The organism is Acinetobacter sp. SFD, from assembly GCF_001647575.1.
GTDB lineage: Bacteria > Pseudomonadota > Gammaproteobacteria > Pseudomonadales > Moraxellaceae > Acinetobacter > Acinetobacter pecorum.
This window is the reverse complement of sequence record NZ_LSZJ01000012.1, coordinates 57,672-172,741: the sequence shown is the minus strand read 5'-3', so window position 1 is coordinate 172,741 and position 115,070 is coordinate 57,672. Positions and strand designations below refer to the sequence as shown.

Below are 115,070 nucleotides of genomic sequence, written 5' to 3'. Positions count from 1 at the left end.
CCCCAAGAACGTGTGCAGTTTGACCGTAAAGCCTACCCTAAAACTATTCCTTATGTTTATACCCAGTGGGTTTCATCTCTGGATAACCTGGCGCGCGTACGTGAGTATGAAGTCTTTCTTGAACGTCATGGCGTTGGTAATATTATTCCAAGTTTTGAGTTGATGCGTACTGCACGTGACTGGGCCAAGTGTGGCCGTTCCCAATACATGATCCCAAGTCGTGAATTATGGGCCAATCAGATACCGACTTTAAAAGTGTTTAAATATCTGATTGCAGCCAATGTGCTGACTGATTTTGAAGTGACTTCAGTCTATCGCGATCTGCCATTGAACCAGTGTGCCGGTGGTGCGAATTCTTCACGTCATCTATATAACTCTGCCATTGATTTCCGGATTGGACCAGAATATCCGCAGGCAGAAGACTATGCCTATATTGAAAATACCAAGTTCAAATTGTGTCAGTTCTGGGCTCAACATGGCCAAAGTCTGAATATGGGACTCGGCATGTATGCTTCAGGTCAGATCCATATCGATACCCAAGGTTACCGTACCTGGGGGCCGAGTTTGGGGCGAAATTCCTCAATGTGTAATTACTAAGTCATGACACCTGCTACACAAAATCCCTCGTGAGTTTTGTGTAGTTTAAAAAATCAGCACCTACAGAACAATAAATTGCGCTCTGCCGCGAAAAGTTTAAAATGCAGGCATCACAATCAAGGTGCCAAGACTATGCAACAAATGTGGACAGACATTGATCACTATATTGATTCACATTTAATTCCTGAAGACCCTATTCTGAATCAAACCCTGGAAAATACTGCCGCGCACGGTTTTCCTGATCATCTGGCTGTAGCACCGAATCAAGGCATGTTGTTGCAGATGCTGATCCAGATGAACCAGTGTAAACGCGTTCTTGAGCTTGGAACATTTGCAGCATATAGCACCATGTGGCTGGCGCGTGCCTTGCCGGATGACGGTTATATCCTGACCATTGAAGGACGTGACACCCATGCGGCAATGGGTCAGGAAAATATTGACCGTGCCCAGCTCAAACAGACCGTTGAACTTAAATGTGGCCGTGCAGCAGACGTGCTTAAAGCCCTGCCTGAAGACACTGAAGCTTTTGATTTTATCTTCATTGATGCAGATAAACAGAGTTATCCGGAATATCTGGAACTCAGTTTAAATCTGTCACATTCAGGTACGCTTATTTTTCTGGACAATGTGATTCGTGCTGGCGAGATCATTAATCCGGATAATAAAAAGCCAAGTATTGAAGGGATTCGCGATATGTTTAAAGCCCTGCAAAATCATCCACGTATCTTGTCCTGCACTGCTTTACAGACGGTTGGTAGCAAAGGACATGATGGTTTCGCACTCGCGATTGTTAAATAAAAGCAGAAGAGCAAAAATCACCCAATACAATATTTCTTATAAATAATATATACTTATAAAAATTAACCACAGAGTTATCCACAATATATGAGGATAACTCTGGTCATTTTTAAATCAAGCTGTAACAATTTACGCTTAGACTACGCACCTGGCAATCTTTTGCAATTCTCACTTGGCAACCAGCAAAGGAACTTTGGAATTACGGAAAATCGTGGTTGCAATACTTCCTAAGAAGAACTGGTGGATTTTACTGTGACTGAATGCGCCAAGAACAATTAGTTGAATCCCCTGTTCCTGCTGATAGGACAAAATATTTTCTGCAACATCACCATAGCGATATTGTGGTACCACCTCTAAGCCAGCCTGAGTTAAATATTGCAAAGGTTCATTCAGAATTTCAGCATGATCACCGACATATAACAGATGACATTGTAATAAGCGCAGCAAATCGCTTTCCGCAATCCGTTTCATCATCTTGATGCAAGTGGGTGAATATTCATAGGCAAAAATAAAGCGTGTCGGTGGCTTAAACTGTTCTCCGACTGTCATGACGGTACAGTTAGCCCCACGAATAAAGTTTTCGACATTGGTGCCAATTGGTTTGTTTTTTTCAGCTGAACGTTCGCCGAGCAAGCCTATCACCGCAATATCATCAGGCTGCAGAATCTGGAAGCTTTGTTCCAGAAAATCGCCCTTTTCCTGAATGTGTGTGGTGTGAATACCATGTTCTGCCAGAATCCGTTCAGAAATGTGCTGCAGCAGATTATTGCTATAATCCAGCGCGATTTCACTTTGTTTTTGTTCAAGTTCAGCCAGCTCTTTCAGTAACATGGCGTTACTTTCAAAGCCAATCACTCCACTGATTTCCCCTAAATGATAACTGGCAGGGTAATAATCCAGAACCTGTAACAAGACCAGTTCACGGCCAGTCTGTTTGGCAATCCATGCAGCTGCGTCTGCCAGCGCGTTTATACATGGGGATGAGTCAATGCAGGCAATGACACGTTTCATGTTTAGCCTCTCTAGTTATGATAAAAATTTCTTAGTTATTTTTAACTTAGCATAAGCATTCAAAAATGTGCAGCAAAATCTGTAAGGCTTGAATTGAAATATGTTAACTTTTATGTGAATAAATATAGATCGCTAAACCTATTTTTCTACTCGTTTCAACTTTTATTTCAAACCGTTGACTTCAAAAAACTTATTCACGATAACGAATCAATCTAGCCGGATTTCCGGCGACAATTGCACGCGCTTCAACATCCTTGGTCACCATACTGTTCATTCCCACCACAGCCTGATCTGCGATTTTAATTCCGTCCTTGATACCCACGTGTGCACCTAGCCACACATCCCGGCCGATCTCGATGCCTTGTGAGCGCACCGGTTGCTGATAAATTGGCTGCTCGGGATCCATCCCGTGATCAAAGGCATAAAGATGACAATAAGCAGCGATACGTACCTGATCATGCAGTTTAATCCCTACCCGACCGCCATCCAGAATACAGTGATGATTAATCGCCACTTCATTCCCAATGTCCAGTGGACCATGCAAGGTGCAATCTGCGGCAATAAAGGTATTATCACCGATGATGATTTTGCGCCCCGGTTCGGCAAAGATATGTGCCAGTGGTGAAATAAAACAGTTTTCACCAATCTCGATGGTTTCCATCTCCATCAGATAAGCCTGATATTCCTTTTGCCATGCTTCTGCCCAACCGCGATTTTTGGGCTTTAAGGACCAGTACAGCCAAGGCATATAGTTCAGACGATGTTTATGCTGCTCACGATATTTCAGTAATGGATCTACGTCAGTCATCTGTCGCTTCTTCAATAATTTTTAACTGTTCCCGGCCACGCGTCACATCCTGAACTTTCAGGGCAAAGGGTTGAATTTGATGTAATTGAAATAAGGCGCTAACCTGCACACCTTCGGCTGTATATTCTTCCTGATAATCGATTTGCTGCTGATTCAATTCATACTGGAATATGGCCCACTCATTAAATTGACAGGAAAATTGCACCTTTTTCTTTTCAATCAGTTCAATTTTTTCTGCTAATAGCAAGCATTGTCCAGCGCAACCCCCATAGGCTCGCACCAAGCCTCCTGTTCCCAGCTTGATTCCGCCATACCAGCGATTGACCAGTACCAGCACATTGGTCAGTTCATTACCCTCAATGGTCGCCAGTATCGGACGTCCTGCAGTACCTGAAGGTTCACCGTCATCATTAAAGCGTACCTGATGACCAATTTTCCAGGCCCAGCATTGATGTGTGGTGCTTGGATCACGACAAGCCTCCAGAAAATCTTTCACCTCCTGCTCATTTTCAACAGGGGTAGCAAAGGCCTGAAAGCGGCTTTTTTTGATATCTTCCTCAAAACTGACTAGGCTGGCAATGGTAAATGGCATAACTTCAGGCTTTAAACTCTTACTGTTACAGTATACCCGCTTTGTACAGACAAATAAAAAGCCTCTCCAAGGAGAGGCTTGATTTTACTCGATTGTTTTGAAAGGCTTTAAAAATCATCAGATCCGGGAAACTTGCATTCTTGCCTGTTTTTTACTCATTTTTCTTCTTCGGCAAGGACATTGAATGCAATGGTTCTTTGCCGCTAATTAAAAAACCTGCATCTGACAATTGAAATCTGATGCAGGTTTTTTATAAAGTAAGAGACATTTAAACAGTGAAATCATCACCCAGATAAACTTTTCTCACGGTCTCATTCGCCAGAATTTCTTCCGGTGTACCTTCAGCAATCACTGCACCTTCACTGACAATATAAGCATGTTCACAAATCGCCAGTGTTTCACGGACATTGTGATCGGTAATCAGCACGCCAATACCCCGATCTTTCAAGTTGGTAATAATATCCTTAATATCTCCAACCGAAATCGGATCGACACCGGCAAAAGGCTCATCGAGTAGCATAAATTTAGGATCAGCAGCCAAGGCACGTGCAATTTCAGCACGACGTCGCTCACCGCCGGACACACTCATTCCCAAGGAATCTTTAATATGGGTAATTTTAAAGTCCGCCAGTAGCTCTGCCAGACGTTGCTGACGTTGGGCCTTGGTCAGCTCTTTACGGGTTTCCAGAATCGCCATGATATTTTCTGAAATCGTCAGCTTCCGGAAGATTGAAGCTTCCTGCGGCAAATAGCCAATCCCTTTACGTGCCCGCTCATGCATGGCCAGGTCGGAAAGATCCAGATCATCCAGATAAATTTCGCCCTTATCCATCCGTACCAGACCAACAACCATATAAAAACTGGTGGTTTTACCGGCCCCGTTTGGGCCCAGCAGTCCCACAATCTGGCCACTTTGCATACTGAACGATACATCTTTGACTACCCAGCGCTTATTATAATTTTTCGCCAGATGCTTAATGGTTAAGGTCTGAACCTGCTGCGATTGTTCCATTAATCACGCGCTCCCGGGAAGGATTTTGAAGTAGACGGTGGAATCACGATTTGTACACGGCCTGACGAAGAACCGGTTTTGTTTGGAGTTCCTGTGGCTTCGATATCGCCTTTGTTCATGCTGTACTTTAAAGTTGTACCGCGAATACTGGCACCATCCTGTTGCAGGAAAGCATTCCCGGACAAGGTAATAATGCCTGTTTCGGCATTATAGACAATTTTTTGTGCCTGACCTTTCGCCAGACCTTTGTCCGGATCAACTTTTTGCTGAAACTGTGCCGGACTGCCTGTCGCCGTAATGAGGCTGATCTGGCGTTTACTGTTCAGATTGGCCACAATCGAATTGGCTTGCAGCTTCATGGTGCCCTGTTCAATAATGACATTACCAGAATAAGTCGTTACACCAGTCCGCTCATTAAAAGTCGCGCGGTCAGCCAGCAAGGTAATTGGCTGGTTACGGTCAGATGGCAGCGCAAAAGCAGTGATTGAACCGAGTCCAACCACAGTCGCCAGCGTTATACGCTTCAGGAAAGTGTGCATCATTTTGGCTTTAGGAGTTTGGTTCATACTTTCCTCGAATATTAAAGAATTCGTATTGACCATCATTAAGATTGGCTTTAAGACCCTGGCTGACAAATTCAGCCTGTGGAGATTCCACAATCACTGTCTTGTCTGTTTCAATTTCGCGTGTTTTCGGAAAAGCGGTCAGTTCTTCAGTACGGAACTGCATTTCCCCATTTTGCATGATTTTGGTGGCGAGCACTTCTTGAGAGAGTACAACTTTTGTATTGTCATCATAACCCTGCGCCATTTTGGCAAAGAAAGTGGCATCGATTTTACCATTGTCATAAGTCGATGCTCGCAGATTTTCCAGCTTTGAAGTTTCTAGCTGCAGATTCTGCTCAAGTCGATCCACTTGGGCACGAACCGACACCTGGCCTGATTCATCTGTCTGGGTTAAGTTAATATTTTGAGCGGAGTAAGTCATGCTGCGCGCAGAATCTGCCTGCAGCTTGTTACCCTTGCCGCTGTAATAGTAATAACCACCACTTATTGCGGCAATAATCACAGCCGTAATGTATAAAACTTTAGTATCCATAAGCGGTGTACTTAATCCAAAAGATAGGACTTATTAATAAGGTGCACGAATATATTTTTCAAGTAACTCTTGGTACATGCCTTTGGACATTAACAGCATGTCACAGATTTCACGAACCGCCCCACGACCACCGTAGGCTTGAGTGACCAGATCGGCACGACGGCGAACTTCGACATGACCATTAGGCACTGTCACTTTCATGCCGGCAATGGCAAAAGCAGACAGATCAGGCCAGTCATCACCCATGTACAGGCAATCTTCAGGATCAATGTTAAGCTGTGCACATGCTTCACGAAGAGCTGTGCCTTTATCTTCACGGCCCTGATAGACCAGATCAACACCCAGATCCGACATACGTTTTTCAACAATACGACTTTGACGACCGGTGATAATAATCACCTTGATTCCCGCCTGCTGAACCAGTTTCATGCCCAGACCATCACGAATATCAAAGGATTTAATCTCGTCACCCGAATTAGTCAGGGTAACAAAACCGTCACTTAAAATACCATCGACATCAAGCACCAGTGCTGCGATATGACGTGCCTGCTCTAACAATACATAAGATGCCATCTATTAATTTACCCCAGCCTGAATCAGGTCATGCATACTGATCACGCCAATGACTTTATTGGCATCATCAACAACTACAAATTGATTAATTTTATGCTCATTCATACGCTCCAGCGCGATTACTGCACGTTCTTCCTGAGAAATAGTCAACGGATTCTTGATCATTACGTCTTGCACTGCCAGGTTGACATCAAAGCCTTGCTGTTTATCGATTAAGCGGCGTAAGTCCCCGTCTGTAAAAATACCGAGCAGGAGGTCATTTTGATCAACAATGGTGGTCAAACCTAGACGTTTATTTGAAATCTCGTATAAAACCTGGTTCATCGGCGTATCTGGCGAGACTTTTGGCAAATCGGCTCCAGTACGCATCAGATGTTTTACATGCAACAACAGACGCTTACCCAACGCACCCGCAGGATGCGAACGTGCAAAGTCATCTGAAGTAAAGCCACGAGCATCCAGCAAAGCTACCGCCAGAGCATCACCCAAAGCCAGTGTGGCTGTAGTACTAGAAGTTGGCGCCAGACCGAGTGGACACGCTTCCTGAATATTACCGAGCGTCAAAGCTACATCGGCATTTTGTGGCATGGGACCTTGGTCATCACCACTGATGGTAATCAGGGGGATTTGCAGATGCTTGATCAGGGGCATCAGCATCATGATCTCATCACTCTTGCCTGAGTTTGAAATTGCAATCAGCACGTCACCTGCCACCAGCATTCCTAAGTCACCATGACCTGCTTCACCAGGATGCATAAAGAACGATGGCGTTCCGGTCGAAGCAAAGGTCGCCGCCATTTTACGGCCAATATGACCCGACTTGCCCATTCCGGTAATCACCAGACGGCCGGTACACTGTAGAATAATTTCACATGCGCGGCTAAAACGGTCATCAATCTGTGTTGCTAAAATCTGTAATGCATTTTCTTCGATGCGCAGTGTTTCAAGTGCGACTTTTTGGAAATCTAGCTGATTCGCTGTTTTTTGTGGATTCAAAGCCTGTTTACCTACGCTAAGGACAGAGAAAAACTCTGGTTTGATGGGCATAATTTTCGCAATTTTAGCATAGCTATGCAATTGCAAGATTTCTAAATGTATAAGATTCGACGTATTTTTAATATATTTCGATTGTATTTGACTTGCGCAATCAGGTATCTCCACCTCTACATTTGCTCCATTTTTGAAACTGTAGAATGTGCTTGTTTTTATTTTTTATCGGAATATCTTCACACTTGCCTTAATGAATCATATTCATAAAAGAACGTCCTCATTCCAATACTCCTTAATTCCCCTCGCAAACACTGCCCCAGAAAAGACCAATTCATTATTGTCATTTCAGTCCAGAAATTTTTTCTTTCTCAATCATTATTGCTACCTAACTAGGCTAAATAACTGAGGCTTTTTACGCTTTTATCTTTATGAATAATTATGCTTGGGTTAAGATGAATCATCCTTTTATTTGAAGTCCTTTGAACAGCTATGCAACCATTTGTTCTATATAACTCAGAGCAACGCAAAAAAGTAGAATTCGTACCTCGTGTTGAAGGTCAGATTGACCTGTATGTCTGTGGAATGACGGTCTATGATTATTGTCATATAGGACACGCACGTACAGTGGTTGCATTTGACTACATTATCCGTTTCTTGCGTAGCCAAGGCTGGAAGGTCAAATATGTGCGCAACATCACCGACATTGATGACAAGATTATTAAACGTGCCAATGAAAATGGTGAAAGTATCTCGGCGTTGACCAGTCGCTTTATTGATGCGATGAATGAAGATTTTGCCAAACTTGGCTGCCTTGCACCTGATGTAGCACCTAAAGCAACAGATTACATCGATCAGATGCAGGATATGATCAGCAACCTGGTCGACAAAGGTACGGCTTATCCATCCAATAATGGTGATGTCTACTTTGAGGTCGAGAAGTTTGCCAAATATGGTCGTCTTTCTGGCCGTAAACTGGAAGATATGCAAGCGGGTGCGTCTGAACGTGTCGATGTTGAAGTCGAAAAGAAACATCCATTTGACTTTGTACTGTGGAAACATGCCAAGGAAAATGAACCGTCATGGGCATCTCCTTGGGGTAATGGCCGTCCGGGCTGGCATATTGAATGTTCGGCAATGTCGACCTGCTGCCTGGGCAATCATTTCGATATTCATGGCGGCGGTGCTGATCTGACCTTCCCGCACCATGAAAATGAAATTGCACAATCTGAAGCTTCTACTGGCGAACAGTATGTCAATTACTGGATGCATGCCGGATTTATTAATGTCGATGGCGAGAAAATGTCGAAGTCTTTAGGCAATTTCTTCACTATTCGCGACGTGATTGAAAAATTCCATCCGGAAGTGGTGCGTTATTTCATTGTCTCTTCCCATTATCGTAGCCCGGTGAATTACTCGGATGTTGCTTTAAAAGAAGCAAAAAATACCTTATCTCGTTTCTATCACTCGTTTAAAACCTATCAGGCGGTTTATGGTGATCATCTGGTTGAAACTCTGGATGAGGCTTTTGTTGAACGTTTTAATACCGCTATGCGTGATGATTTCAATACGCCTGAAGCGATTGCGGTATTGTTCGAAATCAATAAAGAACTGAATCGTGCTGTGAAAGAAGAAAATGCGGAACAGGCAGCGATTTATTATGCAACTTTACGTCACCTGACCAATATTCTCGGTCTGGTACAGCAAGATGTAGATGAGTTCCTCAAATCTGACATTGGTCAGGAAGCATTGGGACTATCACCTGAACAAATTGAAGATTTGATTCAACAGCGTCAGGATGCCAAGAAAGCCAAAGAATTCGCCCGTGCGGATGAGATTCGTCAATCTTTACTTGATCAAGGTGTTGTTCTTGAGGATACCCGTCAAGGTACGGTTTGGCGCCGTGCTGATTAATTAATCAAACAGATTTATAGAGAGTTGACACTGCTGTGGAATTCTCTATAATTCACCTCATTGCGGGAATAGCTCAGTTGGTAGAGCATAACCTTGCCAAGGTTGGGGTCGGGAGTTCGAGTCTCCTTTCCCGCTCCAGAATACGAAAAACCCTTATCGAAAGATAAGGGTTTTTTTATTAAATTCTAAAAATTTTGATTGATAAAAAGTATCTCTAAAAATCACGTCTTAGCTACTTTCACCCCGACATTTTTTGGGTAATTCACCACAAAGTGCTATTGTAAATAAACTTCAAAACTTTCAATTCTTTTAATTACGATATCGTTTCATGACTTATAAACTGAATGCACGTCATCTTGTTTTAGACCTTCTCTACGCTTCGAAAGACTCAGCTCTCTCTATTAGGCGGATATTAACGGCTGCTGAATTATTAGGCATATCTGAAAATGGCATACGCGTCGCTGTGGCCCGATTAAATCAGGAAAATGTCATTCAATCTATAGAGCGCGGTGTATATCAGTTGCTAGAGAAAAAGTTCGATACTTCTTTTATCAGTTTAAACAAACAACCCTATATACAAACTGCGACCACATGGAATGGAAAATATGTACTGGTCTATACGGGTACTTTAGGGCGCGTAGATCGTACGGCATTATCTAGAAGGGAAAAAGCGCTGCGTTATTATGGTTTTCAGGAATTGGAACAAAATGTTTTTATTCGTCCCGATAATTTAACACTGAGTCTAAGCACATTAAAAACAGCTGTAATCCGGTTTGGATTAGATGCTGATGCACGTTTTTTCCAAGTCAGTCAGCTGGAAAGTGAAACTGAAGTTCGTGATTTATGGGATATCGAAGCGCTACATCAGACCTATCATGTAGTACAGCATGATATCAACGCCTGGTTTGAGAATTACCAAAATCTGAATTTAGCAGAGGCTGCAAAAAGTGCCTTTTATCTAGGTAAGTCTGCCCTATTTAGTTTACGTGCTGACCCTTTGCTTCCTGCAGAATGGATAGATACCGAGGCTCGACAACAATTTGAGCTCGCAGTCCGCAAAATAGAAAAACAGGGACAACTTTTATGGCAACACTATTTTAAAGACCAAGGGCTCTAAATTATTTCTTTTTTATACACAAAAATAAATTGACTGTAATATTTCATCCAAATATATTGAATATAGCAATAAGAACTAAATATAGGCAGAAGAATGAACAGCAAGGTCAGTGTCACAGAACTTTTTAGTCGTGATGAAATTAAAGAACTCACCACGACCTCAGACTTGCACGGTGTCTGGGCAGTAGGTTCGACATGGACCGTAATTGTCATGACCTTTGGCACGGTCGCCTATAGCTGGGAATATTTACCTACGTGGGGGAAAGTCCTGATGTGCGCGCTGGCATTGGCCATTCTTGCGGGACGCCAGCTTGCGATGGCTATTTTGATGCATGATGCCTCACATCATAGCCTGTTCAAAACCAAATGGTTGAACACTCATTTGACCGACTGGCTCTGTGCACGCCCGATCTGGAATGATGTCAGCAAGTATCGTCCTTATCATCTGAAACATCATGCTAAAACCTCGCAGCCAGATGATCCTGACTTGGGGTTGGTAAAAAATTTCCCCATTACTCAAAGCTCACTATTCAGGAAATTCTTCCGTGACCTGAATGGGCAATCTGGACTTAAGTTCCTTGCAGGTCGAGTATTAATGGATCTTGAATTACTGGAATGGAGTGTTTCCAATGACCCCAAGCCAATTCCGCGTGGTGATCGCAGCAATTTAGAGTTAGCAAAGAATCTGTTTAAGAATAGTTCCGGTATGTTCATCTCAAATGCAGCAATTTTTTATGCACTGTGGGCCAGCGGCCATCCTAAACTGTATTTATTATGGCCTCTCGCCTATATCACTCCATTTCCTTTGTTCATCCGCATCCGCGCCATGGCTGAACATGCCGGATTAGAAACCAGTCATTCTGCCCTGAGCAATACCCGAACTACTCGTGCAGGTTGGTTGGCACGTGCTTTGGTTGCCCCGATTCATGTGAACTATCATATTGAACATCATTTAATGGCCTCTGTTCCGCATCAAAAGCTGGCGAGAATGCACCAGATGTTAAGGGAGCGTCATTATGTCGATGCCCCACCAAGTTATCTGGATGTGATTCGCTCACTTTTAAAAAAATAATCAATTTTCCTGATGCTTAGATTAGTCAATTTCAATGCTGATGGCTTTCGGCATGTGAATGCTGATGTGAGGATTGTCCCCGATGTTCCGGCGGACAATCTTCCGCTTCGATCTGCAAGGTCATCTCGGTAATATGATGCTCATGGTGGAGCATCTCAAAGGCCTGATGACGCAGTTTCTGATAATCCACATTCGGCGCAACCAGATGCACGGTCAGCATGACTTTTTTGGAAGTAATCGCCCAGACCTTGAGCTGATGAATATCCTCGACCCCGTCAAGCGCCAAAAGATCGTGACGTAATTTTTCAATATCAATTTCCTCCGGCACACCTTCAAGCAGAATATTGATGCTCTGTTTCAGCAAAACCCAGGTTCTTGGCAATACCCAAAATCCGATTAATACTGCAATGAGTGTATCAATCCACATCCAGCCGGTGAAATAAATCACTAACGCTCCAATAATCACGCCTACAGATCCCAGTGCATCACTCAGCACTTCCAGATATGCACCTTTGACATTGAGACTTTCCTGACTGCTGGACACCAGAATTTTCATGGAAATCAGGTTAATGATCAGCCCCAAAACAGCAACAATCATCATGCCAAGGCTCTGGATTTCTGGTGGATGACTCAAACGCTGATAAGCTTCAAACAAGATATAAATCGCAACCACAAACAACATCAAGGCGTTAAACAGGGCAGCCAGAATTTCAAAACGTTGATAACCAAAAGTCCGTTTATTGTCTGCCGGTTTTTGTCCGATCTTGATAGCCACCAGTGCAATAGCCAGTGCGGCAGCATCGGTAAACATATGTGCAGCATCAGAGAGCAAAGCCAGACTTTGGGTCAGAAAACCGGCAATTACTTCCACAATTAAAAAAGTCGTGGTTAATCCCAGCGCTATCGATAATTTTCTGGCATTGTCTGCAGTCACGTTGACATGACTATGCTCATGATGATGTGAATTCCCCACCGGCTACTCCTTCCTTCTTATTCAACGAGGACATGCATCCTCAGCATCATTCAAGTCTTGTTCTGATTCATATTACGCTTGAATTTTATCTATTTAAGTAGGTTTTTTATGAACTGTTTTATCAGTCGGCATTAAATTAAAGTTTTGGCTTTTTCATGTTCTGCCAGCCACGCCTGTACCGAAGCACGCTTAAAATTACGCTCGACATATCCTATTATTTTCACAGGAAGATTCACCTGATGGCTCAACAAACGATGCAACATAAAGGCCAAATCGAAGTCTGCAATTGACCAGTGTTCAGTCAACCATATGTCCTCCAGCATATGTTCTGCCACATTCACCAAGCGCTGAATTTCTTCAGTTATCGGAGCTGTAAGAGGTGTAGATATTTTTGCTGGATGAAATACCGAATCAGAAGGCATCTGCTGACGGATTTGCATAAAATCGGTTTTGACCAAGGCTTGTAGGGCGCGACATTTGGCTCTGGCTTGAATTTCCTTAGGATATAAAGTTGGATAATTAGTTGCTGGAAAGACATCCTCCAAGTATTCAGTGATTGCCCATGATTCAAACAGACTAAAATGATCTAGCGTTAAACACGGAACTTTAGCACTTGGACAAATGGCTTGATAAGCCGCAGATTTCTGTTGCTGCTGATCTAAATCAATCACGATTTCCTGAAAATCTAAACCCTTTTCTTTTAAGGCAACATAGACCGACATAGCATAAGGGCTGATTCTATTTTTATCGACATATAAACGTATATTTTGCATATCCTTGTTCCTGATGACCTTATTGTTTTTATTCAGTACGGCAGCCTTACTCTACTCCCTTTCTTATACAAAAGAAAAAATGAAATGCTTGATGTAGCGATCACACGAAAATTTTTACTTACTTGCTGATAGTGCACCGATACCCATTATTTTCTATTTTGCACAGGATCGGTAGATAAAGCCTTTTATTTTGCTTTTGATTCACGTTAAATTAAATCATTCTCTTGATATCAAAAAACTATGCTGAACTTAGCCCACCTCCCCGATACTGTATATGCCATTCAACATCTGGCTTTTGAAGACTTAGGCGCTTGGGAAGATGTTTTTTATCAGCTCGGCTTACGCGTCCGCTATTTTGAAGCCGGCATTGATGTTCTTAACAAAGCTTTTGAGCATCCTGGCTTAGTAGTCATTCTTGGAGGCCCTATTGGAGTCTATGAAACTCAAGACTACCCGTTCCTACAAGAGGAAATAAACTTACTTAAAGTTCGTTTAGAGAGAAATCTACCGACTTTAGGTATCTGTTTAGGGGCTCAATTAATTGCTGCTGCGTTGGGTGGCAAAGTCTATTCCGGGCATACCAAAGAAATCGGCTGGTCTAAACTCAACCTTGCTTCTGTTGAAAATAATCCGCTGCAAGCTCTGGAAGATATTCAAGTCCTGCATTGGCACGGTGATACTTTTGATTTACCTGCACAGGCTGAATTACTGGCCAGCTCTAAACTTTATCCGCATCAGGCTTTCCGTGTGGGTAATCATATTCTGGCCCTGCAATTTCATCCCGAAATAGCCAGTGACAGTCTGGAAAAATGGCTGATTGGCCATACTGGTGAATTACGACAGGCTAATATTGCTATACCTACACTTCGCGCAGCCAATCTTCAATTTGCACCTTTGCTGGAAATGACTTCAAAAACTGTCTTGGAACAATATCTGGCTCAATTAAATATGGCATCTTGATTCAGCGCATTTTAAACTTGACTCCAATTCTTGATATTAAAAATTTTATGAGCGCATTATTCGGTATCGCTGTTATTCATTTTTTCGCCCTGATCAGCCCGGGACCAGACTTTTTCTTTGTAACACAAAGTGCGATAAGACAGTCCAGAAAACATGCGCTCTTTGCAGCTATCGGGATTTCGTTGAGTATTCTGCTCTGGTCAATCTGTGCGCTCAGTGGTTTACATTTCCTGTTTCAGAAAGTGGCCTGGTTGCAGCAGGTGTTAATGATCTTGGGTGGCATATATCTACTTTATTTAGGCTACCTGATGTTAAAGTCAAGTTTAAAAAAACCACTATCCTTAATTGAACCAAAACATGAATCTGTCCCGGTAGCACAAGCATCATATTTTAAATTATTGCTTCAGGGGTTTTTGACTAATATGGCCAACCCTAAAGCCCTGATTTACTTTAGCAGTGTCTTTTCTCTGGCCATCAGTTCCAATGCAAGCTTATCAGAGCAATCTTCCTTGTTATTCTTGGTATTTATAGAAAGCCTGCTCTGGTTTGCAGTTGTTGCTGTTATTTTTTCAATGCGCAAGATGAATACCTATTATCAAAAATTTGCCAAATGGATTGACGGGATCACCGGTGGAATTTTTATCAGTTTTGGCTGTTTACTTATTTTTAACCGGAATTAAACTTGTTGATTCAATTAAAAAAGCACCTGAATATAGGTGCTTTTTTAATCAAGTTGTGCTTATTTCGCTTTGGCTGTTGGCACACTTGCTTCAGTGGTAATCTGTACGGTAATTTTATCACCTACATTAGGTACATAGTTTGCAATACCAAATGCAGAACGGTTGAATGATGTAGTGGCATTAAAACCGACTGTTTCTGCTTTGGTCATTGGATGTGGGCCTTTCTTGTTCAAGACGGCATCCAATACAACCGGCTTAGTAACGCCTTTAATGGTCAAATCACCAGTAATTTTAAATTTCTTTTTGTCCTGAGTTTCAACTTTGGTACTTTTAAAAGTGATGTTTGGGTATTTCGCTGCATCAAACCAGTCTGCCGCCACTAAATGCTCATCCAAAGCTTTCACGTTAGTATTGATACTCGACAGTGGAATTGTCACATTCACAGAAGAGTTCGCAGGTTTTTGCTCATCAACATTAATGGTACCCTGAATATTTGAGAAGTTACCTGATGGTGTAGAAAAACCAAAATGATCCCAGCTAAATACGGTGGCTGTATGGGTTGGGTCAATGGTATAAGCCACTGGTTTAGCCATAGAAACAGTTGCCACGGACGCAACCGCCAAGCCTAATGCTAATGTTTTGAAATTCATGTTTTTATCTCTCGTTTTGGATGTCATCAAGTGTATAGAAACTGGCAACGTTTGCAGCCCTAAAGATAAAACGTTTTGTTGCAGCTATGAAACGATAAATTTGTAAGTTATTTTTCTAACTTTTGATGGTCAATCCATACGGTATTGGATGAATCCGGTTTTCTTGGCGACTTTGTTATATAACGCTTGTGCCTGATGGTTTGATTCCTGAGTCAGCCAGTACACCCGGTCGCAATTACGCTGCTGCGCGACCTGATAGATATGTTCAATCAACTTACGCGCCACGCCCCGGCCACGATAATCTGGATGGACAAATAAATCCTGCAAATAGGCATACGGTCTTATTGTCCAGCTACTGTTATGCTCAATGACATGTACAATTCCCACAACCTTTCCATCCATCATTGCAGCAAAACCGTACATTGAATCTAATTCATAATTGGTTAATTTATCCCAGGTATTTTCACTCACCTCATCCGAAATTTGCGCCTGATAAAAGCGTTGATAGTCTTGCCATAAAAATAGCCATTCCGACTGTGATATTTGCTCTAGAGCTTTGATCTGGATCTGGGGCTGTATATTCATGTTTAACCGCTTCTTTGGCTTATTTCTTTAATTTAAGTCGTTTCGATAGTGGTCGCTGAATTATTATAGCGGCCTAAACCTAGCTTTATCTCATCTCGTGTTCATAAGCAACCCATCAGATGAAAATCATCCGGCATAAAAAAAGCCCCAATCAGGGACTTTTCACGCTTTATGTTTAAAGTTTTTCAACCAGAATACGATCAACCTGTTTTAGGCCAGTCGTCTTTTCATGATTTTTACGACGCACTTTAATGACCTTTTCTTCGGCTAATTCTTGCAGCATTAAATCAACTGCAACCATCGCGTCAAGAGGTAACTCCTGTCCGATCCACTTGAGTTCGCCTGCATCCATTAAAGTAATTTCATCGTTAATTTGTTCATACAAGCTCATGTTCATCTCACTCTTTCATTTCGACTATGGAAGAACTTTCTAACGGTTGCCACATGAAAACAACGCTAAAAAGCGAAAAAACAAAAGACGCCCCATAACTGGAGCGCCTTTTAAAAAACCACCTAATCAGTTGATTATGCAGTAATCTCTTTTACAGCTGCTACCACTGCTTCAGTAGTAATACCGAAGAACTGGAACAGATCTTTTGCAGGTGCAGATTCGCCATAAGTGGTCATACCGATGACGCGACCATCAAGACCCACAAATTTCCACCAGTAATCTACATGTGCAGCTTCAACCGCAACACGTGCACGAATGTTTGATGGAAGAACCGCTTCACGATAAGCTGCATCTTGCTTCATGAATTCTTCGGCACATGGCATAGATACCACACGCACGCCTTCAAGCTGTGCATAAGCGTCCATTGCCAGAGATACTTCTGAACCAGTTGCAATAATAATTGCTTTTAATTCGCCTTTTTCTTCAGCCAGTACATAACCACCTTTTGCCACGTTCTCGATTTGTGCTTGAGTACGGGTCTGGAATGGCAAGTTCTGACGAGAGAAGATTAATGCTGTCGGACCATCAGCACGCATGAGTGCAGATTTCCAGGAAATTGCTGCTTCAACCGTGTCACATGGACGCCATGTATTCAGGTTTGGCGTAGTACGAAGCGATGCGATCTGCTCAACAGGTTGATGCGTTGGGCCATCTTCACCCAGACCAATTGAGTCATGCGTATAAACATGAATCACGCGCTGTTTCATTAATGCAGACATACGTACTGCATTACGTGCATACTCCATAAACATCAGGAATGTAGCGACATAAGGGATAAAACCGCCATGTAGCGCCACGCCATTGGCAATTGCAGTCATACCGAATTCACGTACACCGTAGTGTACATAGTTACCCGCAGGATTATCCTGCACGCCTTGCGCACCTTTCCAAAGGGTCAGGTTAGAACCTGCAAGATCAGCAGAACCACCTAGAACTTCTGGCAATAATGGAACAAGTGCTTGCAATGCATTTTGGCTGGCTTTACGCGTCGCAATTGTTTCAGCTTTGGCATTCACTTCTGCAATGTAGGCATCCGCTTTTTCCGCGAAGTCAGCCGGCAATTCACCCGATAAACGACGTTTAAGCTCAGCAGCTTCTGCCGGATATTTTGCAGCATAGGCAGCAAATGTTTCGTTCCAGGCCGCTTCTGCTTCAGCACCTTTAGCTTTCGCATCCCAAGCTGCATACACATCTTCAGGAATTACAAATGCTTCATCAGTCCAGCCCAAAGCTTCACGGGTCAGGACGATTTCGTCATGACCGAGTGGTGCACCGTGACTGTCTTCTTTACCTTGTTTATTTGGTGAACCCAGACCAATTACTGTTTTACAGATGATGATCGTTGGTCGGGCAGTTTCAGCTTTGGCTGCTAAAGTTGCAGCACGTAAAGCATCAGCATCGTGACCATCAACTCTAATGACTTGCCAGCCGTATGCCAGGAAGCGTTGTTCTGTATCGTCAGAGAACCAGCCTTCCACTTCGCCATCAATCGAGATGCCATTGTCATCGTAGTAAGCAATCAGCTTGCCCAGACCCAATGTACCTGCCAAAGAACATGCTTCGTGAGAAACACCTTCCATTAAACAGCCATCGCCCAGGAAGCAGTAAGTGAAGTGATCTACAACCTGAAGGTCATCTTTGTTAAATTGTGCAGCTAAAGTTTTTTCAGCCAGTGCAAAACCAACGGCATTCGCGATACCTTGACCTAAAGGACCAGTTGTCGTTTCAATCCCTGGCGCATAACCCAACTCCGGGTGACCAGGTGTTTTAGAATGAAGTTGACGGAATGCTTTTAGATCTTCAATTGAAAGATCGTAGCCCGTTAAATGAAGAAGCGCATATTGAAGCATAGAGCCATGGCCATTTGATAATACAAAACGGTCACGGTTTGCCCAATTCGGGTTGGTCGGGTTATGGTTCATGAATTCACGCCAAACCACATCAGCGATATCTGCCATCCCCATTGGAGCACCTGGATGTCCTGAGTTTGCTTTTTGCACAGCATCCATTGCCAATACACGAATTGCGTTTGCAATACGACGTTCATTAAGCGGGGTTGTCATAAATCAGAGTCCAAAATATTCAGAAATAGGAAATGATGAAAAGACTTTCAAAACTGCTGCCTATTGTCTTAAAAAAACAGCGAGGGGTAAAGACTAACCAACAATATTTATCAGTTTATTGAGTGTCTCTTGCCTTATCGTACAATTATTCCACATTTCTTCTTCAGCTTTGATTGACTTGACTGGTTTGCAGGTTGAATTTTCCTGCATCTCGACATTGACTTCATTTTCTGACGTTGAATTTTAAGCTTTCAAACAGGATTGAATTTATGTTGGTTTTGCCTCTATTTCAAACTTCTTAAATCAATCTCTCTAAAGAAAATTAATAGATTCGATTGAGCCTTATATCATGTAATTTTTACTTATTTTTAATTATAAAATATTTATAAATCCATATAAAAATCTAATTAGCTTAGGTTAAATTTTAATATTTCTAGACTTTGATTATTGACCCTGACAATCGTTCGGCAAATAGCGCTGCTGAATATTGGTTGAATAACATTTCCCACTATAAACATCAAAGGCAATTGATTTCCCGCGAATCGCGGCATCTACACCTTGTTGCCGCATCTTAAATTCGATCCGGCAGGCAGCGTTAATGATCACTTTTTCGATATATTGGCTACCGCCACCAATCTGCCGTCCGGCATCACACTGTTGATCCGAGGCAATAAAATGGCTTCGATATACCCCAGCCTGCTGAAACACATCAGCCAATTGAGAACGTACGATATAGCCTTGATAACTCATAAAAGCCATCGTGGCTAAAATCGCAACAATTATCGTTACAATCAGCCCCTCAATCAGGGTAAATGCCTTTTGATACATAATCTCTGATCTCCGTATAGTCTTGCTCCAAAAGTCCATACAAAAAGATGTAGCTATTCCTAAGCGACAAATATTGAAGACTGAGGCTAATATGAAGATATACCCGGACACCAACAAGACAGCTAGTCGCACGGCATACCAGCTTGCTTTGCTTTATTGATGTAATGATCACTTGCTTAAAATAAGGTTTGAATTTTTAGCTTTATATTCTTTGCACGTTTATTTTTTTAAATTTAATTTGAAATCTAATAATTTAATTTTTTGTCAGTTTGGGGTGTTAAATATTATTAATGTATGTTCTCTCACGAATACTGCTGATTTAATAGGCATATCAATTTTTTTAATTCTATTAATCAATTAAAAACACAATATTTTGAAACAATTTCGTCCAATTTTGTTGCGTTAAGCTAGTCCTAGAGCGCAACTCGATGTAACATATCGGGTCTTTAAAATTAACTGTGATAGGACTATGCGCGAGTACGCTGTATTTACTTCGGAATCTGTAAGCGAAGGCCATCCAGATAAAATGGCTGACCAAATCAGTGACGCTATTTTGGATGCAATCTTAAAAGAAGACCCATATGCACGGGTTGCTTGTGAAACGCTTGTAAAAACAGGTGCGGTTGTACTTGCCGGTGAAATCACCACTACGGCAAATGTTGATTTTGAGGCAATTGTACGTCATACCGTGAACGGAATTGGTTATCACCATTCTGATCTGGGTTTTGATGGCTCAACCTGTGCTGTAATCAACATGATTGGCAAACAGTCACCTGAAATTGCTCAGGGTGTCGACCGCCAAAAACCTGAAGATCAGGGTGCCGGTGACCAAGGACTGATGTTCGGTTATGCAAGCCGTGAAACTGATGTACTGATGCCTGCCCCGATTTCATATGCACATCGTCTTATGGAAAAACAGGCTGAATTACGTCGTGACGGTACGTTGCCATGGTTACGCCCGGATGCCAAAAGTCAGGTCACTTTTGCTTATGAAAATGGTGTGCCAGTACGTTTAGATGCCGTAGTCCTTTCGACTCAACATGATCCTGAAATCACTCAAGCGAACCTGAAAGAAGCTGTGATTGAAGAAATCGTGAAAAAAATCATTCCTGCTGACATGTTCCATGCCGACACCAAATTCCATATCAACCCGACCGGTATGTTCGTGATCGGTGGTCCTGTGGGTGACTGTGGTTTGACTGGCCGTAAAATTATCGTAGACACCTACGGCGGTATGGCGCGTCATGGTGGTGGTGCTTTCTCCGGTAAAGACCCATCTAAAGTTGACCGCTCTGCTGCTTATGCAGGTCGTTATGTTGCGAAAAACATCGTGGCTGCTGGTCTGGCTGACAAGTGTGAAATTCAGGTGTCATATGCGATCGGTGTTGCCGAGCCAACTTCAATTTCAATCAATACTTTCAATACTGCAAAAGTATCTGAAGAATTGATTATTGCATTGGTGCGTGAACACTTCGACCTACGCCCATATGGTATTACCCGTATGCTTGACCTGATCCAGCCTATGTACAAGCAAACTGCTGCCTATGGTCACTTTGGTCGTGAAGGTTCGGATACAGCCTTTACGTGGGAAAAAACAGACAAAGTGGAAGCGCTTAAAGCTTCTGCCGGCTTGTAATTTATTTCTGAGAAAAGTCCGCTTTATGCGGGCTTTTTTTATGCTTGAATATCGATTCAATGAAACTTCGACTTACTTATTAACAAAACCTCAAGTAGCTCCTGACCTCTCTCAAATTTATAAAAGTTACATTTGACAAACAATTTTTGATCTATTTTCTAGCATAAATTCAAATAAATAGTTGATAGATTAAATTCCAGCTCTACAACAACAAAAGGATATTACCCGATGAAAAAACTACTTATTGCTTTAGGTTTAGTTACAACTGTTGCCTTGGTAGGCTGTAATAAAGAAAAGGCACCCGAAACAGGTGCTACTACAGGTGAACATCTAGAAAATGCCGCAGATCAAGCCGGTCATGATATCAAAAATGATACACGTGAAGCTGAAGTTAAAAGTGAACAGGCCCTAGATAAAGCAGCAGAAGAGACTGCCAAAGCTGCTGATGATGCAGCTGCTGCAGCTTCCCGTGCCGCGGATGCCACTGCTGAAGCAGCTCGAAAAGCAACTGCCTCTACCGCTGCAGCAGTTGAAGAAGGCGCTCAAGATGTACGTGAAAAAGCTGAGAACTAATTTTAGGATTCAGTCTGATATTGAAAAGCCTGCAAATTGCAGGCTTTTTTATCAATGATAGTTCTGGTTATTAATATCTATAAATTTAAAGTGGTTTTATTACCAGATAAAATCTGCACTTTATCTAAACCGCCCAATAAGATCAGATAAGCTGATAAATCTTATCAACAATTAGAATGACTTAATAATGATTAATGCCCTAAAACAAGCTGCATTAAAGCTGAAATTCAGTAGAATACCAGCCTTTATTTATTATTTTTAAGATTTTCACTCCCATGTCAGTCATTGTTGCTGCTTCCCAAAGGTCGAATATTTCGGTTTGGGCAGCTTTTATCTTGCTTATCATAGGTACAATCGGTGCCTATCAAATCGTTGGCTTAAATCAAGCCCTGTTATTCTTGATTGGTGGTGCACTGGGCATGACCCTGTACCATGCATCTTTTGGTTTTACCTCAAGCTGGCGTGTGTTTATCAAGGAACGTCGCGGTCGTGGTTTACGCGCGCAGATGATTATGCTCGCTCTGGCCGTCTTGCTGTTCTTCCCCGCCTTAGGTGCGGGTGAGTTATTTGGTAACCCAGTTAAAGGCAATGTTAACCCCGTTTCCATGTCAGTCATGATTGGTGCCTTTATTTTCGGTATCGGCATGCAACTTGGTGGCGGCTGTGCATCCGGTACCCTGTATACCGTAGGTGGTGGTAGCGCACGCATGCTGGTGACGCTCTTGTTTTTCTGTATCGGGTCAGTGATTGCGACCTCGCATCTTGACTGGTGGTTTGCCCTTCCGCATCTTGAACCGATTTCTCTAGTAGAAAGTTTAGGGGTGATCCCTGGATTACTGTTGAGCTTTATCATTTTTGCCATTATTGCTGCAGCAACAGTTTATTTCGAAAAGAAACGTCACGGTAGTCTCGAAATTGAGCCCAGTAGTAAACACCAAGGCTGGAAGCGCTTTATCCGTGGTCCATGGCCTCTGATTTGGGGTGGTATTATCCTGACCTTACTCAACTTTGCGACTCTGGCATTAGCAGGTCGTCCTTGGGGCGTGACCTCTGCACTGGCTGTGTGGGGTGCCAAAGGTGCAAGTCTTGTAGGTATAGACGTTGCATCCTGGGATTATTGGCAACAGGCGGGTAATGCAAAAGCGCTGGCCAACTCACTCTGGTATGACATTACCTCCATGATGAACTTCGGTATCATGCTGGGTGCTTTGCTGGCAGCAAGTCTGGCAGGTAAATTTGCGCCGAATTTCAATATTCCAAAACATTCACTGATTGCCGCTGTTGTAGGTGGCATAATGCTGGGCTACGGCGCACGATTAGCTTATGGCTGTAATATTGGCGCATATTTCAGTGGGATTGCGTCTGGTAGTCTGCATGGCTGGTTGTGGCTGGTGTTTGCCTTTATCGGCAATGGCATTGGGGTAAAACTTCGTCCAATCTTCTTCCCGGATGAAAAACCGCAGCCTGAAAAACTGACCGGTTGTTAATGCTTAAAATCAAAAGCCCATCTTGATGATGGGCTTTTTTTGTCTTCAGGATTTACAGCGCAGCTTTTAAATTACAGCCATAACCCATGGTCTGCTGAACCTGACGATAAGTCGTATAACGGTCCAGAATAAAGGTATAAAAATGATCGGCGTCGGAGAAATTGGCTTTTAAATTTTCATTCTTGGCATTGGGCAACCGGATGTCATTAACCAGTTCCAGATTGTAATGTCCCAAGCGGTACATATCGGCAAAATAACTATTCATCATATCGCAATAGGCGATTTTACTGGGTTTTAATGCGGTACTGCTAACGAGATGCTGGTTCAAGCTTTGCAGATTATTGACATCTAAAGGAAACTGGTGTGCGAAAGCAATACTTTCGACTTTCTTAAATTTCTGAAAGTCCTGGGCTAACTGGACATTGAGGGCATCAAAACGTTGCTGCAGTTCCTGTGCAGTCTGAACCTGATATTTGACTGGATCTACGACCGGTTTTTGTGGTTGTTCCGAACATGCAGTTAATCCAGTGAGCAGCGCTAATGACGTTAGCCATACCTTCATGTTTATACACTCAATTTAAATATACCAATGCTTATTATGCCTGAAAGCAGCCTGATGTACTGTTTAAAGTAATTTCTCATTCATATAACGCCAGTAGCGCTTTGGCACATATTGAATATGCAATTTCATGTTTTTGCGCGCCTGAATATTCACACTGTTGAAATAGTCTTTCCAGAGCTGATCATATAGCAGTTCTTGATCATCCAGTTCAATACTGAATGACTGACTATGACCAATCCGGATTTGTGGATCGATTATTTCCGCGTTCATCTCGACCTGATGCATCTGCTTTAAATCATAATAAATACCGTAATTACGCTGCTCGTCATAGATCAGCCAGCTCTGATCCTGATAACGCTCCTGAAAATGTCGGGAAATAATCGGCAAGACATTAAAGTCCGGTCTGACCAGACTCAGAAACAAGCCATCTTTGGCTTTTTTAAAGCGTATAAAAGCCTCCATGCGATGCTTTTCCCGACCCACTTGCTTGGCCCATTGCGACATGCCGATTACCGCAGCATGACCATAATCTTTATCGACTGGACGCTGGTTTTGAAAGACATAAACTGCAAAATCAAAAAGAGTCTGGAACGCTGCTTCCTGCTCTGAAAGAAAAGTATAGTAAAAAGCACGCAAACTGCTGGAAGATACTTTTTGCTTTAATCCCTGCCACACCCGCTGCCCATGTTGATCATTAGAGGCCACATGGATAAATTCATCAAATAAACCTGTTTGTGCTTGAGGATTGGCCGTCACTATCACATTAAATTCTTTAAACTCGAAAGCACGAAATACACAACTGAGCAGACCAGTCATGCTGCCATCAAAACAGTAACTTGCCACTAAAAACCCAATCCTAATTGAGGGGAAAGTTGCTGCTGATATTTAGATTGTCCTGACATCAAAATTTGCTGGCGGATCTGATGGGATTGCTGATCTTTCCCAAATTTCGGTGTATCCGCACAGCGAATAAAATGCTGCGCCCGGTTATAAGCCACACCCATACGCTTTAGCTGGTCAATATGGATCTGTCCAAAACGGCGTGCCTGTACAATTTTCTGGGCAGAACGCACGCCAATCCCAGGTACACGCAAAATCATTTTATAGTCGGCACGGTTAATATCGACTGGAAAGGCTTCAGGATGACGCAAGGCCCAACTGAGTTTGGGATCAATCTCCAGCTCCAGATTCGGATGCTGCTCATCGACAATTTCATCAGCAGCAAAGCCATAAAAACGCATTAGCCAGTCGGATTGATACAGACGGTTTTCTCTTAATAATGGCGGTGCTGAACCGATGGCGGGTAAGGTTTTCTCTTCAGGATTAATCGGGATATAACCAGAGAAATACACCCTTTTCAGCTTGAATTCCTTGTAATGCCGGTCAGCCATCAAAATAATGTCCTGATCGGTTTCACTATGCGCACCCACCACCATTTGTGTAGTTTGTCCGGCAGGTACAAATTTTGGAACGGACTTTATCAGCTTGCGTTCATCTTTGAGCTGGATCAACCGGTCACGCACAATGCCCAAGTCTTTTTGTACTTCAGCATGGGTTTTCTCAGGCGCAAATTTTTGCAGTCCCGCTTCCGTCGGCATTTCCAAATTAATACTCATACGGTCGACATACAGTCCGGCTTCGGTAATGATTTCCTGTGATGCACCCGGAATAGTTTTTAGATGGATATAGCCATTAAAGTTTTCTTCGAGTCTAAGTTTTTTGACGACTTGCAGCATCCGCTCCATGGTGTGATCGGCTGATTTAAAAATCCCCGAACTGAGAAACAGCCCCTCAATATAGTTACGCCGATAAAAGTTCATGGTCAGATCGACGACTTCCTGCACGGTAAATGCTGCACGCTGAACGTCATTGGAACGGCGCGAAACACAATAGGAACAGTCAAAAATACAGACATTAGAGAACAGAATTTTCAGCAAGGAAACACAGCGGCCATCTTCGGTATAGCTATGACAGATGCCATTCCCTGTATTGCCCACACCCTTGTCTTTATTTTTACGGTTGCTACCGCTGGATGAGCACGACACATCATACTTGGCAGCATCGGCTAAAATTCGCAGTTTTTCACGGATACGATCAGACATGGGCTCAGAGGATATTTGACCAAAAAGCTATTATAAAGTCTTACTTTCCAGACCTATAAACAACCCGTCCCAATTGCGACATAGTGTGTCGTAACAAATGTAAATGGCACGTAACCCATGCTGCAGTATTTCAAAATAAAATAACCAATATGATTTGCTTAATTTAGTGCTCAAAGGCAAAGTAAAAGCATAACAAGGAGCAAATCTATGTCTTTATTAGAAAATCTTGGAATTAAACATCCTATTTTCTTGGCACCGATGGCAGGTGTCTCTACACCTGAGCTTGCTGCCGAAGTGTCCAATCAGGGCGGCTTGGGTTCACTGGGTCTGGGAGCCAGCAGTATCGAGGCTGCCCGACAACAGATTTTAAAGACCCAGGAACTGACTGATTGCCCTTTTCAGGTCAATTTTTTCTGTCATGACAGTGTGTCTGTAGATGAAGCTGTAGCACAGGCATGGATTGCACAATTTAAAGATAAATTTGCCGAATATGGCGCTCAGGCACCGGATCATTTGGAATGCATTTATCCGAGTTTTAAAGACAATGATGACTTCCTGAATCTGATACTGGAAACCAAACCGCGAGCGGTCAGCTTTCATTTTGGTATTCCGCATCCACATCAGATTCAAGCCCTCAAAAAGGCCGGAATTCTGACTATGGTATCTGCCACCAACTTTGCCGAAGCCAAGGCTATTGAAGCAGCGGGAATCGATATTATTGTCGCACAGGGTATTGAGGCTGGCGGACACCGGGGAGTTTTCTCAACCAAATTTGATGCCTCAGTTAAAACCTCGAATCTGGTCAAGCTGATTAGACAGCATTCGTCCTTGCCCGTTGTAGCGGCAGGCGGAATTATGGATGGTCAACAGGCCAGACTGATGCTGGATTTCGGTGCAGAGGCAGTACAACTCGGAACTGCATTTGTACAATGCAAATCTTCCAATGCCAATGAGGACTATCGTAAAGCTCTACTTTCCAAGCCACTCACTCAAGTCAGTGCCAGCATTTCCGGTCGTCCTGCACGCGGCATCATCAATCACTGGCATATGGAAGTCGATACCCCAGACCGTTTGGACGTGCCAGCCTATCCATATACTTATGATCTTGCTAAACAGCTAAATGCTGCTGCTGCCAAACATGGAGATAAAGGTTATGGTGCATTCTGGGCGGGTTCAAATGTAGCACAGATTCGTGAAATGGAAGCCTCCGATCTGATTAACCAGCTCGTACTGGAAATGTCGCACCCTTAATCATTGAAATCATAAAAAAACCTCTCTATATAGAGAGGTTTTTTAATTCAGCCAGATTACTAGCGTGTAACACGATGCCAGGCATCTTTAACCGCGAATTTCGCTTCTTCCCAATTTAGGCGTGATTCACCTTTCAGTTTTTCCCACTTGGTACGCAGTTCAGGTTCGGCACGATCAAAATCTGTATCACGATCATACATTGAGCGGTTTTCATAACCGACTCGGTAGGCATCGCGATAGTCGCGATCATAATCCAGATCGATATAAGTGGTCCGCATTTCACTGAAATACGGGCGGTTTTGATACTCATCTCTCCAGTATTTATCTTCTGCAATCAGATGATCCGGATGTCGATAGTTATCGGCTTCTGGGTGATTTTCAGGATGCTGATAGTTATCGGTCTGTTTTTGATGATCTGGCGTAGCAATATCATTACCTGCAATTCCGCCTACAATTCCACCGATAATACCACCTACCACTGCACCTGGAGGACCACCTACCAGACCTGCAACTGCTCCCACAGCCGCCCCACCTAAAGTACCAGCGCTGGTCGCAGCCAGATTATCCTTACCTTCATTCATGTCCGGAACATGAGGATTATCTTTTACGGGGGTATTCAAATCCGGGCGTGCATTAGTGTCAGCAGGATTGACATTCAGACCTTCACTACGTTCTTGTGGCAATTCCGTTGACGTTTTATGACTAAATTCTGTAACTGGACGATTGGTATTTGTCATATAGATCTCCCTCAATCATGACTACAAGCCAGAAAGTTCACATCTGGGTTATATATGGATGAATCTATCTTAGAGGAAGCCTGAGTAAGCAATGTCCAAATCCTGTCCAGTTTAAGTGAACAAAATGTACTGGTATGTATTAGATGCACTCAAGTGTAAACAGAGTGCTAAAATTTGTCTGCTCAAGATAAAAAAGGTTGGTATTTAACACAAAAAATATTACCTAAATCGGTCAGTTGTCCTGACTTTATTGGGTCTGCAGTAAATTCACCGCTTCAACCTGTACATCATTCATTGTAAGGCCATGTTCTAGCAAGGTATTAAAATAATCTTCTACCACACGATACTGGTCAGCGGTATTTTCTACCTGATACATGCTTTGACGAAACTCGTTACTAGATCGCAGTCCTTTGGTGTACCAGGCAATATGTTTACGGGAAATTCGGCAGCCGGAATATTCGCCATAGAACTCGTATAATTCTGTCAGATGTCCCAATAAAACTTCTTTGACTTCTGCAATACTCGGTGCATGCAGATGTTGACCAGTTTTTAGATAATGTGCAATTTCACGAAAAATCCAGGGCCGGCCTTGTGCTGCACGTCCAATCATAATTGCATCTGCACCGGTATAATCCAGCACATATTGGGCTTTTTCAGGACTGTCGATATCACCGTTAGCAATCACAGGAATATTCAACATTTCCTTTACATCTTTAATAAGTGTGTAACGCGCGGTATTCAAATACATGTCTTCACGGGTACGGCCATGCAAAGCCAATGCTGCAATTCCCGCTTCTTCCGCGCGTTTCGCGACCCGCATAATATTTTCCTGTCCATTCAAATAACCAAGACGGGTTTTTAAGGTTACCGGCACGTCAACTGCAGCAACAACTGCATCTAAAATACGCGCAACCAAATCTTCATCCTGCAACAAAGCTGAACCGGCAAGTCGGTTACAGACCTTTTTGGCTGGACAGCCCATATTAATATCCACAATTTGTGCGCCATTGGCCACCTGATAACGTGCCGCTTCAGCCAGATCATGCGGGTCTGAACCGGCAATCTGCGCCGAAATCGGTGCCAGTTCTCCATCAAAATTGGCACGATATAAGCTTTTTTTACTCATTCGCAAAGTTTTGTCAGACGTCATCATTTCACTTACCGCATGACCTGCGCCAAAATATTTGCACAAGGTTCTAAACGGGCGGTCGGTCACACCTGCCATGGGAGCGACCCAAATTTTGTTATCTATTGATCTTCCAAACAATTCTTCAATTACACTGTTTTTACTCAAAATCTTTAACCTCATTTAACTTCGTTTAGTCGCTCTGTATTGACTTTTAATGCCCTATAGTTGCACCCTGTTTGCACCACAATATTTTAATGGTGCAAATTCATGGGCACGGTCACTAAGCGACAAACAAAAGACGGTACAACTCGGTATAGAGCTCAAGTCCGCGTACAACGTCAAGGCTACCCTGAATTCAAGCAATCCAAGACCTTCAGCAAAAAATCATTGGCTGAGGAATGGATCAAACGCACGGAAGCAGAAATTGAGTTGCACCCTGAAAAAATGTTGAACCCTGAGGTGCAACTTAAGCACAAAACTCTCAGAGACTTTATATTTCAGTACTTGGATGAAGCGGACAGTTTTGCCAGGACAAAAACAGGAGCACTACAGCATATCGCTAGTTTAGATATTTCTGAAAAGAATATCTATTCTTTAACGCGACAAGACTTTTCTGATTACGCCATTATGCGTCGTAAAGGTGATCCAGTTAAAGGCACTGATGGTGTTGCACCTGCAACGGTTCTTAAGGACCTAAGTCATATTAAAGCTGTCATTGTTCATGCTGAATTTGTATGGGGTGAACCTTTAGAGACTGTCTTGGTCGAATTTGAAAAAGCCATGATCGGTCTTCAAAAGTCTCGGATCGTGACACGTTCTAAACAGCGTGATCGGTTGCCAACCGCTGAAGAGCTTCAAATTCTGACCAACTATTTTTATAAAAGCTGGAAGCGCGTCAAGAATTCCACACCTATGCACTTGATCATGTGGTTTGCCGTGTATACCGCACGCCGAGAAGATGAATTGTGCTCATTACGTCTGGATGATTATGATGACTTGAATAATCAATGGCTGGTCCGTGATGCAAAAAACCCAAATGGATCATTAGGCAATCATAAATATGCTCACATGGAACCAAGGGCCATTAACATGATTGATGAATTCATGAAGCCTGATGTACGTGAGCGTATGGTTGCCTTAGGTTATGACAAAAACATTTTAATACCGGTTAATTCAGCAACCGTGTCGACTTATTTTACCCGGGCATGTAATGCATGTGGTATCACTGACTTAAGATTCCATGATTTACGCCATGAGGCTGCCACACGATATGCTGAAGATGGATTTACTATTCCTCAGTTGCAGACCATTACCCTGCATGAGTCCTGGAATACATTAAAGCGATATGTGAACCTAAAAAAACGTGGTACCCGGTTAGAGTTTGAAGAAGCGATCCGTGTTGCTGAGGACAACTATAATAGTTATTACAAAGAATGGAGTAAGAAACAGCGCTATATGGCATTGGTTGATAAAAACGATGCTTTTGAAGATGATGGCGAAATTAATGTCGAATTTGATTTCATCAAAAAACATTTAGATGTATTTATTGAGATCCACCAGAACAATAAATACTTTAAACGCCTGCATGTGAATAAGCTGAATAGCAATAATCCGTTCGCTTGGAATAATGAAAATAAGCATTTTGTAGCTCATGATATCCAATTAGCCTGGGAGGATTGGTTTATTGAAAATGGGAAAGTAGACTGGGATGAGTTACCGGAAGGAAGTACGCATTTTTCAGTTAAAGACCTTACAATCGTGAAGAAATTAAAGACGCGTACATATTTATGGGATGAATCTATTCAAGGCTGGATGGATAGTTTTGGGCAGTATTTAATTGATGATAAACATATTGAGAAGTAAGGGCACAATTAATGATGCAGGATTGGGCTGATATGGTAGTTGGGTGGTAATTAAAGGATATTGAAATGAAAATATATAAAGTAATTAGCTGTGTCATTGCACTCTTCTCTTTCTTATTTTTTAGCTATTTTTTTTCAGGAAGCGGTGAAGGATTTAGATTATCTACAATTAATCCAGTTGAGGCCTTAGAAGGTCTTGCTTTCACCTTTGGGTTTGGATTTGGGGTACCGATCTGGTTATCTTACATAATCTCTATTCTGATTCTCATAGGTATTCCCCTCCTAATTTACTTCTTAGTACTTGGTTTACTAAAGAAAATTATCAAGTTATAAATCGATTAATGTCCAAATTAAAAAGTCAATTTGGGTTGTAACCATTTATCTGAAATCTTATATTTTGACGTCACTCTATGTCGCATTATTGATTTTAAAAGACTTATTTTAATTGTTTGATTTTTATTGAATCCTTACACTCTTGATTAATGTTACAGAAATCAAGGAGCAGTAAGTTATGAATAATACTCATGGGGGCTTTCGAGCCGGGGCAGGTCGAAAAAAGTCTGAAGAGACTAAAGTTATTCGAGTACCTGAATCTAAAATTCTTGATATCAAAGAATACTTAAAATCCCTTAAAAAAGAAAATGAAATCACTGATATCCGTCAGTTCGATCCAGTCACTAAAATAGAAATACCATTGGCCACTGAACGCGTTCAGGCTGGCTTCCCCTCACCGGCTCAAGATTATGTCGATAAGAAACTCGATCTGAATGACTTCCTGATCAATAACGCCAATGCGACTTTCATTGTACGAGCAAATTCCCTTTCGATGCTGAATGCTGGAATTGATATCAATGATGCTCTTATCGTGGATCGCAGCATTGAGGCGCAGCATAGAGATATTGTGATTGCCTGCGTAGATAATGAGTTTACTGTTAAGCGACTGATTATTGATACCAAAGGTTGTTGGTTGAAAGCTGAGAATGAGGGGTATCCAGATATTCATCCCCAAGAAGGCCAGCAGTTTGAAATCTGGGGTGTAGTCACAAATGTAATCAAGAAATTTAGATGAGCTATAACCATGAAATATATGCGCTCATTGATGTAAATAATTGCTATGTAAGCTGTGAGCGCCTGTTCAACCCTAAACTTAAGGATGTGCCGGTCATTGTTCTTTCCAACAATGACGGTTGTGCAGTTGCGCGCTCTCAAGAAGCAAAAGATATTGGTATCAAGATGGGGGTTCCCCTATTCCAGATCCGGGAAATTGTCGAAAAATACAATGTTCAGGTTCTTTCTAGTAACTATGCTTTATATGCAGAAATGTCTCACCGTTTCCATTCGATTCTGGCTGATTACGTGGCGCCAGGTGAACAGGAAATCTATTCAATTGATGAATGTTTTCTAAAGCTTACGGCCTATGCCCAGAATTATGATCTTGAAGCATATGCCCAAGACATGCGACAGCGGATCTTGCAGTGGATCGGATTACCGGTTTGTGTCGGTATTGGACGAAGCAAGACTGAAGCCAAGCTAGCTAATCATATGGCCAAGAAGGCTAAACGCTTCAATGGGGTTTGTGATCTGGTTTCTATGGATCCTAAACATCGTGATTATTTTTCTAGTCTGATTGATGTCTCCGAAGTCTGGGGAGTGGGTCGTCAGCATAGTAAAAAACTAAAGAGCTTAGGTGTTAATACTGTTAGCGATCTAGCCAGGTCTAATTCCCATCAAATGGGAAAACTATTTTCAGTGGTCGTACAGAGGACTGTCATGGAACTGCAAGGCATTTCCTGTATTGAGGTTGAGTCCTCACCCGCAACTAAAAAACAGATCATTTCTTCCCGATCCTTTGGTGCACGGGTAACAGATATCCAGTCATTGTCTGAAGCAATGAGTGATTACCTGCAGAATGCTGTTAAACGCTTAAGAGAAGACAAATCTCTATGTGGCTGCGTAATTGCCTTTGCCCAGTCCAATCCTTTTGACAAGCATAGACCTTTCTATAACAAGTCGATCACTATCGGATTTGCCGAACCCACTGATTGTGCAGCCATAATAAATCGAGCGGTAATGAAGCGAATAAATGAACTGTTTCAGGAAGGAATCGAGTTTAAGAAATGTGGAGTAATTTTGACCGCAATTGAGCCTAAGTCGACATACATATATGACTTGCTCTCTGATAGTATGCAAATAGAAAAAAATGAAAGGCTGCAAGAGGCTTTGGAAAAAGTAAAAACTAAGTTTGGTGATAAGAAACTTGCCATTGGTCCATGCAAAATGCATGGTCGTGCTTGGGCAATGTCACGCCAAAACTTGACCCAGAATTACTTTAGTTGGGAGGGGATGTTAACTATAAAATAAAGATTTAGCTTATTTTTAAAGGAAATAGAATAAGAAAAAATGGATTTATTTTTATATGGTACATACGATTCAAAAGGGAAATATTTTTAGGAAGAGATATAAAGGCTTTAATATCTCTTTAAAAAATCAAAAAAGATCCGCTTTTAAATTTATGAAATATATCTAATTTAAAAAATATAAATTATACAATCTTAAGTGTTTAAAGAATAAAATACATTATTTCACTTTTCCACTATTTTTATGAGTATTGCCTACAGACCAGATATCGATGGCCTTCGTGCTATTGCGGTATTACTAGTCATTTTCAATCATTTGGGCTGGTCACTATTTTCTGGCGGTTATATTGGGGTAGACATCTTCTTTGTCATTTCAGGCTATCTCATCACCATAATTTTGACACGCGAAATCCAATCCCAACAATTCTCAATTGCACGATTTTATAAAAAACGTGTGGTTCGTTTGGCACCTGCTTATTTTACTGTACTCTCAGTTGCTAGTGTCGTTGCCTGGCAGGTGATGCTACCCGGTGAACTGACTGAGTACTTTGAGAGTGTCATGTATGCCACTTTACTTCTTGCGAATATTTATATGCGTAAAGAAGTTGGGGATTACTTTAGCCCTAACGTAGAAAATGTGCCGCTGCTACATTTATGGTCATTGGGTGTAGAGGAACAGTTTTATATTTTCTGGCCTTTAGTATTGTGGATGTTTTTTGCCAAGTCATCACGTAAATATCTTTGGTTGATGATCAGTATATCTATCGTTGTTCTCCTGGCATATGCTCAGCTAAAACTGATTCAAAATCCTGCTAAAGCTTATTACAGCATGCCAGTACGTGCATTTGAGTTGCTACTGGGTGCATTGATTACTTGTTTACCACAACCAAAACTATCTAAAAAATTACTGCAAGGGCTTGTCTGGGTTGGGGTTATTGTTCTATTTATAGCAGCGATTTATTTTGACAAGCACACGCCATTTCCTGGTCTTATGGCACTGATTCCATGTTTGGCGACAGCCATCGTGATTTATTTGGGACAATCTGTACCTTCTAGCAATCTATTATTGAGTAATCGGCTTAGCACCTGGGTTGGAAAAATTTCTTATCCGCTGTATTTGTGGCATTGGCCAATTATCGTTTTATTCGGCATTTATATGCTGCCATTAAATCTGGAATATCAGATCATCATTGTTCTGCTGTCTATGTTGTTGGCATATTTAACTTATGCATTGGTAGAAAAACCCCTAAAACGATTTGTGATGGCAAAAAATTACAAGGTGATTATTTTAGGTTTCTTGATTCCTGCAAGCGTTTTTATTAGCGTTGCCTTGACTGTTAAGAGCAATGACGGCTTTCCAGATCGGTTCCCACCGTCGGTTCAGGCCAAACAGGAGGCATTGCATTCTTATGCACATTTAATCCGCAAAAAATGTATGGATACTGGAGACTCCAAAGTCTTACCTGACCCAAAGGATTGTGTATTGGGGCAGTCTAAAGAGGAAGTTGATTTCTTATTGATTGGTGATTCTCATGCCAATGCCTATACTGCAATGCTAGATGAGTGGGCGAAAGATGCTAATCTGCGAGGTTATGACATTACCCAAAGTTCAACATTTTATCTACCTGGAATCAAGAGATTTGTATTTGAGCTGAAGCAGTGGAAGGAACTTTCCAAATTTCAGGAACGTAATGATGCCATTACAGCTCATCTTAAAAATACGCACTATCCAATGATTATTATGGCTGGCTCTTATGCATCGTATTTTGGTGATGAGTTCAAACTTAAAGATGGTGTCCATCAGAGTGAAAAAGATATCTTTAAAGGAGGCTTGCTAAAAGCCTTAGAAATTGCTCATCAGTCCAGCGATCAGGTGATTTTATTGAATGATGTGCCGCGTCTGGATTGGGATGACATTCCTTCCGACTGTAATATCCGTAATGAGATTCTAAATCGACATGCTCCCTGTACGGTTTCGAAAGCGAGTTATGAAACGCATTTAAAACAGTTTAATCAGGTTGTGGCTGAAGCTAAAATCAAATATCCACGATTGAAAGTCATTGATCCCAATAAGATTATTTGTGACCAGCAGGCATGTAAAATCATGCTAAATAATGTGCCTTTATATCGCTGGAAAGATGACAATCATATTAATGATCAGGGCTCGCGACAATTGGGCGTTGAGTATTTAAAAAAGTTTGGTAACCCCCTGAAAGATATAATTGAAAATTAGTTCCTTAACTAAAAAATCTATGGTCAATAAATAGCTGTGCAACCTTATAGGAGGATGCACAGCGTTAAGATTTTAATTGCAGTTTTCATAATCGATCAATATTTTGGCCGCAGCCTTAGCAGCCAACCAGTAGCGCGCATTAAATCGGGCCAACTCATCCTCATTGGAGATAAAACCAAGCTCCACAATCAAACCACCAGCATTCACGTATGCCAAGCGGCCACGTGCTGACTTAGATTGATCAATCCAGCCATTATCACCACGTAACCGGCTACCCAGCGCATCTGCTACAGCTTTCGACAAATCCTGTGCGAGCTTCTTGTCTTTCGGCAAAGCAATCGTTTCAACACCATTGGCCTGCTTCGATGCTGCAGCATTCATGTGGAACTCAACTGCAACACTTGAGCCTTGAATTAATTTGACTGCAGCAGACAATGGGTCGTTCTTGGTGCCAGTGCCATCAGTTTTGACTTGTAGCCCTGCCTCACGCAAATAATGAGTCACTGCATTGCGGAAATTAACCACCAGATCTGCTTCTTTCACTTTACCATTCACGGCACCTGGATCAGTATTGCTATGCCCTGCTGTTATTGTGGCAAAGCCTAAAGGCTGCTGGAGATTTGGCTGGGCCTTTTTACGGCCAATAAGTACAGCCAAAAACATCAAACCTAAAGATGCAATCGTTTGATATGGCTCAGGCAGCACATTGGCGTTATACACTTCCTGAAGAACCAAATGTATACAGGATAAAAAAAGCGCCATATAGGCGCCATATTTTACTGAGTCAAACTTCCATACACTTTCATTAATTAATTTCATGGTTTCCTCTCTTTGATGATTTATTTTTTCTGTTGATCAATTTGATTTCGCATTGCTGCTAAGTCCGTATCCATTCGAATCTGTTTTGATTCAATGATGGCCAGTTTTTGATTTAGTCCCGCATTCTCTTTGGCAAGTCCGGTATTGCTCTGAAACACCCAGGAACCGAACGCTATAAGCAGTCCAATAGCAGATCCCCCCATGGCTTTGGCGAAGGTGAGCCCTCCCTTTGCTTGATTCATATCTGCTTGAAGCAGATCAATATCCCGTCGGTTTGCTACTGCCTGTGATTGGTAATATTCATTTCGTTCAGTTAAACGAATAACGTTGTTATTCAGCTCGCCCATTTCTAAGCGCAGCTGATCTAGCTTTTTCTCAACACGCACTCCGTATGTTTCATTGTCAGGCATACGCCCTCCTAAATTTTGGCAATAAAAAAGCACCTAAAAGGTGCTTTTGTTTGGTTAAGTTTAGACTTCTATTTCTGAATGCTGACCCGTGGGCGCTGGCCTTAAAATCACCTGATTTGAGATGAATACTCTGGCACCTAAATTATAAGCTGTGCCAGATGTACATAATACTGGACCGGATCCACCGTCGATCTGCACCCGGTATTCTGGATGCTTCACTGAGGTGATGGTACCGATGTATTCAGCATGGGTTGGATTTAAAAGCTTTCGCAGTTCAAATAAAGGATTACTCACGGCTAATACGCTCCACGGTAATGGTTTCATTCACCTTTTCGTATGAAAAGCTGCCTGATACCGAATCAATCACGCCCCACCACTGGCCATTAAAGGCAATGATTTTACCAGGTAACATCTCGCCAATTTCCTGACTGACCGGGAGATCCGAGAAAGTGTGTAGCTCCTGAATATTAGCTTTCACCAGTTCATTTTTGCCATAACTCGCACCCGACACCATATTAAAGAGTGGTCCAGTGACTGTTTCTAATGGCACATCACCAGACGTACCTCTCTGCTGTACTTTTAGGCTTTCGCCACTTCGACTATTCACCACTGTGATGGCATTAAAGTCAGCAATGTATTCATCGTTCTGCTTGATGTTCTGCTGCATTACCAGGCTTTCAGACAACAGAATGTCGTAATCATCTACCGTCATCGCATCCCAATAACCTTTCTGGTACCGGGGTAAAATGGTGAGGGTATTGCCTGCTTTTTGGCTATAGATAAAGCCACCTGCTGCATCAACGACCTGCTTGATTGCATCGATTGGTGCAAGTTCTGCATAACTCAGGCTTTCAGTAGGCACGATCCAGCCCAGTTCATCAATCAGCTTCCAGTTCAAAACAGTACCACTATTTGCTCGATCAAGTTCTGCCTGCACCAACTGTACAGAGGTTCGTTCATTGTCCTGAATAAATGAGCGTGAAGGCCCATATTTATCAGAATTTAATGCAGTCACACTTCGACCTGGATAAGTGTATAAAACACTGGCAAAGCGTCGGGTCTCCTCTGGATCTTCGAGCAGAATATGGTGCTCAAATCCATTGATCATGATCTTAAGAATCACCGGCTGGCCATTAATCGGCTGCAGCTTAACTTTTTCAGTATGAGCCACAGTAATTGAATAGGTCCAGCACCACTGTGACCGGCTGGTGCTGTAGGTGCCATCCATAACTTTGATCTTCTCGCCGGTATCTAATCGCTCGGCTATTAGTGTGTTCACGATATACCACCAGTTCCTTTTCGGCAGTGCTGGAATACAGTCATCTGCACCAAAATTTAAAACAACATCATGTGAATCAACCTCATGACAGAGACAGATAAAGTTTAAATCCGTACTACCTTCATATTTAGGTATTTCAGGCTTTGGCCAAGGTTGAACCGGATGCTTACGATAATGAATCGCTTTGGCTTGATCCCAGGGCAAATCTGACCTGGTGACAATCTCAAGCCCTTTATCCCACTCAAATGAAAAGCGGTGCTCAAAGACTTGGGCCACTTCATGTGAATAAGTAAAAGTCTTACGCTTGCGGATCATCTCCTGCCAGATCATTTCCCGGTTATGGCGCAGTTTGATCGTTTCTTCATGCAGATAGCGCTGATGAATAAAGCGTTTATCGCCTTCTTCCCAAACAATATAAGCATCAGAACTTAATCCGGTTGCCTGCTCATGCAAGGATCTGACCGCTTGGATTAATGAGCCTGCCTGCTCATACTGAATATTTGCCTGATTCGAAATGACTAAGCCTTGATCATAAAAAAGAGCCTCATTCGAGACTCTTAATATTGGCTTGGCCCATGGTATTTCTGTGGTACTCAAGGCTGCGATGGCCTTCTGATATCGCATGTCAAAACCATAAGACACACCGACCAGATGATTGATGTCGAATAATGCCTTAACTTCAAATTGAAACTCAGTGTCCAAAACCATATCAATGATGCAGAGGTTTTCAACAAAGACCGCTTCGACCTCAAAACTAAAGCTCGTATCTAAAACAGTATCGATCTGACCAAGAACATCAGTATTTTCACTAAATACAGCAACCACATCAAAGCTGAATTTGGTGTCGAGTACCGTGTCTATAACTGCAGTATTTGCACCACTGTCGGCATAGACCGCTGTAACATCAAATGTAAACTCAGCATCGAGTACTGTATCGATTGCAGCTGTAACATCATCGCCAAAATTAAGATTGGTTGTGCCATTCGCCAGATGCTCAAAATTCAGAATGACATTGTGGCTGTCAGTATTATCTGGCTTGAAGTTTAGGTTGAGATTGTGCGAATCAACGGTGCCGAGCTTATTTTTAAAATCCACATGAGCACCCTTTTAAAATTAAGGTCTGAGTTTTATCGAGGTGACTGACAACGTGCCGCCAAGCGCGAGATTAGTATTAGCCAGGCTAATATCTACACCTACCATCAGATCAGCAGCAACTTCACCTGCACCATTATAGATACGCGCCCATGTTGCAGTACCCGCCTTAATTACAGTGGCTGTGTCGGTTGGGTGAAACTCAACATAGGTAGCCGTAGTTTCTTTAATACATGGCTCTGGAAAAGTTAGCGTCACAAGCGCATTGCCTAAGTCTGCTGCAACCGCAGGACTAGCAGGCTGCACACCTTCATAAAAAATAACGGTAGCACTTTGGCCACCGTTATCTATAAAATTTGCAAAGGCTTGAATCATGGCAAGCCGTGCTTTGACTGATGTTTTACTCATTTTGCGACTACCTTATCCTGAATGACTGCGTTGTATTGATTGCTCGGATCAAAAGCCACTACAAAGCACTCAAGCCCTACGGCAATGTTTCTAAATGCATAAGAGCCATCAGCTTTAGATTTGATTTCCCAGAGCAATTGACGGTTGTCGCGGCGAAATACACAAACAGGTACTGGTGAGTAATTAGCACCTACTTTTTTGGTTATGCCTTTAATCATCCCCCTACCGTGATTGATATTTGTAGCTGTAAGCACCCGCACTGATCGAGTTATAGTATATCCTTTTGCTTTTAAGCGGATTACATCTGCACGGTATCCACCAAAAAAAACACGATGCAACTTAATCAAGTATCACCTCCTCCAGTGGGGCAGAAATGTAAAAATACGGATCGTTGCCAAAATTACCAGTCGGAATCAGCTCTGCATTTTCGCCATTTAGGACTGCTGGGCTTTGTGCTCTATCGGTTGATGGTCGATTTGATGTTGCATAAAGACAGCGATACACACCATAAGCGTAACCAATTTTCTGAGATGAGCTAAATTCATAAACAGGTAATTGTATTGCAGTGGTGATATTAAATGGCTGGACTAAACTTGATAAGAATGAGGTTGCGGGGACTTCTGTTGTTGAAAGCAAGTCAGAAAAATTTCCGCTTGAAGACACACCTAATCTACAACGTATATTTCCAACAAATACTCGACCAGTATTATTTTGATTGAAATTCCATGTGTTTGATGAAGATGGGCCTGAGTCTTCTGCTAATAAGACGGGATAGTCCACAGAAACGTAATCAACACCACTATGCGGGAAAATTGCATTAACTCGTCCTTGTCCTGAGTCAAGATTTGTCATCAAAACCATGTGATACAAACTGCCAACACACATAGCTTTGCCATATGCTGGGTAACCTACACTATATGTTGAGTTGTTGTCTGAGCCACCTGGATAGAGCTGAAACTCCCACTTGGTTCCAGTTGTTGGAGTTGCAATTTGTCTTGTTTCTGCTAGTGAAAATTCATCAGTTATAAACCCAGTTACAACATCAAATGTCTTGCCAATACAAACACTCACTACATTTCGAGCTGTTAAATTTGTTTGAAAGCATAAACGCGCATACATGTCTGTATTATCAATATGCTTAAACTGATAAATATGAATGTTTGCCTGTTCATACATAAGCTCCCAACCAAGCGATGCAACCTTAGTTGCGAAATTACCTGCAATTGAAGTTGGCGCCCCATCAATCGTCATCGTGACCGTATTAGTAGTGACAGAATCAATCCAGAACTCGCCGCTATTTATTGATGCTAAAGGACCTGTATCAATCTTTAAAACACGGTCAGACTTATATCCGTGTGAAACACCATAAGTGAAAGTGACCTGATTGCCTGTTACAGCCACGCTTGAAACAGTCTGCTCGTTATAGCCCAGTGCTAACATTTTCTTAAAACGATCCGGGAATAGGTTTTTTGATCCCGGACTGAAATCCAAGCCTACATCCGAAAAATCAAATAATTTAGTTTGTGTCTGCTTCATTGCCATTTTTATTCACTCATAAAAAAGACCGCATCAAGCGGCCATATTTGATTTAACTTTTAAACCACGCGGTCAATGTCACCACGCAGCATGATCTGGAATTGATCTGACATAACAGTTGGCTCAGATTGTTTTACTGTGCGGATCACCCAGACCGGGAAATTTGCAGCTACAGTATTAAAGCGCAGCACGTTACTGTTTGCCCAACCTGCGCCCCAACCTTCTTTTTTTACCGTGAAGTAAGACAAGCCAGTCACAGGGTTAATCGGTGAAAAATCAATATTCACACTCCCCGTGCCGATCTGCCCTGAATATTCACCAACACAGCGGAAATTGGTGTTATCCGTGAAAATCAGTGCCCATCGCTCCTGAATCGCACCTTTGTTCGTCACAGCAATTGGATATAACGCATCATTGTAATTTGCTAAAATCCCTGCGCCCGTTGGCTCATCAGCCCATACATTACTCCAAGATCCTTGCACAAACTTGCGGGTATAACGTGCCTGCATATCCCCAATCACTAAAGCAGATCCAACAATCGTATCCACTGCATCATAGTTATGGGTTAAAGGCTTGGTGAAAGTCAGCTGACCATTAATCTGTACATCACGGATCAGCCCCATATCCTGATAACGGTATCTCACTGTCAGTGGTGCAACCAGATTACCCAGTGCGAAGTCGCCGCCCAATGTCACGCGGCCATAATCATAATCCACTGTGTACAAATCGAAGGCTACTTTCGTTCCGTTAGTATCCTCAAGTTCTGCCCATGAAATGCGCTGATCATTCAGATCGTATGTGGTACCTGCAATTGCACTAGGCAGCTCTTGTGCTTTGCTTGAGCTGACAATACCAATCCCACCAACCCGGAAGATCGGCACCCGGCCATCGATCGGCAAACGCGTGGCAGACAGACCTAGAATTTCAGAGTCTAGTGGAATATAGGTATAAGCCACAGCGTTATAGCGTACGGATGAAGCATCGACCCAGACCGGAACATTGATATAAGTATCCAGACCTTCCTGATATTCAAGTAAAGGATCATACCAGTCCTTGGCTGCAATCTCAGCCCGATTGGCTTCGGTGATTCTGGTTTTGGTATAAAAGTAAATGGTGACAAAACCATTTTCCCAATTGACCTGCCCATGCGCCCGACTGGTTTCGATCACCCCATTTTCATCAGCGGTCAGTGTCAGCTGGCCATATTCAAGGGTTCCCACCACCACAGTTAAGGACTGTGGCCGGATCGGCATAATCGGGGTTCTAAAACTGATCTTGTTGACCGGTAACAGGTCGGTGGTGGTAGTTAAGGATTCCAGAGTAATCGTGTTATCTGCATTCGGAGTCCAGGAATCGATTTCAACAATCCCGGTGCCGTATTGAATAACACCTGACTGAATTCCGCTATTATTGGCCGGATTCACATTACGATACAGTAAACCGGTACGATCCAGAAAGGTATCAGCGCCAACTTTGAAGCGAGCTGAACCTGTCAAAATTTGTTCATCAAAACCGGAGGATAAATCCAGCTTGAGCTTGTTTGCGGTCACTGTATGTGTGGCTGAATTAGAACCTGACGTATCACGGTATTTCACTTGTACATCAACAGTATCAAAAGCTTTCAGCTCTACCTGTTCGCCTTGGACGCTGGATGGTTGTGGAGAATAAAAAGACATATTTCCTCACTATGCTGCTGCATAAGTTACTGACATCATTGGTAAGTACTCTTTTCTGAATACTTGCTGATATACCACCGGTGTGACTTCAACTGCGCCAGTAGCATAGGTAATGCTGCCCTGTACCTGACCACGCTCATCGACCAGATTGCCAATCATCACATTCACTGGCACATCAAACAGGCGCACTGTTCCTGTTAATTTCCGGTCGGTATTCTGAACGGGAATCTCCAGCTCGACACTATTCGGCTGAATTGATGGGCCGGTACCAATGTTGAAGACCAGCTTCTGGTTGGCATCTGGTGCAACATCCCTCTTGGTCTGCTCAAGTGATTGGCCATAGTTGTAAATCACCGAAAAAACTGTACCTTTCTGTGGCAGCTTGTTTGGAATGATCTTGCCGATACCGGTGGCATAGTTGATTTCACCTGTGGCATCACCAGTAAACTTGCCTTGAGCATTGGACGTCGCTGTTTTGGCCTCACCCTCAAGCAACCAGTTGATGGTGATGCCCGGCAAAACACCTGGTCGACCTAAATCAAAATCAAATGCAGCTTTTTCTACACTCAAATTTGATCGAACAAAGGTGACAATCGGTGTACCCCAGTTCAGCAGAATCGGCGTATCCACATCCGGTAAGGCACCAGTCGTTAATAGCCATGAGCCTGTTTCATAGTTGATCATGCCCGAACCAAATGACGGACTGGCAGCTTTTAACTGGCCCGAGCCATCATCTTTAAGCTCATAGAACTTGCCTTGCGACATATACGAGATCGACAAAGCGCCTGGTGCCGGAATTGGAATTAAAACGCCGGACCAATTGCTGCCCTGGTTATTCTGGGTTACTGGAATCGCGTGACTCTGGTAATACTGATTTGGTGCAGCTGCCGGCTTAAACGTAATATTCAAACTTACAGTGCTGGCTGGTGCTGCTGCAGTCCATTGAATCAAGCCACGCTGATAATCAATCGTTCCGACCTGGGTGCCTTGGGTATTTTTAAGCAGGCCGCCCTGATCGGTAATCTGCTGGCCTTGCAAGCTAAACGACACACTTGATGGAATCACTGCTGAGCCGATATACAGGTTCTGACTGACACCAATGTTCATGCCAGGATAATTGACCGTGATCGTGCCTTCATTACCCGCTACCAGCACCACGCTTTCACCTGCAGCGTTCACATCAATGATCGGTGTTTCGGTCTGGGCCGATGGAATTAGCTGGGCAAAAATACTTTTGGCATTGACCGTAAATTCACCCACATTGGCATCAGATGCCAGCGCTGTAGATGAATAGTAAAGGCCGGTATCCGCCACAATGGTATCGCGAATAATGGTTTTTGATTTCTCACCGTTGTACCACTGGCGTGCCGATAATCCGACAAAATCAACTTCGAGCGGATCATTGAGTGAGTAGGTCGCCACCTTATACTCAACATTCTTACCATCGATGACCATAATGGCAGTACGGGTTTCAATCTTGGTGATTCGCACGTACTGTTCGCGCTCCAATACCTTGCCTTCATCACTGACCAGCACAATGGTATCGCCTACCGAAGACTCCACTTCCTGAGGAAACATGGCGACCTGGAGTGATGACATACCCTGCCAATGGGTATCAAGTGGTGTGCCGGCAATCTGCCCGCCTTTGGCTAAATAGTTTTCTACCCGGTTCTGGGCAGCCTGACGTTCATCGTTCCAGTTTTTGGTGCTAAATAGCAGTGCGGATACGTTTGGATCCTTCGGCAGTTCAGAGACAAATACCGTTGCACCCATGAGTAAATCAGTATCTTCAGTGGTGACCGCTGGAAAGACCTTGCGCATGGAGACATCCCCCATGGCCCCATCCATCTCTGACACATCATTGAACAGGTTATTGCTGATGCCATCCTGCACCACGACACCAGAGTATTTACCACCGCCATCCGAGTTATCGGTCAAGCGTTCAGACTTGTAGATCACTAAATCTTTGGTTTCAATCGCCATCGTCTAACTCCGTAAAGCGCAAGGTCACATTAAAATAATCATCCAGTGATACCGCTGGAATTCCTTTTACCGGTGTGGCCTCTAAAGCCCCATCCTGGTGGTTAAATTTGACGGTGAATTTCCGGCTATCATGTGGCTGCTCAAATTGCAGTCTGAAATTCTCCTCCTGTAGCCTGGACCATTCCAAAACAGTCCGCAGTTCACGCAACCTGATCCAGCCCATCTGTGGATCTGCCGGCTGCAGGGTAATTGGTCGGCCCGACTTCTTTTTACCTTCCTGAATATGTAGAGTGCCATCCATGGAGTAAGCCTGACTCTGCTCAATGGCCTTCCATGAAAATTCATCAGGCCATAAAAAACCGTCCTCTAATGGGACGGTTTCTGATGTTGCTAAGCGAATAAGCTTCATGTGGATTTCGCCTGTATTTTTAATTGATTCACAAGTTCATTCATTAAAGATTCCTGTCCCGCAGGACCGCTAAATTTCATCTGCTTACCATTGAAGTCAAAGTTATAGGTAACTTCTTTGGCAGGCTGATTAGTGTCTCTGACAGATGGTACTGACGGAATAGACGGCGCATAGTCATTGAGACCACTGGAACCTGTTGACGCGAGATTAATAGAACGAAGCAATTCATTGATCTTGTTGGTTCCGTGCTGAGTGGTCAGACCATTCGCTGCTGCCCGATCAAATTCAGCATTGATCAATGCTTTCATGGCTGGATTACCATCCTTACCCAGTCCTTGAGCCTTGGCATCCCGATCCGCTGCCATCGCTTTGGACCAGATATCGCCAGCCAGTTTTTGAGCTTCCTTATCGCTATATCCCTTACTTTTCAGCTCGGAAAGTACTTCATCTCTGGTGTAGGAGTCATAGCCATAAATACCCTTGCTTAATACATCGCCCTGTCGCTTCATTTCCTTATTGAAATCACCTTTAGCTTTATTGACAGCATCAGCCCAGGCTTCGGTAGAAGATCTAGCTTCTTCCCGTGCGATCTGACCTGCATGACGGTATCCATCACCGATTCTATGTGCAGAGTCTCTGACCCGATGATTGGCTTTCTCCCAGTCATCCATGGATTTGACAATAGCTTTACCATTGTCTGTGATTTCCACTTGTAAACCATGACTTGCTGCTTTCGCTTGTACTAATGCAATTTGGGCTTTATCACCAGTTGCCATCGCAGCATTAAGCATTTGTATATAGGCTTGCTTAATACCATCAGCAGTAGCTTGCCCGCTCTTGCTTACCACATCAAAGTTTTTTCGAGCTGCAAGAGCTGCTTCATTCAACTGATCTACAGTCTTGATACCAAACTCATTGAATGCGGCAATAGCTGGGTTTAAAGCAGCAGGTAATTGGCCAGCCTTTTGCTCAATTTTGCTTAGTCCTAGTGCAACCTGTTCGCCAGTAATAATACCTTGTCTCTCAAGTTCTATGAGTTTTGCTTTTGCAAAATCCAGCTCGGCACGCGTTTGAGCTGTATCTACTGCTTTATTTAAATTGGCTGATAAAGCTAGACCTGTATCAATACCTTGCGCTTTGAACTTATCTAGGTTTTCAATAATGATTTGCACATCATTGGTGGCTGACTGGAAAGCTAAAGAAAACTTACCCTTTAATTGCTCGGTACTAATCCCTGTGCGTTCTAAAGCGGCCTTCATTACTGCTTCAGTGATTTGAGCACTCTTTTCTGCTTCTTTTGATGTTCCAGCAAATGCAGCACGAGCATTGGCTTCAAATACAAGCAGATCTTTACCATCAAGCGCCTTGCTTAAGCTAACCTGCAATTCGTCTGCTGTAATTTTTCCCTGATCTTTCAGCGCAATCAAAGCTGTAATCGAGTCATTAATCCCTCGGGTTGAATCAAACTTCATAGCATTAGAAATTTTCTCTAATGCATCTTTAGTTGGTTCCCCCTTCTTAATTAACTCATCAAATTCAGCAATCAGTTTTTTAGATTCTTCAGTAAGCTGATAAGTCTTTTCGCGCGCTTTTTCAGCTGTTGCTGTGAAAGATGCTTTTACATCAGCAGCGGCTTTGGTTTGAATTTCCTCTGCAGCAATTTGTTTTTCAAGGTCTTCAATAGCTTTGCCATAGCCCATAAGCTTGGCTGCACTTTCACCAATGGCTGTTCCAAGTGGTTGAAATACGGTAGGTATCAAAACCCCGAAAGCAGTAACTGCCACTCCAAGTGCACCTAATCGACTCACAAGAGTCATAATTGACCCGCTTGTAGTTGCAGCTGATGTTGCCGCAGCTGCTGAACCAGTAGCGAGCTGAGTTTTTGCAGTAGCTGTAGTTCTTGTTGCTGCTGCGTTCGCAATTTGTGCCTGTGTATTCGCTACAACTGCAGTTGTTTCCTGTGTAATCGCTGTGGATGCTGCCCGAATACCTGCTGCTTTATCCAAGAACATCATGCCAATGTTCAAGGCTTTGTAAGCAATAAATGCTTGTCCTGCCAGTGTTAATGTAGAAACGATTGTATCTAAATTCTCAGAAACAAATTTGATTGCTTCTGCAACTTTAGCACTTGCTCCGGTTGCAGCATCTGCCTCACCAATATAGACAGTCCATGCTGTTTTTAAATTTTCTATGGATGCCCCAATCGTTGTCGGGAATTTGGAAAATTCTGCGCTAATTGCTTCACTTTGACTTAACAAAGCCTTCGTTACCACATCAGTTGTAAGCTTCCCTTCCCCCGCCATCTCGCGCAATTTGCCTGTAGTCACATCAAGCCCATCCGCTAATGCTTGGGCCAATCTCGGTGACTGCTCCATCATTGAGTTGAATTCATCACCACGAAGTACACCTGAACCTAATGCTTGGTTAAGTTGAGTAATCGCTGCCTCATTTGATGCTGCTGATCCACCTCCCACCTGAATTGCTTTATTGATGGTTTCGGTTAAAGCCAGTGCCTGCTCTTGTGGCCATTTCATTTCCTGACCGATCTTAGTCAGTCGGGAATACAGGTCACCTGTTGCAGTTAGATTGGAGTTTGTTGCAATAGCAACATTTTTAACATCATCCATGGCCTTTTGAAGGTTGCCATGTTCGCCAATTGCAATTGTCAGGCGGCCAGATAGATTCTTATATTCATCAGCAGTCTGAGCAATCTCCATTGCGGTAGTGCCAATACCGAGAGCAGCTAAGGCTCCGGATACAGCGTTAAAACCTGTCTTTAAGCCTTGTAACTCCCCAGAAACACCTTTAGATGCTTGTTCTGTTTGTTGTAATTCTTGCGATGCTGCTTCTAATTCTTTATCGAGTTGCTTTATTTGTTGTGCGGTCTCTTGAGACTGGATGCCAAGCTGATCTACTTCTTTGGTAGCACTGCTAGTATCACCCACAAGATTTGCTGAGCCAGTTTTGAGTGCCGCAAACGCCTCTTTTGCTGCTTTCTCTGACTGATGCATATTGGAGACAAATGCTTGGGTGTCAGCCTCCATAACTAATTTAAAAGTTAGATTCTTACCAGACATGTTGACCTCTGAATTTTAGGCAATAAAAAACCCGCCGAAGCGGGTTTTAATTAATTGAAACTATTTAAGGTGCTTTATATTTCCCATCAAGAGTGTTCTTGCATTCATTTAAAACATAGGTTGATGTTTCTACCCCATTAGGTAATGTTGGGTACTGACCAATCTCTTGATAGTGTTTTAATCCTTTCGCCAAGCATTGATCCTGAATGTTTTTATTAGTTTGAGCATTAACATGTGAGCCATTCACGACGCCATCAATAAAACCATATAATAAAACCACAATGAAGGCACCAGCTATGCCTAAAACTAAAATAGTAATTATTGAACCAATATCTGTTTTTCTTTGAGTTCTACATACATTAGACGGCTTAACAGCACTGCTACTGCAATTTTCACATACACCTAAACCTACTCTGCGCCAAATCTCATAAATAATTGCAGGTAAAATAAAGAATAATGCCAATACAATAGTAAAAAAAAAGCTTCCTTTGGGTTTTGACCAGCCAATATGTCCGCAGTTATTACAGTCCACACAATTATTTGCCATTCGCCAATCCCCTAAATTATTATTTTCGCATCATAACTTTAGGAAGATCGCTGATCAATCAGAAACCATTTCTTTCTTGAATGACTCAAAGCCCTTCTTATCCGATTGAGCAACACGACCAGCAACGGCGTTATTAAAGATCCCTTGCTTATACAGCTTGTTTGCCGCCTTAACATAGCCCTGAAATGCGCCGTAGGTCATTTGCATGATTTCACTATGTTGATGGCCCATGGATACCAGAAACTGGAATGAATCAAACCAGGTGGAGTCCTTATCTTGTTTATTCACTCCACGTTTAGGCTTTTCGTATTTGAAATAAGTCTGATTAACGAGAAGCACCGCTTTAAGTAGATCTTTAAATCCCTGCTCATCAGCAGCAAGTTCTACCAGTGATTCATGGTCCAGATCGGTGACGCATGACATAGTCGAAATGACTTGAACGCCATGAGCCTGGAATAAAGTATTTAAAATCTCATCTGAATGATTTTGGTCTTTAATGAAGTTCTTCAATACTTCAGCATGCATTGCCCAGGTATCGAAATCTTTCATCTGGATCTGACGTACTTCAATATCATTAATTCTGATGCTTCGATTCGTTGCTAGGAAAAAATCATTCATGATGATGTCTCAAATTAGATTTTAATGACAAAAAAACCCTGATGGTTATCCCATCAGGGCTCAATATAAAATTATTTATTTTTTAATTTGAGATACTTTGATCAATCAGTTTCTCAATAGTATTTGCGGCAATATCATTGAAATATGTACATTCATACTTAACCTCTTCTATTGCTGCATTAAAAGAAATACGATCTTCCTGACTAACATATGGTTGCTGGAGCAGATTTTCATATTCTTTCAATGTTTTTTGCAATGTAGTATTTGGATCCTTCTCCCAATAACCAACACTCAGCTTACCATCAATATTTGCCACAATATCTGCAACGTAATATTCAGGTTGATCATATTTTTTTAAATAAGCCCAAGATACACCGCCCCATGTCCCGCTTACCTTATTAGTACCGGCTGCTTTCAAGAACTCATCAAATGTTTTAACATTTTGACCATTCACATAAGCACTTGAACCGATTTCAGTGATCACAAAAAATGGCATTGAATAAGTTGTCTTTTCAGACTTAAAACACTTAGCTCCAGAAGGAAACCTTGTAACTTTAGATAGTGCTAAGAATTTTTTAAATTGGGTGCCACGCTCACCTTTATCAAACCAAACACTTGATGGCAACTGATCTGCAAGAATATTCCAGTAGACAGCTGTTCTATCACTTACTGTAATGTTATCAAGCGTAATCCACTGTCCTTGTTCTTGAATTTGAAGATCTTTTAATTGGTTTAAACTATATGGCGTTTTACTAAAAACATTTCCATCTTTAGAAACATAATTAATATTATATGTTCTATACCCTAATTGGTAGTTCATTGGATCAGGTCTGTATAACCCGTCTTTACTCAAAATATGTCGTTTATATAGCTCAATATTGTCAGGCTCTAATTTCTGATAATTAGTATATAAAATATTTGAATTTCGCATATTTTTAATAATTTCAACAAAACCAGTTTTAAATTGGATTGATTTCCAATTGAATGTAGTAAAGCTGTCAAAATTTTTACTGTTGATACCACTATTAGCGGGCTTTTCATTATAAGAGGTATCAGATGAACCTCCACCTCCACAGCCCAATAGTCCTAACCCCATTATACTAATTAGTAAAATTTTCTTCACATTATTATCCTCACAAAAATCAGGTGTAAGTTATCAACTTATGTGTAAAAAAACTACTAAATATGCACTCTTAATTTTCTTGAGTTCTAATGAAAATTTCACAAATAATAGGCACAAAAAAAGACGCTAATGCGCCGTGGAATTCTTTGTGCCTGTGTGGGTTATGCTGCTACCTTAAAACGCTCAATATGACCAAAGATACTAAGTTCAGTATCATGCGCTTTCGTGATATCAGCCAAGCATTCACCTTCAATACTGTAACTTGCAAAATCTTCATGAATCAAATCAAACTCCGTATCTGGGGAAAGCTCAAGACGCCAAAGTGTAACTGCGATTTTATCACCCTGATAAGTGTCCACGCCTTTGAAGAAAAAACGGTATTCCTCCCCCAAATTTGTAGCAACTGTGGTCCGGGTGATAGCTCCAGATTTTCCTGTCCATTTCACATCAGTAATGGCTTCACTAAAAATAACCGTACCAAATACTGAATCCAAAATGTATTTATCTGCAGTAATTGCTGCGTCTGATGGCCCTTTAAACTCAACATCAGATAAATTGCGAATTCCGAGGTCAATCATTTCACCAGCCTTAACTGCGCCAATGATTGACTCTGGAACTGTTGATTCAGGAATTTCTATTGTTTTCCCGCTCAACACCATTGCAAGATTTTCTTTAGTGACTTCTTCCAGTGTGCCGCTGATTTTTACGCCCGTTTGCTTGCGCAACACTGCATCTTTAGCACGCAATCCGGTCTTCGATTCATAGTGATCTGTTGTTTCAGAACTGATCTGTAATTGAAGCTCTGGCGTATTACCAATTGGTAAAAGTGCAGAAGGTTGGCCATTGATCATTTTTGCTAAAAATAGCTGACCTTGAAGCGAGATTAAATCTGGTTTATTAGACATCTGCTTTCACCTCTTTTTCTGTTTTAGTTGTTGCTGTAGCTTTTTGTGCTTGCTTTACTTCTACAATCACTCCGCGCTGCAATAAATCTTGGATTTGTGCATCATCCAGCCCACCAACGACATCGCCTTTTTGAAAGCGACCGACAGGCTGTAATGCTTTGTATTGTTTTGCCATGACTGGCTCCTAAATGAATTTTTGTGATTCAAAGATAATCGTGATATATGCAAAGCCTGGACTATACCCATCTCGAACTGAAATAAACTCTAATGCTGTACGTGATGCTTGAGGCTGCCAGCCTGAAAGCAACTGAATTACTTTCTCTGTTAATAGTCCTGCTTCATCACTTACCGCCCGACCATCAGTCATCTGAGATTGAGCATTGCGACAGGCCACCGTGACCGCCCATTGCTGACCGATCTGATTAACACTTCCACGACCTGCACTGGCTTTTTTATCGATACGGACAAAATTGACATGTGCTGACGGCGTGACTTGTGACATCTCTGTTACGCTGACTGAATTCAACGGCGTATAGATCTTTAGAAATTCTGGAATCTCTTTCAGCTTTTCTGCAATCTCATCACGTACCGCGAAGAAAGTGCTCATCTATAAAACTCCCCACAATATCTAAAACCATGGCTTCATCTTCTGCATTGATCCCTAACTGTGTTCGAGATGGAATAATGGATTGCTTAACCTTTCGATACTGCCCACCCACTGCAAAGGTAATGTATTGGCCATTCTTGGGCAGGATGGTTGCGCCGTAATGCAAATGAGGTGCGTACGCAACATCTGTACCCACCTCCACACCGCTTGAAAGAACATTGTGTGTAGGAATTCATTAGGCGGCCAGTATCGCGCAATGTTTCACCAACGCCCACACCATTACGTCCTTGCAGTTTGGCTCTCCATGAAACCTTCCATGGGTTACCATCCACACCAGTACCGGTTAAAAATCGATGCTGAATACTATTCACAAGCCCAGCACCAATCTCACCAAACAACTGGTTCTTCAGCGAATCAAAGCTACCTAATTGCTTAAGTATCGCTTCTATTGGTGAACTGTCAGCCTGAATAGTTATTGCAAAAGCCATAAATACCTCACTTCATGCTGGGCATCATGTCTAAAGTGGCATCACCAAATACGCCACCGGTATAACTTGTTCCGATGGGTGCTGTTGATGGTCTGCCTTTGGGTTGATCGTCCACGATCTGGTTTGTTTCAGGAAGCTGGATCTGCAAATGTGCTTTGTTGTCAGCCACACGCTTTAAGAATGCAATCGCATCCTCATAGCGCTGTCGAACTTCTTCTGTTGGCTGCTGGAAGTAAAGACGATAGCGTGCAATATCACACGCCATGCGCTTCAAATTACTCGGCACATTAGGAAGCGGCAAAGGATAACGACCACCAATGTGACCGTTAATTTCCTCTGTTGCATCCTGGATTGCATCAGTTACTGAGGACTGAGAAGGAAGCATTGTTTTTAGACTTCCAATCTCATCACCGAACCGTGCGACCAAATCTGCTTCAGTCGCATACATAGATCACCTATTTGGTTTCGTCAGCAGGCTTTGGGTCTGCTTTAGGTTTTATAGCAGGCTTGGCCTTTTCCAGTTCAGCCACCTTGGCTTTTAGCTCAGCAATTTCCTGATCAGCCTTAGCCTTGTCGTCTCCTAAGGTTTTATTTGTGATTGTCAGCTCAGTATTAGCCTTTTCAAGTTCAGCCAAACGTGCGGCGGTACCATCTGCTTTGGGTTCTTCCGGCTCTTGATATTCTTCAATAGCCCCAGATGCTAAAAGGGCCTGAAGTTGTTTAGCTTCAAGCCCTTTGATTTCATCACCTGGCATAAAATGCCCGATGGACTGTTTTGCTGTGTACTTTGGCATGTCTTGCTCCTTATAGAGTGATAAAGCCAGTACCACCAACGACACCGTTCTTGTTAGACGGCACAACTAGTGGAGCAGATTCGGTCATCAGCATGATGCCGCTTGGATCCTCACAGTACCACTGGCGGTCAAAGTATTGCTGAGCAACGCCGTTGGCCAACATGTTTTTAATCTTACAGTGAGCAACCGAACCATTGGTATCGGAGATCAATGAGAAGTAATCTTTAGGAATAAAGCGCTTCACTTGACCTTTGTTGCGGTAGGTTGCGTCATATACCCAGAATTCGATTCCATCAAAAGTACCTTTGAAGGTTGCTGACTCTTTTACACTAAAACTTGGATTCACTGGAACAGAAATACCGGCATACGGCGTGATAAATTCTTTTTTGAACTCTTCATTATTCCAGAGAGCTGCCCAAACCAAGCCAGACATAACAGACAGCTTAGCTTCACCACCATCAGCTGCCAATTGACGTCCAAGCATGGTACGGATATCCGTTACCGGCTTGGCACCCGCTTCATTCCACTTGGTTAATGGCGTAAATGTCAAAGATGCATCACGACGGTAATCTACCAGGTTGTATTCATAATCATCTGAATGAAGCGCATATTTACCATTCTTTAGTAAATCAATCGCCATCATCAGGACTGAGTTATCAATTGCATCGTGGTTGCGCTTCATTACCGAGATTTGAGCAATGATCATTTGCTCTTGCTCAGACAGTCGCTGATTGCCAGTAGAGATGATGCCTGCGGTACGTAAACGTTCCAGCAATGCGATTTCAAAAGTTTCGGCCGGAGTGACCTGATTCTTTGGCTTGTAGTAAGCCGGTTTCACATGACGTACTTCACCAGATTGGGTGGTATCAAATGGCTTACCAGGCTGTTGCGGTGATACCAGTGGTGCCAGATCATGTTCGGCAGATACTTCAGCCAGTGGCACATCATCACGGGTAAATAACGGGCGATTTGGGAAAAGCTTGTCTAAAAGCCAGGTATCCATCGGACGGTAATTCGAGTGAATCAGTGCGAGTTCACCTACATCAAGCAGTTCGAGCGGAGTGCCCTCAAGATTAAAAGACTGTGGCATGTTAATTACACCTTAGAAAGTTCGATTTTGTTTTTAGTTGCCTGTGCACGCGCTGCATCGTATTGAGCAGTGGTGAGCAAAGTTCCATTAAGTGAGACAGCTTCGATACTGAACACCCCGCCGTAATACACCGGGATTTCAATTCCGTCAGCGGCCTTAATCGTAGCTTCAGCTGCTGTGACATCCTGGCCACAGATCACATCCCATGTTTTTTCATCAGTAGCATGAGACAACACATTGGTATCTGACAGTGTTAATAGATCACCGTATTTAAATGCTGTGGCGGTTGGCACCTTGGCATTGGCACGACGTAACTTTTCATTGTCCAGGATCAGCCGTTTTGAAGTGACCGAAATAGGCGGTACATAATGAATAGCCATGAATTATTTCCCCTTTTGTTCTGCAAATGCTTGTGCACCAGAAGTGAATTTGTGAGTGTCATTGTGATTTGACTGACCACCTTGCCCTGGGTTTGCCTGATGACTAAACAGGTGGGCAAATGCTGGATTTACCGCCGGTACAGGCTGTTGCTGTTGTCCAGCTGGTGGCTGTGTATTACTTGCCGAGAATTGGCGAAGCTGTTTAGCCGCGAAGGTAAAAACTGAATCATCCATATTGGTATAAGCCGTTTTATCTTCAGCACTGAATTGCGTTTTCAGCTCAGTTTCTAAAGCTGTAATTTCATCAGCACGCTTTTGCGCTTTGAATTGCTTAAGTTCAGTCAGGGCATCATCACGTTCACGCTCTGCCTGCTCTTTGGCCTGTTGTGCTTTTTCTAATTCGGTCACGTTGGTGTCCTCTTTGGTTGGGTTTGGATTGACTTTGCCCGAGAAGGCTTTAATTGATGTATTGCGATCAGCACCTGTAGAGCAGATCGTAAATTCACGAATACGGTTTTGACGAAAGATGGTGATTGGGCCTTCAAACGACTGACCATTCACAGTGACTGTCTTGCCTTGAGACACTTCTTCAATCGATCCCGGATCAATCATCATCGACATCTGGAACGGGAAACCATCATCAGAGTCTTGAACAATCTCCTGTGCCTTAGCATTTGTGAGGAAATCACCAGATACATCGATCTTTCCGTTTGTATCTACGGCTTGAACAACACCAATTCGACTTGAGCCGAAGTGTTCTTCAAGCAAGGCTGTTGGCTTATCAATCTCGATCCCATCAAGATCAAAAACGACACCAGAACGCCCCCAATACCAATGACCATCTACACGGCCACCCGCATAAGCAGTGCCTTTAAATTTCCGCTTCTGCCCTTCTTCAGCTTTCGGTACCTCAATCGCTGAAGCATTAAATAAATACTTCAGCCGCTCTTCATTTGGATCTGGCATTTTTCATGCTCCATAAAAAAACCGCCCCATAAGGAGCGGTTTTACAATTTTAAAAGTTAATTTGGTTTAATCGCTTTATTTTTCAAATCAGTCATAAAACGCTTTGTCTCCTTATAATTAGCACCTTCCAACAAGAGGAATATTGCTAAAAGAAATGACATCACAGGCCAAACAATTAAGTTAAATATAATTAAATACTGTCTTGCTTCGAGACTACTTTCTAAATACTGGAAATAAGAGTTAATGAAAATAAAAGGTGTTAATGCTAATAGAGCAAATACAAAATATCCGGCGGTAAATAGACCTGCTTTCAATTTAGAATATGGGAATTCAATTGCAGATATTTCTCCCTTATCATCTCGAATTAACTTCAACTTATCTTTCATCCGAATATACTTTTTTACCCACAAGTCCATATCACTGTATTGATAAAAATACTTAGCTTCTAAAAAAGTTATTCTCTTAGTTTCAAATAATTGTTGAGCAATTCGGTCTTTAACTAAATGTGATTGGCTGGAATCAATAGTTTCTTCAAATTTTTCCGCTATCAGTATCGCATGTTGAAACTCATCTTTTGGATGCCTCCCCATTGAGTTTTTTGCATTTAAATATGCCACAAGCAATGGAACTAGAATTGACCCCAGAACAGTTACTACTTTTAAGATTGTTTCCATAAGAAATTAAGTGATTTATTTTTTATTTAATCTAATCCAGAAAGCTAAATCTTTAAAGCTTTTAATGTATAAACCATCTGACCTTCAACCACTTCTATCGAGACCACCTCAAAAGATAATCCCATCGATATCAAAACGCCGTTGCCAGCATTTAACATGTCTAGATCAATACCGAGCCCTTTAGCATTCTCAATCTTAATCACGATATCTGAGGCTATATCAGCCATCAGCAACGGCGCATTAAATTGAACTGTCTGCCCGATCTGATAAGCCGCTACCTGCTGAAGAGTTGCAGTACCTATTACGGTAGAAGCCGTATTGCCTGCCACCGCCTGAATAGCTGCTATATCAGTACTAATCCAGCGTTTAAGCACATCATCAGCCAGAGAGCTTGTAGCAGAGTTTAAGTAGCTGGTCAGTGCAGCATCATTTCCTTGCACATAGTCCAAGAAGGTACGAATCGCACTTGGCCGAATACTTGGATCTAGTGGAATTACCGTATTGGCCACCGTATCGAATAGATCCCGAGCTTTATCATCCATAGGAGCAAACAGACTGGTGAGCTTTTTACTCGCCGTCCATTCTGCCCTGATGACCTCTTTCTGTTCGAGGAGATATTCCTTATCCAGACTTGAGGCACTGATCTTTTTATCCACCAGTGATTCAAGTTCACCAAACTGCAAAGGATGTGAACTCCAATCTAAGGCTTCAGCTACCTCAGGTAACTTATCATCTGGTGTGATACCGTATTTCAATGCTTGCTTCTCTGTTAAGGCAATCACGGTGCATCGGCAACGAAAGCCCAACGGCGGGTAATGTGTTAGCCAAAACGGATGATCAATTGGTAACACAATCCGGTTTAAAGCTAAGTGACTCGGACGCACCCGGCTATCATTGATAGCCGAATACATTAGATATTGTCGCTTGGCCTTATTTCTTTGCTGTTGTTGCCATCGGCCATGACCGTAAGCGTTTTGGATATTGGTACGAAACACATTATCCAGGTAGTGCTTTGGCAGAATGATTTCAGATTCTTCAATCAGCTTCTGAAAATCTTTAAAGGTACCGCCGTCAGCAATAGATTTATTCACTGCCTTGATGACATTCTCAATCTGCTCAAGACTCGATAGAAAGCTAACCGTGGTTGCCATCTGCCGGGTCTTTAGATCCATTGAATAAAATTCATCAGGTAGCACGATCTTTTTATTGTGAGCAAATCGAAGCGCCTCAAGGAATGTGACTGGTTGCATAGCTTACTTCCCATTTTGAGCTGTCACATACCCCAACACATCTGCAGCATACAAAGCCTGATCTAGATTGGCTGTGAACTGTGTTTGAGTTGCACCAGGTATCAATTGCATCAGGTTATAAGCCAAACTTTCAGGGCTATCGGACTTAAATACCAATTCCTTGACCTGATCCGGTTTCAATAACTGCAATTCATCTTGGCCATCAGTCAATTCTTCAACTTCCTGCTGTTCTGGTGAAAGCTTGTTTACTGATGCTTTAAAGCTAAATGCCTGACGTGGTAAAGCGGTGAACTGATTAAAACCTGTTTGAACCTGCTCAATTACATCACCCTCTTCTAATCCGTACTCTCGCTTAAAGTATTGCGGCGTTAAGACTGCACCAGCATTTTTCAACTTCACATCACGATCTGCTTTAGGTTCTTCCAGTGACTTCTCTTCACCAATGATGACCCGGTGACGTTCCCAACCATTGATATCGCATAGCGCATTAATAATTGCCTGGATCGTTGGCATGATCATCCGGACATCGGCTTTATACTTTGAGTTTTGAACCTCAAGATGCACATCACCCAAGGCACGAGATCCAGAGCCATCAGTACCAGATGTGAGAGTCTGGCCAAGGATGACTTTTTGAATACGGCGCTCCAAATTCTTATCAAAGACTTCAAATGTCTGGGATGCATTGCCATTAGTATTGGCAGTTTGAATTTCAACCGAATCTGTACCACTTAACGCAATCACTGAACTAGCATGAGCTCTAAGCAATGCATCACGCATATCAGTCGTTTTACCTGCTGTTTTACCAACCAGCATTGGCAAACCAAACTTTTCAACAAACTTGGCCCAGAATTTAAACCCTGAAGTTTTGAAGAACCAGACCCAATACAAACGGCTTAGGAGCGCTTCACCATAAGGATTTTCAAAAGTAGGTTTACAGCGCGTTAGGAAATGCTTAAACCGCTGATCAACTTCTTGATCTTTCCTAGCCGTATTGTAGTTTTCCAATAAAATAAGGCGACCATCATTCTTAGGCTCATACCATTGCATTGGCTTTTCACCAATCCACTTAAAGCCTATAAACGGCGTAATGGTATTACCTTCGATATGCATACATGGCTCTTCAGGCTTACTGTAAATCGCTTCTAAAACTGAATACCCATACCAGCGGGCATTCTGGGTACCCAGCAGAATCTCAGACCACCATTCGCGCAAATGCTCCATGATGATTTTTGACTCTGGGCGGTCTATCGGCTCTATTCGCCACGGCGCACTCTCAAGTTTATCCTGGCGTTTTTCTACGGCCTGATAAATCTCATCGTCATACATCATAACTTTCAATCGTGGACGTGTAACACCAGCTTTTCGAAGTACTTCATCGCCGTCTGGCATTTTTGTGAGATAGCTGATTAAAGCCTGTTCTGCCTCATGAGAATACAAAGCACCAGCTTCAGGTTTTGCATTCTCAGGCTTCTTTCTTTTCTTAGACATAACTCAACCTTATGCAGCCGGAGGGCTGTAATTAATCGCAATTACTGCGTCTTCAATCGCATCAATGAGCGTATCCACCTGGTCGTCATGATCGTGGGTAAATGCAGCATTGAATGCCTCACACTCTTCAAAGAATTCACCAACCCAGTGAGCATCTTTAGGTACCATCACAAAACGATCTTCAGGCTTATCCTTGTAATTCGCTTCAAGATGGACCTGCACATCCATAAACCGGGATAGCTTGTCTGTATTACGCTGTACTGGTATGACGGCGACACCGGAGTAAGTTCCTAGTGTCTGGATCAACTGGGTACCTGACGCTTTATCCTCTACTTTCATGTAGCGAATAGGCTTGGTGTGCCAGGTGTATTCCTTGTGCTTATCTAAAAATGCTTTAGCTTGACGATTTAATTCTGGTGCTTCCCATTTGCCGCGTAAGAGATCCAGTAAGTACAACTTGCCATCTATACCCATGCCTACAAGCAGGAATACTGAGTAATCATTGTGCTCTTTGGTTTTCTGCGCCGTATCTACAAGGACAGCGCGCCATTGAAGTTCTGGGTACTCTTTATAGAATCCAAACCATTCAGACTTAATCAGGTCACCGCCTAATTTCTTAGGTTGCTGCATGTACTGACTTGAGAATGTATAGCGGGATACTGTGGCACCTTCTTTGTCCTTACCGCCCTTTTCTAGCTGCAGTAAGGATTGCAGTGATTCTTTCTTTGGCCAGTAACTTTGGCGACCATGCTCATCACGCTCGCTATCTCGCGGCACTAGCTTTTGAATATGTTCTGGTAGCGTTGAAATGTACTTATCATCAATCAGTGCCGGGATAGATATTTGGGTCCATTCACCAGGTAAATTGCCTGTCATGACGAAATTGGTTGGATCCTCAGTGTGAAGGCGCTGCATGATCATGATAATAGGTGTATCAGACTTGGCTTTACGTGAGTTCACCGTGTTCAGTAACTTACGATTCGCGGCATCCCGCTTGATCTTACTGAAAGCATCTTCGGGCTTTAACGGGTCATCAATGATGATACAGCCAGTAAAGCCATCATCCGCCAGTGTCCCTGCCCGCCGTCCTGTGACCTGCCCACCCATGGAAGCCACATAGACATGGCCAACGTCATAGTCCTCAACCGTAATCTTCCATTCTTTCTTTGAATCAGTACTGTTGGATACTGTCAAATCCCACATTTGGCGATAGTCTTTCGACTTCACGATGTCACGCGCCGTATCTGATACTCCCTCAACCAATGATTGGGAGAATGACAAATACAGAAACCGGGAACGGGCATTTAAGGCTAAGCCGCGTGGAATCAGGTTGGTGGTCAGTTCAGTTTTACCCGCACCTGGTGGAACGTTGATAACGACGTTCGCAATCTCACCAGCAATGACCTGATCAATAATCCATGAGATGTAAACATGGTGCCAGTTCACCGTAAATTTAAAACCCATACGGGGCTTAAAGAATCGCCGGGTGAAATATAAATGCTCATCTTCACACAGCTTCTTTTCAACCTGTGTTTGCAGATCCATTTAATATTCCTCTTGGGCCTTCTTTACTGCAGCTTCAACTTGTTCCTGAGTAGCATGAACGACGGTGGTCTGTAATGCTTCGCCGTCCTTACCAGTAATCTCTTGACGATTGGTATATTTACCACCCATATCTTCGGCAGCCTGCTTCAAGATACTTAATGCAGCTACTCGATTCTTGCCATGCTTTTGATATTGATTTTCTAAACGCTGTAAACGAACAGACAAATTCGCTATTGGAATGTTCTGAGGGGTATCTAAAAATTCTTTACGAGCAACTTCAAATTCAGATTTCAATTCAGTACTTAAATCTTTACCAGCTCGCTTAGTTGGGTCATAGGTTTCAACTTGCTGTCTGGAGACCTCTAAGTCAAATTCTTCCTTGACGAGCATTACAGTTTCTTGAGGGGTATTAAATACTGCAAGTGACCGTACAATAAAGTATTTTTGCTTTTTATTTAGTGATGCCATCTCTCTCCATCCGTCAAGGTACGTCAAGGAAAGTGGGCAAAAAAATTAGCCGATAACACAGTTCCCACAACATGCTGCAATATTCGTTTCAGATACAAACGGCGCATTCTTGGCAATTTCCAGAAGTCGTTTTACAGATTCATCTGCACCCCACCGTTTGGTCTCACCAAAGAACACTTCTACATCATGGCCAGCTAGATAATGCTTAGGCAGCCCTGTCATATCGCTAGAAATGATTTCACCATCAGCATCACGCTCTACACCGATGTGATACAGTTCATGTTCAATCAAGCGGCAGAACTCACGATCTGAGGCTTGTTCGCAATAAGTAGCATCTACAGTGATTAAGTATTGAGGTACAAATCCAAACCAATCTCGCATCTGTTGTTCCTGACGTGCTTTCTTCCAGCCGCCCTGGTTAAACATGACCTTTTCACATTGACCCAGTACCATACGTTTTTTTGCTACGGCGGCAGATGAAGCCCAGGCGAATGCAAGAAACTCTTCATTGTCATGCAGTAATTCAGCAATATGGTCATGATCCGGGTTATGCAGCTGACCACCAAGAGTGAGCCAATTATTAACGACCCATTCTTTAAGCTCTGGCGCAGGTGCCAAGCGAATAGCTTCCTCTTCCTCAGCCTGATCGATCAGATCGCTCGGTGGGAATGGTCTGAACTGTTCCATAAGATGCCTTTAAATTTCTAAGCCACTTAGTAGCACGCCCCATGTTGATATCATTGGCTTCAAAACGTTGATAGCGATAACCCATTTCTTCAGCATGGTCATAACGATCTATGCTCCAGGATTTTGTAGCAAGTTTGCCTTTTCTTCCACCTGACCAAGGACCACCAACAATTTCAATCAGCATTCGATATTCAATAAGGTGTAGATCGAAACGCCAATGCTTCGTACTTTTAAAATGAAAGTATTCTTCATACTTGATTTCCATCCGATCAAGGATCTCTTTCAATCGTTTGAAGACTTCTAGGTATTTCTCACCAGCTTTAGGTAGTGGCCTATTACGAGGTTTATTCTTAACTGGGCCTTTCGCTGTTAAGCGTTTATAGAGTTTTGGATCCATAATCTGCACACATTAAAAAACCACCCTAAGGTGGCTTGGTTAATGATTAGTTTTCATTTTCTTTTTAACTTCATTTTCTTGATTGCATAGCTGATATGCCTCCATTAGTGCCTCAAGAGCATCATCAATCTTTTTGTTAAACTTAGGATTTATTTTTTGATGATAATATTGATGATTGGCAAGGTGGTCATTCACAAATTCAACAGCAACACTCGTAGTATGTAATGCTTCATGTCTAAACCATTTGGGGTTTACTTTCTTCTTAGCCATCTTCTTCTGCTTAAGTGAAAGCAAAATATAATATCATCTTTAATCACCAACATCCGCTGAGTCTTCAATAACCTTTGTTAAAACATTGCCTCACTTTCTATCCAGTTATCCAATTGGAGCGTATCGAACTGAAAATGACAGGAATAGCATAACGACACTGTAAACGAATCATCTGCTTTAATACCTTTACCCTTGCCATGCTTGACACTATTTGAATGAGCAGCTTGACTGTGTGGATTACCGCACCTGATGCATAGCAGCTTTCTGATTGCTGCGAGTCGCTTTGTATTACGCATACAATGCAAAGCGCAAATTCCTAATACGCTCTTTCAACTTAATCATGATGCCATCGATTGCCAGCAGCTCATTACGTGTCAAACCAGATCGAGTGAGGTTCTGATACTTAGACAACTCAGCACTGCAAAATTCTAAGTCTTGTTTAGCTTGTACTTTGTCTGTCATGGATACCACCAATAAGAAAAGAAAAACCCCGCCAAGTTCGTTATCTAGGCGAGGTCTTATGTACCGTAATACGTCCGGTGATTTAGGAATAAAAAAGCCTGCTTAACTCTCCCAAATTAAGCAGACTAGATTTGCGCTATATCTTCATTTTTATTTGCAGAGCAAAGATATTACTCAAATATTTCAGTATGATGATATGACGTTTTGGTTGATCAACTACTGCTCAAACTCTTTTAAACAGACTTGATATTCTTTCTTGTCGTCGCTTATCTCAGTCACGCCATGTAGAGAAAAAAAACAGAATATAAATCGGAGCATATCTTTCTCCTTATAATCTTATAATAAGAAGCCCGCTTACCTTTGTTAAATAAACGGGCTCGTGATGTAAACAATAAACAGTGTCTTCGTATTACATGCGTCTTCTTGGTGGCGCAGAGCTAATATAGCACCGAGCCTTCCACAATAAAGTATAGATAAGATTTAGAATCTGTTTTTTAGTGTTGGTTTTAGGCTTCTTTTCTTTTCATGTAATAAATTTTAAGCAATAAAAAAGCCCACCTTTCGATGAGCTTCTTCATAGTAACATTTCCAACGGCGGGAGTGGCACAAGATGAACTTGAGCGACTGACCCACATCGGCAGTTACCGCCTTAAATCTAATTTAACACATCAAATTGCACAAAAAAACCCACATTTCTGTGAGTCCTTAAATTTAGTTGTCTTATGAATTAATAAAGTGACTATAAAAAAAACCAGTCTAGAGAGACTGGTTTATAAACTTTGAATCTTTTCGTTGGTAGCGGGAGCTGGATTTGAACCAACGACCTTCGGGTTATGAGCCCGACGAGCTACCAGACTGCTCCATCCCGCATCAACGAGTTAGCTTTATACGTCATAAGCAGCATCAAAGCAAATGTTATTAGAAATATAATCGCTTACAGAGGGAATTAGATTAATCAAGCCTCTTAACCCATATTGGTTTCAGTCTTAAACAATAGATGAGAAGCCTGATAAAGCTTCAATCTTCTTCTCTCATCTTCTAAAAAAGCCGTTGGCTCTTCTAACCATGTTGATGCTCGAGAATCAAAATCTGAATTACGTAACCTCCAATCAGAAATTGAGCCATATATAAAAGTATTATCGGCAAATACCAATTTTGCTTTATTAGAAACGTTACTTACAAGTACTTTGTGGGTTGGTAATGAGCCAAATATACTTATTTGAGTGTATCGGTATTTATAAAAATCTGACATAAAACAAATTACTAAATTAGTAACCCACTATACCATCTACAATATTAAAAAAGCTCGCCATTTGGCGAGCTTCTTAACTGTGCAACTTACATACTTCGTGCACTATAAACGAAATATGCCATATCGTGGCATGCCAGTCAAATACTATTCGATTCTTAATCGCTTATCATGTCCAGCCAAGTAAAACTTACCCGCATAGATCATATTTCGCAGAACATTTCGACCCAATTTAAACTCATCTTCCATTCTGCGGTCAGATAGTCCACGTACATTACGCTCTACAAACAATTGAACCGCACGCTTACCTGACTCACAAACCGAACTCGACTTATTAAAATCTACAATCAACTTCCTCACCTGTTCAGCTTCAAAATCATTAATTTGACAAATGACTTGATCCTTACGTGGTGCAATCCCTTTGTTATTTTCACAGATCAGCCAGTAGATCTGATTGACTCTTAGGGAATCTGGTTCATTACCTGACTTCATACGTGATATCTGGATGTATGCCCCATACTGCTTAAGCCACTCTTCAACAGTAAATTTCGCCCAATCCATTACTTCTGATTTCACCGCTGCATTCATCCCAAATCCCCTACCATCTTCTCTATCTGCTGAATCGCGTGACCTGACTTCACTTGATCCGTACTAAACCGTATTACCTGAAAACCCATCATTGTTGCTGCGTTATACTTTTCCATATCCCCTAAATACCCTTTGGCTCTGGTGTGTCTCCCGCCTCCCTGTATCCAAATACCACCTTCAACCTCAACCAATATCTTCTTACCTATCAGATGGAAATCTGCCCGCCACTTTCGTACCTGGTGAAACTCAAATTCTTGCTGGAACTCAATTCTCAGAACTTTTAATTCTCTGGCCAGCTTCGCTTCAAACTCATTCGGTACCTTTTCACTTTTAACCTTAGGGCGCTTGGAACGCCCTTTTGGTCTGGTGGCTTTCACCATTTTCTTGTATTCAGCGATTGAATAAGCTTTCAATGCTCAATTCCCTTTGCTAAATCCAAGAAGAGTAATTTTGCTGTTGCCGTTAATGTGAATCCCTGTGGTGTTTCCCCATCTTTGGCAACCAAGCCCCAAGTCACCAGTCCATTCAAATACCGTTGCAAACTTCGGATGGAAATTCTCATATTGGGTTCAATCGCTTTATGGATCTGTTTTACAGATACACGCCCTTTGGTGGATGACAGAATCTTGAAGATCATCAGGTGCATGTAGGTTCGATCTGCTTCAGTCAAGCTGCATCTCCTCTTAGCACACCGTTAAATCCAACCTGTTTCAGGTAGCTTTCCCATTTCTTGGCTTGTTCAGGTTTCTCGAGTTTCACTGCAATACGAGCAGCAAGTTTTTCATAGGACTCACCAGGTTCTGCATACTTGCCTGCGAACTCCGGATGGTTTGCAAGTTTCTGAGCAAAGGTTTGAATCTGTTTTTCAGTCAGGCATTTTGGTTCTGCAGAAGATTTTGCATTTGCGTCTGCACCGATTTTTGAATACTTGGTTCGATAGGCATTGATCAGCCAGTCTGCGAAATGGAAATTCATGAGTTCATCACAAAGATTCTTTTCAGCGTTGTAGATTTCGAATGCTCGTTTCTCTCGTTCAGCCCAGGTTGAATTCATGAGCATCTCAAAATCCAAATCGGGATCTGCCAAAAATATTTCTTCACGAAGGTTTTTAAAGCAAAGCCACCCTTTTTTATTTTTAGATTCTAATGGGAGATTCATTGGGAGATTCTGTGTCCCGTTAACGGCACTATTCAAAGTCCCGTTATTGGCACTATTCAAAGTCCCGTTAACGGAATCATTCCGTTTTTGGTACTGTTCCGTTTCCGGTACTATTTCAGACAAATTTTTATCCTGTAATAGTTCCGTTTTTGGCACTCTTTCCCGGCCATTCACTCCAATCAATCGATAGACCTTTACACGTTTTGTAGAGCCTTTGCGCTCACCTGTATCTGCAATCAACTCGTCTTCCAAAAGCTCAGCAATGATCTTCAGTACGGTTTTACGTTCAAGGCCTGTGTCTTTTTCCAGACGTTGCATACTCGGGTAGCAGCAATGATCTTCACCGGCACGATCAGCTAATGAAAGCAGAATGAGGCGTTTCAGTGGTATGCGACACCCACCTTTCTTTTCGCTCAGTTCCACTCTCCAAGCCCAGTTTGAAGCATCTAAGCTCATATCATTCCCCGTCCCTATTTTCGCCGGCTTTAGCCTTCACTCTGTTCAAACCAAGTGGTTTGACATATGCAGTATCAGGAGCCAAGCCAAGTGCAAATTCACGCGCTTCAATTTTCTCAAGCAGGCATTGCTTCACTTGATCGGTTATAGTTGCTTCACATTTGAAAGAATCTTGGTGTTGTGCTAAATTTGATTTCATATTCATTGGTTCCATGATTAATGAATCGAACAAGCCTGATCCACGAAATCAGGCTTTTTCTGTTTCTGCATTATCAATACAAGCTTGGATTTGTTTATCCAGCTCAGCCAATGCAACATGCATCTGGTGAATCACCTTTGACATGTCTTGCACTTCACCTTGCGTAATACGGCCATCTGCCATGATTTCGCGAAATAAGCTCATCACATCACCACCCTTCATACCAATACAAAGCACCTTGTCCGTAAGCACCATGTCACGGCATTCAGGGATTTCAGGAAGATCAATTGAAATCTTTCCATGCTCAGAATTTAGCGACTGCAAAATCTGATAATCACCAGTCATAGCCATCAGCTTTGATGCCTCGGCAAGCGTTAAGTGGTGGGTGTCTGTGTTTGGATTTACTTTGCTGTTTAGTACAGCCTGGCTTTTTATCCCTATACGCGGAGCTAATGCCGCTGCACCCCCTGGATAGTTGTGAACTGTGTTATATGCAGCATCTAGAATGTTCATGTGATATTCCTTCGAACGTATTTTTGTTTAACCAACTTCCCCATAATTGGTTTAAGCAGTTAAAGCTTCTAAATTTGCCTTTAACTTGCCTTTGGTCTGGATCTGGAGGATTGCTTGGGTTGATGCTGGGATTCCGTAAGAGCGCCATTTGCTAATTGCTCCACGAGTTTTTTTTAAAATTCGTGCTAAATCCGCATCACTCTCAGCTCCGTAATGATCCTTAACGTCATCTACGGTCATATTGTTTACCTTAATAAACCAATTGTTTCCCTAAGTAAACCATAAGTTTCTTTTTAGGTCAATAAGGTTGTTTACTATCGGAAACAATAGTTATGGGTATTTTTGCAATGAGCAGCGTTTCTGAACGTATCTTGATGAGAATGAAGGAGCTTAACCTTCAGCAAGTTGATCTAATTGAGGCTACAGGCCTTAGTAAAGGCACGGTCTCTAAATGGATCTCGGGGGTGAATACTCCGAGTGGTAAGAACATTACATCTCTTGCAAAAGCCCTAAAAACATCACCTGAATGGATTTTAGATGGTGAAGGCCTTAAAAATCTTGGTGGGCCGGTAAAAGAAGAAGATGACAAAGGCTTTAATAACGTCAGATTTAACGGAAAAAAACTTACAAGGATTCCAGTGTTAGATTTTGTTCAAGCAGGATTGTGGCGAGAAGTTGCCTATGATGGTGGTGAGCCAAAGGGATACACCCTCACCACATATGAGAATAAAGATCCAAGCACTATTTTTAGTGTGACAGTCGAAGGCATGAGCATGTATCCAGACTTTCAACCGGGTGATGACATTGTGATTGATGCTTCTATCATTCCTCAGCCTGGTGATTATGTGGTAGCTCAAAATGGTGAATATGAAGTTACTTTCAAGAAATATAGAGTGATTGGCTATGATGAGCACGGGCGCGAAATATTTGAATTAGTTCCACTTAACCCAGACTTCCCTATCCATAACTCACAGAAGCACCCTATTTCAATTATTGGTGTGGTTGTGCAGCATCACAGAGAATTTAGAAAATAATAAAAAGTAACTATATTTATTTTTTGATCTGGATAGAAATGATATGAATGTATTTTTTTAAAATATTAATATTGAAACCAACGTATTATTAATATTAGAGAAATAAAATTGTGCGAAAAATTATTAAGAGGTTGAGTGGGGAATATGAAAAAACTATCTAAGAAAGCTCGCCTGAGAATAAAACTATATAATTTAAAACAGTTAAGAACTGGATTAAATTCTAATGTCAATGAGCATACCTCTCATCTAGCTATGCCTGTTAAAATTTCATTATTTAATAATAAATTTCGAGGAAATGTCTTAAGCATAATTAATAAAATGCGAATAAAAAACAAAGAGAATAAATCTTGTTTTATAGACTTTAAAAAAGTTGATACTTTAATGCCTGATGGAACCATACATTTTTTTCATCAATTGGATAAATACCCGAACTTATCATTAAGTGGCAGGGCGTCAAATTCAAATATTGTCAAAGGTATGTTAAGCAAACTCGGCATTCATCAAAGAATGAAATTACCTTCCTTTGAATATAAACATTTGTATGTTGATAGATGGTATACAATGAGCGGCATAACTGCAGATTTTGGGGAAGAATTTGTAGAGATTCAAAATGCTTTGCAAGAGGTTCTACAAGATGAAGATTCTGAATTTATAGTTAGTACTGCTATTTCTGAAGCTGTCTCAAATGTTGTACATCATGGTTATGCTAGTAACGATAAGTATAAAAAATGGGTACTATTTGTAGGTATTAGCAATCAAAGATGTGACATTATTATCTCTGATCTTGGACAAACAATTCCTAAGACCGCCCCAAAAACTATAGGTGAAAAATTTCAAGAAGCTATTAATTTTAAATGGAAAGAAAAATCTGATGCTGACAGAATTGAATTCGCTGCATCTTGGCGTCAAAGCTCGACAAATGATTCACATAGAGGTAAAGGATTTGATAATATCATACAAGTCCAAGAGGTGAGAGGTGATACGATCGTACATATCTTAAGTAGGAAGGGTGCGTGGTCAACAACCTCAGGGAAAAAGTCATATTCTGAATCGGTAGACGGCACTATTGTTTATTGGAGCATCCCAATTAATTCTTCTTTGGCTGCTATTGCGTAATTATTCTAGGTGAAAATTGAATGTCAATCATAATAAATGTTGGTGAGGAATTTTATCCTAGACCTGCTGGTCGTTTTTATACAGATGGTAGTCATTCTGGACAGCGATTCCGTGAGGAAATACTTGTACCTGCAATTAGTCAACTTGGAACAAACGACAAGTTAATTGTTGATTTTTCAACTGTCACGATGGCCGGCTCTTCTTTTTTAGAGGAAAGTTTTGGTGGTTTAATTCGTAAAAGAAAAATCACTAAAGAACATCTTTTAAATATTTTGGAAATTATCACTAAGAGAAAAATCATCAAAGAAAGAGTCTACGAGTATATTAATGATGCAAAGCCAGATTGATGCAAAATTAATTTTCGCTATATTTGGTTTTATATTTGCTCTTATAAGTTTTTTATATAAAAATCATGAAACGAATCAGCTTAGAGTTTTAAAAAGTATCTCTGATAACTTAAAGGAGATAAATAAACTATGTATAGATGTTTTTTCCAAGAAAACACTTGATGAAAGTATCTATCATAAAATTTCAATGCACTTAGATTTAGTTCTTCTTGATGTAAAAACATTTCCTACTGGAAAATTTTATAAATGTAAGGCCTGTATTTCGGAAAACAGAGATATTGTTAATGCGCTGGTAGAAGACTATAAAGATTTAATCTTTGAAGATACGCCTATCGAAAATAAGTCCATCGATATTAGTAATTATGAAGATGCTGAAGAAAGACTAGTAAACATTTTACAAAAGTCTGTTCAGATATTGGAAAAATTAGAAAGTTTCTTACCTTAATTTTTTTGAATTATTGCCCACCTTGAGTGGGTTTTTTATTGCCTAGAATAAACCAAAAGTTTCCATACATAACAAAAAAGTTTCTTTAAATAAACTTTTGTCTTGACTCTAAAGTTTCCTTTGGTAAACTAAACCTCACAGATAACAAAAAGCCCCAGCGTAGCGCGAACTACCTGAGGCTTGACCCACATCATACCTGTGAGTGAAATGATTATGAACAAAAACCCAATTCAAAGCAACTTACCGGAATTCAAGCCATCCAGCATGACTTCTGAGCGTTTGTATCAACATCCAAAGCCTGCACCTAAACCGCATTGGTTGAGCAACTTCTCTGCCTTCTTGCTTCTCATCTCTATCTTCATTGGTCTAGCTGCAATGTTTACCTATGCAGCCGATCAGGAAGCTGCTTATCAAGCTGAAGCGATTGCTAAGGCTGTTGGGGGTGCGAAATGATTTTAAATTCTGCTGATCAAATTTTTGAAGCTCTTTTAAATGGCCAGCTAGTCTACTGGTGTGAATGTGGCTCTGATGACTGGTCTCCTCTTAATGATCGAACTCAAATTAATTTTGTAGACCTTTATACCGGCTTCCTGCAATTCAAAGCAGATGAGCTACCAGTAATACCAATGCCGGTAGAGTTTGATTCAACTCATCGCTATTTCTCTGAATACATCAAGACCTTTGAAGGACTTGAAATCTATCGAGTGGGTAAAACCCGTGCGAGCTATTTTGCCCTACGTGTCAAAAGCTCAGGAACTATTGCTGACTATTTCTGCAACACAATCATCTATTCCATTCAGCCTAATGGATCATTGAGGAAGATGGATAAATCTATCACTCCTAAATGGATTTTAGATGGGCTGGAAAATGCGCGTGTTGCTATGCGCAAAAACAGACGTCATCAGGTTTTGGAAAGTACCGGCTTCTTTGCATCAGAAGACTATAAGAACTTTAAGCGTAAAAACAGCCCTGCAGGAGTACGTTGAGATGGCGATTAATATTATTCCAGCAGATCAGCCGCTACTTGTCCAAGCCATCATCGTGTATCTGTATGCAGATCCAGGCTTGGGTAAAACATCTATTGGTTTCACCGGTGAGAAAGCTATTTCTTTCGACTTTGACAAAGGTTCTCATCGAACTGGTGAATTGCGTCGCGGTGCTGTAGTTCAGGTCAATCAATGGGCCGATGTCGCTAATCTCACCATGCAGGATCTGGAGCCATTCAAGACGATTGTGATTGATACCGTTGGTGCAATGCTTGAAAGCATCAAAACTCATTTAATGCTGAATGCGACCAATAAACAGAAAGATGGCTCTTTGAAACTCAAAGCACAGGGCTTGGCCAACAACATTTTCAAGCAGTATGTGAATACGCTGATTGCTTCAGGCAAAGATGTAGTTTTCATCGCTCATGCTTCAGAAGATCAGAATGGTGACCAGGTAATTTACCGACCAGATCTTGGGGGTAAGAACCGTAATGAGCTATATCGCATTGCAGATGTAATGGGTTACCTGACTACTGTACAAACAGGCGAAGGTAAACATGAGCGGGTTATCAGCTTTAGACCATGCCCTACTCACCATGCCAAAAATGCAGGTGGTTTGGGTGGTGAAACTGGTGAGGTATGGGTACCTGATTTAAAAGCCAATCCGTCTTTCCTGGCTGATCTAATTAAGCAGGCTAAGGATCACATCAACACCATGACACCTGAGCAGTTGGCAACGATGAAGGCTCAGGAAGATTTAGACAACTGGACTCAAAGCTGTGCAGAAGCTCAGTATGCCAGCGATTTAAATCAGCTCACCGAATCTATCGATGATAAGCACCAGTATTACAAAAATATGCGTGTTGAACTGGTTCGTAGAGCAATGGAACTTAAATGCAAGTTCGAAAAACAACGTAATGCTTGGGTGGATCCAGAGGAGTTCTTTGGTATCGATGACCAGCAATTGGCCGAGCTTCAAGCCTTTATCGATGAGCGCGGTCTGGATGCGAAAACCATATGTGAACACCTTGGTATTGATGCACTGAATCAAATTGAAGCCAGCAAACTGGTAGCGGTTAAACAAGAAATCGAACTAATAGCAAAAGAAATGGTGAACGCATGAGAATTCTAAATAGCAAAGAAGCCTTTGAAGCAATGATGGCTGGCCGAAATATCATGTGTCGCGCTGCTGGTGAGCTAATGGATTTTGATGATCTGTCTCAGTTCCCTGCCACAATTTTCGCTATGCCAGGCTATGAGTTCTGCATCAAGATTGAAACCATGGAACTGGCTGGTGTTACTTTTGCCAAGCCTTTAACTCTTAATGATGTGGTGGAAGGTCAGGAAATATTCCTGGTTTACCCTAACTGCATTGTTCACACTCAATTCACTTCATTATCTGGAAAGTATGTTGAATGTGTACGTTATGGTTTCGCCCAGGCGGATCAGGAAAATGCCGAATTACAGCTACAAGCAATTGGTAAACTTCTTGGACGAGATATTCCTTACCCTTTGACAATAGAAAGTCATTACCAACCTGAAAAAAAACGTCGCAGCCGAAAAGCCAAGGAAGATACTCAGCAGGTTAACACGCTAGCTGAATCAGGTAATGCCGTGTCGAATATTGAAAAACAACCTGAGCCAGAGGTGGTTAAGCCTGTTGAGGCTGTACCAGAAGTATCAATCGCTGTTGCTGATGTTTCAAAGGCAGCGATTGAAGAAGATGCGGTTGAAACTGACCCCGTAAAGCTTGTTGAAAAGTTCACTGCCCAGATTGATCAATTTACCACGACCCAAGATGTACTTTCATTCCGTCATGTTTTCTTGGCCAATGGACATTTAGATCAAAAAGATCAACAGCACCTATGCAAACTGACTGAAGACAAACTTCTTGAGCTAGATCCTGAGCAGTACGCACCTAAGGCTGAACCCGAACTATCTCCAGATGAAGTCACTGAAGTTGCGCAACCAAGTTTCATGGATCAAATTGAAAATGTGGCACGCAAACAAGCATCAGTAGAAAGTGCTGAACATGGTAGTGCCCCTATCGATCTTTTCTACAAAAAGAAAAAGCAGGTTTTGATTAACCGGATCTATGACATGGATTCAGTTGAAACATTAGAACGACTTGCACCCGCAATACCTGCAGCTAAATTGCTCCCAGCGGATCATCAGGAGCTACTTAGCATTTATGCACAGCGCAAAGATGCTTTGGCTACTGAGACTGGGGAAGCTTCATGAATTATTCCTATTCTTCTATGACCCGCGTGCTGCTTGTGCAGCACAACGGTCGGGTTAGAACTTACCGCAATATTAACCTGTTCGGTATTGATGATTGCCTACGAGATTTTGCGAATACCTGGGGGTACAGATGATCTTCAGAATCAAACAGAAGCATGAGGCCGGATTCAAGCTTTGGCTGGAGAAGCTAGGTTATACAAAGAAAGACCTTGCCGATGGCAGTTCAACATTTACTGGTAAAGGCACACGTAAGACATTGAGCTATGTGTTTTTAAAAAATGATTTAACAGGCAATGCAGCATGCCAGGTGCTATTTGATGAATATGAAGAGCACCTGGATAACCCAGATTATTTAGATGTAAAGGTGGCGTGATGGATAGTAGTTCTAAACGAGTCATTGAGCCTACTAAATTTGATGATGCGCAATGGCTCTGGTGCGCTGACTGGTGCAAGAAAAAAGGTTTAAGCCCATATGATGCGAAGAACTGGGCAGATGCAAAGTTTGAATACTTGAAGGCTCAAGGAGAAAACAATGATTGATATTCAAAAACCATGTGAGTCTTGTGAAGACAGCAGTATCGATAAACAGGTAAATCTAATGGATCAATTCATTGCTGACGGTGGTTTTGATCAAGCTTTTAAAGATGTGTATGGGTTACCGGAATCAGTAAAACAAAGTTTAAAGGAGATTTCATAATGGGAGCAGCTATGAAAATTGATGATCCAGTTGATATCAGTTTTATGTTACTCATGAAGTATCGTAAACCTGTAATTAAACTTGAAGAACTCTTGCCCGATTACTTGCCTCATCTTACAATTGAGCAAGCGAATAAGCGTGCAAATAAATGTACCCTTCCATTTCCTGCATTTAAATCAGATGGACGTAACTCACCTTTTTATGTTCATCTAAGTGATGTGGCTTTCTGGCTCGAATCTATACAAAAAGAATCTAAGAAAGATTGGGTAGCAATGAACCACTAAATGCTAAATTATTGTTTAAAATCCCGCATGGCTGCACCGCATTTGCACCTTGCACCATGCGGATACATACTAAATTCATAATAATTATAAATTTTTAATTTAAATCTATCCCACCTGCCATGGGAGCGACAATTAAATTGTTTGACAGTTGATAGGGACCAATATACATATAAATTCATCACTTTTTTGGTGAGCATAGTATACTGCATCTGTCTTATTCACTCATCTTTTCAGTTAATTTACCGCACCATGAATAAAACTTTTACCTCTTGTTTTTCTCTTAAGTCATTGTCTGTGCTCGCACTTTCTTTAAGTCTTGCTGGCTGTGGCAACGGTTCATGGTGGTCAAAAGATGATGAACCAACACTTGAAGTTGAACATATTCGTAAAGCTATTCCAAGCCGTGTCAATCAACGTGAATCTTGGGCACAAGATATTTACGATATTACTGAACAGCTTGGCATTCCTCAAACCAAGGAAAATGTCTGTACCATTGTGGCAGTAGTTGATCAGGAATCTAACTTTGTTGCAGATCCGACTGTTCCGGGTTTGGGTGAAAAAGCGGTTAAGGAAGTTCAAGGCCGTCTTGATGAAAAATTCAAAGACAAACTTGGTGATGCAATTGGTGGAACAGTTGCTGGATATTTTCAGGAAGTTCTTAAAAATCATCCAAGCCCTGAAGACAATTTCCTGAGTCAGATGCGCCGGGTCAAAACTGAACGGGAACTGGATGAGCTATATCGTGAAATATTTGACTATATGTCGAAGCATTATCATGTCAGCGCACTCACTGGTGCTGCCAAACTGGTCGGGCAGAATATTGCTGAGAAAATGAATCCGATTACCACCTTGGGCTCAATGCAAGTGCATATCAGCTATGCCAAAGAGCATAAACGTCAAGGTGGCAATATTGCAGAGCTGCGTACCGATCTCTATAGTCAATATGGGGGATTGTATTATGGGATTCATCGCCTGATGATGTATCCGGCAGATTATGACAAGCCGATTTACCGTTTTGCGGACTACAATTCCGGTATGTATTCCAGTCGAAATGCAGCTTTTCAGAGCATGTTAAATGATTTAACTGAAGCCGAACTCGATCTGGATGGCGATTTATTGCTATATACTAAAGATGGAGCATCCCGCTCACAAAAGAGCCAGTCCGAGCGCGAGTTGATCAGTGTCTTTGCCAAAAATAATTTTATTATTACTGAACGTCAAATCCGTGCCGATTTAAAAAAGGAAAAAGAGAAAGATTTTGAAGACACCATGACTTATCGTGGCGTTAGCAAGCTCTATCAGGAAAAGACGGGTAAAGATCCAATCTATGCCATTATGCCGGAAGTGGTTATTTCCGGGCCAAAATTGAGCCGTGATTATAATACCAACTGGTTTGCCACCCGTGTCGATGGTCGCTATCAAACATGCATGCGCAAGATCAAAAATCTAAAACTCTAGCCTTATTTGATTTTGATGGCACCCTGTATCCACATGATAGCTTTACCGGGTTCATTTTTTATGCCTTGAGAAAACGGCATATTGTTAAGCGTGGCATTAAGATTTTGCCGTGGATTCAGGCTTATTATTTAAAACTCTACCCAGCGCATCGCATGCGTCCCAAGCTGTATGCCAGCATGTTTAAAGAAAGTGATGCAGAGGAAATTCTGCAATTGGCTCAGGACTATGCACAACAACTCATACCCAAGTTAAATTCGAAACTGTTAGATCAGCTCAGACAGCATCAGCAACTTGGTCATGAAGCCGTACTTGTTTCTGCCTCTCTAGATTTATATTTAAAACCGGTGTGTAGCTATTTAAATATCGATTTAATCTGTAGTGAGGTTGAAATTAAAGCTGGAGAAATAACAGGGTTTTATCAAACGCCTGACTGTAGCAATCAGCAAAAGAAACTTAGAATATTAGAAAAATATAAACTGCAAGATTATGCTGAAATTTATGCTTACGGGAACAGTGATGAAGATAAGGAAATGCTGAATTTGGCGCATCACCGTTATCTCGAAGGACGAGATAAACAGCTTCCGAAAATTAATATCTCATCCAGTTCGATGCCATATTAGATATTCCCCTGCTTTATCTGATGGATCTAATAAAAGTCTTTAGACACTATATCAACGACAAATTAACTGTTCTTAACTTATACCTTCAAATCATATTTTATAGCTTTTCAATCAAGACCTCGCCTTTCTGAATTATAAACTTCACTTATAAAAAAACCACTTCAAATGAAGTGGTTTTTTTAGGAAAAATTATTTCTTAAACGGAAATGCATATTTCACTATACGTTTGATCACGCTGCCATACTGTTTTACCAGACTGGCATTGTTATAGTTCAAACCATATTTTTCACAAACAGCCTGAACCTTTGGCGCCATTTGACGATAGCGACGGGCAGGCACATCAGGGTACAAATGATGTTCAATCTGGTGACTTAAATGACCGGTTAAAATATGGAAAGCCTCAGAACCAGTCAGATTGGATGAACCACGAATCTGGCGCATATACCAATGACCACGACTTTCATTTTGCAGTACCGATTTCGGGAATACTTCTACATCTTTGGTAAAGTGGCCACAGAAAATAATACTGAACGTCCAGATATTACGCAGACCATTGGCCACCATATTACCAGTCAACACAGGTAATGCAGCAGGACCCGCGATGAGTGGGAAGAATACATAATCTTTAAACAACTGCTTACCGATTTTATTCTGCATTGGACGCCATTCTTCTTTGGTCTGCTCTTTGCTTTTGCGACCTTTGAAGTATTTACCCAATTCAAGATTCTGAATTGCTACGCCCCATTGGAACAACAAACAGAATGGCACGGCATAAATCGGTTGTAATAAATAACCCGGTTTCCAGCGCTGTTCTGGGAACAGGCGTAATAGCCCATAACCGATGTCATCGTCCATACCCTTGATATTGGTATAAGTATGATGTTTAAAGTTATGCGTTTGACGCCAGTTATCTGCAGTCCCTACGATATCCCACTCATAAGTCTGGCCATTCATTTTAGGATCATTCATCCAGTCATATTGACCGTGCATGACATTATGACCCAGTTCCATGTTTTCCATGATTTTAGCAAAACCCAAGAGGCCTGTGCCTAGCAACCATGCTGGCGGAAACCAGCCTGCAAACAATAAGGCGCGACCGGCAATCGATGAGTAACGGATGGTTGAGTAAACACGACGGATATATTTGGCATCTTTTTCACCCAAATCATCCAGCACTTCCTGCTTGATCGCATCAAGTTCACGTGCAAGTTCATCAAGTTCAAACTGGGTTAATTCACGGTTTTTGGGGTTTTTAAAATACTGTAATTTTACTGGCATATTCATAGGATAAAACTCTCTTATAAGTCGATGACGAGGTCAGTCTGCGCTGAGTTAACACAAATTTTGAGCAGATTACCTGGCTCGGTATTTTGTGCGCCGTTTACCAAATTTTTGGTCGAACCTTCCACTTTATTGCAGGCACATTTATTACAAATGCCCATACGGCAACCATGGGTTGGTTTAATATTTTGCTGTTCCAGACTCACCAGAATGGACTGGCCCTTTGGAATACTGACAATTTTTTTCGACTGGGTCAGGGTGACATTAATAAAGCCGGTATCCGATTGATCCGCCAAACTCATGCTAAAGGCTTCACCCTTAAACTGTTTTGCATGAGCAAAAAGCTGCTCAGCTTTCGACACAAAACCGGAAGGACCACAGCAATACACGATGCTATTTTCCAGATTTTGCAGATCTGTCAAATAGGTCTCATCCAGACGCGCAGCAGCCGGTTGTTCTTGAGTCGCATAAACATGAAATGAAAAGTTTGCATGTTTCTGAGCAAGCTCTTCAAAACGCGCTTTAAATGCGGCATCCCGATCTTTCTTGACCCAGTACCACAGGCTTACGGGTGCAGATAATTCCCCTTTTTTACTCATGCTTTCTAACATGCTGAGCATTGGGGTAATACCACTACCTGCAGCTAGCAGAATCAGTGGGCTCGGCTGCACAGGTAAAGTCATATCCCCATAAGGCTGACCAAATTCAATGACATCACCCACTTGCGCCTGTTCTGCTAGCCAGGTGCTGACCTTGCCAGCATTGACTTTTTTCACGGTCAATAAAACATGCTGCGTATCTACGCGGGTCAAACTATAACTACGTTCATAGCGAATACCATTCACCACGACATAGACTGGATGATGCTGTCCCGCTTCGCCAAACTTAAATAAGCGATTTACCTGAATTTTCAGACTCAGCATATCCTGTGCTGCATTTTCTTTATGCACGATCTTGCCTAATGGCTGATTCAACGACCATATAGGATTGAGTTTCTGAATCCAGAAATTAATCGCATGCTGATCAACAACACTGTCCGACAGTGCATTCAACGGCGTTTTAAGTTTTTGGAGTACATACATCGTTATCGACATCACCTTGAGGTTTTTAATTATTATACAGATGTATATATATTTGTATATACAGTTGTATTGTTTCTATTCATTTCACAAGCTTGACTAGCTCGGTTATAATAAAATGTCATGCATGAACCTATCGATGAACGAGCCTTCAATGAAAATAAGCAGTGATGCATCTTTATTACAATCGAAAAGCATTGATGAGCCGATTATCGTACGTAGTGTCGGTCGCAAGGCTACCATTACCAAGGAAGAACTGTTTCAGGCTGCATTGAATCTGATTGGACCACAAAAAAGTATTTCTTCTTTAAGTCTGCGTGAAGTGGCACGTGAAGCCGGTATTGCACCAAACAGCTTCTATCGTCATTTTAAAGATATTGATGAACTGGCGATTGAGCTGATTGATCGTGCAGGGATTGTATTGCGGCAGATTTTGAACGAGGCACGTCTACAGGCTTCCCGTCAGAACAGCATCATCCGTAGCTCGGTAGAAATTTTTATTGCCCAGCTAGATGCCGATGAAGGCAATCTGAGCCTGTTATTACGTGAAGGCTATACCGGCTCCAAGTCTTATAAACAGGCAGTAGAACGTCAGTTGCATTATTTTCAGCAAGAACTGCAAGATGACTTGGTTCGCCTGGAACGTCTGAATAATAAAAAGTTGTTGCATGCTGACATTGTGGCTAAAGCGATTACCCAACTGGTGTTCAACATGGGTGCCAATGTGATTGATATGCCTGCTGAAGACCGAAAAGAAATTGCCGAACAGACCATGATCATGATTCGGATGATTCTGGAAGGTGCACGCCATCTGGAAGACTCTCAGTTACGTTAATTCTTCATGGCGTAAAAGGATATAAAAGAGACGTAATCAACGTCTCTTTTTTTGTGCCGATCATAAAAGTGCAAGTTGGGCTTTGACTACCTTTGCAGTAGCTTCTGGATGCTCAAGAGGGAACATATGTCCACCTTCGACCACTGAATAATCAATCTGGTAAATCTTGTGCATTCCTTGTGGCAAACCCTGCTGATAAAACTGGCTCTGCTCGGCAGTAATCAGATGAATTGGCACTTCAGGTGCTCGGCGTGGCGTTCTCCACCACCATGCGGGTACAGTCCGGAAAATTTCCGCTTCTACCTGTTTGGGAATGGTTAACGTCACCCCACCGCGTTCAGATTCTGGCTGAATACCGCTCTCGATATAATCAGCAAAACACTGCTCATCAAAATTTTTAAATAAGCGGTTAAATCTGAGCGCTTCAATAGCGTCCTGTTTTGATGGCCAATGATCCTTGCGTTTTAGCGTAATTCGTGCGGGTGTATAACGATCGACACTTTTCAGATTCAGCTTTTTGATCAGTTCAAACATGGCGCTGTTTTTTCCAATCACAAACGGTGGATCCATAATAACCAGTTTGGAAAACAGTTCGGGACGTCGATACGCTGCCATGAGAGTCACCAGACCACCGAAGGAATGTCCCAAGCCAATCACTTGCTGCTGAGGAAACTGCTGCTCGATATCTGCAATGACTTCATCGACCAGATAACGCCAGTCTCGCGTAATCGGATATTGCGGATTCATGCCGATAAATGGAATCATTTTGACTTCATAGTCTTGCTGAAAATAGTCCAGAAACTTCTGGTAAGTTGCCGCAGGGATGCCATTGGCATGAGTAAAATGTAGGGCTTGCTTCATTATTTTTTAAACGCAGTGCGTATTCATCCTGAAATCGTAAGCCAAGCTTAATGCGCTGCGTATTAATTTGGCAGTACAAAAATGCTCAACGCATGACCTCAAAGTCACTTCTCGCTATCTCTAGAAAAATAACAGACTTATTTCTGCGATACAGTCAAATGCTGCATGGGTAGAAAAATCGCCCCGCAACTGGTTTTATCCCCCGCGATGACTACCGCTCTTCCTTTGACTGTAATTGATAAGTCGCTAGCAATTGCCCCGACCATGGTCTGGCATTTGGGACAATAATGCTTCATGCCATTTAAATGTACGGCAACACCATGAATCAAAAAAGAGGGTTCGCATTCAGTCACCATGCCGCCATGACTGGTCTTTGTACCAAGAGTAATCAGTGCTTTTGACATGCTTTTTAGTTCTTATTATTTAGTAGGCCAATTTTAAACAGGAGAAAAATAACAGGCCAGCATTCTCCGACAAAAAATAATAAAACTGGATTTTGCCCATAAAAAAAAAGCAGCCCGAAAGCTGCATTTTTTAATGATTTAAAGCTTAAGGCTTAACCACAACCATCACCTGAATTGCTTCAGGCGTTACCGACAGACCATCCAGTAAACTTAAACCTTCTTTCTGCAATTTCTGTAAACGTGCAATTTCATCTTCACGGATACTTGGGTTGAACTGTTTCAGATAGGTCAGGCGATCAATTTCATATTGCCATTTATTACCATACACTTCTTTGGCTTGCTGCTTGAAGCCCGGCAAAGCACTGCGTGCCAGTTCAAGTGCCTGCTGATAACGCGCTTCAATCACATCACGACGTGCTTTCACCACCTGACGACAGCTATTGCCATCCAAATGATGTAGATAAGGCTTCAGGATTTCTGGTGCAATCTTCTGGGAGAGATCCTGACCTTTTTCACTGAGCAAGACACGGATTAACTGTTGCGGCAGGCTAGATGGCAAGTTCAATGCTTTCGGTGCAACCACATCGACCTTGAACCAGACTTCTAGCAATACCGAACCTTGTGGCAACGCCGCAGATTTTAGCAGTGCAACATTGGTACTACCAAAGCCTTGTGTATTGATCATTTCCATCACGCTTTCCGTGAATGGATGTTCCAGTGTCAGATATTGCGCATCTTCACGGATTTGTGCCTGATCACGATAGAAGGTGGCTGTCATGCCCTCTTCATCCAGAGTCAGACCTTGAACCTGCATCTGATCGGTTGGCTTGATGATCACGGTACCATTGCTTTGTTCATCAAAGTCGATATTGGTCGATGCCATGAAGCGCTTCATGAACATTGGCAAAGTGGTATTATCATCATAATCTTCAAGCGCGTTGACAATTTCCTGTGCCACCACCGGACGGCATGAATTGTACTCCAGTAAACGGTCACGGCCTTGCTGCAATTCCGCTTCCAAAGCCTCACGTTGCACGCTGACTTCTTCCAGTAGGTCTTCAAATTCCTGACCTTTGTCTGCAAGCAGACAGTCTTTCAAGGCAACAATAAAGTTTTCTTGCAGAGTTTGCGCAGTTGGTGAAATATTGCTGAAAATATTCAAGGCTTCGTTATACCAGCGGAACATACGCTCTTGCGCGGTACCCACCAGATAAGGCACATGAATCTGGATACGGTTTTCCTGGCCAATACGGTCCAGACGACCAATACGCTGTTCCAGCACATCCGGATTCGCGGGCAAGTCAAACAGAATCAGATCAGAAGCAAACTGGAAGTTACGCCCTTCTGAACCAATTTCCGAACACAGGAGAATCTGCGCGCCATACGAATCTTCAGCGAAATAAGCCGCCGCTTGGTCACGTTCCAGCAGACTCATGCCTTCATGAAACATCGCAGTACGAATACCTGCATGTAAACGCAACACATTTTCCAGCGCTTCAACCACTGGACCGCTTCGGGCAATCAGTAATACTTTCTTGTGTTTAAGGTCAGTACGCAGCTTTTCCATCAACCACATCACGCGTGGATCAGTTTCCATCCACGCGCCATCCAGCTGGGCTTCTTCAGGCCACATTTGCTCACGTAGTTTTCCGTCTTTTGACCAGTGTTCTGGTGCCGGCAATGGTGCGGGCTGACAGTCACGTCCCGGGAAGCCCTGAATTGCTTCACGCGTATTACGAAACAGAATACGGCCTGTACCATGACGGTCTAAAAGTTCGTGAATCGCACGGAAACGCTGCTCGGGAAGATCCTCAATCGGATGTCCTAATAAGGTTTCAATCGCAGTAAAATGCTCAGCCTCTAGCGGCATGTCCGACATTAACACTTCTGCAATTTTAGCCGTATGCTGATATTGCGCTTCTTCATCCAGGAAACGATCCAGCGAGTTAAAACGTTGCGGATCGAGCAAACGCAGGCGTGCAAAGTGACTTTCAACACCGAGCTGTTCAGGTGTCGCCGTCAATAACAATACACCCGGCGTATGCTCAGCGAGCTCTTCGACCAGATCATAACGGTCGTTTCCGCCCTCTTCTTCACTCCACATCAAATGATGCGCTTCATCAACTACCAGCAAATCAAAACCGGCTTCAAGTGCCTGCTCACGAAGATCTTCATGGTCAACCATCAAATCGACAGAAGCAATAATCTTTTGTTCAGTCAGGAACGGATTCAGATCAGGATCATGTTCTTTGATCGAAGCAGTACGGGTCAAATCAAACAATGAGAATTCAAGATTGAAACGACGGCGCATCTCAATCATCCACTGGTACTGCAGTGAATCTGGCACCAAGATCAGGATACGTTCAGACCGGCCGGTTTTGAGTTGTTGATGGATGATCAGGCCAGCTTCAATGGTTTTACCCAGACCCACTTCATCGGCCAGCAATACACGGGGTGCAAAACGCTGACCGACTTCATGGGCAATATAGAGTTGGTGCGGAATCAGGCCGACACGCGAACCGACCAAACCACGCAGTGGACTGCTTTGCATATTGGCCTGCATCAGCAGCGCTTCAATACGCAGGTCATACCATTCTTTATAATCAATCTGACTGGCCAATAAACGATCTAAAGGCCTAGACAGCTGGATAGTCGCACCAAGACGGGTTTCATTCAGTGCCTTACGTTCTTCTGTGCCATCTTCAAGAGTGCGTACTACCTGATAACGCACCACGCCGTTACGGTCTTCTACTGATTCAACAGTCCAGGTAACACCTTCCTGATCCTGTAATTCATCATTCACATTAAATATGATACGAGATAAGGGGGCATTGCTGCGTGCATAGACGCGGGTTTCATCGCTTTTTGGGAATAAAATGCTGACCGACCGCTCATCAACATCAATAAGAACGCCTAAACCGAGTTCTGTTTCAGTATCTGATAACCAACGTTGACCAATAGCAAATTGCTGCAATTTTTCCACCTTTATCTTAAGTACAAGATTATGAATATTAGGCTCAATCACGGAACGTCATTGGAGCAAAATTCCACACCTTCAAGCAATGTATTTTGACATAAAGCTCACTAAAAAGTGAGCATAATTCACGTCGAATAAATAAGTATTTCCTAGAATGGCGCCGGACAATAAAATTCGACCAGCTGCTCTGTTTGAGGATGATAAAAACTCAAACGTTCAGCATGTAAACATAGACGTGAGCTAAGCTGTTGATGTTCAGGTGATGCATATAAAGTATCGCCAATAATCGGATGTCCGAGATATTGCATATGCACACGTAACTGATGCGAACGACCGGTAACTGGCGTCAGTTTCACCCGGGTCACGGGTTGCCCCTGAATTTCAAAATGTTCAACTGCCTGCCAATGTGTGATGGCCGGTTTATGATGTGCGGGATCTGCGATATGTAAAGGTGGACGGCTTGGATCATACACCACGGGCACCTCAACAGTACCTTCGCCTGCTAATATACCTGCCACGACCGCCTGATAGGTTTTATCGGTCTGGCGTTCCTGAAACTGGCGGGAAATGGTTTTTTGTCCCCACTTGCTCAGACCAAAGATTAAAATACCGGAAGTGTCGCGGTCCAGCCGATGGATCAGTAAAGTTTTAGGTTCTAGTTTGATCAGACGATTGATCAGGCAATCTTGTAAATCTTCTGTTTTACCGGGAACTGTGAGTAAACCTGCAGGTTTGTGGATGACCATGAAATCGTCATCACGATGTATCAGATGTTCGGTTAGAAAATTACTCAAAGTTCAATCCCAGGCTGATCGCGAAAAACAAGGCGGCAATGATAGAAAGCTTAGCCAATAATTACAATGCGCATTTGTGTAAATGGTGATGAAATTTCCGATTTAGCGCATAAAAATGCTCAATCACAGTCCATCAAGCGGAGGATTGTAGAATGAAGCCTACCAACGCATGCAAAGATGGATACTGTAGTACATCTTCATAACGGATATTTGCACCATTGGCACGCCATATACCAACCAGACTGACCACTGCAACCGAATCCAGTCCATACTGTCTGAGGTCGACATGGGGATCAATATCCAGTGCATCCATATCCAGCTGTTCAGCCACTGCTAGCATGATGCCTTTGCTGGACAATATATATTCTGACGGCGCACTCAAGTTCCATAATCGCGTCAGGCTATAGCTGTTCATATGATGCAAGCCTTGTGCCGAGATATTCTCGATCCACTGGATATGCTGCTCCTGACTGGACATCAACATGGCATCATCGATAATACATATTTGCTCAGTCACGCTTTGCAGATGCGGTAATATCTGTTTCAGCATCGGCGTCACTTGCCCGGCAAAAATCAGCTGCGAATGAGTTGAGGCATATTCGCCGAGTTGCTGCATGCCCTGTATCAGGTCATCGCCATAGAGATCGACAACAGGAATGTCCAGTACTTTGGCTTTATTGCTGGTCTGGATCAGGTTGGCCATAAGATCGCTGCTCTCTATGCCTGACATCATCCTTATATTTTGTAGTCCCACCAGTACCAGCACCGATTGTGTCGATGATAGCTGCCATTTGGCTTGAGATGGCGCAAGTTGGATTTTTTTGGGCATTGGGTATAGCATGAGAGAACTTCTATTTAGCTTCGTACAACATTGCTGTATGCTAGCCTAAATTATATAAATTAATAAATTTCTGATTAACACTATAAGATCAAAAATATTCTAAAAACGCTAGCCACATAAAAAAACCGTCAATTACCGACATATAGTAAATCTTAAAGCCTATGGATATTTTACTTCACTATATTGATTTAGCTGGAACTTTTGTTTTTGCCTTAAGTGGAGCAATGCTAGGTATACAAAAAAAATATGATATTTTTGGGATATTCTCTTTAACTGCTATTACTGCAATTGGTGGTGGCGTTCTTCGAGATTTATGCCTTTCTGCCACCCCTCCCTCAGGTCTCATTAATGAAGAATATTTTATTGCAATATTTCTGGCATTCCTACTCAGTATCTTATTTCAAAATATAGTTTATTCTTTAGATAAAGCGTCTTTATTATTTGATGCCTTGGGATTGGGATTTTTTGCAGCCTTTGGGGCAAATAAGACTTATGCTCATACCGGTAGCGTACAACTTTCGATTATCATGGGCTGCATAAGTGCGGTGGGTGGAGGATGCCTGCGGGATATTTTATGCAGACGTACACCGATTATATTTACGAAAGAAATCTATGCAAGTGCTGCAATGATAGGTGCTGCAATTGAAGTTTTAGGTTCAAGTGGTGTTATTTCATCTGCTTATAGTATTTGGATTGCTATAATTACCTGCACTTTAATCCGTTTATTTTCATTGTATTACGGTTTAAATTTACCAACAATAAAGTTAAAGCCAAAATAGTTTCTAGAAATTCTGAAGTGCACTCTCCTAATTTTTATTACAGGTGAGTTATTTAAGTTAAACAATCTACCCTAACCCGCATACTGCTTAAGCCGATAAGTCGCTTACTCGAATAACCGGTTGGTTTTGATGGCATTTTTGGCAAGCACACAGGCAGAAAGCATAGACTGTGTGGTAATAATCTCATGGTTATTAGTATTCCCTTTTTTTTAAATTAATTTCGTATAAAAATTTTTCTATTAAATGAAAATAGAGTTTTGTAGATATGTAAAAGTAGATGATTATTTACCCTTAAATACCTACTATGTTAAAGGAAGTCAAAAACTAGAAAATATTGGGTATGAAATATAAGAATTATAGCTATCATTTTTGTTAACTACTCAATTCGCAAATTTAGTTTTTTAATATGTGCTGCTTATTAGTTGAGATTTTATTAATTATGAATAATTCAATACATCCAACAGCCATTATTTCAGAGAAAGCTATTTTGGGTAAGAACATTAGCATAGGTGCCAATACTATAATTTATGACACTGTTGAAATTGGTGATGATTCTTTTATCGGTGCCTTTTGTGAGTTAGGAGTGAATAATCACTTATCAGAAGGTCAAAAATTAGTCTTAGGTAAAAATTCACACATTAGATCCCATAGTATATTTTATGAAGGGTCTGTATTTGGTGATGGACTCATAACAGGTCACAGAGTAACTGTCAGAGAAAAAGTTTTAGCTGGTAAGAACCTGCAAATAGGAACTTTGTGTGATTTACAGGGACATTGTGAAATCGGTGATTATGTCCGTTTTCATAGCAATGTGCATATTGGACAACATAGTAAAATTGGAAATTTTGTCTGGATCTTCCCCTACGTGGTTTTAACAAATGATCCCTACCCACCAAGTGAGATACAGATGGGAGTAACTGTTGAAGACTTTGTCTCTATATGCACGATGAGTGTTATTTTACCAGGCGCCATAATATCTGAAGGTTGCTTAATAGGTGCTCACAGTTGTGTAAAAGGTATCACTGAAAAAGATTCAATTTATGTTGGCAGTCCAGCGAAGAATCTGGGTTCAACATCACGTATAAAACTAGAAGATGGATCGACAGCTTATCCATGGAGACATCATTTTAAACGAGGTTATCCGGAAGAAGTGACTAAGGATTGGTAAAATAATAAAAGGTTCTTTATTTGAATACTTTTATCCTGACTGAAATTAAATGATTATTTAATAATCTATTTTAAAATTTTCTAAAAAACATCATACAAGAAATACAAAACTCTATATTTTATCCGATTCAAATCAATCTCTTAATTTATATTAAAAAGCCCAAGCCTACCGACTTAGGTTTTTTAATAATTTTTTGCATTCCATTCTTATCTATATACCAATCAAAATTAATTTATTTCGTTTAACTGGTAAAGGTTTATTAAAAATTAGGCAAACTTCGCCAAAAACCTCTCAATCGCTACCTGCGCAATTTCTGCATCCTGAAACGACTTTACACCTGACACGCCCATCGCACCCACCAACTGCCCTTGGTACAGAATTGGCTCACCGCCTTCTAGCATCCCCGAGAAAGTCTCCATGGTCAGAAAACCCATCTGTCCGCCTTTGATAATATCTTCAAATAGCTTGGATGGACAGCGACTCATGGCAGAGCATCTGGCTTTTTCAATCGCCAGATTTGCAGTCATTGGTGCTGCGCCATCCATGCGCTTCATCACCAGCAAATTACCGGTTTCATCCACTACAGTAATGCTGACATTAAAGCTATTCTGCATCGCATATTGGTGCGCTGCATCTAATAAAAATTCCGCATCACTTAAAGTCAAATAATGTTTGGTTTTCATGAAAAATAGTCTCGAATTTTAAATGTAATCTCCCCTAACCCCTCTTTAGTAAAGAGGGGAACTTTATTTATTCAGTTGAGGTTCCCTCCTTTTTAAAAGGAGGGTTAGGGAGGATTTAAAAAATTAAAATTTATCCTTTCATCTCAGCAAAAGTTTCTTTTGCGGCCTGAATGGTAAATTCGATATCTTCATCAGAATGTGCTGCTGACATAAAGCCGGCTTCAAATGCTGAAGGCGCAAGGTTTACGCCACGATCGAGCATACCATGGAAGAATTTACGGAAAGCATCGACATCACATTTCAACATCGAATCAAAGCTGGTGATGTCTTCCTGGTCGGTAAAGTACAGACCAAACATGCCACCAACCTGTTGTGTCTTGAATGGAATGCCTGCCTCATCCGCAGCAGCTTGCAAACCAACCAGCAGCTTCTCAAGTTGAGCAGACAGTTTCTCGTAGAAACCTGGTTCACGCAGATGTTTAAACATCTCAATCCCGGCACGCATCGCCAGCGGATTACCCGACAACGTACCTGCTTGGTATACTTTACCCAGTGGTGCAATACATTCCATCACTTCACGCTTACCACCGAAAGCGCCCACTGGCAGACCTGCACCAATAATTTTACCCAGTGTGGTTAAATCCGGAGTCACGCCATAATGAGCCTGTGCGCCACCCAGCCCAACACGAAAACCTGTCATCACTTCATCAATAATAAACACTGAACCATGCTCATCACAGACATCCCGAATCGCTTGCAGGAAACCGTCAATCGGTTTCACCAGGTTCATGTTGCCCGCCACAGGCTCAACAATCACGCCGGCAATTTCAGAGCCAAACTTGGCAAAGCATTCTTTTAAAGTGGCGATGTCATTATATGGAAGGGTTAAGGTGTGTTTGGCAAAATCCGCTGGAACACCTGCAGACGTCGCTTCCCCTTCTCCACTGGTCAACAAGCCTGAACCGGCTTTTACCAATAATGAATCGGAGTGACCGTGATAACAGCCTTCAAATTTTACAATCTTGTCACGGCCAGTATAGCCACGTGCCAGACGGATCGCAGTCATGGTCGCTTCTGTACCTGAGTTGGTCATGCGAACCAGCTCAATCGATGGCATGATCTCGCAGATAATGTCTGCCAGCGTGGTTTCATGAACTGTGGGCGCACCAAAACTCAAACCGTCTACTGCAGCATCCTGAACCGCTTTAATAATCGCCGGATGCGCATGGCCCAAAATCATCGGCCCCCATGAACCTACATAGTCCACATAACGCTTACCATCTACATCATAGAGATATGCACCTTGGGCTTTTTCGATAAAGACCGGTGTACCACCGACTCCATTAAATGCACGTACAGGTGAATTGACGCCACCCGGGATGTGTTTATTGGCTTGTTTGAACAGTTGTTCTTGCTTTGGAGATAAGCTCATGAAGGCACTCGACTCAAAATTAAATCAATCAAAAAATTTTATGCTGTAGCTTGAAAAAGCGCAGACCATTCATCTAAACGTTCAGGAATGGCATTCATAGGTAGTCCCAATATATCACTAATCACCGCACAATAATCCGCACCTGACTCAATGACTTCTTTAGAATTTTCAACCGTTAAACCGCCAATGGCACATAAAGGTACATTTAATTTCTCTTTGGCCAGTTTTAAGGTTTCCAGACCAATATTACCGGCTTCTGGCTTGCTGTCAGTGGCATAGATTGCGCCGAATGCCACATAATTTGCACCATCAGCAATGGCCTGTTCAGCCAGCTCAAGTGAGTTATTACAACTACGGCCAATCAACACGCCTTTAGGCAAACGTGCTACAGCATCGACAATCGAACCATCATCCTGGCCCAAATGCACACCCACGCCGTATTTAACCGCCATTTCAAGATCATCATTAATCACGAAAGGTACACCATATTCAGCACACATGGCTTTCATATACTCGATTTCGTAAATTTGATCTTCTTTCGCCACTTTTTTACGACGATATTGCAAGACCGCAACACCACCATTGGCCATGGCACCTTCTAACTTTGCCAACAAAAGCTCTAAGGGATCATCATTGGTAATTAAATATAAACCGCGCATCTTGCTCGCCACTTGCTAGGATGGCTCTATTATAGGCATAACTGGGTTTGATTTCCGCAGTCCTGCTATTTTCGAGCCTGAACAGCTACAAATTTGCAGGTATTTAGAACACTTGATCCGTTAAATTTCAAATGTCCCTATATCTTGAGAGGTAGCCCGATCGGCAGAAAGTAACTTAAATAAGCTTAGAAATAAAAAATAATTATTTGTGTTGCTCACATTCGCTCTCTTGGATTTTTAAGTATTCTTTTATAAAGAAGAGATGTTTCAAAGCCAGATGGGTTCTTTTACTTTCGGTTCAAATCCGCACGTTTTCGTCTACAACCACTTAGTCAAAATTTTAATTAAGTATTTGAAATTTAATTATTATTAAAGAAATATAAAAAAAGCCTGGAGAAGGTCGCTCCAGGCTTGGAAAACTGATGTATTCATTAAAATATAACGTTTGATCAAAAAGCTGGATCAGCAATAACACAATTATTAGAATAATAAATCTAGACTTGCAAGTCTTTTATCGAAATTTCATGCTTTAAACGCACACATTCCGATGAACGTATTTTTCGCTCAACTGGAAATCTTATCGTGTTTTTGGTCAAGCAGACTGATATTGCCACGTAGAACATCTGCAAACATCCTCCAGTCCGAGATAAAACTATATAGCGGTTGTTTAAAACTGGCCGGTTTATTGCGCTCAAAAATAAAATGACCAACCCAGGCACAGGCATAACCAGACAGCAGCCCATAGGCAAAATATCTAGGCTTGCCTTGGCGAATGGCTTTGGCAAAACAGTATAGTCCAATGCTACTGCCTGCTACATGCAGACGGCGGCTGACAATATGTCGATGCTCGGTCAAATAGAAGCGATAAAATTCATGATAATTTTTAATCGGCATCTGTGGCTGAACCGCGACCACATTATTTTTTTCTGGTTGTACTTGTACATTCATTGCTCATCATCCTGACGTTTTTGTTTTACCTTAGCGTATATTTTAGCCAAATAACAGTTTTTTAAATCTGTACTTCTCTGCTTTTCGAATGTCCTCGGGACACCCTGATCACTATCATTTGAGGCCCATACGAACCAATAAAAATGAATCTTAAAACTTCTGTTCAAAATTTTTATATTCAGGTCAAGTCTTACATGTATTTTGATTTTGGTTACAATCTGCTACGCGCACATCAAAACTATAAGTACGGCTGCTGTCCGCCTTTTCATAACCTTATTCAAGTGAAGATTCAGTGCTTGCTTATACTGAACAGATAGGATGATTCTCATGGTTGAAGTTGAACTCAAGTTCCAGATTCCTGCGGCACGACGTACTGCGCTGCTTAAGGCACTTGATCCGAAAAAGTCTCAACAGATCCAGCTTCAAGCGAAATATTATGATACTGCCGACCGCCAACTTGCCCGGCACGGAGTAGCACTGCGTCAACGTCTGGAAGGCACATGTTGGGTGCAAACGCTGAAAGCGGCCGGCAAAAGCCATATCGAGCGTTTTGAACATAATCATAACTTAGGAGAACTCGCTACACCTCCAGAATTGAATCTAGATATTTACAATGAATATCCCGAAGCTTGGGCAATTCTCAGCAATGCGCTCGGCAATCAGTTTGACCAGCTACAGCTACAGTTCGAAACTGACATTTCCCGTACTTTAAGGGTGATTGAATATGAAGACACGCAGGTTGAAGTTAGTCTGGATATTGGACAGATTCGCACACAGCATGCCGAGCAACAGGTACATGAAGTCGAGTTCGAGCTAAAGAATGGTTCCATTCAGCATCTGCTGGCTTTTAGTTTTGAATGGGTCAAGAAATACCAGCTCTGGCTCGATGTCCGCAGCAAGGCCGAAATAGGTAATTTATTGGCCGCTTCACAGCGGGTTAGTCCTGCGACTCTCAGCAAAGAATTCCAGATCAGTAAAAAAGACAGTGCCAGTAAAACCATGTGCAGTCTGATTGCACAGCAGATGCAGCATTTATTACCAAATATTGCGGCAATCGCGGATCAGATTGCAGAGCAGGAACATATTGATCAGGCACAACTGGCACTGGATCAGCTGCATCTGACCCTGCTGCTGTTCAAAGACTGGCATCCTCAGCTTTCCGACAAATGGGCGCATCAGCTGGCGGCTTTTAAGCAGCAATTTGAGCACCTGCAACATTTACAGCATATGCAAAATAGCCTGGCGGGCTTCCTGCAAAATCCCACTACCACAGAAAACCTGGCTAAAGATATTCTGTATGCTCAGGAGAAACTCGCCAATCTGGTCAAGTCCACCCAGAATGTGCATCATTATCTGGAATTGCTGATGTTCAGTTTAAGTGAAAATGAGCATGCCTCACCGGACTTAAAAACTGCGGCACAAACCACCTTGCAACAGCAATATAAAGCCCTACAAGAACAAATGAACCAGACGAACATCACGGATTTTGATAGTCTAGATCAATTGGCCACCCGGATTCAGGAGCTTAAATTCAGCTTTCCGATTTTAACCACAATCTATGATGTCAAAAATTTGCAAAAATACAGCAAAGCACTGAATGATGCACAACTGGCAGCCGATGAATATCAAACCTTGGCATCTTCGGCGGTCTATATACAGCAAACTGAGCTGGAAGCGAGTGACTGGTTTGTTCTGGGATGGTTGACTGCCAAACAGGAGGTTTATGCCCAGAAACTGCTTGAAGCGACCGAACAGTTCCTGGTGAGCCGTAAATTTTTAAAATAATTATATTGAAATAAATTTCACGAGAAATAGCTTAAGCACACCTTCTGTAGTGTGCTTTTTTTGTTGCAGAAGCACATCACAACCTTGCTAATCTTTGGGCTATATTAATCTGTAAACCCAACATCGCGGAGGAATAACCCGATGGCAGAAATAGAACTCAAATTTCAGATCCCACCCCAGTCCCGGGTACAATTTGAGCAGGACATTCAGAAACTTCAGCCGACTCGGCATCGCTTGTGTGCCAGATACTTTGACACTGAGACACAGCAATTACAACAACATCAGATTGCACTCCGACAACGTCTGGAAGACCAGCAATGGATTCAGACACTGAAAGCAGCGACTGAACACCACTTTGAACGTTTTGAACTTGAACATGAGTTAAAAAGCCCTCCTGAACATTGTGACTTTCAGTTATACCGCAAACATAAACCGGCCAAAAAAATCCTAAAACAGGCGCTTGGTGATTTGGAGACGCCCCTCATTCTGCAATTTGAAACAGATGTCGCGCGATATGTACTCACCGAAAGCCATCTGGACAGCCAGATTGAAATTGCTTTTGATGTCGGTGAAATTCGCCACAATAATCAAACCATTGATATTTATGAGGTTGAATTTGAGCTTAAATCCGGTCAATTGAGTGAATTAATTGATTTCATTCAGCCTTGGGTACAACGTTATGCTTTATGGCTAGATACCCGGAGCAAATCGGAACGCGGCTATACCTTGTTACAGGAGGAAGAGAATCTTCCGGTTCAGTATCAACTTCCCTTAGTGCTTGAACAGAAAGACCAGGTCAGCACGATTTTGCAAAAGATTGTTGCCAATTGCCTGGCTCATCTTTTCCCCAATGCTACTGCAATTGCAGCCGAGACTTATAATAGTGATCATGTGCATCAGGCACGTGTCGCGATTCGGCGTTTGCGCAGCGCATTTAAAATTTTCCAGTCCGTGACCGAGCATGTGCAGCCTGAATGGCAGGAACAGCTGCGGGATATTTTCCAGCAGCTCGGTTCTACCCGAGATCGAGATGCTCTGGCAGAAAGTCTGATTCCACAACTGGAAAAAGCTGGTTCCCCCCTATTGAAATTGCCGCCACACTCACAAAAACCGCCTGATATTAGTGCGTTGTTCAGAAATCCTGCTACCGTAACATTAATGTTGCAACTGCTCTGTTTTAGCCTGGAGGAAATGCAGGACAAGACCCGGTCTTCTCATAAGATATTACGTAAAGGTCTGAGCAAGCTGCATCAGCAAATCTGTGAGGATGCCAAGAACTATCAGGAACTGGATATTGAATCCCGGCATCGGACACGCAAACGGGTCAAGCGCTTACGCTATAACGTAGAGTTCCTGCAAAGCTTATTTCCCGAAAAAGAGGTGAAAGCTTATTTGAAAGCCTTAAAGCCCTTACAGGAAAGTCTGGGGCATTATAATGACTTATTTGTAGCCCAAGAGCTATTCAGACCTTATATCAAGCAACAGGGCAAGGCCTGGTTTGTGCTGGGCTGGATAAGCGCGGAGCAACAGCGTTTGTCGAGCGAAGCAGCAGAACGTTTACAGCAGTTTGCCGAAAATACCAAGCCCTTCTGGTAAGACGGGCTTGGTCACTGCTCTACCGATATTTGCCGAATACTTTCCAGGTATTATTGTCTGCCAGAGGATCGTTATAACTGTCACTACGCTGCTTGCGTGGCTTATCGCGTGCATCGATCAGCTCAAAATGTGGCTCGACACTCAGTACAATCCCATTGACGTAAAAACGGGTGCGCGTATATTCACTTTGACCATGCTGAAATACATAAGTGCGCAGATCAACAAATTCACGGTGTGCCACTAATGCTGCGGTATCGTCACTATCAAGCCACTGCCGCATGGCTGCAACCTGCTCGGGTTCGAACTGGCCGCATTTTTCGATCAGGCTGGCGACCCCACGAAAAGTTTTGGATTCTTTGGCACGGGTTTTATTGATCCGGATCCGGTCAACATGAAAGTAAAATAGCGGCAGGTTTAAATGGCTCGGCAGATGGATCGCATCCAAGATTTCATCTTCCATAAAAGGCTGAAACAGATCCTGTGCCCTTTCAATCAGACCGAGCCACTGACTATAGTATTCATCTACCTGTGACTGGCTGCCATAATAAATCGGCAAGCCTTCAACATTGGCCAGATTTGCCGGTGGCCAGATATTCTGGCGCAATAAGGCAATATCACTTTTTAGACTTTGTACCGCAATCGCATCCTGCATGGCATTCACTTTTATATGCTTAGGCTATTTTTTAGATTAAGGCAAAGGTTTAGTTTCTGCAAGGCTTTGCCTATAATTAGCGATTGAGATTTTAGTGTTAGGAACAAATTCATGGTTCAAAAGATTGAAGCAACCGATGTAACCGAAGAAGAAGCGTTAAATGCGGCATTCTTTGAACGTGCTGATGAATTTATTCAACAAGCCAACGAGTTTTGTCGCGTAGAAAAAGGCTCACAGGAAAAACCGAGCGATAAGCGCGGTCAAGTCAGTGCAGCGATGTTATTTGGTACTGCCCGTTTTAATACTTGGGTGGCAGCGAATAACTTTAAAGATGGCAATGAAATGCGTGATGCCAAAGATCAGGTCATGTCTTATATCTTGCAGCAATTTCAAATGATGCTGGAAGATAACTATGATGAATACTGTGAACAGTTCGAAAACTATTTGCGTTTCCGTCACAATGAAGAGTTTCATGCCAACAAGCATAACCATGATCACAAGCACGATCATTGATGAAAACATGAAAAGCCCTACGGGGCTTTTTTTATTTGCCGTCATTTATCATATTGACTTTAAAATGATTTTAGCACTATATAAATTGAATAATAAATAAACTAAAACAAGGTATAGCATGCAGCAACTTCCCTTCCCGATCATTGACCCGCATATTCACCAATGGGATCCGTACAACACCCCACATGCAGCAGCACTCGCGGTCAAGCTGTTTGGCAAACATCCTAGATTGCTGGACAAGCTGGTTCGACTGTTAAAACCCAAAGATGTCATTGAGACCATTGGCCTGACCCAGCACCTGACTGCACCCTACCTGCCTGCAAATTACAAGAGAGATGCAGGACATTATGAAGTTGAGCAGGTTGTGCATGTTGAAGCCAGCTGGCATGACCATAAAGGCACAGGCGTAGTGGATGAAACCCGTTTTATCGCTGGACTTCCTTTTGATCAGCACACTATCCAATTGGGTGGGATTGTCGCCACGGCGGATCCGCGGCAGAAAAATTTTAAACAGTTAATTGAATTGCATCGCGAAGCTTCTCCCAAATTTCGCGGCATCCGTAAAATGGCTGCAGTATATCCAGATAAAGGAATTCATGCCTGGACTGATGAACCGCATCTCTATCGCAACAAAGATTTCCTGAAAGGCTTTGAGGAACTCGCCCAGCAAGATTTAAGCTTTGATGCCTGGGTATATTCGACCCAGATTGCGGATGTTACTGCGCTGGCCAAAGCCTTTCCTGAAACACCCATCGTACTGGATCACCTCGGCACACCCGCAGGTTTATTTGGCAAAGTGGGCAAAGCTACAGGCAAGACCGAACAAGATCGCACCCAGATATTTGCAGACTGGAAAGATCAGTTGGTAGAACTGGCCGAATGCAAAAATGTATCGATCAAAATGTCTGGTCTGTTTATGCCAGTCTTGGGACATGATTTTCACACGCAAAAACGGCTGGCAAGTAAACAGGAATTAGTCGAACGTGCCGCACCCCTGATTCAGCATGCCTTAGACTGCTTTGGTTCTGGGCGCGTGATGTTTGCATCCAACTTCCCAATGGACAGTGTCAGTAGCTCACTCACCAATATTATTGATGCCTTTAGCGATATTGTTCAGGACTATGATGAAAACGCGTTACAGCCGATCTTTTATGAAAATGCTAAACGTTTTTATCGACTTTGAGTGAATGAGGACATGTTAAGTTGGATAACAGATTCCAGTCTAAATACACCTTCAGGCAAAGGACTATGTATTTTACTCACTATTATTTCAAGCTGGATAACGTCTTATTATTATCAAATGGTGATCCATCATTCTTTTGATCGAGATATTGCTTTCTGTTCAGCTTTGATTGGTTGTGGAATATTGATTTTTCTTCTTATTGCATCTGATTGGAGTCTGTCCCTATCTATCCTTGCGGGCATAATCGGAGGGATTATTTTTAGCCATAGAGCAATCTATAACATAAAGCTCAAATAAATAAAAAATCCCCTCACATGAGGGGATTTTATCAACACTATGATGTTTTAACTTGCTTCCCATATTGATCGGCCATCACTTCAACCAGCTGGTCGGGCTTGATGTATTTTTTAATCATGGCATCAATATCAGCTTTACTCAGTTTAGCAATCGCCTGATCACGTTTTTCTCGGTAAACCAGATTACGGTCTTTTTCCAGCTGTGGAATCAGCATAGTATGAATACGGCGATCATCTTCCAGTGCAGTTAAACGCTGTTTCAAGATACTGGCTTTTGCCGCTTCGACTTCCTGTTCAGTCACGCCACGTGTCAGCAGTTCATTGAGTACCTTATGCACTGCCTGAGAAACCTGTGTGGATTTTCCAGCCGTATAATTGGCACTAATCATCATGGCGCCCACATCTGCCCATTCATCGAGTTGCACATCTGCACTAAAACCATAGACTAGTGCATTTTTCTCGCGTAGCTCTTGTGCCAGTCGTGACGATAACTGTGAATCACCCAGAATATATCGGAATACCTGTAATGCAGGTGCATCGGCATGATCTGCGCCGACAGGCATGCTCATGAATGCCTCATAACTCCCGAATTCACGCTGCTCGGACAAAGCATGAATTTTCTGGGCTGGGTAGCTCCGATATTCCGATTTCAGACGCTCATAAGGCTGTGCAGCTTTCCAGTCTGAAAAACTGTTTTTCAGTACATTTTGCATCGATTTTGGATTAAATTCGCCCGTAACCGCGATTTGCGCATGCTGGGTTTTTAAAAACTGCTGATACAGTGCCACAACCTGTTCGCGAGTCGCTTTCTGATACTGTTTTTTGGCCAGTTCAGGCTCGAAATGGAAACGCAGATCGCCAGGCTGATAGATCTCGATTGTTCGGGCCATTGTCAAGCTCGACACCGTATCTGGTTCGGTATAAGGACGATCCAGGCTGGATAAAATTTGCCCCTTGATCAAGTCAAACTGGCTTTGCTCAAATGTAGGGGTTTTCAGCACATCAACGACATACTGGAAAAACTCTTCAAACTTTTCTTTTTTAGCGCTGATTTGCAAGGTCAGGCCATTACTGGATGCACTGGCAGTCGCAGAACCACCTACCTCAATAATTTTATCGGCAATCTGCTGCAGACTCTGGTCTTTTGATGCGCGTAACAATAAGTAAGCCGTCAGATCCAGAATCTCGCCCTTATTCATCAGGCTTTGTGCAGTACCAAAATCTAGAGAAATTGTGGCATAGACTTTATCATCGCGTGTAGTGGTCGGAAACAGCGCATATTTAATGCCATTTTTTAACTTGCCACGCTGAATCTGTTTGTCTTTACTATGCAAATACTGTTTGGACTGCTGTATATATTGTTTTACTTCAGCCTGATAGACACTGACATCTTTCAGTGGCTCTTCTGCTTGCACCTGCTGATCCAGGGTTTTTGCCGGTGCTTCTGTTTGTGCAAGTTCCTGTGCTTTCTTCTGATCTTCCGGTGTGGGTAAGATATTGCCAGAAATACGGTATTCAGGTTTAAAGAAGTTCTTAAAGTCCTGATTGACCTGATTCACACTCAGGCTTTGAATTGCATTCAGATCTTTAAAATACTTGCTCCAGTCACCCGAATACGTCACAGCATAATCACTTAAACGTGAACCCAAAGCAGTCGCACTACTTTTAATATTATCTGCCTGATTCCGGGTCAGATTTTTAGCCCGATCCAGTTCTGCCTGAGTAAAAGGCTGGTTCTTTTCTACCCCCTGAATCAGCCCCTGTTCAATATCCTGTGCCTGATGATTCGGGGCATAGATTGCCCCCATAAACACCAGATTGAAGTCTTTATCAAGCCAGGTACTGGATTGCACCGCTGTTGACTTCCCAGTTTCCACCATACTCTGATAGAGATGTCCACTTGGCTGCAAAGTATAAAGCGTTGGCGAAACAGCCAAAGCCGTTTTAATGTTTTCTTCTGATTGGTTTAAATAAATATTAAACCTTGCCAGATCACTACCTTTTCGCACGGTAAATTCACGCTGTTTGATCTGCTTGGGTTTAAGCACCGGCACTTTCACTTGCGCCGGTACATTTCGGGACTGAATCGGATTGAAATGCGTATCCAGCTGTTTTAATACCTCTGCCTTGTCAAACTTGCCCGAAATCACCATAAAGGCATTATTCGGTGCATACCATTGACGGTAAAAACGGTTTAATTCCTGCATATTGATAGATTGCAGTTCATTCAGATCACCAATCGGCAAACGGCCTAAATACTGATTACCATAGGCCGATTTAAATACCTGATCGATCAATACCGAAAATGGCTGGTCCAGCCGGATTTCACGCTCACGTTTTACAATATCAATTTCAGTCGGTACATATTTTTCCTGAAGCACCAGCTTGTCCATGCGTTCGGCTTCCAGAAAAATGACTTCACTTAATGCTGTTTTTTCAGGACGGATCACATTGGTATATTTGGTCGAGTAATAGTCGGTACTGGCATTGGTCATCAAGGTGTATTGATCCAGTCGGCGCTGGAACTCATCCCCTTTGACATTTTCTGTACCTTTAAAGGCCAAATGTTCCAGCAGATGGGCCAGTCCACCCTTACCTTGAGGATCGTTCAGGGAACCGGTCAGATAGACCGTATTCATAAAAATCTTATTTTCTTTATCATTCGGAGCCAGAATAATACGTAGTCCGTTATCTAGGCGATATTCTTCAACATTTTGTTCAGTTTTCACCAACACAGGTTGTGCAAAACTCAGCACACTACAGCCAGACAATATGATAGCCAGACTTAAATTTTTATAACGTAGCAACATTATTCATCCAAATTATAAAGGTAAATTTTTATTCATGCTCATCTTGGAAAATGATTCTTTTACCAAATAGCCTATTCCAAGCCGAATCATCAAAATAACATGTCGCCTCACCTGACAACATGTATATCTATGTCATTAAATATAAATTTCTGCCTGCATATATAATTTCCCATAACCTGAAATTTCAATACGCTCCTGATCTTGCAAGGCACAATACAGTACGCCACCACGTGCTGATGCCTGATAGGCGACCAGTTCATTTTTACCCAGTTTTTCGGCCCACAGCGGTGCAATTCCGGTGTGAATCGAACCGGTTACCGGATCTTCATTGATGCCATTACTCGGTGCAAAATAACGTGAAATACAGTCGTATTGCGTATCTTGTGAGGTAATTGCGACATCTAAACAGGTATTTTGAGCCGTAATGGCTGTACGCTTACCATTCAACTGTTTAAGCAGTTCAAAATCAGGAGTTTCATCCAGCACATCCTGTACCGATTCATATTCAATAATATAGCCCTGTGTATTCAGATAAACCTGTTTAAACGGTTTGCTCAAGGCCTGTCTTAAAGCTTCAGGATATTCAGCAACTGGCTCTGCACGACGGATTGGAAAATTCATTCTGATCTTGCCATCTGCATCCTGACTGACCACAAAAATGCCTAAATCTTTCACATGAAAATAAATCGTTTTCCCTGTACCAAACTGATTGAATAATACAAAACTGCTGGCCAATGTCGCATGACCACAAAAATCCACTTCCCTGGTTGGGGTAAACCAGCGAATGGCATAATTCTCTTTATCCATCACTTTAACAAAAGCTGTTTCAGACAGATTATTTTCCAGTGCGATATTTTGCATCAGCTCATCTTCGAGCCAATCCTCCAGTACAATCACGGCGGCTGGATTGCCTTTAAACAATTCTGTAGTAAACGCATCGACTTGGTACATTTTCATTTTTTGAATTCCTGAATTCCTGATCTCTAGTTTAAAAGCTTTTTTGCAAGAATAAACTTGAATATGTTAATGATCTCATTAATCTAGCCTATTAAATAAATAGAGCAAATGGTGCTGCATGACAAACTCCCATCTTCAAAGTGTTCCCTTAGAAAAAGCTTATCGTCTGATTACCCATGGACCTACTGTGCTGGTATCTGCTCAAGACCAGCAGGATACAGATGTCATGGCAGCGGCCTGGGCATGTGCACTGGAATTCAGTCCTGCCAAAGTGACCGTGGTACTGGACAAAAGCACCAAAACCCGAAATATTATTGAAAATTCAGGTTATTTTGCTCTGCAAATTCCGACACTGAAACAGCTGAATATGGTCTATTATCTGGGCACACAGAGCCTGTATGATGTGCCGGAAAAAATGGCACAATCCGGAGTAGAACTATTTCATTTTCCTGATGCGGATATTCCTGTAGTACAAGGCTGTGCGGCCTGGATACTTTGCGAACTGATTCCCGAGCCGCATAACCAGCAAATGCATGACCTGTTTATTGGCAAGGTGATTGCAGCCTATGCCGATGATCGGGTCTTCCGCGACGGCCACTGGCATTATCATGAAGTGGATGAAGAATGGAAAAGTATTCATCATGTAGCCGGTGGGCATTTTTATACTATTGGTAATGCGGTGAGCATTGATGCTCCTGAATCTTGATTTTTCTATATCTTTCTATTCAGCATACATGGAAGTCATTCTGGTTTAACAGATACTATCTAGCAACTCCAGAATACCTGAAATTATGCTACTTTATTCCTAATTTTGATTTGATGTGATGCGCTATGATGCCTTTTAAAATTCACTGTATTGATGTCCAGAATTCACTGCAAAATTATATCTGGTTGCTTGAACATACCGTGTCACATCAGGTGGCCGTGATTGACCCAACTGAAGCAGACTTGGTACACGCCTATTGTGCCGAGCACGATTTGATCATAAGTCAAATCTGGCTGACGCACTGGCATAAAGACCATATTGGCGGTGTGCCGGGGTTAATCCAGGGGGAAAATCTGCCTGTGTATGGCCCACGGGCAGAACTAAGCAAAATTCCGTTTATCACACATCCACTTGAGCATGAAGAACAGTTTAATTTTCATGGAATAGATATTCAGGTGATTGCTGTACCTGGGCATACACTTGGCCATATTGTCTATTTTATTGATGCAATTGATGTGCTGTTCTGCGGCGATACTTTATTTGCTATGGGTTGTGGCCGGGTTTTTGAAGGAACGTTTGAACAGATGTATCATTCACTGTCTCGTCTGGCTGCCTTGCCGCCGCGCACGCAGGTGTATTGCACTCATGAGTACACCTTGTCGAATGCACAGTTTGCCAAACACGTCGAACCAGATAATCCTGAAATTCTGGAACGCTTCGAGCAGATCGAGCGTTTACGTATGCTAGGCCAGTGTACGCTACCAAGCAGTATTGAAATTGAATTGCAAACCAATCCTTTTCTTCGTGCAGAGAGCGTGGAGGAATTTCAGCGTTTAAGAACCTTAAAGGATGAATTTTAAATTCAATACAAAGTTAAAAATTAACCTTTAGATCAATACTATTTAATCATGGGCACTTCATAGTGTGTGCTTGAAGGGCTCGTACCACTTTTATATAAGGTAGAATCTATTGAACATTTACCTAAAAAGAGATTACTGAGCCATTTTCTTTCTTATGATTACCCCGGGGATATAAAATACTTGTCCTAGAGATAATCCTATAGAAATAATAAGTTTAACTATATTTATAAAATCAAAGGAAGGTAGCGAAATGGAATATCTGGTTATAGAAAATATTAGAATAACAGATAATAAAAATGAGATAGATCTAGATAAAGTTCATCATTTCTTAAAAACCACCTATTGGTCTAAAGATATTCCAAAAGAAGTCGTTCAAAAAGCACTTAGAAACTCTTTAGTGGGTGGATGATTAGCAGAAGATCAGCTCATCGGCTTTGGCCGCCCCATTACAGACTATGCAACATTTGCTTATCTTGCGGATATTTATGTTAAACCTGAATTTCGTGGTAAAGGCTACTCTAAAGTAATCATAAAGGCTCTTTTAGATAAAAGTGGATCAGAAATTTTAAGACGCATTCTTTTAGCAACGGCTGATGCTCATGGCTTGTATCGTAAATTTGATTTCAAAGACTTGGGTAAACCCGAAGATTTTTTAGAAATCAACAAACCTCAAATATATCAGCAAGTCACTTGAAAATATTGCAGCAATATCAATAAGCGGATAAAAATTTAAAAAAATCATAGCTTCAAATGCTTGGATTTATATAGGGTGTATTATATTAATTTTAGTATTCTTAAATAAAAACTAGTCAAGGTAGTTAGCTATTTCTATTAAATTATCATCAGGATCTCTAATATATATAGACATGATGTTTCCAATAGCACCTGTACGTTGAACCGGCCCCTCTTCAATATGAATATTAAGATCATTTAAATGCACAATAACCATAGCTAATGGGGTTTTCGCTATAAAGCATAAGTCAGCAGAACCTTTTGTGGGATGCCTCGCTTTAGGCTCAAATTCATTTCCAGCTTGATGTAAGTTTATTTTTTGCTGCCCAAACTTTAATGCTTTGCGATCATTTCCGAAAGAAACAACCTCAAAATCAAGAACCTGACTATAAAAATTACACGCTTTACCTATATCGGCAACAGTCAAAACCAAATGATCTAAATGTGAAATTTCCATATGAGTTCTCACAATCTTGCAAAGGATCTAGTTAATTACATCGTTTACTAAATTTAAGTTATTAAAATCCTCTATGCTGTTGGCGACTTGTTAAAAATGAAAATAAATTATTTCATTCCATGTACTGATGATTCTCTAAAATAAAATTTATAAGCCTCTAGTAGAAATATTTAGTTGCTCCAAAATAAAAATATCTCCCTTTACATAATGACATACCAATAAAGTCGCCAAATTTTAAGAGTAACATTGGTTATGTCGCCCCTAATGATGCTATGCGAGAGCAGAAACTTAGTGCTTGAGTTCTATTTACCGGAACTGAGAGCTTATGTACCAGTAAGTAAGATTAAAGAATCTGGTTGCTTTGTGCATAGGTATCCAGTTCCTCTTGATTAACCACACGCACCGCCTGCATTTCATCAATACGTACCAGCAGCAAACCACCTAAAGCAGGTTGATAACGACGGGCACTCCCAAAAGGCGTATAGGCCACTTTCGACTGAACACTAAAATATAACCAGTCTTCATGTCCCAACATTACAGCAACCGGATTAATTCCTTGCTGCTGCATCAATTCAATTTGCTGTTTTACATACTGTTCAATGGTTACTTCAGTCATGGTGCGGGAACTCAGTCTGAGAATTATATTCATGCCAGTATAAAACATGTAAAATCAGACTTAAGGGCAGAAAATCATCAACCAGTATTTTGGAATGGATTGAATTAATGAGAAGAAATATTTTCATTTTATGGTTAATTTTTTATTTTGACCTTATGGAAAAAATTTAAAAACAGATCATATGAGATATAAGCTATTGAATTATAAAATTAATTATGTATTTCTATCTCATTTAAATACTTAATATTTAGTTACAACATCTTCAATACTATAAAAATCATTTACTTAAAGCTTAAATTGATTTTTTCTTACTCACGCAATGTTCACTATACATACAAATTCATTTAAATTAATTTAAATAAGGTTAAATGCCCTTTAAAACATTATTTTTCACCCTTATTTAAGATTTAACAATGATGAAGGAGTGATCTCGTGAAAAAAGTGGTTAAAGCTAAAAATTTGATTGCATTTCGACTATGGTTAGAAAAATTGGGATATTCGGTACGTACCCTGGCGGATGATCGTGGTTTCAGTTTCAGCTTTAAGAAAGAATATGGCTTGGTCACCTGTGATCTGGCAGGCAATGCCTTGGCCTTACAACTAGGTGAGGAATTTGAAGACCACCTGAAAGCCTGATTACTTCTATTTAGGAGTAGAAAAATAAATTAATTTCTCCACTGATTCAGTAGCACTATTCTCTAGTTATTCAGCCCATTTCGATGGGCTTTTCTTTTTTGAGAAATCTTGAGCAATAAAAAAGCAAGGCATTAGCCTTGCTTTAATATGATGGTGGGGACGGAGAGACTCGAACTCTCACACCTCGCGGCGCTGGAACCTAAATCCAGTGCGTCTACCAATTTCGCCACGTCCCCATCAGGGTACCAACTTAGTGTTGGATTTCTTTCAAACTTTGGCAGAGGATCAAGGATTCGAACCTTGACGAACGGTTTTGGAGACCGTCATGCTACCATTACACCAATCCTCTACTTCAACCCAATATTCAGCTACCCGAATATCGATTGGTGGGGACGGAGAGACTCGAACTCTCACACCTCGCGGCGCTGGAACCTAAATCCAGTGCGTCTACCAATTTCGCCACGTCCCCGATGGCTGTGTATATTATAGAGATAGACCGTCATTGACAAGTGATTTTACAAGCAATAATAGTCTATTCCGCTATAAAATAAACAGTTAAGCTTATTTTTTATTTTTTTATAAAACTGATGTCGAAAATTTGATTCTTTTTAGGGTGAGACTCCTGATTTTTTATTTAAACTCTGACCATCTATAAATGAATACATAAATGGAGTTTTTATTATCCATGATATCTATTGTAAACTTGCATTAAAAATTTAAAGATAGAACTTACCAGCTATCTTATTTTTTAGAAAACTTTAATCAGACAACTCATGCCTTATATTATTTTGGTTAAATTTCAATTTATAACCTATATTGCGGAACCGCATTCCATTCGTTCCAAAAAACTAACCTCTTCTAAAGGGATTAATCATCAATGATTTTACCTCTAAAAAAATAAGTAAAGAGGCAATAATTAAAAGGCTTCCAATGCCGAGTAGAAGTTTATCACCAATGTATATACTTAAACCTAACGTTGTTAACGCAATAACAATAAATAAAACTAAAACAATTAAACCAATTAAACCAATTAAACCAATTAAACCAATTAAACCAATTAAACCAATAGTGTGTTTCATTTTACATTTTTCTAATAAACTGATAAAAATATTTTATTATTTAATTAAACTAAAAACAAACAAAATTTAACACACAATTACAATTCTCTTGCAGCTTAACTTTTAACGTTTTGCTTTACAAGATCAATCCTATCTTTATTAGGAAAAAATACATATTCAATTATTATGAATATTCAAATACTTAAAATATTTTTAAAAATTTCTGAAGTAAAATATTTTTAAATTTATTAAAAGACAAATATGAAGGGAGCACTACAATAAAGTTAAATTGTGCTAAGCCTTCAAGATTATATGATCTATTTAGGTTAGGAAAATTTAGATTATAAAAATGGAATGCTTGGCTCTCATTAAAGAGCAGTGTCTTAAAATAAATATTGATTTAAAAAACTAAAAGATTATTAAAAAGTTCTTGAAATCAAAAATTGCATCAGCGCAATACAAGTTATAGTTTTACAAAATTTATGGTGGGGATAGAGAGACTCGAACTCTCACGCCCAGAAGGCGCTGCGACCTGAACACAGTGCGTCTACCAATTCCGCCATATCCCCATGGCTGTGTATATTATAGCGATTAGACCGGATTCACAAGTAGTTTTGTAAGAATCCAAATACTTTTATATCAAAAATTAAGCAGTTAACTTTCAATTGAGCAAATATCATCCTACTTAGATTCCTATTATTAAATTTATCCCCCTCTACATGAAAATGATGTCTATAACTTGAATGAAAGATCACTCCATTGAAATTTAAAAGCAGTGGGATCGCGTAGCTTATCATTCTTAATATTAGAATTTTTACAGTCATGCCCTGATAATAATCATTCACTTAAGAGGTGAAACCTGGAATGTATTTAAGTTCATTACGTATCACAGCAAATATCACACTAAAAAATTAGACTTATTCAGGCAATAAAAAAGCAAGGCATTAGCCTTGCTTTAATATGATGGTGGGGACGGAGAGACTCGAACTCTCACACCTTGCGGCGCTGGAACCTAAATCCAGTGCGTCTACCAATTTCGCCACGTCCCCATCAGGGTACCAACTTAGTGCTGGATTTCTTTCAAACTTTGGCAGAGGATCAAGGATTCGAACCTTGACGAACGGTTTTGGAGACCGTCATGCTACCATTACACCAATCCTCTACTTCAACCCAATATTCAGCTACCCGAATATCGATTGGTGGGGACGGAGAGACTCGAACTCTCACACCTCGCGGCGCTGGAACCTAAATCCAGTGCGTCTACCAATTTCGCCACGTCCCCGATGGCTGTGTATATTATAGAGATCATTTCCAGCTGACAAGCCGTTTATCATAAAAAAGCACCCGTTTGATTAAATAAGAAACAATCCCGATCTTATTGTATTTTTCTCATTCAATTTCAGTCATTAAGTAGGATCTAACCGCTTTGAAATCTGTCAGCCGATGCGGTTTTTGCTTGCATAGCATATCTTCTAATAAGCATTGAAAGACCTGTAAACTTTCCGGTAACCCAATCTTTAGACGCTGACAATGCAACAGCGCCCAATCCAGATAATCAGTCGCCTGTAAACGCTGCCCGCTCAACCATTCATAAAAAATCACGCCTAAAGCATAAACTTCACTTTGCAGGCTTTTGGCCTGACCTTGAAAAAGTTCTGGCGCCATATAACGCGGTGTTGCATTCAGCTCATAGGTACCATTCTGATAGATTGACTGCACATGTTCAAAATCAAGCAGGTATACCCTGCCCTGATCATTTACAAAATGCTCCTGCTTTAAATCCGCATGTATATAGCCCAGCTCCTGCAAGCAGACTAAAGGCTCTACAGCTTGCAGCAAATGCTGTCGAATTTGTGTAATGGATTGTTGATGCGGCATGACTTGAAAATGCGCCCGTGCATCCACCAGAATCAAAGCATGCTCAAAGTGGTCATGATCGAACTTGAAAGGTTGTTGAATAATTTGATGAGGCAGGAAAAAATTTAGCTCACTTGATCGAGCATAAACCTGATAAAAATTCAGCTCACGCTGCCAGCCCAGTTCTGCCTGCGTCGATAATTTTAAGCGATCAGAGATATTCGATATTTGGGTTTTTAGCCAGAGCGCCTGCTTTTCAGCATAATACAACCGCCGCCCAAAGCCCAGGCTGCGGGCTTTAGTTCGCAGTTCAAAATTAGAAGTATCAAGATAATCTAAATTAAGTCGTGGCAATGTATTCAGGTTTTGGATCAGGTGCATGCTGATAATTTAACAGTTCCAGACAATGCTGAATAGTTTTCCCCACGCGTTCCTGAGTTTCGATGAGAGAAATTTTCGGCCATGTAGCCCGCTCCCCTTCACGCTGTAAAATTTTAAAGAGATACGGCCTTGGATTCTGCAACATATAGCTATAGTGGCGCAGGCTATACTTACCGACAATATTCACATCACCATAATAACGCTGATCCACCACCCCATAACCATGATCCAAAAGACGGCGTACAGGAGGCAAGCTTCCCGCATGTTCCCGAGCGAAATCCATCACTCCTTTGGTAATCACCGCGCCCTGACGGCGAACAATCCGTTGCGGCCAGCTTAAGGTACCTTTACGGAAACGTGAAATATCATCCTGCATAAATGGCACGATATGCGGGTTGGTCTGACTGGCAATGGTATAATTGATATTATACAGGCGTGCCATTTTCTCCTGCGGAAAATCACTGCGCACACTGCCATCCACCCAACGGGTTGAACCCATATAAGGAGTATATTGACCGTCATAACGCTTGCTGGTCAAACGCACGGGTGGAAACAGAATTGGCACTGCACAAGAGGCCAGCACCGCACTCCAGACCAGCACATCCGGAGATGTGTAGGCATTCATGATGCGTGCGTCCTGTGCCCCATCATAAGGCGCAACTGCAATATTAATATGTAGGCCTGAGTTTTTCATAGCCTCTTCAAAGGTCAGATCACCCAGATTTTCGATCAGAAATTTTTTCAGATATTTTACATCGGCCAGACCACCATTGCCTTTCAGCAATTCGCTCATTGTGCGGAAATGAAAAGCCTCATGAAAGAAATTATGTCCCTTTAGTATATCGACATATTGTGACGGTTTGGACACGCCTAACATGGCTGTCATAATGGCGCCCGCACTAGAACCCGACATGACTTTTGGTAATAAATCCTGCTCCATTAAGGCCTTGCATACGCCCGTATGAAACAGACCTAAAGTTGAACCACCAGAAAACATCAAGGCCGGTTGTCCATAAGCACGCTGACAATGCTGAAAATACTCTAATTTCTCTTCAATACTGAGGCAAGTACAGTCTATTGAAGCAATATAGGCTAAACTCTGGCTGACTTCTTCGACATAATCTTCAATAATTTTTTTGGTACCAACGTAAGCTTCAGTGAACAACAGAGGATGGGCAATGTTAGCAATATCGTAGCTTAAGCCTTCACGCAAAATATACATCAGGTCACGGGTACGCTTTTGTTGTCGATAGCGTCTTAATTTACCCAGACGATGTGCAATTACTTCTGCATCAAAATACGGGGAGCTGTTATCAAATTTCCATTCCTGCGCACCTGACTCTTCATCTATTTTCAGGGCAATATATTTCCATTCTTCATAGGACTCAGCCTGTTGCAGCTGCTGCTTGAGCTTTTTAATACGATAGGCCTGATGTGGATTAATGTCCTGAGTAAAATCTTTAAACAGCATCTGCCTTCTTCCCTATATTTATTCTTGATACAGCTCGTACTCAGAGCCAGAAAATTTGTCCAAACTTTCTATCCTCTACAATGACGAAGATTCTCTACTTTAAGCAAATTATCATACTTTTCCGGCTTTGACTGTGTATTTTGCAGTGATACTATCTTAGGCATAATTTTAAATCTGTATGCTTAGATCATGGCAAAAATTGAGTTACCTGACCATATTTTAAATACCCTTTCAACTGTGCTGCAGCAGCTGCAGCAAAGCCTGCCCGAACTGAAAAAAAATCCTGATTTTTCTGCGCTTGCCTATAAGTGGCAAAATGGTGAGCTCAAACCCATTCATCAGCTCAGACAGATAGAACTGGCCGATTTAAAAGGTATTGAGCGACAAAAAGAAAAAGTTATCCAGAATACTTTGCAGTTCTTAAAAGGCCTACCTGCCAATGATGTCTTGCTGACGGGTTCTCGTGGTACGGGTAAATCTTCTATTGTTCGCGCCCTGTTGACTGAATATGCAGAGCAAGGCTTGCGCCTGATTGAAATTGAACGGGATGATTTGTCTGATTTACCGCAAATCCAGCAACTCATTGCCGGACGTCCAGAAAAGTTTATTGTTTATTGTGACGATCTGGCTTTTAATGCCGAAGACGAAAATTATCGCAGTTTAAAAAGTGTTCTGGATGGTTCTTTACAATCCGGTTCCAGCAATTTTGTGATTTATGCGACCAGTAATCGTCGTCATTTATTACCCGAATTCATGCATGAAAATACGCCCGTTACCCGGGTTGATGTTCCGCAATATACCGAATTGCATCCGCAAGAAGCGATTGAAGAAAAAATCTCACTGTCTGACCGCTTTGGCTTATGGCTCTCTTTTTATCCAATGGATCAGAATCTGTATTTAGAAATTGTAGAGCATTATCTTAAAAAGGCAGGCATGGAACTCACGCCAGAAACCCGTGCTGAAGCCCTACGCTGGTGTCAGGCACGCGGTCAACGTTCAGGACGCGCTGCCTATCAGTTTTCCAAGCACTGGATTGGTTCAACCCAACTAAATGCCTCTTAAAAGCTTAAAAGCGACCGGTTCAGGTCGCTTTTTTCATATAAATCACTTATATAATAATGATACTCAAAAGAAAATTAAAATTATGGATGTCGGTGCAGTTCTCATTCAACTTAAGCCCTTACATATGCAGCAAGTTCATGACTGGCAGCGTACTTTAAAAGCACGTCAAGACAAAGTGATTGAGACGCTTAAGGCTGAACAGGTTCATGTCGAGTCCTGGTTTTATCTGCAACTTCATGGTCAGGACTATTTGATTGCATATATGCGCGCCGACAACATTCAAAAAGCGAAAAATATTGCAAAATTCAGTACTTTTCCGATTGACCAAGTGCACAAACAGTTTAAAGCATCATGGCAGGCTGTTTATCCCGCTGAATTATTATTGGATGCTACAGCTACCTGATTTATTAGCACAACTATTTAAAGATTTTTTGTAAAATAGATATCCCATCAAAAATAAAAAAGCCCCAGTAATACAGGGCTTTTTTGACCTCTCGAATTATTGTTTATTACCAATAATGGTAGACCACAGCAAGTCCTCAATTTCACTGCCATTGAAATAAACAGTAGCCTTTAACGATTCAGGCTGGTTCTGTTTGACCTCAATTACCTGATCATAGCTGTCCTTAATTCTAAGCACGCCCTCTTTTGGCAAATGCTTATAGTTATTTAAAACGGTTTCATCCATTTTGAATGGTGTGCTGGTATTAAAATCAAAACTGTAACGATAATCTGCCAGATCAGGCTGACCGATAATCGTACCACGACTGGTTAAGGTACGAATCCCATTACTGCCACTGCCATAATCATCGACCAGGCTGTACTTATAATTACGCACCTGCAGATATTCTTTGCTCTTTGTATCAAACGCGGTTCCAGAAGTACCCGTCTGAACGTCCTCGGCTATACGCTGAAATTCCAACTGATCGATTTGATAAGATTCGGATTGCCCCATGTTATTTTTGGTCTTTCGATGCACAATTGTGCCAGAAATCAGGTAGTCGTCCTTGAGATTAAAATCTACATTTGAACCATAACGGACATTGCTAAAGCTTAAAGTCGTCGTGTCACCGCTCACCGTCTGAGTAATAGTGGAGCCTTTACGATAAGTCTTGTCCAGAATAATACAGTTCTCTCTATCCGTTTTTAATTTGAGAGTCTTGACTGCACCATTGGTATTTACTTCTGAGCAGATCAGATTTGGGTATTTAATACTATTGATGCCCAGATTATAAATCTTGATGATACGTGCAGTACGCCCATAAGGATAATCTGCAAATACTTCACCAATCATATGACCTAGAGCAACGTTATAGTCGGTATCATTGCTGGTATCTCCAGAAATTTTATCGCGAATTTTATCCACAATATCCTGATCTTCAAAAGGGACAAACTCTTCTGAAAGCTCAGGAGAAATGCTTTCCTTCGGAACATTTGGAGGGGTAGTGACTGTAGGATTATCTGAGCCACTTCCACCACCTCCGCCACACGCACTCAGTAAACCCGATACAAGAGCCACACCAAAGAGAGAAATCTGCTTTTTCATAAAATTTATTCCCTGAAATTTCTTTGCATTTTTATCTGGTTATTTCTAAAGATTAACTACCTCGAAACCAAACAGCTCGAACGCTCTGCTTGCCGGTGATATTTCTTCCTGGCAACCAGCTTTTTCCCTTGATAGCGCTTTAACTTTAAACAAAGTAAATTTTTGTTCTGTAATTTTAATGTATATTTCAAACAATAATGACCACAAGAAATGAAGCTCTTTTTTAATCACACCTCCTCACTACACCTGCTTTATAGCCAATTTATAGTGCTTTCAATCAGATCAATTTACTTTGCAACAAAGCTTATTAATTTTGTAATCATTAAGTTAATGATGTATTAATCTTTCTTTTTACACTGAATCAGGCTTATTTCTTCTTATTTTTTATACCTGCGTCCAAAGAAGAATATTGAAAGATAGGATGATTTTAGACCATAGAAAACGACCCTTCCGATATTATAAAATTCTTGCTTATTTACAGAACATTCAAAGCATCAATTATTTAAGATAGGCCACAGCTTCACTGGCTTTTTTCCAGCGTTTATATTCAAACATGTTCTGATCCGCTTGTGCGAGTGCTGCAAATAGACCCTGACTCGGATGACGCATTGCCAGACCAATTGCTGCGCCAATATTTGCTTCTGCAAAAGCAGCAATTAAACGGTCGAGCAACGTTTCAGCACCCGTTTTATCATTTTCCACACTGAGCATCACAAATTCATCTCCACCCAAACGGGCGACAATGTCATTGATGCGCACATTATCTCGTAACACTTGAGCTGCATTCTGAATCAGCCTGTCACCTTCTTCATGCCCCAAACTATCATTCACTTTTTTCAGATCATTCAGGTCAATAAATAATACAGCAGCAGGATGACCATATTGCTTGCAACGTTCTTCCTCTGCTCGCAGAAATTTGTCCCAGGCACGGCGATTATACAATCCAGTCAATTCATCTTTACTGGCTTCTTCCTGGAGTAATTCACGCTGTCGCACCTGCTCAATCTGGCGTAACTCTGCCTGCAAAATCGAACTGAGCAATTGCCCTAACAACTCGACCAGTCGCATATCTTGAACAATAGCTTCTGATTTGATTTCAGGATCGATCGCACAAAGTGTTCCGAACAGACTGCCATCTTCTTTAACGAGTGGCTGGCCAATATAAGATTTTATACAGACCTGCTGATTAATCGGCGCTGTGGCATATAAAGGAATTACTTCTGAACGGGGTGCAATTCTAGGCGCTTTACCTGCCACCATATGAAAGCAGAAGGAATCTGCCCACTGAAAAACTTGTCGAGGTTGTACGCCATAGCCATGGTCTTCCGTTTGCAGGACGATCCAGTCCAGACCTTCTACCCGGGTGATCATCCATAAATCAAAGCCAAAATGCTTATGCAGAAACTGCAATACCGCCTGTCCCGCATCCTGAAAACTTTTAAATTTGATATTTTCCATCCGAAGCAATCTCTGCTGCAAACTTATAAAAGCTGCATGATTTAAACCGAAGCTATTAAACGATTTTCAAGTTTCAATAGAATATTTGAGTTTTAAATAAAGTTATAAATAAATACAGATATTCACAGCATCTCGTTTCTATTAAGTTCTCATTTAAAAAGTTACATTAAAAAGAAAGAGGCCCAAACCTCTTCCTTTTTTTGGCTGAAATCTATGCCTCTGTCGGATTAGTCAATTCCGTCATCGGCCAGCGTGGTGTTGTGGTCACGGCCAAACCATCTTGCTGGCCTGCTTTTAAACGTTGATAACCGGCAAAGGCAATCATGGCACCGTTGTCGGTACATAAAGCCGGTTCTGCATAATAAACAGATGCACGGATCTTGGCTAAATCTGCTTCTAAACGCTCACGTAAACGTTTATTGGCACTGACACCACCGGCAATCACCAGACGTTTAAGCCCCGTTTGCTTCAGTGCTTTCACCGACTTTTTTACCAAAGTATCAACAATTGCTTCCTGGAAACTGGCTGCAATGTCAGCATCGCGGTTTTCATCACCCAGTTTCTTCATTTGTACAGAAACAGCCGTTTTTAAACCGCTAAATGAAAATTCCAGACCTTGATGCAGCATTGGTCGCGGGAATGCAAATGCATTCGGATCACCCTGCTCCGCCAGTTTGGATATATTCGGACCGCCCGGATATGGCAGACCCATCATTTTTGCGACTTTATCAAAGGCTTCACCGGCAGCATCATCAATCGATTCACCCAGCAATTCATACTGCCCAATACCGTACGCTGCCATAAGCTGTGAGTGACCGCCAGAAACCAGAAGTGCCACAAATGGAAATTCCGGCGGAGTTTCTGACAACAAAGGTGCCAGCATATGACCTTCCATATGATGCACACCAATCGCCGGTTTATTCAGTGCAAAGGCCAAAGTACGACCAAACAGTGCACCTGTCATTAGCGCACCCATCAGACCTGGACCACGCGTATAAGCGACAGCATCAATTTCTGATTTTTTCACGCCACTTTGTTCGAGCAGCTCATTAATAAGGGGGATTAATTTACGTACATGATCACGTGATGCCAATTCTGGAACCACACCGCCATATTCTGCATGCAGTTTAATTTGACTATAAAGCACCTGTCCGCGTAACCCCAACTCGCTGTCATAAAGTGCAAGCCCTGTTTCATCACACGACGTTTCCAAGCCTAAAACGATCATTAAACTGCCTATAACCTGTATCAAATCTATTGCAGCAACTATTATAGGCTTGTGGTATGAGATGTAAATGAGTAAAATACTGACCTTCACTTGTGATCTGGGGCAATTCGGCCCTGATCTTATCCATAACTTAATGAGGATTCTTCATGCCACAAGTTAA

127 protein-coding genes, 9 tRNA genes and 2 pseudogenes (2 of these 138 cut by a window edge) are annotated in these 115,070 nt (G+C 41.8%); 46 read left to right on the top strand and 92 right to left on the bottom strand.

What is annotated here, in order from left to right; all coding sequences use genetic code 11:
• Both AY605_RS08460 and AY605_RS08455 read left to right on the top strand, forming a co-directional pair.
• Positions 1-597: the 3' portion of a D-Ala-D-Ala carboxypeptidase family metallohydrolase gene (locus tag AY605_RS08460; RefSeq protein ID WP_064095974.1), read on the top strand. The gene continues 114 nt to the left of window position 1, outside the view; 597 of the gene's 711 nt are visible here — the last part of the coding sequence; its start codon lies off the left edge, out of view; the stop codon is at positions 595-597.
• 132 nt (positions 598-729) lie between these two features.
• The gene (locus AY605_RS08455; RefSeq protein ID WP_064095973.1) at positions 730-1,395 is read left to right on the top strand and encodes an O-methyltransferase; all 666 of its coding nucleotides are present in this window, start codon (positions 730-732) and stop codon (positions 1,393-1,395) included.
• A gap of 168 nt (positions 1,396-1,563) precedes the next feature.
• Here the strand turns inward: AY605_RS08455 and AY605_RS08450 are convergent, their stop codons facing one another.
• From AY605_RS08450 to AY605_RS08415, 8 genes are all read right to left on the bottom strand, one after another.
• Positions 1,564-2,406 carry a universal stress protein gene (locus AY605_RS08450; RefSeq protein ID WP_064095972.1) on the bottom strand — a complete coding sequence of 281 codons (843 nt, stop codon included), beginning with the start codon at positions 2,404-2,406 and terminating at the stop codon, positions 1,564-1,566.
• A gap of 190 nt (positions 2,407-2,596) precedes the next feature.
• Positions 2,597-3,214: an acyltransferase gene (locus AY605_RS08445; protein ID WP_064095971.1), complete on the bottom strand. Its 618-nt coding sequence runs from the start codon at positions 3,212-3,214 to the stop codon at positions 2,597-2,599.
• Entirely contained in the window at positions 3,207-3,806 is a 600-nt protein-coding gene (locus AY605_RS08440; RefSeq protein ID WP_064095970.1) for an IMPACT family protein, read from the bottom strand. The genes AY605_RS08445 and AY605_RS08440 overlap by 8 nt, the downstream gene beginning before the upstream one ends.
• 268 nt (positions 3,807-4,074) lie before the next feature.
• On the bottom strand, positions 4,075-4,818 hold the full coding sequence (gene lptB / locus AY605_RS08435) for an LPS export ABC transporter ATP-binding protein (protein WP_064095969.1): 744 nt from the start codon (positions 4,816-4,818) through the stop codon (positions 4,075-4,077).
• Positions 4,818-5,384 carry a lipopolysaccharide transport periplasmic protein LptA gene (lptA, locus tag AY605_RS08430; RefSeq protein ID WP_064095968.1) on the bottom strand — a complete coding sequence of 189 codons (567 nt, stop codon included), beginning with the start codon at positions 5,382-5,384 and terminating at the stop codon, positions 4,818-4,820. Before lptA ends, lptB begins: the two co-directional genes overlap by 1 nt.
• Positions 5,368-5,916: an LPS export ABC transporter periplasmic protein LptC gene (lptC, locus tag AY605_RS08425; protein WP_064095967.1), complete on the bottom strand. Its 549-nt coding sequence runs from the start codon at positions 5,914-5,916 to the stop codon at positions 5,368-5,370. Before lptC ends, lptA begins: the two co-directional genes overlap by 17 nt.
• Before the next feature lie 33 nt (positions 5,917-5,949).
• Positions 5,950-6,489, bottom strand: a complete 540-nt coding sequence (locus AY605_RS08420) for a KdsC family phosphatase (RefSeq protein ID WP_064095966.1) — start codon at positions 6,487-6,489, stop codon at positions 5,950-5,952.
• 3 nt (positions 6,490-6,492) lie between these two features.
• Positions 6,493-7,536 carry a KpsF/GutQ family sugar-phosphate isomerase gene (locus AY605_RS08415; protein ID WP_228138649.1) on the bottom strand — a complete coding sequence of 348 codons (1,044 nt, stop codon included), beginning with the start codon at positions 7,534-7,536 and terminating at the stop codon, positions 6,493-6,495.
• A gap of 432 nt (positions 7,537-7,968) precedes the next feature.
• On the opposite strand from AY605_RS08415, the gene cysS reads away from it, so the two are divergent.
• From cysS to AY605_RS08395, 4 genes are all read left to right on the top strand, one after another.
• Positions 7,969-9,390 (top strand): cysteine--tRNA ligase, encoded by a 1,422-nt coding sequence (gene cysS, locus AY605_RS08410; RefSeq protein ID WP_064095965.1) that lies wholly within the window; start codon positions 7,969-7,971, stop codon positions 9,388-9,390.
• Positions 9,391-9,452: 62 nt separating this feature from the next.
• Positions 9,453-9,528: transfer RNA gene (locus AY605_RS08405), tRNA-Gly, on the top strand.
• A gap of 190 nt (positions 9,529-9,718) precedes the next feature.
• Positions 9,719-10,507, top strand: coding sequence for a hypothetical protein (locus AY605_RS08400; protein ID WP_064095964.1), 789 nt, complete (start codon positions 9,719-9,721; stop codon positions 10,505-10,507).
• Positions 10,508-10,600: 93 nt separating this feature from the next.
• Positions 10,601-11,578: a fatty acid desaturase family protein gene (locus AY605_RS08395; protein ID WP_064095963.1), complete on the top strand. Its 978-nt coding sequence runs from the start codon at positions 10,601-10,603 to the stop codon at positions 11,576-11,578.
• Positions 11,579-11,609: 31 nt separating this feature from the next.
• Here AY605_RS08395 and AY605_RS08390 read toward each other — a convergent pair whose 3' ends face one another.
• Together AY605_RS08390 and yfcF are read right to left on the bottom strand one after the other, a co-directional pair.
• The gene (locus AY605_RS08390) at positions 11,610-12,551 is read right to left on the bottom strand and encodes a cation diffusion facilitator family transporter (RefSeq protein WP_064095962.1); all 942 of its coding nucleotides are present in this window, start codon (positions 12,549-12,551) and stop codon (positions 11,610-11,612) included.
• A 131-nt stretch (positions 12,552-12,682) separates the two neighbouring features.
• Positions 12,683-13,324 (bottom strand): glutathione transferase, encoded by a 642-nt coding sequence (gene yfcF / locus AY605_RS08385; RefSeq protein WP_064095961.1) that lies wholly within the window; start codon positions 13,322-13,324, stop codon positions 12,683-12,685.
• A 240-nt stretch (positions 13,325-13,564) separates the two neighbouring features.
• Between yfcF and AY605_RS08380 the strand changes: the two genes are divergently transcribed.
• Positions 13,565-14,284: a glutamine amidotransferase gene (locus AY605_RS08380; protein WP_064095960.1), complete on the top strand. Its 720-nt coding sequence runs from the start codon at positions 13,565-13,567 to the stop codon at positions 14,282-14,284.
• A 47-nt stretch (positions 14,285-14,331) separates the two neighbouring features.
• Positions 14,332-14,964 carry a LysE family transporter gene (locus tag AY605_RS08375; protein ID WP_064096168.1) on the top strand — a complete coding sequence of 211 codons (633 nt, stop codon included), beginning with the start codon at positions 14,332-14,334 and terminating at the stop codon, positions 14,962-14,964.
• A 59-nt stretch (positions 14,965-15,023) separates the two neighbouring features.
• Here AY605_RS08375 and AY605_RS08370 read toward each other — a convergent pair whose 3' ends face one another.
• The 5 genes from AY605_RS08370 to AY605_RS08350 all read right to left on the bottom strand — a co-directional run bounded on the left by AY605_RS08370 (position 15,024) and on the right by AY605_RS08350 (position 19,541).
• Positions 15,024-15,614, bottom strand: coding sequence for a YceI family protein (locus tag AY605_RS08370; protein WP_064095959.1), 591 nt, complete (start codon positions 15,612-15,614; stop codon positions 15,024-15,026).
• A gap of 129 nt (positions 15,615-15,743) precedes the next feature.
• A complete protein-coding gene (locus AY605_RS08365) occupies positions 15,744-16,199 on the bottom strand; it encodes a GNAT family N-acetyltransferase (RefSeq protein WP_064095958.1) in 456 nt (151 codons plus the stop codon).
• Positions 16,200-16,374: 175 nt separating this feature from the next.
• Positions 16,375-16,590 (bottom strand): hypothetical protein, encoded by a 216-nt coding sequence (locus tag AY605_RS08360; protein ID WP_064095957.1) that lies wholly within the window; start codon positions 16,588-16,590, stop codon positions 16,375-16,377.
• A 134-nt stretch (positions 16,591-16,724) separates the two neighbouring features.
• On the bottom strand, positions 16,725-18,713 hold the full coding sequence (gene tkt, locus AY605_RS08355; RefSeq protein WP_064095956.1) for a transketolase: 1,989 nt from the start codon (positions 18,711-18,713) through the stop codon (positions 16,725-16,727).
• Positions 18,714-19,157: 444 nt separating this feature from the next.
• Positions 19,158-19,541 carry a prepilin-type N-terminal cleavage/methylation domain-containing protein gene (locus AY605_RS08350; protein WP_064095955.1) on the bottom strand — a complete coding sequence of 128 codons (384 nt, stop codon included), beginning with the start codon at positions 19,539-19,541 and terminating at the stop codon, positions 19,158-19,160.
• 469 nt (positions 19,542-20,010) lie between these two features.
• Between AY605_RS08350 and metK the strand changes: the two genes are divergently transcribed.
• The 3 genes from metK (at position 20,011) to AY605_RS08335 (ending at position 23,237) form a co-directional block, all read left to right on the top strand.
• Complete coding sequence (gene metK, locus AY605_RS08345) at positions 20,011-21,177, top strand: methionine adenosyltransferase (RefSeq protein ID WP_005246700.1); 1,167 nt, start codon at positions 20,011-20,013, stop codon at positions 21,175-21,177.
• Positions 21,178-21,405: 228 nt separating this feature from the next.
• Positions 21,406-21,750: a hypothetical protein gene (locus AY605_RS08340; RefSeq protein ID WP_064095954.1), complete on the top strand. Its 345-nt coding sequence runs from the start codon at positions 21,406-21,408 to the stop codon at positions 21,748-21,750.
• A gap of 275 nt (positions 21,751-22,025) precedes the next feature.
• On the top strand, positions 22,026-23,237 hold the full coding sequence (locus AY605_RS08335) for a YeeE/YedE family protein (protein ID WP_064095953.1): 1,212 nt from the start codon (positions 22,026-22,028) through the stop codon (positions 23,235-23,237).
• A gap of 52 nt (positions 23,238-23,289) precedes the next feature.
• On the opposite strand, the gene AY605_RS08330 is transcribed toward AY605_RS08335, so the two are convergent.
• The 3 genes from AY605_RS08330 to AY605_RS08320 form a co-directional block, all read right to left on the bottom strand.
• Positions 23,290-23,799, bottom strand: coding sequence for a hypothetical protein (locus tag AY605_RS08330; protein WP_064095952.1), 510 nt, complete (start codon positions 23,797-23,799; stop codon positions 23,290-23,292).
• Positions 23,800-23,862: 63 nt separating this feature from the next.
• Positions 23,863-24,642, bottom strand: coding sequence for a TIGR03915 family putative DNA repair protein (locus AY605_RS08325; RefSeq protein ID WP_064095951.1), 780 nt, complete (start codon positions 24,640-24,642; stop codon positions 23,863-23,865).
• The gene (locus AY605_RS08320; RefSeq protein ID WP_064095950.1) at positions 24,642-25,901 is read right to left on the bottom strand and encodes a putative DNA modification/repair radical SAM protein; all 1,260 of its coding nucleotides are present in this window, start codon (positions 25,899-25,901) and stop codon (positions 24,642-24,644) included. Before AY605_RS08320 ends, AY605_RS08325 begins: the two co-directional genes overlap by 1 nt.
• Before the next feature lie 207 nt (positions 25,902-26,108).
• Between AY605_RS08320 and AY605_RS08315 the strand changes: the two genes are divergently transcribed.
• Positions 26,109-27,152 (top strand): NAD(P)H-dependent flavin oxidoreductase, encoded by a 1,044-nt coding sequence (locus AY605_RS08315; RefSeq protein ID WP_064095949.1) that lies wholly within the window; start codon positions 26,109-26,111, stop codon positions 27,150-27,152.
• Between the two features lie 59 nt (positions 27,153-27,211).
• On the opposite strand, the gene AY605_RS08310 is transcribed toward AY605_RS08315, so the two are convergent.
• Together AY605_RS08310 and dusB are read right to left on the bottom strand one after the other, a co-directional pair.
• Positions 27,212-27,889, bottom strand: a complete 678-nt coding sequence (locus AY605_RS08310) for a hypothetical protein (RefSeq protein ID WP_064095948.1) — start codon at positions 27,887-27,889, stop codon at positions 27,212-27,214.
• Positions 27,890-28,136: 247 nt separating this feature from the next.
• Positions 28,137-29,183 carry a tRNA dihydrouridine synthase DusB gene (gene dusB / locus AY605_RS08305; protein ID WP_064095947.1) on the bottom strand — a complete coding sequence of 349 codons (1,047 nt, stop codon included), beginning with the start codon at positions 29,181-29,183 and terminating at the stop codon, positions 28,137-28,139.
• Between the two features lie 102 nt (positions 29,184-29,285).
• On the opposite strand from dusB, the gene AY605_RS08300 reads away from it, so the two are divergent.
• The 5 genes from AY605_RS08300 to AY605_RS08280 all read left to right on the top strand — a co-directional run bounded on the left by AY605_RS08300 (position 29,286) and on the right by AY605_RS08280 (position 35,470).
• Positions 29,286-30,881: a tyrosine-type recombinase/integrase gene (locus AY605_RS08300; protein WP_064095946.1), complete on the top strand. Its 1,596-nt coding sequence runs from the start codon at positions 29,286-29,288 to the stop codon at positions 30,879-30,881.
• 65 nt (positions 30,882-30,946) lie between these two features.
• Positions 30,947-31,213 carry a hypothetical protein gene (locus tag AY605_RS08295; RefSeq protein WP_064095945.1) on the top strand — a complete coding sequence of 89 codons (267 nt, stop codon included), beginning with the start codon at positions 30,947-30,949 and terminating at the stop codon, positions 31,211-31,213.
• 178 nt (positions 31,214-31,391) lie between these two features.
• Positions 31,392-31,949 carry a LexA family protein gene (locus AY605_RS08290; RefSeq protein ID WP_064095944.1) on the top strand — a complete coding sequence of 186 codons (558 nt, stop codon included), beginning with the start codon at positions 31,392-31,394 and terminating at the stop codon, positions 31,947-31,949.
• Entirely contained in the window at positions 31,946-33,241 is a 1,296-nt protein-coding gene (locus tag AY605_RS08285; RefSeq protein ID WP_064095943.1) for a Y-family DNA polymerase, read from the top strand. Before AY605_RS08290 ends, AY605_RS08285 begins: the two co-directional genes overlap by 4 nt.
• 240 nt (positions 33,242-33,481) lie before the next feature.
• Positions 33,482-35,470 (top strand): acyltransferase family protein, encoded by a 1,989-nt coding sequence (locus AY605_RS08280; protein ID WP_064095942.1) that lies wholly within the window; start codon positions 33,482-33,484, stop codon positions 35,468-35,470.
• Between the two features lie 72 nt (positions 35,471-35,542).
• Here the strand turns inward: AY605_RS08280 and AY605_RS08275 are convergent, their stop codons facing one another.
• The 42 genes and pseudogenes from AY605_RS08275 to AY605_RS08085 all read right to left on the bottom strand — a co-directional run bounded on the left by AY605_RS08275 (position 35,543) and on the right by AY605_RS08085 (position 67,321).
• Complete coding sequence (locus AY605_RS08275; protein ID WP_064095941.1) at positions 35,543-36,289, bottom strand: N-acetylmuramoyl-L-alanine amidase; 747 nt, start codon at positions 36,287-36,289, stop codon at positions 35,543-35,545.
• Between the two features lie 20 nt (positions 36,290-36,309).
• Positions 36,310-36,699, bottom strand: coding sequence for a hypothetical protein (locus AY605_RS08270; protein WP_064095940.1), 390 nt, complete (start codon positions 36,697-36,699; stop codon positions 36,310-36,312).
• A gap of 60 nt (positions 36,700-36,759) precedes the next feature.
• Positions 36,760-36,993: a hypothetical protein gene (locus tag AY605_RS08265; protein ID WP_064095939.1), complete on the bottom strand. Its 234-nt coding sequence runs from the start codon at positions 36,991-36,993 to the stop codon at positions 36,760-36,762.
• Complete coding sequence (locus AY605_RS08260; protein ID WP_064095938.1) at positions 36,986-39,073, bottom strand: hypothetical protein; 2,088 nt, start codon at positions 39,071-39,073, stop codon at positions 36,986-36,988. The genes AY605_RS08265 and AY605_RS08260 overlap by 8 nt, the downstream gene beginning before the upstream one ends.
• Before the next feature lie 18 nt (positions 39,074-39,091).
• On the bottom strand, positions 39,092-39,478 hold the full coding sequence (locus AY605_RS08255; protein WP_064095937.1) for a hypothetical protein: 387 nt from the start codon (positions 39,476-39,478) through the stop codon (positions 39,092-39,094).
• Positions 39,475-39,825, bottom strand: a complete 351-nt coding sequence (locus AY605_RS08250; protein WP_064095936.1) for a hypothetical protein — start codon at positions 39,823-39,825, stop codon at positions 39,475-39,477. The genes AY605_RS08255 and AY605_RS08250 overlap by 4 nt, the downstream gene beginning before the upstream one ends.
• Positions 39,818-41,020 (bottom strand): hypothetical protein, encoded by a 1,203-nt coding sequence (locus AY605_RS08245; protein WP_064095935.1) that lies wholly within the window; start codon positions 41,018-41,020, stop codon positions 39,818-39,820. The genes AY605_RS08250 and AY605_RS08245 overlap by 8 nt, the downstream gene beginning before the upstream one ends.
• Positions 41,021-41,073: 53 nt before the next feature.
• Positions 41,074-42,690, bottom strand: a complete 1,617-nt coding sequence (locus AY605_RS08240; RefSeq protein WP_064095934.1) for a hypothetical protein — start codon at positions 42,688-42,690, stop codon at positions 41,074-41,076.
• Between the two features lie 9 nt (positions 42,691-42,699).
• Positions 42,700-44,673: a hypothetical protein gene (locus tag AY605_RS08235; protein WP_064095933.1), complete on the bottom strand. Its 1,974-nt coding sequence runs from the start codon at positions 44,671-44,673 to the stop codon at positions 42,700-42,702.
• Complete coding sequence (locus AY605_RS08230; RefSeq protein ID WP_064095932.1) at positions 44,663-45,082, bottom strand: hypothetical protein; 420 nt, start codon at positions 45,080-45,082, stop codon at positions 44,663-44,665. The genes AY605_RS08235 and AY605_RS08230 overlap by 11 nt, the downstream gene beginning before the upstream one ends.
• On the bottom strand, positions 45,079-48,159 hold the full coding sequence (locus AY605_RS15265) for a tape measure protein (protein ID WP_064095931.1): 3,081 nt from the start codon (positions 48,157-48,159) through the stop codon (positions 45,079-45,081). Before AY605_RS15265 ends, AY605_RS08230 begins: the two co-directional genes overlap by 4 nt.
• Positions 48,160-48,223: 64 nt before the next feature.
• Positions 48,224-48,706 (bottom strand): hypothetical protein, encoded by a 483-nt coding sequence (locus AY605_RS08220; protein WP_064095930.1) that lies wholly within the window; start codon positions 48,704-48,706, stop codon positions 48,224-48,226.
• 54 nt (positions 48,707-48,760) lie between these two features.
• Positions 48,761-49,324, bottom strand: coding sequence for a hypothetical protein (locus AY605_RS08215; RefSeq protein ID WP_064095929.1), 564 nt, complete (start codon positions 49,322-49,324; stop codon positions 48,761-48,763).
• A gap of 82 nt (positions 49,325-49,406) precedes the next feature.
• Complete coding sequence (locus AY605_RS08210; RefSeq protein ID WP_064095928.1) at positions 49,407-50,447, bottom strand: hypothetical protein; 1,041 nt, start codon at positions 50,445-50,447, stop codon at positions 49,407-49,409.
• 161 nt (positions 50,448-50,608) lie between these two features.
• Positions 50,609-51,352: a hypothetical protein gene (locus tag AY605_RS08205; RefSeq protein WP_064095927.1), complete on the bottom strand. Its 744-nt coding sequence runs from the start codon at positions 51,350-51,352 to the stop codon at positions 50,609-50,611.
• Complete coding sequence (locus AY605_RS08200; RefSeq protein WP_064095926.1) at positions 51,345-51,527, bottom strand: hypothetical protein; 183 nt, start codon at positions 51,525-51,527, stop codon at positions 51,345-51,347. Before AY605_RS08200 ends, AY605_RS08205 begins: the two co-directional genes overlap by 8 nt.
• 9 nt (positions 51,528-51,536) lie before the next feature.
• Complete coding sequence (locus AY605_RS08195) at positions 51,537-51,959, bottom strand: hypothetical protein (RefSeq protein ID WP_064095925.1); 423 nt, start codon at positions 51,957-51,959, stop codon at positions 51,537-51,539.
• Positions 51,934-52,447, bottom strand: a pseudogene (locus tag AY605_RS08190) (phage virion morphogenesis protein). Before AY605_RS08190 ends, AY605_RS08195 begins: the two are co-directional and overlap by 26 nt.
• A 7-nt stretch (positions 52,448-52,454) precedes the next feature.
• Positions 52,455-52,895: a gp436 family protein gene (locus AY605_RS08185; RefSeq protein WP_064095924.1), complete on the bottom strand. Its 441-nt coding sequence runs from the start codon at positions 52,893-52,895 to the stop codon at positions 52,455-52,457.
• A 7-nt stretch (positions 52,896-52,902) separates the two neighbouring features.
• Positions 52,903-53,241, bottom strand: coding sequence for a hypothetical protein (locus tag AY605_RS08180; protein WP_064095923.1), 339 nt, complete (start codon positions 53,239-53,241; stop codon positions 52,903-52,905).
• Between the two features lie 10 nt (positions 53,242-53,251).
• Positions 53,252-54,331, bottom strand: a complete 1,080-nt coding sequence (locus AY605_RS08175; RefSeq protein WP_064095922.1) for a major capsid protein — start codon at positions 54,329-54,331, stop codon at positions 53,252-53,254.
• 5 nt (positions 54,332-54,336) lie between these two features.
• The gene (locus AY605_RS08170; RefSeq protein ID WP_064095921.1) at positions 54,337-54,711 is read right to left on the bottom strand and encodes a hypothetical protein; all 375 of its coding nucleotides are present in this window, start codon (positions 54,709-54,711) and stop codon (positions 54,337-54,339) included.
• A 3-nt stretch (positions 54,712-54,714) separates the two neighbouring features.
• A complete protein-coding gene (locus AY605_RS08165; RefSeq protein ID WP_064095920.1) occupies positions 54,715-55,677 on the bottom strand; it encodes a hypothetical protein in 963 nt (320 codons plus the stop codon).
• A 56-nt stretch (positions 55,678-55,733) separates the two neighbouring features.
• Positions 55,734-56,351: a hypothetical protein gene (locus tag AY605_RS08160; RefSeq protein WP_064095919.1), complete on the bottom strand. Its 618-nt coding sequence runs from the start codon at positions 56,349-56,351 to the stop codon at positions 55,734-55,736.
• 44 nt (positions 56,352-56,395) lie between these two features.
• Complete coding sequence (locus tag AY605_RS08155; RefSeq protein WP_064095918.1) at positions 56,396-57,601, bottom strand: phage minor head protein; 1,206 nt, start codon at positions 57,599-57,601, stop codon at positions 56,396-56,398.
• A 3-nt stretch (positions 57,602-57,604) separates the two neighbouring features.
• The gene (locus AY605_RS08150) at positions 57,605-59,089 is read right to left on the bottom strand and encodes a phage portal protein family protein (protein ID WP_064095917.1); all 1,485 of its coding nucleotides are present in this window, start codon (positions 59,087-59,089) and stop codon (positions 57,605-57,607) included.
• Positions 59,090-59,098: 9 nt separating this feature from the next.
• Positions 59,099-60,634, bottom strand: a complete 1,536-nt coding sequence (gene terL / locus AY605_RS08145; protein WP_064095916.1) for a phage terminase large subunit — start codon at positions 60,632-60,634, stop codon at positions 59,099-59,101.
• Positions 60,635-61,102, bottom strand: coding sequence for a DUF2280 domain-containing protein (locus tag AY605_RS08140; RefSeq protein WP_064095915.1), 468 nt, complete (start codon positions 61,100-61,102; stop codon positions 60,635-60,637).
• A gap of 45 nt (positions 61,103-61,147) precedes the next feature.
• Positions 61,148-61,789, bottom strand: a complete 642-nt coding sequence (locus tag AY605_RS08135) for a putative metallopeptidase (RefSeq protein WP_064095914.1) — start codon at positions 61,787-61,789, stop codon at positions 61,148-61,150.
• Complete coding sequence (locus tag AY605_RS08130; protein ID WP_064095913.1) at positions 61,740-62,186, bottom strand: hypothetical protein; 447 nt, start codon at positions 62,184-62,186, stop codon at positions 61,740-61,742. The genes AY605_RS08135 and AY605_RS08130 overlap by 50 nt, the downstream gene beginning before the upstream one ends.
• A 39-nt stretch (positions 62,187-62,225) precedes the next feature.
• The gene (locus tag AY605_RS08125) at positions 62,226-62,456 is read right to left on the bottom strand and encodes a hypothetical protein (RefSeq protein ID WP_064095912.1); all 231 of its coding nucleotides are present in this window, start codon (positions 62,454-62,456) and stop codon (positions 62,226-62,228) included.
• Between the two features lie 77 nt (positions 62,457-62,533).
• Positions 62,534-62,752: a hypothetical protein gene (locus tag AY605_RS15260; RefSeq protein WP_081406356.1), complete on the bottom strand. Its 219-nt coding sequence runs from the start codon at positions 62,750-62,752 to the stop codon at positions 62,534-62,536.
• The gene (locus AY605_RS15090; RefSeq protein ID WP_171254939.1) at positions 62,745-62,918 is read right to left on the bottom strand and encodes a hypothetical protein; all 174 of its coding nucleotides are present in this window, start codon (positions 62,916-62,918) and stop codon (positions 62,745-62,747) included. The genes AY605_RS15260 and AY605_RS15090 overlap by 8 nt, the downstream gene beginning before the upstream one ends.
• 793 nt (positions 62,919-63,711) lie before the next feature.
• Positions 63,712-63,788 (bottom strand) — tRNA-Met (locus AY605_RS08120).
• Positions 63,789-63,882: 94 nt separating this feature from the next.
• Positions 63,883-64,170 carry a hypothetical protein gene (locus AY605_RS14895; protein ID WP_081406355.1) on the bottom strand — a complete coding sequence of 96 codons (288 nt, stop codon included), beginning with the start codon at positions 64,168-64,170 and terminating at the stop codon, positions 63,883-63,885.
• Between the two features lie 144 nt (positions 64,171-64,314).
• Positions 64,315-64,755 carry a hypothetical protein gene (locus AY605_RS08115; protein ID WP_064095911.1) on the bottom strand — a complete coding sequence of 147 codons (441 nt, stop codon included), beginning with the start codon at positions 64,753-64,755 and terminating at the stop codon, positions 64,315-64,317.
• Entirely contained in the window at positions 64,752-65,168 is a 417-nt protein-coding gene (locus AY605_RS08110; RefSeq protein WP_064095910.1) for a DUF559 domain-containing protein, read from the bottom strand. Before AY605_RS08110 ends, AY605_RS08115 begins: the two co-directional genes overlap by 4 nt.
• Positions 65,165-65,425: a hypothetical protein gene (locus AY605_RS08105; protein ID WP_064095909.1), complete on the bottom strand. Its 261-nt coding sequence runs from the start codon at positions 65,423-65,425 to the stop codon at positions 65,165-65,167. Before AY605_RS08105 ends, AY605_RS08110 begins: the two co-directional genes overlap by 4 nt.
• Positions 65,422-66,369, bottom strand: coding sequence for a helix-turn-helix domain-containing protein (locus tag AY605_RS08100; protein ID WP_064095908.1), 948 nt, complete (start codon positions 66,367-66,369; stop codon positions 65,422-65,424). Before AY605_RS08100 ends, AY605_RS08105 begins: the two co-directional genes overlap by 4 nt.
• A gap of 1 nt (position 66,370) precedes the next feature.
• The gene (locus AY605_RS08095; RefSeq protein WP_155857664.1) at positions 66,371-66,601 is read right to left on the bottom strand and encodes a hypothetical protein; all 231 of its coding nucleotides are present in this window, start codon (positions 66,599-66,601) and stop codon (positions 66,371-66,373) included.
• A gap of 15 nt (positions 66,602-66,616) precedes the next feature.
• Positions 66,617-67,081: a phage regulatory CII family protein gene (locus AY605_RS08090; RefSeq protein ID WP_064095906.1), complete on the bottom strand. Its 465-nt coding sequence runs from the start codon at positions 67,079-67,081 to the stop codon at positions 66,617-66,619.
• Positions 67,082-67,132: 51 nt separating this feature from the next.
• Positions 67,133-67,321, bottom strand: coding sequence for a Cro/CI family transcriptional regulator (locus tag AY605_RS08085; RefSeq protein ID WP_064095905.1), 189 nt, complete (start codon positions 67,319-67,321; stop codon positions 67,133-67,135).
• A 92-nt stretch (positions 67,322-67,413) separates the two neighbouring features.
• Here AY605_RS08085 and AY605_RS08080 point away from each other — a divergent pair, with 92 nt between their 5' ends.
• The 12 genes from AY605_RS08080 (at position 67,414) to AY605_RS08035 (ending at position 74,231) form a co-directional block, all read left to right on the top strand.
• Positions 67,414-68,115, top strand: a complete 702-nt coding sequence (locus AY605_RS08080) for a LexA family protein (protein WP_064095904.1) — start codon at positions 67,414-67,416, stop codon at positions 68,113-68,115.
• 144 nt (positions 68,116-68,259) lie between these two features.
• On the top strand, positions 68,260-69,231 hold the full coding sequence (locus AY605_RS08075; protein WP_064095903.1) for an ATP-binding protein: 972 nt from the start codon (positions 68,260-68,262) through the stop codon (positions 69,229-69,231).
• Between the two features lie 20 nt (positions 69,232-69,251).
• Entirely contained in the window at positions 69,252-69,578 is a 327-nt protein-coding gene (locus tag AY605_RS08070) for an STAS-like domain-containing protein (RefSeq protein ID WP_064095902.1), read from the top strand.
• A complete protein-coding gene (locus AY605_RS08065) occupies positions 69,559-70,023 on the top strand; it encodes a hypothetical protein (RefSeq protein WP_064095901.1) in 465 nt (154 codons plus the stop codon). Before AY605_RS08070 ends, AY605_RS08065 begins: the two co-directional genes overlap by 20 nt.
• A gap of 213 nt (positions 70,024-70,236) precedes the next feature.
• The gene (locus tag AY605_RS08060; protein WP_064096167.1) at positions 70,237-70,476 is read left to right on the top strand and encodes a hypothetical protein; all 240 of its coding nucleotides are present in this window, start codon (positions 70,237-70,239) and stop codon (positions 70,474-70,476) included.
• The gene (locus tag AY605_RS08055) at positions 70,473-71,009 is read left to right on the top strand and encodes a hypothetical protein (RefSeq protein WP_064095900.1); all 537 of its coding nucleotides are present in this window, start codon (positions 70,473-70,475) and stop codon (positions 71,007-71,009) included. Before AY605_RS08060 ends, AY605_RS08055 begins: the two co-directional genes overlap by 4 nt.
• A 1-nt stretch (position 71,010) precedes the next feature.
• The gene (locus AY605_RS08050) at positions 71,011-72,132 is read left to right on the top strand and encodes an ATP-binding protein (protein WP_064095899.1); all 1,122 of its coding nucleotides are present in this window, start codon (positions 71,011-71,013) and stop codon (positions 72,130-72,132) included.
• Positions 72,129-73,250 carry a hypothetical protein gene (locus AY605_RS08045; RefSeq protein ID WP_064095898.1) on the top strand — a complete coding sequence of 374 codons (1,122 nt, stop codon included), beginning with the start codon at positions 72,129-72,131 and terminating at the stop codon, positions 73,248-73,250. Before AY605_RS08050 ends, AY605_RS08045 begins: the two co-directional genes overlap by 4 nt.
• Positions 73,251-73,380: 130 nt before the next feature.
• The gene (locus tag AY605_RS08040) at positions 73,381-73,623 is read left to right on the top strand and encodes a hypothetical protein (RefSeq protein ID WP_064095897.1); all 243 of its coding nucleotides are present in this window, start codon (positions 73,381-73,383) and stop codon (positions 73,621-73,623) included.
• On the top strand, positions 73,623-73,790 hold the full coding sequence (locus AY605_RS15085; protein WP_171254938.1) for a hypothetical protein: 168 nt from the start codon (positions 73,623-73,625) through the stop codon (positions 73,788-73,790). The genes AY605_RS08040 and AY605_RS15085 overlap by 1 nt, the downstream gene beginning before the upstream one ends.
• Positions 73,783-73,947 carry a hypothetical protein gene (locus AY605_RS15080; protein ID WP_171254937.1) on the top strand — a complete coding sequence of 55 codons (165 nt, stop codon included), beginning with the start codon at positions 73,783-73,785 and terminating at the stop codon, positions 73,945-73,947. Before AY605_RS15085 ends, AY605_RS15080 begins: the two co-directional genes overlap by 8 nt.
• Positions 73,947-74,231, top strand: a complete 285-nt coding sequence (locus tag AY605_RS08035) for a pyocin activator PrtN family protein (protein ID WP_005104467.1) — start codon at positions 73,947-73,949, stop codon at positions 74,229-74,231. The genes AY605_RS15080 and AY605_RS08035 overlap by 1 nt, the downstream gene beginning before the upstream one ends.
• A 103-nt stretch (positions 74,232-74,334) precedes the next feature.
• Here the strand turns inward: AY605_RS08035 and AY605_RS15405 are convergent.
• A pseudogene (locus AY605_RS15405) lies at positions 74,335-74,400 on the bottom strand (hypothetical protein); the annotation flags it as partial.
• Between the two features lie 80 nt (positions 74,401-74,480).
• On the opposite strand from AY605_RS15405, the gene AY605_RS08030 reads away from it, so the two are divergent.
• A complete protein-coding gene (locus AY605_RS08030; protein WP_064095896.1) occupies positions 74,481-75,689 on the top strand; it encodes a DUF1615 family protein in 1,209 nt (402 codons plus the stop codon).
• Positions 75,656-76,309: an HAD family hydrolase gene (locus AY605_RS08025; RefSeq protein WP_064095895.1), complete on the top strand. Its 654-nt coding sequence runs from the start codon at positions 75,656-75,658 to the stop codon at positions 76,307-76,309. Before AY605_RS08030 ends, AY605_RS08025 begins: the two co-directional genes overlap by 34 nt.
• Before the next feature lie 189 nt (positions 76,310-76,498).
• Here the strand turns inward: AY605_RS08025 and AY605_RS08020 are convergent, their stop codons facing one another.
• Together AY605_RS08020 and AY605_RS08015 are read right to left on the bottom strand one after the other, a co-directional pair.
• Complete coding sequence (locus AY605_RS08020; protein WP_064095894.1) at positions 76,499-77,593, bottom strand: fatty acid desaturase family protein; 1,095 nt, start codon at positions 77,591-77,593, stop codon at positions 76,499-76,501.
• Positions 77,594-77,607: 14 nt separating this feature from the next.
• The gene (locus AY605_RS08015) at positions 77,608-78,672 is read right to left on the bottom strand and encodes a flavin reductase family protein (RefSeq protein WP_064095893.1); all 1,065 of its coding nucleotides are present in this window, start codon (positions 78,670-78,672) and stop codon (positions 77,608-77,610) included.
• 151 nt (positions 78,673-78,823) lie between these two features.
• Here AY605_RS08015 and fabR point away from each other — a divergent pair, with 151 nt between their 5' ends.
• A complete protein-coding gene (fabR, locus tag AY605_RS08010) occupies positions 78,824-79,504 on the top strand; it encodes an HTH-type transcriptional repressor FabR (RefSeq protein WP_064095892.1) in 681 nt (226 codons plus the stop codon).
• Positions 79,505-79,564: 60 nt separating this feature from the next.
• Here the strand turns inward: fabR and AY605_RS08005 are convergent, their stop codons facing one another.
• The 5 genes from AY605_RS08005 to AY605_RS07985 form a co-directional block, all read right to left on the bottom strand.
• Positions 79,565-80,365 (bottom strand): alpha/beta fold hydrolase, encoded by an 801-nt coding sequence (locus AY605_RS08005; protein ID WP_064095891.1) that lies wholly within the window; start codon positions 80,363-80,365, stop codon positions 79,565-79,567.
• Positions 80,366-80,502: 137 nt separating this feature from the next.
• A complete protein-coding gene (locus AY605_RS08000; protein ID WP_064095890.1) occupies positions 80,503-80,769 on the bottom strand; it encodes a PAAR domain-containing protein in 267 nt (88 codons plus the stop codon).
• A gap of 145 nt (positions 80,770-80,914) precedes the next feature.
• Positions 80,915-83,752, bottom strand: coding sequence for an RNA polymerase-associated protein RapA (rapA, locus tag AY605_RS07995; RefSeq protein ID WP_064096166.1), 2,838 nt, complete (start codon positions 83,750-83,752; stop codon positions 80,915-80,917).
• Between the two features lie 143 nt (positions 83,753-83,895).
• On the bottom strand, positions 83,896-84,540 hold the full coding sequence (locus AY605_RS07990; protein WP_064095889.1) for an RluA family pseudouridine synthase: 645 nt from the start codon (positions 84,538-84,540) through the stop codon (positions 83,896-83,898).
• Between the two features lie 133 nt (positions 84,541-84,673).
• Positions 84,674-85,381 (bottom strand): phosphopantetheine-binding protein, encoded by a 708-nt coding sequence (locus tag AY605_RS07985; RefSeq protein WP_064095888.1) that lies wholly within the window; start codon positions 85,379-85,381, stop codon positions 84,674-84,676.
• Between the two features lie 161 nt (positions 85,382-85,542).
• Here AY605_RS07985 and AY605_RS07980 point away from each other — a divergent pair, with 161 nt between their 5' ends.
• A complete protein-coding gene (locus AY605_RS07980) occupies positions 85,543-86,160 on the top strand; it encodes a trimeric intracellular cation channel family protein (protein ID WP_064095887.1) in 618 nt (205 codons plus the stop codon).
• 439 nt (positions 86,161-86,599) lie between these two features.
• Positions 86,600-87,328, top strand: coding sequence for an N-acetyltransferase (locus AY605_RS07975; RefSeq protein WP_064095886.1), 729 nt, complete (start codon positions 86,600-86,602; stop codon positions 87,326-87,328).
• A gap of 266 nt (positions 87,329-87,594) precedes the next feature.
• On the opposite strand, the gene AY605_RS07970 is transcribed toward AY605_RS07975, so the two are convergent.
• From AY605_RS07970 to AY605_RS07955, 4 genes are all read right to left on the bottom strand, one after another.
• Complete coding sequence (locus AY605_RS07970) at positions 87,595-88,011, bottom strand: GlcG/HbpS family heme-binding protein (RefSeq protein ID WP_064095885.1); 417 nt, start codon at positions 88,009-88,011, stop codon at positions 87,595-87,597.
• A gap of 130 nt (positions 88,012-88,141) precedes the next feature.
• Positions 88,142-89,443: a glutamate-1-semialdehyde 2,1-aminomutase gene (gene hemL / locus AY605_RS07965; protein WP_064095884.1), complete on the bottom strand. Its 1,302-nt coding sequence runs from the start codon at positions 89,441-89,443 to the stop codon at positions 88,142-88,144.
• Between the two features lie 38 nt (positions 89,444-89,481).
• Entirely contained in the window at positions 89,482-90,102 is a 621-nt protein-coding gene (gene thiE / locus AY605_RS07960) for a thiamine phosphate synthase (protein ID WP_064095883.1), read from the bottom strand.
• 564 nt (positions 90,103-90,666) lie between these two features.
• Positions 90,667-91,050 (bottom strand): DUF962 domain-containing protein, encoded by a 384-nt coding sequence (locus tag AY605_RS07955; protein ID WP_064095882.1) that lies wholly within the window; start codon positions 91,048-91,050, stop codon positions 90,667-90,669.
• Between the two features lie 327 nt (positions 91,051-91,377).
• Here AY605_RS07955 and AY605_RS07950 point away from each other — a divergent pair, with 327 nt between their 5' ends.
• Together AY605_RS07950 and AY605_RS07945 are read left to right on the top strand one after the other, a co-directional pair.
• Positions 91,378-92,835: a CYTH domain-containing protein gene (locus AY605_RS07950; RefSeq protein ID WP_064095881.1), complete on the top strand. Its 1,458-nt coding sequence runs from the start codon at positions 91,378-91,380 to the stop codon at positions 92,833-92,835.
• Between the two features lie 141 nt (positions 92,836-92,976).
• Entirely contained in the window at positions 92,977-94,431 is a 1,455-nt protein-coding gene (locus AY605_RS07945; protein WP_064095880.1) for a CYTH and CHAD domain-containing protein, read from the top strand.
• A 19-nt stretch (positions 94,432-94,450) separates the two neighbouring features.
• Here the strand turns inward: AY605_RS07945 and AY605_RS07940 are convergent, their stop codons facing one another.
• A complete protein-coding gene (locus tag AY605_RS07940; RefSeq protein WP_064096165.1) occupies positions 94,451-95,083 on the bottom strand; it encodes a hypothetical protein in 633 nt (210 codons plus the stop codon).
• A 111-nt stretch (positions 95,084-95,194) separates the two neighbouring features.
• On the opposite strand from AY605_RS07940, the gene AY605_RS07935 reads away from it, so the two are divergent.
• Both AY605_RS07935 and AY605_RS07930 read left to right on the top strand, forming a co-directional pair.
• Positions 95,195-95,596 carry a DUF3144 domain-containing protein gene (locus AY605_RS07935; RefSeq protein ID WP_004280011.1) on the top strand — a complete coding sequence of 134 codons (402 nt, stop codon included), beginning with the start codon at positions 95,195-95,197 and terminating at the stop codon, positions 95,594-95,596.
• A gap of 118 nt (positions 95,597-95,714) precedes the next feature.
• Positions 95,715-96,779 (top strand): amidohydrolase family protein, encoded by a 1,065-nt coding sequence (locus AY605_RS07930; protein WP_064095879.1) that lies wholly within the window; start codon positions 95,715-95,717, stop codon positions 96,777-96,779.
• Positions 96,780-97,113: 334 nt separating this feature from the next.
• On the opposite strand, the gene AY605_RS07925 is transcribed toward AY605_RS07930, so the two are convergent.
• Both AY605_RS07925 and AY605_RS07920 read right to left on the bottom strand, forming a co-directional pair.
• Complete coding sequence (locus AY605_RS07925) at positions 97,114-99,885, bottom strand: M16 family metallopeptidase (protein ID WP_064095878.1); 2,772 nt, start codon at positions 99,883-99,885, stop codon at positions 97,114-97,116.
• 135 nt (positions 99,886-100,020) lie between these two features.
• Positions 100,021-100,842, bottom strand: coding sequence for a PhzF family phenazine biosynthesis protein (locus AY605_RS07920; RefSeq protein WP_064095877.1), 822 nt, complete (start codon positions 100,840-100,842; stop codon positions 100,021-100,023).
• Between the two features lie 118 nt (positions 100,843-100,960).
• Between AY605_RS07920 and AY605_RS07915 the strand changes: the two genes are divergently transcribed.
• The 4 genes from AY605_RS07915 to AY605_RS15250 all read left to right on the top strand — a co-directional run bounded on the left by AY605_RS07915 (position 100,961) and on the right by AY605_RS15250 (position 103,102).
• A complete protein-coding gene (locus tag AY605_RS07915) occupies positions 100,961-101,548 on the top strand; it encodes a flavin reductase family protein (protein ID WP_064095876.1) in 588 nt (195 codons plus the stop codon).
• 125 nt (positions 101,549-101,673) lie between these two features.
• The gene (gene gloB, locus AY605_RS07910) at positions 101,674-102,408 is read left to right on the top strand and encodes a hydroxyacylglutathione hydrolase (protein WP_064095875.1); all 735 of its coding nucleotides are present in this window, start codon (positions 101,674-101,676) and stop codon (positions 102,406-102,408) included.
• Between the two features lie 250 nt (positions 102,409-102,658).
• Positions 102,659-102,817: a hypothetical protein gene (locus AY605_RS15255; RefSeq protein WP_228138648.1), complete on the top strand. Its 159-nt coding sequence runs from the start codon at positions 102,659-102,661 to the stop codon at positions 102,815-102,817.
• A gap of 18 nt (positions 102,818-102,835) precedes the next feature.
• Positions 102,836-103,102, top strand: coding sequence for a GNAT family N-acetyltransferase (locus tag AY605_RS15250; RefSeq protein WP_227509964.1), 267 nt, complete (start codon positions 102,836-102,838; stop codon positions 103,100-103,102).
• A gap of 111 nt (positions 103,103-103,213) precedes the next feature.
• Here the strand turns inward: AY605_RS15250 and AY605_RS07900 are convergent, their stop codons facing one another.
• Together AY605_RS07900 and AY605_RS07895 are read right to left on the bottom strand one after the other, a co-directional pair.
• Positions 103,214-103,597: a VOC family protein gene (locus AY605_RS07900; protein WP_064095874.1), complete on the bottom strand. Its 384-nt coding sequence runs from the start codon at positions 103,595-103,597 to the stop codon at positions 103,214-103,216.
• 343 nt (positions 103,598-103,940) lie between these two features.
• A complete protein-coding gene (locus AY605_RS07895) occupies positions 103,941-104,213 on the bottom strand; it encodes a hypothetical protein (protein WP_064095873.1) in 273 nt (90 codons plus the stop codon).
• Between the two features lie 432 nt (positions 104,214-104,645).
• Here AY605_RS07895 and AY605_RS07890 point away from each other — a divergent pair, with 432 nt between their 5' ends.
• Entirely contained in the window at positions 104,646-104,849 is a 204-nt protein-coding gene (locus AY605_RS07890; RefSeq protein WP_004280022.1) for a hypothetical protein, read from the top strand.
• Positions 104,850-105,000: 151 nt separating this feature from the next.
• Here AY605_RS07890 and AY605_RS07885 read toward each other — a convergent pair.
• From AY605_RS07885 to AY605_RS07840, 10 genes are all read right to left on the bottom strand, one after another.
• Positions 105,001-105,085, bottom strand: a tRNA-Leu gene (locus AY605_RS07885).
• A gap of 39 nt (positions 105,086-105,124) precedes the next feature.
• A tRNA-Trp gene (locus AY605_RS07880) sits at positions 105,125-105,198 on the bottom strand.
• A gap of 35 nt (positions 105,199-105,233) precedes the next feature.
• A tRNA-Leu gene (locus tag AY605_RS07875) sits at positions 105,234-105,318 on the bottom strand.
• Between the two features lie 379 nt (positions 105,319-105,697).
• Entirely contained in the window at positions 105,698-105,928 is a 231-nt protein-coding gene (locus AY605_RS07870; protein ID WP_064095872.1) for a hypothetical protein, read from the bottom strand.
• A 462-nt stretch (positions 105,929-106,390) separates the two neighbouring features.
• Positions 106,391-106,476: transfer RNA gene (locus tag AY605_RS07865), tRNA-Leu, on the bottom strand.
• A gap of 395 nt (positions 106,477-106,871) precedes the next feature.
• Positions 106,872-106,956: transfer RNA gene (locus AY605_RS07860), tRNA-Leu, on the bottom strand.
• A 39-nt stretch (positions 106,957-106,995) separates the two neighbouring features.
• Positions 106,996-107,069: transfer RNA gene (locus tag AY605_RS07855), tRNA-Trp, on the bottom strand.
• A 35-nt stretch (positions 107,070-107,104) separates the two neighbouring features.
• Positions 107,105-107,189: transfer RNA gene (locus AY605_RS07850), tRNA-Leu, on the bottom strand.
• 107 nt (positions 107,190-107,296) lie between these two features.
• On the bottom strand, positions 107,297-108,118 hold the full coding sequence (locus tag AY605_RS07845) for a protein kinase domain-containing protein (RefSeq protein ID WP_064095871.1): 822 nt from the start codon (positions 108,116-108,118) through the stop codon (positions 107,297-107,299).
• Positions 108,105-109,616 carry a DUF3336 domain-containing protein gene (locus tag AY605_RS07840; RefSeq protein ID WP_064095870.1) on the bottom strand — a complete coding sequence of 504 codons (1,512 nt, stop codon included), beginning with the start codon at positions 109,614-109,616 and terminating at the stop codon, positions 108,105-108,107. The genes AY605_RS07845 and AY605_RS07840 overlap by 14 nt, the downstream gene beginning before the upstream one ends.
• A 189-nt stretch (positions 109,617-109,805) precedes the next feature.
• On the opposite strand from AY605_RS07840, the gene AY605_RS07835 reads away from it, so the two are divergent.
• A complete protein-coding gene (locus tag AY605_RS07835; protein ID WP_064095869.1) occupies positions 109,806-110,678 on the top strand; it encodes an ATP-binding protein in 873 nt (290 codons plus the stop codon).
• On the top strand, positions 110,668-111,081 hold the full coding sequence (locus AY605_RS07830) for a DUF6176 family protein (protein WP_081406354.1): 414 nt from the start codon (positions 110,668-110,670) through the stop codon (positions 111,079-111,081). Before AY605_RS07835 ends, AY605_RS07830 begins: the two co-directional genes overlap by 11 nt.
• Before the next feature lie 96 nt (positions 111,082-111,177).
• On the opposite strand, the gene AY605_RS07825 is transcribed toward AY605_RS07830, so the two are convergent.
• The 3 genes from AY605_RS07825 to tsaD all read right to left on the bottom strand — a co-directional run bounded on the left by AY605_RS07825 (position 111,178) and on the right by tsaD (position 114,910).
• Positions 111,178-112,224 (bottom strand): hypothetical protein, encoded by a 1,047-nt coding sequence (locus tag AY605_RS07825; protein ID WP_064095868.1) that lies wholly within the window; start codon positions 112,222-112,224, stop codon positions 111,178-111,180.
• A 498-nt stretch (positions 112,225-112,722) separates the two neighbouring features.
• Positions 112,723-113,682 (bottom strand): sensor domain-containing diguanylate cyclase, encoded by a 960-nt coding sequence (locus tag AY605_RS07815; protein WP_064095866.1) that lies wholly within the window; start codon positions 113,680-113,682, stop codon positions 112,723-112,725.
• A 211-nt stretch (positions 113,683-113,893) separates the two neighbouring features.
• Positions 113,894-114,910, bottom strand: a complete 1,017-nt coding sequence (gene tsaD / locus AY605_RS07810; protein ID WP_064095865.1) for a tRNA (adenosine(37)-N6)-threonylcarbamoyltransferase complex transferase subunit TsaD — start codon at positions 114,908-114,910, stop codon at positions 113,894-113,896.
• Between the two features lie 146 nt (positions 114,911-115,056).
• On the opposite strand from tsaD, the gene rpsU reads away from it, so the two are divergent.
• Positions 115,057-115,070, top strand: the 5' end (the start) of a protein-coding gene (rpsU, locus tag AY605_RS07805; RefSeq protein ID WP_001136722.1) for a 30S ribosomal protein S21. Its footprint extends 202 nt past the window's final position; 14 of the gene's 216 nt are visible here — the first part of the coding sequence; the start codon lies at positions 115,057-115,059; its stop codon lies beyond the right edge, outside the window.

Coding starts and splice junctions, on each gene's coding strand:
- AY605_RS07955 (WP_064095882.1), bottom strand. CDS start 91,050: ATGAATGTACAAGTACAACCAGAAAAAAATAATGTGGTCGCGGTTCAG.
- AY605_RS15080 (WP_171254937.1), top strand. CDS start 73,783: ATGATTGATATTCAAAAACCATGTGAGTCTTGTGAAGACAGCAGTATC.
- AY605_RS07920 (WP_064095877.1), bottom strand. CDS start 100,842: ATGAAAATGTACCAAGTCGATGCGTTTACTACAGAATTGTTTAAAGGC.
- AY605_RS08180 (WP_064095923.1), bottom strand. CDS start 53,241: ATGCCAAAGTACACAGCAAAACAGTCCATCGGGCATTTTATGCCAGGT.
- AY605_RS07815 (WP_064095866.1), bottom strand. CDS start 113,682: ATGGAAAATATCAAATTTAAAAGTTTTCAGGATGCGGGACAGGCGGTA.
- AY605_RS08200 (WP_064095926.1), bottom strand. CDS start 51,527: ATGGCAAAACAATACAAAGCATTACAGCCTGTCGGTCGCTTTCAAAAA.
- AY605_RS08065 (WP_064095901.1), top strand. CDS start 69,559: ATGATGCAAAGCCAGATTGATGCAAAATTAATTTTCGCTATATTTGGT.
- AY605_RS07975 (WP_064095886.1), top strand. CDS start 86,600: ATGAATAATTCAATACATCCAACAGCCATTATTTCAGAGAAAGCTATT.
- AY605_RS08115 (WP_064095911.1), bottom strand. CDS start 64,755: ATGAATGCAGCGGTGAAATCAGAAGTAATGGATTGGGCGAAATTTACT.
- AY605_RS07895 (WP_064095873.1), bottom strand. CDS start 104,213: ATGACTGAAGTAACCATTGAACAGTATGTAAAACAGCAAATTGAATTG.
- thiE (WP_064095883.1), bottom strand. CDS start 90,102: ATGCGCGGTTTATATTTAATTACCAATGATGATCCCTTAGAGCTTTTG.
- AY605_RS07870 (WP_064095872.1), bottom strand. CDS start 105,928: ATGAAACACACTATTGGTTTAATTGGTTTAATTGGTTTAATTGGTTTA.
- AY605_RS08370 (WP_064095959.1), bottom strand. CDS start 15,614: ATGAATTTCAAAACATTAGCATTAGGCTTGGCGGTTGCGTCCGTGGCA.
- AY605_RS08160 (WP_064095919.1), bottom strand. CDS start 56,351: ATGGAAACAATCTTAAAAGTAGTAACTGTTCTGGGGTCAATTCTAGTT.
- AY605_RS07825 (WP_064095868.1), bottom strand. CDS start 112,224: ATGAAAAAGCAGATTTCTCTCTTTGGTGTGGCTCTTGTATCGGGTTTA.
- AY605_RS07900 (WP_064095874.1), bottom strand. CDS start 103,597: ATGGAAATTTCACATTTAGATCATTTGGTTTTGACTGTTGCCGATATA.
- AY605_RS08235 (WP_064095933.1), bottom strand. CDS start 44,673: ATGGCGATTGAAACCAAAGATTTAGTGATCTACAAGTCTGAACGCTTG.
- AY605_RS08000 (WP_064095890.1), bottom strand. CDS start 80,769: ATGTCAAAAGCACTGATTACTCTTGGTACAAAGACCAGTCATGGCGGC.
- AY605_RS08020 (WP_064095894.1), bottom strand. CDS start 77,593: ATGAATATGCCAGTAAAATTACAGTATTTTAAAAACCCCAAAAACCGT.
- AY605_RS07935 (WP_004280011.1), top strand. CDS start 95,195: ATGGTTCAAAAGATTGAAGCAACCGATGTAACCGAAGAAGAAGCGTTA.
- AY605_RS08130 (WP_064095913.1), bottom strand. CDS start 62,186: ATGGATCCAAAACTCTATAAACGCTTAACAGCGAAAGGCCCAGTTAAG.
- AY605_RS08050 (WP_064095899.1), top strand. CDS start 71,011: ATGGCGATTAATATTATTCCAGCAGATCAGCCGCTACTTGTCCAAGCC.
- AY605_RS08205 (WP_064095927.1), bottom strand. CDS start 51,352: ATGTCTAATAAACCAGATTTAATCTCGCTTCAAGGTCAGCTATTTTTA.
- AY605_RS08335 (WP_064095953.1), top strand. CDS start 22,026: ATGTCAGTCATTGTTGCTGCTTCCCAAAGGTCGAATATTTCGGTTTGG.
- AY605_RS08295 (WP_064095945.1), top strand. CDS start 30,947: ATGAAAATATATAAAGTAATTAGCTGTGTCATTGCACTCTTCTCTTTC.
- tsaD (WP_064095865.1), bottom strand. CDS start 114,910: ATGATCGTTTTAGGCTTGGAAACGTCGTGTGATGAAACAGGGCTTGCA.
- gloB (WP_064095875.1), top strand. CDS start 101,674: ATGATGCCTTTTAAAATTCACTGTATTGATGTCCAGAATTCACTGCAA.
- AY605_RS08060 (WP_064096167.1), top strand. CDS start 70,237: ATGAACAAAAACCCAATTCAAAGCAACTTACCGGAATTCAAGCCATCC.
- AY605_RS07950 (WP_064095881.1), top strand. CDS start 91,378: ATGGTTGAAGTTGAACTCAAGTTCCAGATTCCTGCGGCACGACGTACT.
- AY605_RS14895 (WP_081406355.1), bottom strand. CDS start 64,170: ATGTCAGATTTTTATAAATACCGATACACTCAAATAAGTATATTTGGC.
- AY605_RS08030 (WP_064095896.1), top strand. CDS start 74,481: ATGAATAAAACTTTTACCTCTTGTTTTTCTCTTAAGTCATTGTCTGTG.
- fabR (WP_064095892.1), top strand. CDS start 78,824: ATGAAAATAAGCAGTGATGCATCTTTATTACAATCGAAAAGCATTGAT.
- AY605_RS08170 (WP_064095921.1), bottom strand. CDS start 54,711: ATGGCTATTCATTATGTACCGCCTATTTCGGTCACTTCAAAACGGCTG.
- AY605_RS08360 (WP_064095957.1), bottom strand. CDS start 16,590: ATGAGCTTGTATGAACAAATTAACGATGAAATTACTTTAATGGATGCA.
- AY605_RS07840 (WP_064095870.1), bottom strand. CDS start 109,616: ATGCTGTTTAAAGATTTTACTCAGGACATTAATCCACATCAGGCCTAT.
- AY605_RS08070 (WP_064095902.1), top strand. CDS start 69,252: ATGTCAATCATAATAAATGTTGGTGAGGAATTTTATCCTAGACCTGCT.
- terL (WP_064095916.1), bottom strand. CDS start 60,634: ATGGATCTGCAAACACAGGTTGAAAAGAAGCTGTGTGAAGATGAGCAT.
- AY605_RS07970 (WP_064095885.1), bottom strand. CDS start 88,011: ATGAAAACCAAACATTATTTGACTTTAAGTGATGCGGAATTTTTATTA.
- AY605_RS08395 (WP_064095963.1), top strand. CDS start 10,601: ATGAACAGCAAGGTCAGTGTCACAGAACTTTTTAGTCGTGATGAAATT.
- AY605_RS08055 (WP_064095900.1), top strand. CDS start 70,473: ATGATTTTAAATTCTGCTGATCAAATTTTTGAAGCTCTTTTAAATGGC.
- AY605_RS07945 (WP_064095880.1), top strand. CDS start 92,977: ATGGCAGAAATAGAACTCAAATTTCAGATCCCACCCCAGTCCCGGGTA.
- AY605_RS15090 (WP_171254939.1), bottom strand. CDS start 62,918: ATGACAGACAAAGTACAAGCTAAACAAGACTTAGAATTTTGCAGTGCT.
- AY605_RS08155 (WP_064095918.1), bottom strand. CDS start 57,601: ATGCAACCAGTCACATTCCTTGAGGCGCTTCGATTTGCTCACAATAAA.
- AY605_RS08040 (WP_064095897.1), top strand. CDS start 73,381: ATGATCTTCAGAATCAAACAGAAGCATGAGGCCGGATTCAAGCTTTGG.
- AY605_RS08420 (WP_064095966.1), bottom strand. CDS start 6,489: ATGGCATCTTATGTATTGTTAGAGCAGGCACGTCATATCGCAGCACTG.
- AY605_RS08400 (WP_064095964.1), top strand. CDS start 9,719: ATGACTTATAAACTGAATGCACGTCATCTTGTTTTAGACCTTCTCTAC.
- AY605_RS08310 (WP_064095948.1), bottom strand. CDS start 27,889: ATGACAAATACCAATCGTCCAGTTACAGAATTTAGTCATAAAACGTCA.
- AY605_RS08280 (WP_064095942.1), top strand. CDS start 33,482: ATGAGTATTGCCTACAGACCAGATATCGATGGCCTTCGTGCTATTGCG.
- AY605_RS08045 (WP_064095898.1), top strand. CDS start 72,129: ATGAGAATTCTAAATAGCAAAGAAGCCTTTGAAGCAATGATGGCTGGC.
- AY605_RS07915 (WP_064095876.1), top strand. CDS start 100,961: ATGACAAACTCCCATCTTCAAAGTGTTCCCTTAGAAAAAGCTTATCGT.
- metK (WP_005246700.1), top strand. CDS start 20,011: ATGCGCGAGTACGCTGTATTTACTTCGGAATCTGTAAGCGAAGGCCAT.
- AY605_RS07830 (WP_081406354.1), top strand. CDS start 110,668: ATGCCTCTTAAAAGCTTAAAAGCGACCGGTTCAGGTCGCTTTTTTCAT.
- AY605_RS08255 (WP_064095937.1), bottom strand. CDS start 39,478: ATGAGTAAAACATCAGTCAAAGCACGGCTTGCCATGATTCAAGCCTTT.
- tkt (WP_064095956.1), bottom strand. CDS start 18,713: ATGACAACCCCGCTTAATGAACGTCGTATTGCAAACGCAATTCGTGTA.
- AY605_RS08415 (WP_228138649.1), bottom strand. CDS start 7,536: ATGCCCATCAAACCAGAGTTTTTCTCTGTCCTTAGCGTAGGTAAACAG.
- AY605_RS08090 (WP_064095906.1), bottom strand. CDS start 67,081: ATGAACATTCTAGATGCTGCATATAACACAGTTCACAACTATCCAGGG.
- AY605_RS08125 (WP_064095912.1), bottom strand. CDS start 62,456: ATGGCTAAGAAGAAAGTAAACCCCAAATGGTTTAGACATGAAGCATTA.
- AY605_RS08085 (WP_064095905.1), bottom strand. CDS start 67,321: ATGACCGTAGATGACGTTAAGGATCATTACGGAGCTGAGAGTGATGCG.
- AY605_RS08285 (WP_064095943.1), top strand. CDS start 31,946: ATGAGCTATAACCATGAAATATATGCGCTCATTGATGTAAATAATTGC.
- AY605_RS15265 (WP_064095931.1), bottom strand. CDS start 48,159: ATGTCTGGTAAGAATCTAACTTTTAAATTAGTTATGGAGGCTGACACC.
- AY605_RS07980 (WP_064095887.1), top strand. CDS start 85,543: ATGGATATTTTACTTCACTATATTGATTTAGCTGGAACTTTTGTTTTT.
- AY605_RS15255 (WP_228138648.1), top strand. CDS start 102,659: ATGGAATATCTGGTTATAGAAAATATTAGAATAACAGATAATAAAAAT.
- AY605_RS08455 (WP_064095973.1), top strand. CDS start 730: ATGCAACAAATGTGGACAGACATTGATCACTATATTGATTCACATTTA.
- AY605_RS08175 (WP_064095922.1), bottom strand. CDS start 54,331: ATGCCACAGTCTTTTAATCTTGAGGGCACTCCGCTCGAACTGCTTGAT.
- AY605_RS08185 (WP_064095924.1), bottom strand. CDS start 52,895: ATGTATGCGACTGAAGCAGATTTGGTCGCACGGTTCGGTGATGAGATT.
- lptC (WP_064095967.1), bottom strand. CDS start 5,916: ATGGATACTAAAGTTTTATACATTACGGCTGTGATTATTGCCGCAATA.
- AY605_RS08025 (WP_064095895.1), top strand. CDS start 75,656: ATGCATGCGCAAGATCAAAAATCTAAAACTCTAGCCTTATTTGATTTT.
- AY605_RS08320 (WP_064095950.1), bottom strand. CDS start 25,901: ATGTCTGATCGTATCCGTGAAAAACTGCGAATTTTAGCCGATGCTGCC.
- hemL (WP_064095884.1), bottom strand. CDS start 89,443: ATGAGCTTATCTCCAAAGCAAGAACAACTGTTCAAACAAGCCAATAAA.
- AY605_RS07930 (WP_064095879.1), top strand. CDS start 95,715: ATGCAGCAACTTCCCTTCCCGATCATTGACCCGCATATTCACCAATGG.
- AY605_RS07940 (WP_064096165.1), bottom strand. CDS start 95,083: ATGCAGGATGCGATTGCGGTACAAAGTCTAAAAAGTGATATTGCCTTA.
- AY605_RS08440 (WP_064095970.1), bottom strand. CDS start 3,806: ATGCCATTTACCATTGCCAGCCTAGTCAGTTTTGAGGAAGATATCAAA.
- lptB (WP_064095969.1), bottom strand. CDS start 4,818: ATGGAACAATCGCAGCAGGTTCAGACCTTAACCATTAAGCATCTGGCG.
- AY605_RS08080 (WP_064095904.1), top strand. CDS start 67,414: ATGGGTATTTTTGCAATGAGCAGCGTTTCTGAACGTATCTTGATGAGA.
- AY605_RS08075 (WP_064095903.1), top strand. CDS start 68,260: ATGAAAAAACTATCTAAGAAAGCTCGCCTGAGAATAAAACTATATAAT.
- lptA (WP_064095968.1), bottom strand. CDS start 5,384: ATGAACCAAACTCCTAAAGCCAAAATGATGCACACTTTCCTGAAGCGT.
- AY605_RS08165 (WP_064095920.1), bottom strand. CDS start 55,677: ATGCCAGATCCAAATGAAGAGCGGCTGAAGTATTTATTTAATGCTTCA.
- AY605_RS08445 (WP_064095971.1), bottom strand. CDS start 3,214: ATGACTGACGTAGATCCATTACTGAAATATCGTGAGCAGCATAAACAT.
- AY605_RS08150 (WP_064095917.1), bottom strand. CDS start 59,089: ATGTCTAAGAAAAGAAAGAAGCCTGAGAATGCAAAACCTGAAGCTGGT.
- AY605_RS08270 (WP_064095940.1), bottom strand. CDS start 36,699: ATGCCTGACAATGAAACATACGGAGTGCGTGTTGAGAAAAAGCTAGAT.
- AY605_RS08035 (WP_005104467.1), top strand. CDS start 73,947: ATGGGAGCAGCTATGAAAATTGATGATCCAGTTGATATCAGTTTTATG.
- AY605_RS08330 (WP_064095952.1), bottom strand. CDS start 23,799: ATGAAGGTATGGCTAACGTCATTAGCGCTGCTCACTGGATTAACTGCA.
- AY605_RS15260 (WP_081406356.1), bottom strand. CDS start 62,752: ATGCGTAATACAAAGCGACTCGCAGCAATCAGAAAGCTGCTATGCATC.
- AY605_RS07835 (WP_064095869.1), top strand. CDS start 109,806: ATGGCAAAAATTGAGTTACCTGACCATATTTTAAATACCCTTTCAACT.
- AY605_RS08450 (WP_064095972.1), bottom strand. CDS start 2,406: ATGAAACGTGTCATTGCCTGCATTGACTCATCCCCATGTATAAACGCG.
- AY605_RS08340 (WP_064095954.1), top strand. CDS start 21,406: ATGAAAAAACTACTTATTGCTTTAGGTTTAGTTACAACTGTTGCCTTG.
- AY605_RS08220 (WP_064095930.1), bottom strand. CDS start 48,706: ATGGCAAATAATTGTGTGGACTGTAATAACTGCGGACATATTGGCTGG.
- AY605_RS08240 (WP_064095934.1), bottom strand. CDS start 42,690: ATGTCTTTTTATTCTCCACAACCATCCAGCGTCCAAGGCGAACAGGTA.
- AY605_RS08275 (WP_064095941.1), bottom strand. CDS start 36,289: ATGAAATTAATTAATGAAAGTGTATGGAAGTTTGACTCAGTAAAATAT.
- AY605_RS08230 (WP_064095932.1), bottom strand. CDS start 45,082: ATGAAGCTTATTCGCTTAGCAACATCAGAAACCGTCCCATTAGAGGAC.
- AY605_RS07985 (WP_064095888.1), bottom strand. CDS start 85,381: ATGCTATACCCAATGCCCAAAAAAATCCAACTTGCGCCATCTCAAGCC.
- cysS (WP_064095965.1), top strand. CDS start 7,969: ATGCAACCATTTGTTCTATATAACTCAGAGCAACGCAAAAAAGTAGAA.
- yfcF (WP_064095961.1), bottom strand. CDS start 13,324: ATGCAAAATATACGTTTATATGTCGATAAAAATAGAATCAGCCCTTAT.
- AY605_RS15085 (WP_171254938.1), top strand. CDS start 73,623: ATGGATAGTAGTTCTAAACGAGTCATTGAGCCTACTAAATTTGATGAT.
- AY605_RS08015 (WP_064095893.1), bottom strand. CDS start 78,672: ATGTATGTACTCCAAAAACTTAAAACGCCGTTGAATGCACTGTCGGAC.
- AY605_RS08300 (WP_064095946.1), top strand. CDS start 29,286: ATGGGCACGGTCACTAAGCGACAAACAAAAGACGGTACAACTCGGTAT.
- AY605_RS07925 (WP_064095878.1), bottom strand. CDS start 99,885: ATGTTGCTACGTTATAAAAATTTAAGTCTGGCTATCATATTGTCTGGC.
- AY605_RS08195 (WP_064095925.1), bottom strand. CDS start 51,959: ATGAGCACTTTCTTCGCGGTACGTGATGAGATTGCAGAAAAGCTGAAA.
- AY605_RS08290 (WP_064095944.1), top strand. CDS start 31,392: ATGAATAATACTCATGGGGGCTTTCGAGCCGGGGCAGGTCGAAAAAAG.
- AY605_RS08140 (WP_064095915.1), bottom strand. CDS start 61,102: ATGGCATCACTAAATAAAAAGCAAAAATACTTTATTGTACGGTCACTT.
- AY605_RS08100 (WP_064095908.1), bottom strand. CDS start 66,369: ATGAGCTTAGATGCTTCAAACTGGGCTTGGAGAGTGGAACTGAGCGAA.
- AY605_RS08135 (WP_064095914.1), bottom strand. CDS start 61,789: ATGGAACAGTTCAGACCATTCCCACCGAGCGATCTGATCGATCAGGCT.
- AY605_RS08350 (WP_064095955.1), bottom strand. CDS start 19,541: ATGTATCAAAAGGCATTTACCCTGATTGAGGGGCTGATTGTAACGATA.
- AY605_RS08005 (WP_064095891.1), bottom strand. CDS start 80,365: ATGAAGCAAGCCCTACATTTTACTCATGCCAATGGCATCCCTGCGGCA.
- AY605_RS08380 (WP_064095960.1), top strand. CDS start 13,565: ATGCTGAACTTAGCCCACCTCCCCGATACTGTATATGCCATTCAACAT.
- AY605_RS08375 (WP_064096168.1), top strand. CDS start 14,332: ATGAGCGCATTATTCGGTATCGCTGTTATTCATTTTTTCGCCCTGATC.
- AY605_RS08245 (WP_064095935.1), bottom strand. CDS start 41,020: ATGGCAATGAAGCAGACACAAACTAAATTATTTGATTTTTCGGATGTA.
- AY605_RS08365 (WP_064095958.1), bottom strand. CDS start 16,199: ATGAATATACAGCCCCAGATCCAGATCAAAGCTCTAGAGCAAATATCA.
- AY605_RS08215 (WP_064095929.1), bottom strand. CDS start 49,324: ATGAATGATTTTTTCCTAGCAACGAATCGAAGCATCAGAATTAATGAT.
- AY605_RS08315 (WP_064095949.1), top strand. CDS start 26,109: ATGTCTTTATTAGAAAATCTTGGAATTAAACATCCTATTTTCTTGGCA.